The 115343-nt window shown below is 41.7% G+C and carries 99 protein-coding genes and 1 tRNA gene (1 of these 100 running past the window's edge); 41 read left to right on the top strand and 59 right to left on the bottom strand.

The features are described from left to right. Positions 1-839: the 5' portion of an alpha/beta hydrolase gene (locus SYN7509_RS0212940; RefSeq protein WP_009632637.1), read on the bottom strand. 805 nt of this gene lie to the left of the window's left edge; the window shows 839 of its 1644 coding nt (coding positions 1-839); its start codon is at positions 837-839; its stop codon lies beyond the left edge, outside the window. 235 nt (positions 840-1074) lie between these two features. Between SYN7509_RS0212940 and SYN7509_RS0212945 the strand changes: the two genes are divergently transcribed. After that, on the top strand, positions 1075-2565 hold the full coding sequence (locus SYN7509_RS0212945; RefSeq protein WP_009632636.1) for a polysaccharide biosynthesis/export family protein: 1491 nt from the start codon (positions 1075-1077) through the stop codon (positions 2563-2565). A gap of 195 nt (positions 2566-2760) precedes the next feature. On the opposite strand, the gene SYN7509_RS0212950 is transcribed toward SYN7509_RS0212945, so the two are convergent. The 6 genes from SYN7509_RS0212950 to SYN7509_RS0212975 all read right to left on the bottom strand — a co-directional run bounded on the left by SYN7509_RS0212950 (position 2761) and on the right by SYN7509_RS0212975 (position 11446). After that, positions 2761-5439 (bottom strand): hybrid sensor histidine kinase/response regulator, encoded by a 2679-nt coding sequence (locus SYN7509_RS0212950; protein WP_009632634.1) that lies wholly within the window; start codon positions 5437-5439, stop codon positions 2761-2763. Next, positions 5440-8094 (bottom strand): methyl-accepting chemotaxis protein, encoded by a 2655-nt coding sequence (locus tag SYN7509_RS30700; RefSeq protein WP_009632633.1) that lies wholly within the window; start codon positions 8092-8094, stop codon positions 5440-5442. It abuts the gene before it with no gap. Beyond that, positions 8091-8576, bottom strand: a complete 486-nt coding sequence (locus SYN7509_RS27660) for a chemotaxis protein CheW (RefSeq protein WP_009632632.1) — start codon at positions 8574-8576, stop codon at positions 8091-8093. Before SYN7509_RS27660 ends, SYN7509_RS30700 begins: the two co-directional genes overlap by 4 nt. Before the next feature lie 8 nt (positions 8577-8584). Beyond that, a complete protein-coding gene (locus tag SYN7509_RS0212965; protein WP_009632631.1) occupies positions 8585-8950 on the bottom strand; it encodes a response regulator in 366 nt (121 codons plus the stop codon). Continuing rightward, positions 8947-10095 carry a response regulator gene (locus tag SYN7509_RS0212970; RefSeq protein ID WP_009632630.1) on the bottom strand — a complete coding sequence of 383 codons (1149 nt, stop codon included), beginning with the start codon at positions 10093-10095 and terminating at the stop codon, positions 8947-8949. The genes SYN7509_RS0212965 and SYN7509_RS0212970 overlap by 4 nt, the downstream gene beginning before the upstream one ends. A gap of 364 nt (positions 10096-10459) precedes the next feature. Beyond that, positions 10460-11446, bottom strand: coding sequence for an ABC transporter ATP-binding protein (locus SYN7509_RS0212975; protein WP_009632629.1), 987 nt, complete (start codon positions 11444-11446; stop codon positions 10460-10462). A 59-nt stretch (positions 11447-11505) separates the two neighbouring features. On the opposite strand from SYN7509_RS0212975, the gene SYN7509_RS0212980 reads away from it, so the two are divergent. After that, positions 11506-11700 (top strand): hypothetical protein, encoded by a 195-nt coding sequence (locus SYN7509_RS0212980; RefSeq protein WP_009632628.1) that lies wholly within the window; start codon positions 11506-11508, stop codon positions 11698-11700. 37 nt (positions 11701-11737) lie between these two features. On the opposite strand, the gene SYN7509_RS0212985 is transcribed toward SYN7509_RS0212980, so the two are convergent. The 3 genes from SYN7509_RS0212985 to tmk all read right to left on the bottom strand — a co-directional run bounded on the left by SYN7509_RS0212985 (position 11738) and on the right by tmk (position 14121). Beyond that, entirely contained in the window at positions 11738-12412 is a 675-nt protein-coding gene (locus tag SYN7509_RS0212985) for a hypothetical protein (protein WP_009632627.1), read from the bottom strand. 111 nt (positions 12413-12523) lie between these two features. Continuing rightward, entirely contained in the window at positions 12524-13489 is a 966-nt protein-coding gene (gene holB, locus SYN7509_RS0212995) for a DNA polymerase III subunit delta' (protein ID WP_009632626.1), read from the bottom strand. Between the two features lie 2 nt (positions 13490-13491). Then, on the bottom strand, positions 13492-14121 hold the full coding sequence (gene tmk, locus SYN7509_RS0213000; protein ID WP_009632625.1) for a dTMP kinase: 630 nt from the start codon (positions 14119-14121) through the stop codon (positions 13492-13494). A gap of 180 nt (positions 14122-14301) precedes the next feature. On the opposite strand from tmk, the gene SYN7509_RS0213005 reads away from it, so the two are divergent. After that, a complete protein-coding gene (locus SYN7509_RS0213005) occupies positions 14302-14652 on the top strand; it encodes a hypothetical protein (protein ID WP_009632624.1) in 351 nt (116 codons plus the stop codon). An 18-nt stretch (positions 14653-14670) separates the two neighbouring features. Here the strand turns inward: SYN7509_RS0213005 and SYN7509_RS0213010 are convergent, their stop codons facing one another. Then, complete coding sequence (locus SYN7509_RS0213010; RefSeq protein WP_028954292.1) at positions 14671-15093, bottom strand: FHA domain-containing protein; 423 nt, start codon at positions 15091-15093, stop codon at positions 14671-14673. Between the two features lie 333 nt (positions 15094-15426). Here SYN7509_RS0213010 and SYN7509_RS0213015 point away from each other — a divergent pair, with 333 nt between their 5' ends. After that, complete coding sequence (locus SYN7509_RS0213015; protein WP_009632622.1) at positions 15427-16440, top strand: amidohydrolase family protein; 1014 nt, start codon at positions 15427-15429, stop codon at positions 16438-16440. Here the strand turns inward: SYN7509_RS0213015 and SYN7509_RS0213020 are convergent. After that, the gene (locus SYN7509_RS0213020; RefSeq protein ID WP_009632621.1) at positions 16437-17351 is read right to left on the bottom strand and encodes a cation diffusion facilitator family transporter; all 915 of its coding nucleotides are present in this window, start codon (positions 17349-17351) and stop codon (positions 16437-16439) included. The genes SYN7509_RS0213015 and SYN7509_RS0213020 overlap by 4 nt on opposite strands. On the opposite strand from SYN7509_RS0213020, the gene SYN7509_RS31330 reads away from it, so the two are divergent. After that, positions 17325-17450, top strand: coding sequence for a hypothetical protein (locus SYN7509_RS31330; protein ID WP_255327310.1), 126 nt, complete (start codon positions 17325-17327; stop codon positions 17448-17450). The two genes, SYN7509_RS0213020 and SYN7509_RS31330, sit on opposite strands and share 27 nt — an antisense overlap. On the opposite strand, the gene SYN7509_RS0213030 is transcribed toward SYN7509_RS31330, so the two are convergent. From SYN7509_RS0213030 to SYN7509_RS0213045, 4 genes are all read right to left on the bottom strand, one after another. Beyond that, on the bottom strand, positions 17447-18022 hold the full coding sequence (locus tag SYN7509_RS0213030; RefSeq protein ID WP_202807232.1) for a glyoxalase-like domain protein: 576 nt from the start codon (positions 18020-18022) through the stop codon (positions 17447-17449). The genes SYN7509_RS31330 and SYN7509_RS0213030 overlap by 4 nt on opposite strands. Positions 18023-18183: 161 nt before the next feature. Continuing rightward, on the bottom strand, positions 18184-18828 hold the full coding sequence (locus SYN7509_RS25885) for a hypothetical protein (RefSeq protein ID WP_009632619.1): 645 nt from the start codon (positions 18826-18828) through the stop codon (positions 18184-18186). A gap of 121 nt (positions 18829-18949) precedes the next feature. Then, on the bottom strand, positions 18950-19798 hold the full coding sequence (locus SYN7509_RS0213040) for a DUF2267 domain-containing protein (RefSeq protein ID WP_009632618.1): 849 nt from the start codon (positions 19796-19798) through the stop codon (positions 18950-18952). Positions 19799-20088: 290 nt separating this feature from the next. Further along, positions 20089-21540 carry a sensor histidine kinase gene (locus SYN7509_RS0213045; RefSeq protein WP_009632617.1) on the bottom strand — a complete coding sequence of 484 codons (1452 nt, stop codon included), beginning with the start codon at positions 21538-21540 and terminating at the stop codon, positions 20089-20091. A gap of 99 nt (positions 21541-21639) precedes the next feature. Between SYN7509_RS0213045 and SYN7509_RS25890 the strand changes: the two genes are divergently transcribed. Beyond that, positions 21640-22425 (top strand): WecB/TagA/CpsF family glycosyltransferase, encoded by a 786-nt coding sequence (locus tag SYN7509_RS25890; protein WP_009632616.1) that lies wholly within the window; start codon positions 21640-21642, stop codon positions 22423-22425. Positions 22426-22435: 10 nt separating this feature from the next. On the opposite strand, the gene trxA is transcribed toward SYN7509_RS25890, so the two are convergent. Further along, a complete protein-coding gene (trxA, locus tag SYN7509_RS0213055; protein WP_028954294.1) occupies positions 22436-22753 on the bottom strand; it encodes a thioredoxin in 318 nt (105 codons plus the stop codon). A 113-nt stretch (positions 22754-22866) separates the two neighbouring features. Here trxA and fabG point away from each other — a divergent pair, with 113 nt between their 5' ends. After that, a complete protein-coding gene (gene fabG / locus SYN7509_RS0213060; RefSeq protein ID WP_009632614.1) occupies positions 22867-23631 on the top strand; it encodes a 3-oxoacyl-[acyl-carrier-protein] reductase in 765 nt (254 codons plus the stop codon). On the opposite strand, the gene SYN7509_RS0213065 is transcribed toward fabG, so the two are convergent. From SYN7509_RS0213065 to SYN7509_RS0213075, 3 genes are all read right to left on the bottom strand, one after another. Next, on the bottom strand, positions 23628-24719 hold the full coding sequence (locus tag SYN7509_RS0213065; RefSeq protein WP_009632613.1) for an MraY family glycosyltransferase: 1092 nt from the start codon (positions 24717-24719) through the stop codon (positions 23628-23630). The genes fabG and SYN7509_RS0213065 overlap by 4 nt on opposite strands. 100 nt (positions 24720-24819) lie before the next feature. Continuing rightward, complete coding sequence (locus SYN7509_RS0213070) at positions 24820-25677, bottom strand: methylated-DNA--[protein]-cysteine S-methyltransferase (RefSeq protein ID WP_009632612.1); 858 nt, start codon at positions 25675-25677, stop codon at positions 24820-24822. Between the two features lie 134 nt (positions 25678-25811). Beyond that, positions 25812-26744, bottom strand: coding sequence for a serine hydrolase (locus SYN7509_RS0213075; protein WP_009632611.1), 933 nt, complete (start codon positions 26742-26744; stop codon positions 25812-25814). Between the two features lie 40 nt (positions 26745-26784). Here SYN7509_RS0213075 and SYN7509_RS0213080 point away from each other — a divergent pair, with 40 nt between their 5' ends. The 3 genes from SYN7509_RS0213080 to SYN7509_RS0213090 are packed head-to-tail and all read left to right on the top strand — an operon-like array spanning position 26785 to position 29747. After that, positions 26785-27468: a C40 family peptidase gene (locus SYN7509_RS0213080; RefSeq protein WP_009632610.1), complete on the top strand. Its 684-nt coding sequence runs from the start codon at positions 26785-26787 to the stop codon at positions 27466-27468. Then, positions 27468-28475, top strand: a complete 1008-nt coding sequence (locus SYN7509_RS0213085; RefSeq protein WP_009632609.1) for a glycosyltransferase family 2 protein — start codon at positions 27468-27470, stop codon at positions 28473-28475. The genes SYN7509_RS0213080 and SYN7509_RS0213085 overlap by 1 nt, the downstream gene beginning before the upstream one ends. Positions 28476-28517: 42 nt before the next feature. After that, on the top strand, positions 28518-29747 hold the full coding sequence (locus tag SYN7509_RS0213090; protein WP_009632608.1) for an MFS transporter: 1230 nt from the start codon (positions 28518-28520) through the stop codon (positions 29745-29747). Positions 29748-29796: 49 nt separating this feature from the next. Here SYN7509_RS0213090 and SYN7509_RS0213095 read toward each other — a convergent pair. Further along, positions 29797-29870 (bottom strand) — tRNA-Arg (locus SYN7509_RS0213095). 36 nt (positions 29871-29906) lie between these two features. On the opposite strand from SYN7509_RS0213095, the gene moaC reads away from it, so the two are divergent. From moaC to SYN7509_RS0213110, 3 genes are all read left to right on the top strand, one after another. Then, on the top strand, positions 29907-30410 hold the full coding sequence (moaC, locus tag SYN7509_RS0213100; RefSeq protein WP_009632607.1) for a cyclic pyranopterin monophosphate synthase MoaC: 504 nt from the start codon (positions 29907-29909) through the stop codon (positions 30408-30410). 89 nt (positions 30411-30499) lie between these two features. Continuing rightward, positions 30500-30760 carry a hypothetical protein gene (locus SYN7509_RS0213105; protein ID WP_009632606.1) on the top strand — a complete coding sequence of 87 codons (261 nt, stop codon included), beginning with the start codon at positions 30500-30502 and terminating at the stop codon, positions 30758-30760. Positions 30761-30837: 77 nt separating this feature from the next. Next, on the top strand, positions 30838-31143 hold the full coding sequence (locus tag SYN7509_RS0213110; protein WP_009632605.1) for a DUF3181 family protein: 306 nt from the start codon (positions 30838-30840) through the stop codon (positions 31141-31143). Positions 31144-31369: 226 nt separating this feature from the next. Here the strand turns inward: SYN7509_RS0213110 and murJ are convergent, their stop codons facing one another. Further along, a complete protein-coding gene (murJ, locus tag SYN7509_RS0213115; protein WP_009632604.1) occupies positions 31370-32980 on the bottom strand; it encodes a murein biosynthesis integral membrane protein MurJ in 1611 nt (536 codons plus the stop codon). A 299-nt stretch (positions 32981-33279) separates the two neighbouring features. Here murJ and ccmS point away from each other — a divergent pair, with 299 nt between their 5' ends. Next, positions 33280-33705: a beta-carboxysome assembly chaperone CcmS gene (gene ccmS / locus SYN7509_RS0213120; protein WP_009632603.1), complete on the top strand. Its 426-nt coding sequence runs from the start codon at positions 33280-33282 to the stop codon at positions 33703-33705. A 109-nt stretch (positions 33706-33814) separates the two neighbouring features. Further along, positions 33815-34279: a hypothetical protein gene (locus SYN7509_RS0213125; protein ID WP_158506152.1), complete on the top strand. Its 465-nt coding sequence runs from the start codon at positions 33815-33817 to the stop codon at positions 34277-34279. 18 nt (positions 34280-34297) lie between these two features. On the opposite strand, the gene cysE is transcribed toward SYN7509_RS0213125, so the two are convergent. The 3 genes from cysE to SYN7509_RS0213145 all read right to left on the bottom strand — a co-directional run bounded on the left by cysE (position 34298) and on the right by SYN7509_RS0213145 (position 37615). Next, entirely contained in the window at positions 34298-35047 is a 750-nt protein-coding gene (gene cysE / locus SYN7509_RS0213130) for a serine O-acetyltransferase (RefSeq protein ID WP_009632601.1), read from the bottom strand. A 56-nt stretch (positions 35048-35103) separates the two neighbouring features. Then, positions 35104-35592 (bottom strand): hypothetical protein, encoded by a 489-nt coding sequence (locus tag SYN7509_RS0213135; protein WP_202807233.1) that lies wholly within the window; start codon positions 35590-35592, stop codon positions 35104-35106. Positions 35593-35947: 355 nt separating this feature from the next. Continuing rightward, positions 35948-37615: a DUF3352 domain-containing protein gene (locus SYN7509_RS0213145; RefSeq protein WP_009632598.1), complete on the bottom strand. Its 1668-nt coding sequence runs from the start codon at positions 37613-37615 to the stop codon at positions 35948-35950. A 109-nt stretch (positions 37616-37724) separates the two neighbouring features. Here SYN7509_RS0213145 and SYN7509_RS0213150 point away from each other — a divergent pair, with 109 nt between their 5' ends. The 6 genes from SYN7509_RS0213150 (at position 37725) to SYN7509_RS0213175 (ending at position 44151) form a co-directional block, all read left to right on the top strand. Then, complete coding sequence (locus SYN7509_RS0213150) at positions 37725-38084, top strand: rhodanese-like domain-containing protein (RefSeq protein WP_028954297.1); 360 nt, start codon at positions 37725-37727, stop codon at positions 38082-38084. Positions 38085-38234: 150 nt separating this feature from the next. Further along, positions 38235-39299 (top strand): heat-inducible transcriptional repressor HrcA, encoded by a 1065-nt coding sequence (gene hrcA / locus SYN7509_RS0213155; protein ID WP_009632596.1) that lies wholly within the window; start codon positions 38235-38237, stop codon positions 39297-39299. A gap of 51 nt (positions 39300-39350) precedes the next feature. After that, the gene (locus SYN7509_RS0213160; protein ID WP_009632595.1) at positions 39351-40025 is read left to right on the top strand and encodes a hypothetical protein; all 675 of its coding nucleotides are present in this window, start codon (positions 39351-39353) and stop codon (positions 40023-40025) included. 122 nt (positions 40026-40147) lie between these two features. Continuing rightward, the gene (locus tag SYN7509_RS0213165; protein WP_009632594.1) at positions 40148-41974 is read left to right on the top strand and encodes an ABC transporter ATP-binding protein; all 1827 of its coding nucleotides are present in this window, start codon (positions 40148-40150) and stop codon (positions 41972-41974) included. A gap of 181 nt (positions 41975-42155) precedes the next feature. Continuing rightward, positions 42156-43367, top strand: a complete 1212-nt coding sequence (locus tag SYN7509_RS31015; RefSeq protein WP_009632593.1) for a type IV toxin-antitoxin system AbiEi family antitoxin — start codon at positions 42156-42158, stop codon at positions 43365-43367. Continuing rightward, on the top strand, positions 43360-44151 hold the full coding sequence (locus SYN7509_RS0213175) for a hypothetical protein (protein WP_009632592.1): 792 nt from the start codon (positions 43360-43362) through the stop codon (positions 44149-44151). The genes SYN7509_RS31015 and SYN7509_RS0213175 overlap by 8 nt, the downstream gene beginning before the upstream one ends. A 172-nt stretch (positions 44152-44323) precedes the next feature. On the opposite strand, the gene SYN7509_RS0213180 is transcribed toward SYN7509_RS0213175, so the two are convergent. The 3 genes from SYN7509_RS0213180 to SYN7509_RS0213190 all read right to left on the bottom strand — a co-directional run bounded on the left by SYN7509_RS0213180 (position 44324) and on the right by SYN7509_RS0213190 (position 46837). Beyond that, the gene (locus SYN7509_RS0213180; RefSeq protein ID WP_009632591.1) at positions 44324-45295 is read right to left on the bottom strand and encodes a DUF1517 domain-containing protein; all 972 of its coding nucleotides are present in this window, start codon (positions 45293-45295) and stop codon (positions 44324-44326) included. A 239-nt stretch (positions 45296-45534) separates the two neighbouring features. Beyond that, positions 45535-45747 (bottom strand): sulfur carrier protein ThiS, encoded by a 213-nt coding sequence (gene thiS, locus SYN7509_RS0213185; protein ID WP_009632590.1) that lies wholly within the window; start codon positions 45745-45747, stop codon positions 45535-45537. After that, positions 45740-46837: a thiamine phosphate synthase gene (locus tag SYN7509_RS0213190; protein WP_009632589.1), complete on the bottom strand. Its 1098-nt coding sequence runs from the start codon at positions 46835-46837 to the stop codon at positions 45740-45742. Before SYN7509_RS0213190 ends, thiS begins: the two co-directional genes overlap by 8 nt. 350 nt (positions 46838-47187) lie before the next feature. Here SYN7509_RS0213190 and SYN7509_RS0213195 point away from each other — a divergent pair, with 350 nt between their 5' ends. Then, on the top strand, positions 47188-48990 hold the full coding sequence (locus SYN7509_RS0213195) for a DUF1565 domain-containing protein (protein WP_202807234.1): 1803 nt from the start codon (positions 47188-47190) through the stop codon (positions 48988-48990). A gap of 351 nt (positions 48991-49341) precedes the next feature. Next, positions 49342-51756: a GH116 family glycosyl hydrolase gene (locus SYN7509_RS0213200; RefSeq protein ID WP_009632586.1), complete on the top strand. Its 2415-nt coding sequence runs from the start codon at positions 49342-49344 to the stop codon at positions 51754-51756. Positions 51757-51800: 44 nt separating this feature from the next. On the opposite strand, the gene SYN7509_RS31740 is transcribed toward SYN7509_RS0213200, so the two are convergent. The 4 genes from SYN7509_RS31740 to SYN7509_RS0213225 form a co-directional block, all read right to left on the bottom strand. Continuing rightward, positions 51801-54290, bottom strand: coding sequence for a peptidoglycan DD-metalloendopeptidase family protein (locus SYN7509_RS31740; protein ID WP_084610673.1), 2490 nt, complete (start codon positions 54288-54290; stop codon positions 51801-51803). A gap of 767 nt (positions 54291-55057) precedes the next feature. Continuing rightward, the gene (locus tag SYN7509_RS0213215) at positions 55058-55519 is read right to left on the bottom strand and encodes a tRNA (cytidine(34)-2'-O)-methyltransferase (RefSeq protein WP_009632584.1); all 462 of its coding nucleotides are present in this window, start codon (positions 55517-55519) and stop codon (positions 55058-55060) included. A 199-nt stretch (positions 55520-55718) separates the two neighbouring features. Beyond that, positions 55719-56858: a glutamate--cysteine ligase gene (gshA, locus tag SYN7509_RS0213220; RefSeq protein WP_009632583.1), complete on the bottom strand. Its 1140-nt coding sequence runs from the start codon at positions 56856-56858 to the stop codon at positions 55719-55721. A 203-nt stretch (positions 56859-57061) separates the two neighbouring features. After that, entirely contained in the window at positions 57062-57979 is a 918-nt protein-coding gene (locus SYN7509_RS0213225) for a histone deacetylase family protein (protein WP_009632582.1), read from the bottom strand. A 105-nt stretch (positions 57980-58084) separates the two neighbouring features. Here SYN7509_RS0213225 and rnc point away from each other — a divergent pair, with 105 nt between their 5' ends. Beyond that, on the top strand, positions 58085-58804 hold the full coding sequence (rnc, locus tag SYN7509_RS0213230; protein ID WP_009632581.1) for a ribonuclease III: 720 nt from the start codon (positions 58085-58087) through the stop codon (positions 58802-58804). On the opposite strand, the gene SYN7509_RS0213235 is transcribed toward rnc, so the two are convergent. Then, positions 58776-60716 (bottom strand): hybrid sensor histidine kinase/response regulator, encoded by a 1941-nt coding sequence (locus SYN7509_RS0213235; RefSeq protein WP_009632580.1) that lies wholly within the window; start codon positions 60714-60716, stop codon positions 58776-58778. The two genes, rnc and SYN7509_RS0213235, sit on opposite strands and share 29 nt — an antisense overlap. 274 nt (positions 60717-60990) lie before the next feature. Between SYN7509_RS0213235 and SYN7509_RS0213240 the strand changes: the two genes are divergently transcribed. The 3 genes from SYN7509_RS0213240 to SYN7509_RS25900 all read left to right on the top strand — a co-directional run bounded on the left by SYN7509_RS0213240 (position 60991) and on the right by SYN7509_RS25900 (position 65050). Then, a complete protein-coding gene (locus SYN7509_RS0213240; protein ID WP_227501500.1) occupies positions 60991-61737 on the top strand; it encodes a RibD family protein in 747 nt (248 codons plus the stop codon). A gap of 29 nt (positions 61738-61766) precedes the next feature. After that, entirely contained in the window at positions 61767-62954 is a 1188-nt protein-coding gene (locus SYN7509_RS0213245; RefSeq protein WP_009632578.1) for a GNAT family N-acetyltransferase, read from the top strand. A gap of 491 nt (positions 62955-63445) precedes the next feature. Further along, positions 63446-65050, top strand: coding sequence for an ammonium transporter (locus SYN7509_RS25900; RefSeq protein WP_009632577.1), 1605 nt, complete (start codon positions 63446-63448; stop codon positions 65048-65050). A 169-nt stretch (positions 65051-65219) separates the two neighbouring features. Here the strand turns inward: SYN7509_RS25900 and SYN7509_RS0213255 are convergent, their stop codons facing one another. The 13 genes from SYN7509_RS0213255 to SYN7509_RS0213305 all read right to left on the bottom strand — a co-directional run bounded on the left by SYN7509_RS0213255 (position 65220) and on the right by SYN7509_RS0213305 (position 82681). Further along, complete coding sequence (locus tag SYN7509_RS0213255; protein ID WP_028954299.1) at positions 65220-66632, bottom strand: ammonium transporter; 1413 nt, start codon at positions 66630-66632, stop codon at positions 65220-65222. Positions 66633-66762: 130 nt separating this feature from the next. Further along, complete coding sequence (locus SYN7509_RS0213260) at positions 66763-69444, bottom strand: DEAD/DEAH box helicase (RefSeq protein WP_009632575.1); 2682 nt, start codon at positions 69442-69444, stop codon at positions 66763-66765. Positions 69445-69553: 109 nt separating this feature from the next. Next, complete coding sequence (gene proC, locus SYN7509_RS0213265) at positions 69554-70369, bottom strand: pyrroline-5-carboxylate reductase (protein WP_009632574.1); 816 nt, start codon at positions 70367-70369, stop codon at positions 69554-69556. Between the two features lie 97 nt (positions 70370-70466). After that, positions 70467-71063, bottom strand: a complete 597-nt coding sequence (locus SYN7509_RS0213270) for a cell division protein SepF (RefSeq protein ID WP_009632573.1) — start codon at positions 71061-71063, stop codon at positions 70467-70469. A gap of 200 nt (positions 71064-71263) precedes the next feature. Next, positions 71264-71932 carry a YggS family pyridoxal phosphate-dependent enzyme gene (locus tag SYN7509_RS0213275; RefSeq protein WP_009632572.1) on the bottom strand — a complete coding sequence of 223 codons (669 nt, stop codon included), beginning with the start codon at positions 71930-71932 and terminating at the stop codon, positions 71264-71266. After that, on the bottom strand, positions 71929-72204 hold the full coding sequence (pipX, locus tag SYN7509_RS0213280; RefSeq protein WP_009632571.1) for a transcriptional coactivator PipX: 276 nt from the start codon (positions 72202-72204) through the stop codon (positions 71929-71931). Before pipX ends, SYN7509_RS0213275 begins: the two co-directional genes overlap by 4 nt. 116 nt (positions 72205-72320) lie before the next feature. Next, positions 72321-73700: an anthranilate synthase component I gene (locus tag SYN7509_RS0213285; RefSeq protein ID WP_009632570.1), complete on the bottom strand. Its 1380-nt coding sequence runs from the start codon at positions 73698-73700 to the stop codon at positions 72321-72323. Positions 73701-74684: 984 nt separating this feature from the next. After that, positions 74685-74864, bottom strand: a complete 180-nt coding sequence (locus SYN7509_RS31745; RefSeq protein WP_369792254.1) for a hypothetical protein — start codon at positions 74862-74864, stop codon at positions 74685-74687. A gap of 828 nt (positions 74865-75692) precedes the next feature. Continuing rightward, positions 75693-75863 carry a transposase gene (locus tag SYN7509_RS31750; protein ID WP_148297987.1) on the bottom strand — a complete coding sequence of 57 codons (171 nt, stop codon included), beginning with the start codon at positions 75861-75863 and terminating at the stop codon, positions 75693-75695. Positions 75864-75970: 107 nt separating this feature from the next. Next, entirely contained in the window at positions 75971-77665 is a 1695-nt protein-coding gene (gene crtO / locus SYN7509_RS0213290; protein WP_009630300.1) for a beta-carotene ketolase CrtO, read from the bottom strand. Positions 77666-77762: 97 nt separating this feature from the next. Continuing rightward, on the bottom strand, positions 77763-78503 hold the full coding sequence (locus SYN7509_RS0213295) for an LmeA family phospholipid-binding protein (RefSeq protein WP_009630301.1): 741 nt from the start codon (positions 78501-78503) through the stop codon (positions 77763-77765). 207 nt (positions 78504-78710) lie between these two features. After that, a complete protein-coding gene (locus SYN7509_RS0213300) occupies positions 78711-80432 on the bottom strand; it encodes a ShlB/FhaC/HecB family hemolysin secretion/activation protein (protein ID WP_009630302.1) in 1722 nt (573 codons plus the stop codon). A 113-nt stretch (positions 80433-80545) separates the two neighbouring features. Next, positions 80546-82681, bottom strand: coding sequence for a CHASE2 domain-containing serine/threonine-protein kinase (locus tag SYN7509_RS0213305; protein ID WP_009630303.1), 2136 nt, complete (start codon positions 82679-82681; stop codon positions 80546-80548). 270 nt (positions 82682-82951) lie between these two features. On the opposite strand from SYN7509_RS0213305, the gene psbU reads away from it, so the two are divergent. Together psbU and nadB are read left to right on the top strand one after the other, a co-directional pair. After that, positions 82952-83395, top strand: a complete 444-nt coding sequence (gene psbU, locus SYN7509_RS0213310; RefSeq protein ID WP_009630304.1) for a photosystem II complex extrinsic protein PsbU — start codon at positions 82952-82954, stop codon at positions 83393-83395. Between the two features lie 81 nt (positions 83396-83476). Next, positions 83477-85156 carry an L-aspartate oxidase gene (gene nadB, locus SYN7509_RS0213315; protein WP_009630305.1) on the top strand — a complete coding sequence of 560 codons (1680 nt, stop codon included), beginning with the start codon at positions 83477-83479 and terminating at the stop codon, positions 85154-85156. Here the strand turns inward: nadB and SYN7509_RS0213320 are convergent. Together SYN7509_RS0213320 and btpA are read right to left on the bottom strand one after the other, a co-directional pair. Continuing rightward, positions 85139-86098: a vitamin K epoxide reductase family protein gene (locus SYN7509_RS0213320; RefSeq protein ID WP_009630306.1), complete on the bottom strand. Its 960-nt coding sequence runs from the start codon at positions 86096-86098 to the stop codon at positions 85139-85141. The genes nadB and SYN7509_RS0213320 overlap by 18 nt on opposite strands. Before the next feature lie 223 nt (positions 86099-86321). Next, entirely contained in the window at positions 86322-87167 is an 846-nt protein-coding gene (gene btpA, locus SYN7509_RS0213325; RefSeq protein WP_009631341.1) for a photosystem I biogenesis protein BtpA, read from the bottom strand. A gap of 449 nt (positions 87168-87616) precedes the next feature. Here btpA and rimO point away from each other — a divergent pair, with 449 nt between their 5' ends. Further along, positions 87617-88942, top strand: a complete 1326-nt coding sequence (rimO, locus tag SYN7509_RS0213330) for a 30S ribosomal protein S12 methylthiotransferase RimO (protein ID WP_009631342.1) — start codon at positions 87617-87619, stop codon at positions 88940-88942. A 66-nt stretch (positions 88943-89008) separates the two neighbouring features. Then, entirely contained in the window at positions 89009-90406 is a 1398-nt protein-coding gene (locus SYN7509_RS0213335; RefSeq protein ID WP_009631343.1) for a DEAD/DEAH box helicase, read from the top strand. A 38-nt stretch (positions 90407-90444) separates the two neighbouring features. Here SYN7509_RS0213335 and SYN7509_RS0213340 read toward each other — a convergent pair whose 3' ends face one another. Then, complete coding sequence (locus tag SYN7509_RS0213340) at positions 90445-91404, bottom strand: aldo/keto reductase (RefSeq protein ID WP_009631344.1); 960 nt, start codon at positions 91402-91404, stop codon at positions 90445-90447. 160 nt (positions 91405-91564) lie between these two features. On the opposite strand from SYN7509_RS0213340, the gene SYN7509_RS0213345 reads away from it, so the two are divergent. Together SYN7509_RS0213345 and SYN7509_RS0213350 are read left to right on the top strand one after the other, a co-directional pair. Beyond that, complete coding sequence (locus SYN7509_RS0213345) at positions 91565-91894, top strand: helix-turn-helix domain-containing protein (protein WP_009631345.1); 330 nt, start codon at positions 91565-91567, stop codon at positions 91892-91894. 179 nt (positions 91895-92073) lie between these two features. Next, positions 92074-94605: a sigma 54-interacting transcriptional regulator gene (locus tag SYN7509_RS0213350; RefSeq protein WP_009631346.1), complete on the top strand. Its 2532-nt coding sequence runs from the start codon at positions 92074-92076 to the stop codon at positions 94603-94605. Between the two features lie 101 nt (positions 94606-94706). Here SYN7509_RS0213350 and SYN7509_RS0213355 read toward each other — a convergent pair whose 3' ends face one another. The 7 genes from SYN7509_RS0213355 to SYN7509_RS0213390 form a co-directional block, all read right to left on the bottom strand. Beyond that, positions 94707-94997: a hypothetical protein gene (locus SYN7509_RS0213355; RefSeq protein ID WP_009631347.1), complete on the bottom strand. Its 291-nt coding sequence runs from the start codon at positions 94995-94997 to the stop codon at positions 94707-94709. Between the two features lie 33 nt (positions 94998-95030). Next, positions 95031-96173, bottom strand: coding sequence for a hypothetical protein (locus SYN7509_RS0213360; RefSeq protein ID WP_009631348.1), 1143 nt, complete (start codon positions 96171-96173; stop codon positions 95031-95033). 100 nt (positions 96174-96273) lie between these two features. Further along, positions 96274-97230 (bottom strand): hypothetical protein, encoded by a 957-nt coding sequence (locus SYN7509_RS25905; RefSeq protein WP_009631349.1) that lies wholly within the window; start codon positions 97228-97230, stop codon positions 96274-96276. 6 nt (positions 97231-97236) lie between these two features. Further along, positions 97237-98430 carry a 3D domain-containing protein gene (locus tag SYN7509_RS27670; protein ID WP_009631350.1) on the bottom strand — a complete coding sequence of 398 codons (1194 nt, stop codon included), beginning with the start codon at positions 98428-98430 and terminating at the stop codon, positions 97237-97239. Beyond that, positions 98405-99463 (bottom strand): hypothetical protein, encoded by a 1059-nt coding sequence (locus SYN7509_RS27675; protein WP_009631351.1) that lies wholly within the window; start codon positions 99461-99463, stop codon positions 98405-98407. The genes SYN7509_RS27670 and SYN7509_RS27675 overlap by 26 nt, the downstream gene beginning before the upstream one ends. 97 nt (positions 99464-99560) lie before the next feature. Further along, entirely contained in the window at positions 99561-99794 is a 234-nt protein-coding gene (locus tag SYN7509_RS0213385; RefSeq protein WP_038020943.1) for a hypothetical protein, read from the bottom strand. Positions 99795-99949: 155 nt separating this feature from the next. After that, the gene (locus SYN7509_RS0213390; protein WP_009631353.1) at positions 99950-101317 is read right to left on the bottom strand and encodes a S8 family peptidase; all 1368 of its coding nucleotides are present in this window, start codon (positions 101315-101317) and stop codon (positions 99950-99952) included. A gap of 505 nt (positions 101318-101822) precedes the next feature. Between SYN7509_RS0213390 and SYN7509_RS0213395 the strand changes: the two genes are divergently transcribed. Then, positions 101823-103280 (top strand): glycoside hydrolase family 13 protein, encoded by a 1458-nt coding sequence (locus SYN7509_RS0213395; RefSeq protein ID WP_009631354.1) that lies wholly within the window; start codon positions 101823-101825, stop codon positions 103278-103280. A gap of 116 nt (positions 103281-103396) precedes the next feature. Here the strand turns inward: SYN7509_RS0213395 and SYN7509_RS0213400 are convergent, their stop codons facing one another. After that, the gene (locus tag SYN7509_RS0213400) at positions 103397-103714 is read right to left on the bottom strand and encodes a hypothetical protein (RefSeq protein ID WP_009631355.1); all 318 of its coding nucleotides are present in this window, start codon (positions 103712-103714) and stop codon (positions 103397-103399) included. Positions 103715-103964: 250 nt separating this feature from the next. Then, positions 103965-104381: a fasciclin domain-containing protein gene (locus SYN7509_RS0213405; protein WP_009631356.1), complete on the bottom strand. Its 417-nt coding sequence runs from the start codon at positions 104379-104381 to the stop codon at positions 103965-103967. 151 nt (positions 104382-104532) lie between these two features. Between SYN7509_RS0213405 and SYN7509_RS0213410 the strand changes: the two genes are divergently transcribed. The 7 genes from SYN7509_RS0213410 to SYN7509_RS0213440 all read left to right on the top strand — a co-directional run bounded on the left by SYN7509_RS0213410 (position 104533) and on the right by SYN7509_RS0213440 (position 112917). Next, on the top strand, positions 104533-104769 hold the full coding sequence (locus tag SYN7509_RS0213410) for a DNA-directed RNA polymerase subunit omega (protein WP_009631357.1): 237 nt from the start codon (positions 104533-104535) through the stop codon (positions 104767-104769). Between the two features lie 22 nt (positions 104770-104791). Continuing rightward, positions 104792-105370 (top strand): hypothetical protein, encoded by a 579-nt coding sequence (locus SYN7509_RS0213415; RefSeq protein ID WP_009631358.1) that lies wholly within the window; start codon positions 104792-104794, stop codon positions 105368-105370. 25 nt (positions 105371-105395) lie between these two features. After that, a complete protein-coding gene (locus SYN7509_RS0213420; protein ID WP_009631359.1) occupies positions 105396-106031 on the top strand; it encodes an acetoacetate decarboxylase family protein in 636 nt (211 codons plus the stop codon). A 157-nt stretch (positions 106032-106188) separates the two neighbouring features. Further along, the gene (locus SYN7509_RS0213425) at positions 106189-107568 is read left to right on the top strand and encodes a PP2C family protein-serine/threonine phosphatase (protein ID WP_009631360.1); all 1380 of its coding nucleotides are present in this window, start codon (positions 106189-106191) and stop codon (positions 107566-107568) included. A 20-nt stretch (positions 107569-107588) separates the two neighbouring features. Next, positions 107589-108230 (top strand): DUF2301 domain-containing membrane protein, encoded by a 642-nt coding sequence (locus tag SYN7509_RS0213430; protein WP_009631361.1) that lies wholly within the window; start codon positions 107589-107591, stop codon positions 108228-108230. Positions 108231-108342: 112 nt separating this feature from the next. Next, the gene (smc, locus tag SYN7509_RS0213435; protein ID WP_009631362.1) at positions 108343-111861 is read left to right on the top strand and encodes a chromosome segregation protein SMC; all 3519 of its coding nucleotides are present in this window, start codon (positions 108343-108345) and stop codon (positions 111859-111861) included. Positions 111862-111942: 81 nt separating this feature from the next. Next, complete coding sequence (locus SYN7509_RS0213440; RefSeq protein WP_009631363.1) at positions 111943-112917, top strand: PRC-barrel domain-containing protein; 975 nt, start codon at positions 111943-111945, stop codon at positions 112915-112917. Between the two features lie 90 nt (positions 112918-113007). On the opposite strand, the gene SYN7509_RS0213445 is transcribed toward SYN7509_RS0213440, so the two are convergent. Further along, on the bottom strand, positions 113008-115140 hold the full coding sequence (locus tag SYN7509_RS0213445) for a hybrid sensor histidine kinase/response regulator (RefSeq protein WP_009631364.1): 2133 nt from the start codon (positions 115138-115140) through the stop codon (positions 113008-113010). Positions 115141-115343: the final 203 nt, after the last annotated feature.

The raw sequence follows: 115343 nt of genomic DNA on the forward strand, positions 1-115343 counted from the left end.
AAGGCGGCGACTGTTAACCCGTGACTTGCCAAATGACGCGCTAAATAACTAAAAAATTGGCGATTTGCTCCCAATCCTGGAGAAATTACGACTAAAGGCGTTGGACGTAAAGCTGATAATAAAGAGTTTTGTTGAGGATAGTAAATATCTACAGGAATAGTGCGATCGCGTTTTCGATCTTGAAGAACTATTGTTTGTTCTAGTACCGTTGCTTTACCACTTTTGGCGGGGTCAAAGCTAGGTTTAAAAGCTGTACTACTGGTAACGGCTAACTTATCGGCTAAAGATAACCCCACCGCCTGACTTTGCAAGTAAGAGGGATTAAATTCTACCGCTAAAGCGATCGCCGAAGTTGCATCAATAACAATATTTTCTTGGGGATAAGCTTTAATTAAACTAACGACGCTGACCCCATTAGCTTGCTGGGCAGCTATGGTAACGGCAGCTTGGAGTTGCGGTAATGTCAATTCAGGAACTGCTACCCCTAAGTATTTGAGTAACTGTTTGCCGTAGGGCGAACTAGATAACTGGGCAATATATCCATCGGCTTGCTGGGGATCGATTTGCAGGCGACTATTTAAAACTTCTCGCACTTGGGGCGTTAAAAAAGCCGAGTAAAGTTGCAATTGTGAGGATAAAGCCCCGGTTTTAGCAAATTGCTCTAATTCCGAAATAGCGATCGCACTTTCAAAAGCTCCTAATTTTAGCGTTACTCTTTCGGCTGCTATAGTTGGGGTAGCAAATCCTTGTAAAGTCAGAGCGATCGCCAAGTACCACAATTTTTCTCTATGGGCTTGAATAAATACTTGAGCGCCAGACAACCATTTATGCTTAATCATAATTTTTACTTCCCTTTTGTTTTATTATGTACACCTCTGGTTTTGACGGTGTTCAGCCAGAATAGGGATGTTAATAGTTAATTGCTTAAATTTTGATGCCTAAACAAAGCTCACAGCTTTTATATCTACTTTTTTAAGTATCAAAAATTACTTATTTGCTTATTTAAGCAAATAAGGGAAACAAAACATAAAATAGTGAAGACTAAAAACTTAGAGAAATTAATACATAGCAGTTATGGTATTTATTGTGTCGTCGGTAGTCCAACGAACCGTTGCAAGTTTGACCATTTTAGCAACAGTAACTGTTGCTCATCCAGTTCCTAGCCTAGCGCAGCTAAATCAAAACCAGCCTCCCGCCCCTGCATTACCAATTCCTGCACAGCAAGCGCCCGTACAGCCGCCGCTAGATTACACCTTGGGAGGTGGCGATCGCATCCGCATCAACGTGTTTGAGGTCCCAGAATATAGTGGCGACTATCAAATTCCCCCTGGCGGATCGCTATATCTACCTTTAATTGGTGGTGTAACAATTTTAGGATTAACTCAAGAACAAGCCGCCGAAGCGATCGCTGCTAGATATGGTCGTTACCTGCGACGACCTTTAGTCACCGTTAGTTTAGTCTCACCGCGTCCTATAAACGTTGTCGTTGCTGGAGAAGTAAATCGCCCAGGTTCTTATACCGTAGGTTTGCAAGGCGGTGCGGGCGACAATCCTGGGGTTCAGTATCCGACAATAGTAGGAGCGCTAACCTTGGCGGAGGGGGTAACTTTAGCTGGTGATATTCGCCAAGTGCAGCTAAAACGACGACAAGGACTAGGCCCAGAAATAGTTACAAATCTTGACTTAACCCAACTAATTCAATCTGGGATTTTGCCTCAAGACATTACCCTCCGCGATGGAGATACAATTTATGTCCCGGTAGCATCGACAGTGAATTTAGGAGAAATCCGGCAATTTTCCAGTGCCAGCTTTGCCGGAGCGCTGAATAGACCCCGCACTGTAACGGTAGTTGGCGAAGTAAACCGTCCCGGCTCTTATACAGTAATTGGCGGCTCTGCCACTGCGATCGCTACCGAGCAAGGGGGCGGCAACGCTGGGGGCGGACTTCCTACGGTATCGCGGGCAATTCAGCTAGCTGGAGGGATAAATTCTCTAGCGGACGTGCGAGGTATTCAATTACGCCGCCCAACGAAGTCTGGCACAGAACAAACTATTAATCTGAATTTTTGGCAACTATTAGCTGGGGATTCTTATCAAGACACTCTAATTCAAGATGGAGACACCATTGTTGTGCCTACAGTTTCCGAACAAAATCCCGCCGAAAGTACGGTAGTTGCTACAGCCAATTTTTCGCCGGCAACTATTCAAGTCAGCGTAATTGGCGAAGTTAAGCGGGCAACAGGTGGTGCTGGAGGGACAACGTTACAACTACCAGCCAATACACCCCTAAATCAGGCTATATTGGCGGCGGGAGGATTTAACGATTCTAGAGCTAGGAGAACTACTGTCGATTTGATTCGTTTAAATCCGAACGGTTCAGTTACAAAACGCCAAGTCCGAGTTAACTTAGCCCAAGGTATTAGCGAAGAAGTTAATCCGATCCTCCGCAATAACGATATTGTGGTGATCAACCGCTCTTTCTTAGGCAGAGTAGGAGACACTATAGGAGCGGTGGGCAATCCTTTACTCAATGTTTTTAGTGTGTTTAGGTTATTTGGGCTTTAACTAACTGGTGGGGTAGAGATTCTAGGCGCGATCGCTTCTTTAATCTGGTGTTGCTGAATTCAGGTATGAAACTGATTTTCCGTGATTTCAAAACTAATGTAGAGACGTTGCAATGCAACGTCTCGTTGCCAAAATTCAAACATCTAATCAGCAACTCTCCCTCGCCGTAATAGTCAAGGTGACGGCGGTAGGCTGTCACCTTAATAAAGTAGCGATCGCCTCTAGTAATTTGTCTGGTGCAAAAGGCTTAGTAAAATAAGCATTTGCCCCTAAAGCCTTTGCTTTTTGACGGTGTTGGTCATTTTCTCTAGAAGTCAGCATCGCTACAGGTAAGTTAGACCAGTTTTTGGAAGTACGAATCTCTCTAAGTAAAGTAAATCCGTCCATGCGCGGCATTTCAATATCAGAAATGACTAGATCGTAAAAGTCCCCCGACCGATTTAGGACTTCTACAGCTTCTTTTCCATCTCGACACTGCATAACTTGATAGCCGGACTTGCTCAAAAGTTGGTCTAGTAACTTTCTGACCGCAATTGAATCATCCACAATCAAAATTGTGGCTTTGGCTGAGGAAGATGGCTTAAACGCCGGACTTGAAAGGGTCAATAACGGCTGTTTGCGATCGATTAATTCACCTAAGTAGTTTGGTGACAAAACTGAAACTACTTCCCCCGTCCCCAGCACTGTACATCCGGCAATATAAGGTGGAACTTTAACGGTAGGATCGAAGGGCTTAAGGACAAGTTCTCTTTCTCCCAATAGAGAATTGACGGCAACAACTACGGCTTTATCGCCGACATCTAAAACAATTCCCAAGTGTTGGTTAAATTGATCCGCCGCCGGAACGCTATCGGCGCGAGTGTAAGGCAATATTTTTGTCAAACAAAATATGGGCGTAGGGCGATCTTGCCACATTATTGTTTCTGGCTGGGAAGAATAATCGCAAAACTCAGCTAAAGCAATAATTTCTAAAATATTTACCGATGGAATCGCCAAAGTGCGTTGCTGACAACGGCAAAGTAACAAAGGTAAAATGCTCAAAGTTAGAGGAATCGTAATTGTAAACGTTGTCCCTTGTCCAACTTGGGTGGCAACTTGGACTGTACCGCGCAGTCGCTCTATTTGCAGGCGAACCACATCCAACCCCACACCTCGACCGGAAAGATCGGTTACAGAGTTGGCGGTAGAAAACCCCGGCATAAATAGAAATTGCAAAATTTGCTCTTTTGTAAGCTCGGCAGCATTTGCACTATGCAAACCCGTTTCTATCGCTCGCTGAAGGACTTTTTGGGTATCGACACCCCGCCCATTATCAGAAATCGCAATTACAACTTTATTGGCTTGGACGTGAGAAGTGAGGGTAATTTGCGCCGTTTTTGACTTACCTAGGTTGAGCCGTTCTTGAGGGGTTTCAATGCCATGATCGAAAGCATTACGGACTAAATGGGTAAGGGGAGTTTGCAATTGTTCGAGAATTACTTGGTCAATTAAAGTTTCTTGATTGATAATCTCTAACTCGACAGACTTACTAAAGCGATCGCTCAAGGTTTGCAATGGGGTAACAAACCTTTGAGCCAAAAATTTAAACGGGACTAAGCGTGATTGAGTCAAATCGCCGCGCAAAGAGTCGAGTTGCTGGCGCAATCGATCTAATCCTGATTGAAAGTCGCGGGTAATTAATTCAATATCTGACTTAGTTTCCTGCACTCGTACCATAACTTCCTGCAAATCTTGCAAGGTGGAGTGAAAGCCTGTGTACTGGTCAAATTGCAAGGCATCAAATTCGCGATCGCTTGTTTCTAAACTTGCATTTAAAGATGCTAGGGGGCTGGCTAACTGGTCATAAAAAACTCTTACTTGTTCGTTGATAGGATTGAGCTTCTGCGACTGTTTATTGAGGGTCAAATTAGCTTGATGTAGCTGGGAATGGTACAGAGATAACCGCTCGTGACCGATCAGCAATTCCCCTAACGTGTTGCTCATCCGATCGAGTTTAGTAACGGGAATCCGCAAGTTCAAAACCGGAGCAACTTGGGCGATAGGTTGATTTTCTGCCGCCACTACAGGAGTAGAGATTTGAGGAGCGGGGTTGAGGGTTTTTGAGCGCATTTCCCGTAATTGAGCAATTTCTTTAGTTACCATCTCCAAAAGTTGCTCAACTTTAGCGTTCTGTACCTTTTGGACTGTCTCGGCTCCAGCGATTAACCACTCTAGGTTTAAAGTTTGTCCTAATAAAGTACATTCTTCAACAAAACCCGTCAATCCCTGTTTAAGCGCGGCTACTTGGACGGGCGGGGTTAACAATTTTTCAATTCTTTGCAGACATTCTTCTAAGTCAATCTCTAAAACTGTTTTGAGAATAAAAGGATTAACCGCCATAGCGGCAAAAGCCATGTCTTCGCTCTCCTCTTGACGGGGAGCTAATTCTTGCAAAAAGCCATCTAGAGCGATCGCAATCGGTAGTTGGGAATCATCCACAATTACCGGGCTTTCTGGATTAGCTATAGCTTCAGCAACCAATTCTTTTATTTGCTCAATACCAATAATCAATAGTTCGTGAGCAGTATCTATTTGGTCTTGTACCCTACCCTCGTTTAAGGCTTCTAGCAAGTCTTCTAACTTGTGAGCGAGTTTGTGTAAAGCTGGCAGTTCCGCAATCCCCGCACCCCCTTTAATTGAGTGCGCCGCCCGCATCAATACCGTATATTCAAGCTTTATTTCTCCAGGTTTGACGCTAGAGGGGTTACGGGCAAAAGTTAGTAGCTTTTGCATTCCTTGCTCTAGCATTTCTAGATAATCGGGCGCATCCTCGTACAAAAAGCAAGAACGAGCTTCAAGTAAAATTGCTTTTAAACTGGTCGCATCTAGTACCATTTATTTTTCTACCTGAAAGCGAGATACAGAGTTTTGTAATTCTTCGGCGACACCGACTAACTGCTTCAAAGATACCGAAACAGCTTCCGATTCTTGGGAAGTATTCAGAGCGATCGCGGCGACTTCGTGCATATTCTGGTTTACAGTTTGAGAGGCGATCGTCTGCGATACGGTACTTGCGGAGATTGACTGAAGCAGTTCGTCAATGGTGTTGCTAATATTAGCTAGACCCTCCAAAGTTAGTTTAGTCTTGCCTACTAACTGCGTTCCTGTCACTACTTGCGTTGTACTCGCTTCCATTGTTTGCAACACTTCGGCGGTTTCTTGTTGAATTGTATTAACTAATTGCTCAATTTCTTTAGTTGAATCGGTAACTCGTTCCGCCAAGCGTCGGACTTCGTCGGCTACTACGCGAAAACCTTGTCCGTGTTCTCCAGCGCGGGCGGCTTCAATGGAGGCATTGAACGCCAATAGGTTTGTTTTTTCAGAAATTCCCGAAATAATGCTGACAACTTTAGAAATTTCTTGAGAGGATTCCGCTAGTCGTTTGACTTTTTTTGAAGTTTCGGCGACGCTAGAGCGGATATTTTGGATACTGCCTACAGTCAAATCCATCGTTTCGCCACCCTCTTTAGCTGCTTCTACAGCTTGACGGGCAATCGCGGCGGCTTTTTGGGCAGAATCGGCTACCGATTGAATTGATTGCCCAATTTCTTCTACGGAGTTCAGGGCTTGATTTACAGATTGTGCCTGAGTTGTGGCTTCGGTAGATAGTTTTGCCACCGATGACTCGCTACTAAAAGTAGATGCTTGTACTTGGCTGGTGGCAGCTTTTACTTGGGTAACAATCTCTCTTAAACTGCGGATTGTGGTGTTAAAAGCATCAGCAATAGAACCAATTGCGCCTTCATCTACTTTGGCCTTAACAGTTAAATTTCCTTGTTGAGCGTCTTCAATATCAAGTAAAAATGCAATGACTCCTTGTTGGAGACTTTCTTTTTCTTGGCGTTGGAAATCTGCTTCTGCTTGACGCAAACGCGATTGTTCTTCTAAAGCAGTGGCGGAAGCATTAACACTATCTGCCATTTGGTTGAAGGTCATGGCTAATTGTCCTATCTCGTCTGTGGCAAAAATTTCCGCTCTAGCTGTGCGATCGCCCGCCGAAAATTCTTGAGCCGTCTGGCGCAGGTTTTCAATAGGCTTGGGAATAGCCCGCCGCAAAATCATTGCCCAAGCAGTAATAATTACTACTGCCAAAATCAGCACCGTAAATCCCTGTATTACGCTTTTTTCCAGTAGTTCATCGACGGCGTTTTCACGGGTTCCACGCACTAAAATTGCTACGGGTTCTTGATTTTCTTTGCCGAGCGAAACTGAACCATTTTCTCTAATAACATTTGGTAGAGCTATAGCTGCCAATGTATAGATTTGACTGCCAACTTTTAACCGTGAAGTTACAGTTTTACCATCGGCTTTGACGGCGGCTTCGAGCAAAGATAAATCTTGCAAAGTAGTATTTGGTACTGCTTGCTCTATGCTGGCTTTTCCTTGGTCTAAGGCTGCGACCACAGAAAAATCTTTGGTTGCGGGTTTGTGGGCGTAAATGGCGCTGTAGCCGCCATCAAGGGCTTTTAGTGTGTCTTTAACAATTGGTAGTTTGCCATTAACAATATCTCCGGAAACCAAAGCTCCAATTACTTGCTTGGTTACTGGGTCTTTTACCGCCGTAACTGTATAACGAATCAAGGCATCTCGATAGGCAAAACCTGCGGGTAAAGGGGGATTTTCTTTTTGCAACTCGCTCCATTTGACAATCGCGTTAGCTTTGATTTGCCCTTGGTTGCTGAAAATTTCTTTAACCAAATTATTCGGGTTAAAAACTTCTCCTTGGCGATTGGCATTAGCCCCAACAATAATGCGTAGATCCTTGCCAACTAACGTTGCATACTCAATTTTTCTTGCGGTGATTTCATTTTTAAGAATTTTGTCAACTTGGCTTCGCAATGGCTGTGAGATCGGCTTGTTTTCCGCCGCAGCTTTTGCCGCACTGACGATCGCACTATTATCGGACTGACCGCGAAATCCAAACCCCATTTGGTTGACTTTAATATTGTAGTTAATCTCAGTAACTGCTACTTCTGACGAGGCTTGATTAAGTAACTGGCTTCTTAAACCCGTCTCGATCGCGTATTTCGATCCCATCCCTAGGGCAATTACTGACAATATTTCTGAAGCTAGTAAAGCTATTAGCTGCTTGCGGCTAATTGGTAAGTTATAAAACCACTGGATGGGAGATTTTTTTTTCTTTCTTCGAGTTACTTTTGGCTGGGACAGTTCTTGTTGATCGTCTTGAAGTGGCAAACCACTTTCCGTAATTTCCTTTGATGGCTCCAATAGACCGCTTTGGGGGAGGTCTAAGGTTTCTAAAGCTTTGAGGGCGATCGCACCCATAGAACCTGTTGAATCGGCATCAACTACTTCTTGATATAGCGATTTAGCTTCTTGATTTCGATTAGATTGTTCTAAAACTGTAGCTAGACTAATTTTACTGACTAAATCGCTAGGATCTAGTTCAACTTCTTCTTGCAGTGACTTGATTAAAGATTCAATATCTTGAGAAGTTGTGTTAAATATATTGTGGTTTGTAGTTTTCATAATTTGGCTGCCAAGTTATTAAAATAATGTGAGTCAAAAATATTGTTTAGAACTGCTTGAACATCAATAACTGCGTACTTTTCATTGTCAAACATGATACTTGTCTTAATAAACTCCCCCTCTAAAAAAGAAGTTAGATTCAAAGATTTTTCTGCCAAGTCTAAAGGAATAATTCCTTTTAAAGTCGATACTACGCAACCTATTTGCTGCCCATTATTTTTATTGTCATTTAATACTAATAATGTTAAATTATCTGGCGATCTCCTAGTTTCTTTGTCTGGAGCTATTTGTAATAAATCACTTAAGTCTAAAACCCAGAGCAATTTACCCCGTTGGTTTACGACTCCAATTAAAGCTGACGAAACTCCAGGGACAGGACAAATTTCGCCATAGGTCAAAGCTATTACTTCTTCGGTACTCTCTAAAGGAAACAAAACATTTATTGATTGGCGCAATTGACCACAAAAATAATCATTTATCATAACGATAGTTAATTAAGATGCTTGCAAACTGTTTGCACCAAATTATTAGGGGCAAAAGGCTTTGTTATATAATCATTTCCTCCCTGACGCAAAGCCCAAAATCGATCAAATTCTTGCTCTTTTGAAGAACAAAAAACAATGGGTATATCCTTAAGCTGACTATTGCTTCTAATTTGCCGACAAAGGTCTAAGCCACTGATTCCAGGCATAACAATATCTAAAACAATTAGATTGGGCTGTTCGTTTTCTGCCAGCCAAACTAAAGCAGCTTCGGCAGATTCAGCTAAGGCAACTGTTAATCCAGATTGCTGCAATAACAAAACAATTAACCTTTGTTCCGCGCGAGAGTCTTCTACTACCAATACAGTTTTCATTGATTTATTTCCATCGAAGATGAAGTAATTAATTGATTAACAACAGTTAGTAGCTGCTCCGGCTGAAATGGTTTAGTAATATAATTTGTAGCCCCTACCATCCGAGCGCGAATTCTATCTACTAACCCATCTCTACCCGTCAACATCACAATAGGAACTTCTTTTAGTGCCGTTGATAAGCGCAACATTCGGCAAAGTTCATAACCGTCTATTTCTGGCATAGAAATATCCATCAATACTAAGTTAGGCTTATCTCGTACTAGCATTGTTAGCACTCGTGCGGGTTCCATTAGTTCTAAAACTCGATAACCTGCCGTTTCCAGAATTAGTTTTACATTCCGTTGAACGGTTTTACTGTCATCAATGCAAGCAACTACAAGTCTTTGGTCATTTTGAGCGCTGCGATAAGGATTGATACCTACAATATCGGTGCGAATAAATGGTTGTAAGAAAGTGGCTAATTTTAAAACATCCATTTTTAAATGATGCGCCACTTCGTAAAAGCAATGGTTTTTACTTAGGGCTTGGGTTAACGATTCAATTTGCTGCGGTTTACCAGTTTTTCGTTGATAAACAGCTTGGGCAAATTTTTGAACATCTTTTATATAAGGTTTATGATAAGGAGATTGAATTTCTGGTTGAATTTGTTTCCATTGATTAAGCGGAGTTTGGATATTTGCAGCAATTTGTTGTAAAGAAACAGATAGTAATAATGGATCTAGTCCAATTTTTTTATCAAATCCTAATTGAACGTTTGGTAAACTAAGAGCTTGTAAGAGCGCTTCTTGAGATAACAAAAAAAGTAGTTGACGAACTTGCTGTAAAGATAGTTGACCTGATTGCCAACAATTACATAAGTACTGGTAATCTGAAGAAAAATTACTGAGGTTAAAAGATTTTAGTCGGGTATGGTGCTGCTGTAAGAGATACGTTAGGCGTTCTTGTTGTCCTATAGCACTATTTGCATAGTGAATATGCCCGCTACCGACATAAATTCGCCAAAACAAAGCATCAGAATTGGGATCGCGGATTGTTAGTTGCCCAGAAAGCTTTTTTCTGCTAATGTCTTGCAAAGCTTTAGCTACAGAGGTATTTTTTGGGGCAGATGCAGTTGGCTTAGGTTGCGGTTCAACGGTTTCAGCCATTGGGAAAACTCCTATAGGAGGATACATAAAACAAGGCTTATGTTAGATAAAAATAAATAACTCAAAATCTTTGCAGTAAAACAATAACTTTAGAAGTCATTTGCCAACTCTATCAACACTGAGTTACTTTTAAAAATACTGCTATCTGCAATCGATTTGTAACCGAGATTATACTGATAAGTTTGGTTAACAAGCGCCTAGTATCAGGGAAATTACTATAGTAAATTTTTTACTAATCTATTGATAAAGTAAGCCAGACGATCGGGACAATTACTTAAAATGCAGGTTAGCAGTGTTATTTATAGTCCCAAAATTATTCGGAACTTAACTATATTAATAAATATGTTTATTAAAATTTTATAACTTAGGGCGATCGCCCAATGTCTGGCAATTTGACTTGCTGCAAAAAGAACTCCTCTAAAGAAGGGCGAGATAAATTTAAGCTAATAATTTTGATCTCAAGCGTTGATAAATTGGCGAGAAAGTCATCAATGTTTTTTGTAAGAATTTGTCCATGCCAGTAGTTGTCTCGTTCCCAAGCAAGATCGATTACCCATTTGCTAAGTAAATCTCCATTGCCACCTTGAGCCTTGACATGGTAGACGTTGGCAGTGCCTAACAGTTGGTCAATAGAACCACTGCAAATTAATTCGCCTCGGTCGAGAATTGCCACGCGATCGCAAATTTGCTCTACTTCCGATAAGATATGACTGTTAAAAAAAATTGTTTTGCCTTGCTGTTTGAGGGACAAAATAATATTCCGCATTTGGTAGCGTCCAAGCGGATCGAGTCCTGACATTGGTTCATCGAGAAATACTACTTCTGGATCGTTAATTAAAGCTTGCGCCATCCCTATACGCTGAAGCATACCTTTAGAGTATTGGCGCATCTGCTTAGTCCGGGCGGCGGTGTAGGGTAATCCAACTAATTCTAGTAGTTGAGGAATACGCAATCGCTGCACTTGGGTGGGAATTTGAAATAGTCCCGCCGTCATTTGCAAGCATTCCCAGCCAGTCAAGTAGTCGTAAAAATAGGCATTTTCTGGCAAGTAGCCTAGACGTTGCTTAGTAGCGCGATTTCCCAAAGGCTGATTTAGCAGCAATCCACGCCCCGAAGTTGGGCGGATAATACCCAATAGCAGCTTTAATAGTGTAGTTTTTCCGGCTCCATTGGGTCCTAATAGCCCAAAGGTTTCCCCTTGCACGACATTAAGAGAGCAACCTTTGAGGGAAGCAATTTTTTGATTTAGCCAAAAACCAGTGCGATAGACTTTGCTTAGATCGAAAGTTTCTACTACAGTTGGATGCGATCGCAAATCAGATAGCTCGGCACAGTCGATAGTTGACTTCATTTAACTTATAAAAACGTCTTCTAAAATATCTAATATAGGCTCGAATCACAAGGAAATAGATGGATCGATCAAAATTTGTTGCGGTAATTACTGGCGCGATCTCGTTGATGTTGGGAATTGTCTATTTAGTTATTGTCCAATTTTTGGATTTTCGCGGTGAAATGCTCCCCGCTCCCCAATCGTTGACGGTACAAAGTATCACTCTAGGGACTCAAGGAGTAAAAAATCAACTGTTTTTTGGTAATACTAATTAATTTAAAGGGGCGAATAGTTGTTCGCCCCTAATTTACTCTAGGTTTCTAAGGGAGAAAATAGCCGTGTTTCTGGCAAGTAAACCCAAGAAATCCCTTCAGGATCGCGGCTATGTGTCCACGCCGAAAAATCTGGATCGTCTCTACGCTTGTAGATAGTGCTGGAATGGACATCAAGGCGTTTGGCAAGCTCTGATTGAATCAAACCTGTACTTGATAATTCCTGAGCTACCAAAGGCTCCTCAACCCTAGGTAAAAAAGCAGCTACCGCCTCTACAGAGGTTGGCGTTTCTTTAACTTCTGCTAACTGGGGTACAGGTTCGCTGTTATCTAAAATATTGCCAAGAATGCTGGCAGTGATAAAGTAATACACCGCGTCTTGGCGATCGTAATTGCGGCATTGAGCGCCGAATTCCTGAGCTTTTGTATCTAGATAGCGTTTGGCTGTTACGGCACTAAAGTTAGCTTTCATTGCTAAATCAAGGGGAGTAATTGCGCCTTGATTTAGTTGAATAAGATGGTAAAAAAGCGGGTCAACTTGTTTGCTCCATTTTTGCCATTGGTATTGCTGCCAAATATTTAACCCTACACTTAGCAAAAGTAGGAATAGGATAATTGGCCAAGTGGCAAATAGGAAAATGATCAAAATTGCGATCGGCAAGAGGACTAAGAGAAATCCACTGTCATTATTGTTATCTATTGCTTGTTCAGTCATGCCTATTTGTGCAAATTGATTCGCTGGCAAATCAATTTTATTTTTGCCTATATTGGCAACTTTTGCTAATTATTTTGGCAAAAGTTGACAAAGTGGTTTTTGCCATTGCCCTTAACTAATGGCTGAAAGCTCGATTAAAGCTACTTCCCAGACTAGACGCGGTTGCACAAAACTAAGTAAATATTTGCGGGCTTTTTCCAGTTGAGCTAAAGGAGGAGGGGAAATTTTGCCAGCTAAAAATTGCTGCCAATATTGCTGTTGCAAATAGTCTAGCAGCCATAATTGCGCTTCTAGCTCTAATGCGCCTACTTGACGAGCAAGTTCTAAAGTATTGCGGAGCGACGAACGAGGCAATTGTTCTAAGGAGTGGATTAGTTCCGGAGGAATTGCTTGGCAAATCTGCACCGCATAAATTGCGTTTCCTGGACTCCCTTGGCAAGTTGCCAAAATTGCTGGATAGGCTGACAAAATTGATTCCTGCCCACTCTGACGTAATACTTGAGAGAGGGCGGTAAAATTGAGGCGATAAAAAGGGATTTTTTGACAGCGCGATCCTAGAGTCGGTAGTAGGGATTCGGTGCTAGGGGCAATTAAAATTAAGGTGGCTTGTCCTGGTTCTTCGAGGGTTTTGAGTAAAGCATTGGCCGCCGATTCTGCCATGGTTTCCGCTTTTTCAATAACTACTATAGAACGAGAGGCGATCGCACTACGGCGGCTAAGAAATTGAGCAATTTCGCGAATTTGCTCAGTACGAATAATTGGTGGTGCTTTGCGTTTGAGCTTTTTTTCGGTGGCTTCGGCGGCGCTGTAACGTTGTCCTTGATATAGATAAGTTGGTTGTATCCAAAGTACATCGGGGTGAGTGCCTTGGCGCAAGCGATTTTGAATTGGGGTTTGTTCGGCTTTGGGGAGGTGCTGACAAAATAATTGCTCGATAAAACACCGCGCTGCTAAATTCCGTCCAATTCCCTCTACTCCAGCAAATAAATAAGCAGGAGCGATGCGATTTTGGATAATAGCTTGATTTAGGAGTTCAACAGCTTGGGGTTGTCCGATTAACGGGGCAAAAAAATTCATTTTTAAATAATATGTTGCTGTAGAATTGCTCTAATTTGCCCTTGTACTGCTTGCTCGTCTAAACTAGCATCTACGCGCTTAATTCGGTGCGGGAAAGCTTGCGCCAACTGATTGTAACCGTGCTGAACTCGTTTGTGGAAAGCTAAATCGGCTTGCTCAATGCGATCGCTAGTTCCTCGTAGTCGCGTTCTGGGTAAACTTAGTTCTACATCTATATCTAGCCAGATAGTTAGGTCGCTTTCTAAACCATTGGTAGCAAACAAGTTAAGTTGGTCGATAATTGCCCGCGGCAAATCCCTACCGTAACCTTGATAGGCGATAGTTGAGTCTGTATAGCGATCGCATAAAATAATTGTGTCAGTTGCAAGTCCTGGCAGCAGAACTTCTTGAACGTGCTGGGCGCGGTCGGCAGCATATAATAGCAATTCGGCGGCGGGGTAAATTGGCTGTTGGTTTTTTAAAGATAGTAACAATTGCCGCAAACCTAGCCCTAACTCTGTATCTCCTGGTTCGCGGGTTGTCAATATTTTTTGATTGGAAAACTTGTCTTGCAGCCACAAATAGGTTTTCTGCAATTGGGTAGTTTTGCCACAGCCTTCTACTCCCTCAAATACAATTAATTTACCAACCATAACTTAAACGCTTTACTTGAATTATTATTCTCAGCTAGATATCTACTCGCTCGATAAGTTTAAGTTAAAGTTAAAGATACTTCATTCAAACTTTATCTTTTTAGCACCAACCATCATGTTTTGAGCCGGGATAAATTCGATACTATGGAATTAGTAGAGTATTTGAGTGTATGAAATCCAATGGCTCGTTACAATTGTTCTTTTGCTGTGGCATCTGGAAATAATCATAGTTTACGGCAATCAATTAAGGAGATTTTGCTTAGTTGTAGCTTAGATATTATCTACGATCAAAGCGAATACATTATGGCGCGGGAAATTCCAGGTAAAGTATCTTTAGCTAAACTTGTATCCGTAGAAGTACTGATTGATGGAACTACAGCTACCGAGTCAAAAACGCGGGTAAGCTTAGTTGTAAAAAATGAAGAATTGCCGTTGCAAGTTGCCAATCACTGCTATCAAGTATTTGAGCGTGTCAATAGCGCGATTTCTCTTAATCAAACTTGGCAAAGTGTAGAAAGCATAGCCAGTTGAGCAAGAATTCCAAGTTGTTCACTCATCAAAATCTGGCATCATGTTAGGGCCAATTAGCGTGACATCAAACTCATCCGTTGGCAATGATGGCATAGTCTCTCGACTGAGGAGATAGTATATAGCCCGGACTTGAGGTCCAAAAATAATCTCATCTTGATTTTTTAGATCGTGAGCCAAGATTTTTCTGCCGTTAATTAGCATTCCATTGGCGCTAGGTCTACCCTTAGAATCACCGTCAACAATGCGATAGTAACAGCTACCATCTTCTTTAGGTAGCTGAACTAACGTGGCATGACGGCGCGATACAAACTGCGAAAACAGCCGAATATCGCACCGAGTGTCTCTACCAATAGAGTAAACAGAATTGTCAAGTAAAAATTGCTTACGTCCTTGATCGTCTTCAATAATTAGTAAATGCCTCGGATTGTTTTGGGAAGCCATTGAAGAAACGGTAAGAAAATAGTTTAGGAGGGTTAAGAAGCGATACTTTTTTGCCGCGTAGCAGCTTTGGTAGCTAGGATAATAGTTGGAAATTTTATCTTGACTTAGTTTAACTCCAATTGAGCAAAAAATTAGAGAATAGTGTTGCCTCAAAGCTTCCATAGTAAAACTCAAGCAAAAAATAGTTCCCCGCATCTTTTTAACAATGGTGTATTGCTACGGTGGTACGTTTGTTGCTAAAAACAAATTAGCCTGAAAAAATAAGTAAATTGCCTGTAATTTGTCAAGTTGGTTTTGCTAAAATTAATTAATATTAATAGTAGGTTGCTGATTGTGACTTTATATGCTGAATTGCACCGTCACCTAGGCGGTTCGGTTGTGCCGCGAATTTTATGGCGTTACTTTCAGCGTCATTCTACAGAATTAGTAGAGCGATTTCCTGATTATCTTGAATTTGAAGAATTTTACACGCGATCGCGCAATACGCTAGAGGAGTATTTGGAACTACATACTTTAGTTGAAAGCGTCCAAACAGTACAGACTTTGCCATACTTTATATACCGTTTAATTCGCGGCGCGTATATATTTGAAAACTTAGCTTATTTAGAACTGCGTTACACGCCTTATTTGCGGACACCAGAGCATTTGAGTCAATCGGAGCGGATTGATAAAATGGCGGAGATTGTGGAAGTTGTGGGCATTGCTAGCAGCGTTCGCGAGTACCCGATTGTTACTAGCCAAATACTTTGTATGCACTCCAAGTTACCTTACGAAGTGAATAAAGCGATCGTGGACTTGGCAATTAACAACAAACAGTATGTGTGCGGTGTAGATGTAGCGGGGGGAGATAGTCAGTATAGCGATAGATTAGAGGAGTTTATTGGCTTGTACGAGTACGCGCTCTCGCAAAACGTGAAAACCACAGGACATCTCTATGAAACTTCCTCTGGTTGTTATCCCGAATTATTACCTTACTTAATGCGCGTTGGGCATGGGATTCAAATTCCTTTGCTGTATCCAGAGTTATTAGGAGAAGTAGCTAGGCGCAAGCAATGCTTAGAAGTTTGTCCGACTACCTACTTCAAAACCGGAACTTTGAGTCAGATGCAGCAATTAAAAGTAGTATTTGACCGTTGTTTTGAGGCGGGGGTAGATATTGCTATTTGTACTGACAATGCGGGATTGCACAATGTTCGGTTGCCCTTTGAGTACGAAAACTTGTTAACTCAAAACATTATCAACTTTGAACAACTTACTGCTTGTCAAGATGCAGCCTTTCGTCATGCCTTTGCTTGGCCCTACCGCGATCGCCCAGCAACGATTTTGACGGGGTTATTACAAGCTTAAACTCGGTGATGAGGAGCCAAAGTGCAAGGATAATTGCGATCGCCTATTTCTACTTGAATTGTGGCATGGTCGATATCAAATAGGTGGTGAAGTTCGCCGCATAGCTGAGTCAAAAAGCGATCGTCAGGACAGCCACTAGGCATAACTAAATGTACGGTAAGGGCGGTTTCAGTGGTACTCATTGCCCAAATATGCAGATCGTGTACTTCTGTTACGCCCTCTCTTTGCTCTAGGTAAGTGCGAACGGCAACCAATTCAATTCCTGATGGTACGCCATCAAGGGCAAGATTTATTGATTCAAGTAATAGCTGCCACGTGCCAAAAACAATTACAGCGACAATAATCAAGCTGACAACGGGATCGAACCATAACCACCCCGTAGTCAAAATCGCTATCCCCGCTAATACTACTCCCAAAGACACTAGAGCATCCGCCGCCATATGCAGGAAAGCGCCTCGGATATTCAAGTCGCTTTTGCGTCCAGATACAAATAGCAAGGCGGTGGCGGTGTTAATGACGATGCCAACCGCCGCAACGCTGATAATAGTTATACCCTCTACTGAACTTGGCGCTAAAAAGCGCTGTACCGCTTCCCAACCAATGCCGCCAGTAACTAACAGTAAAAATATCGCGTTAAATAAAGCCGCCAAAATAGAGGAGCGGCGCAGTCCGTAAGTGTGGCTTGTGGAGGGGAGGCGACGCGAAAGAATGCTTGCGCCCCAAGCTAGGAACAAGCCAAGTACATCGCTTAAATTGTGACCTGCATCCGCTAAAAGGGCAAGGGAATTGGCAAAAATTCCATAGGTGGCTTCAATAGCCACAAAGCCGCTATTAAGAATAATCCCGATGATAAAAGCGCGGTTATAATTTTTGGGGGCGTGGCTATGGTCGTGATGATGATGGGCGGACATAGGTTAATTGTTAAATTAATTGTTCGTTGCTGGAGCGAAGTCTTTGAGCGCAGCGCGATCGCATTTTACCCCAAGCATTTACAGCAACAATCTATTTAATTTGACACTTCCGCCATTTCAATAACTCGTTCTTCTAAATCTTTGACTAAAAAGTTTAGGGGTTTTTGATTGCGAATTTTGTGCTTTAAGCCCCGCATTTCTACCCGCATTAATACTTGCTCTAAACAATCTCTGTCAAAACACACGTGGCGCTGTTGATTTTTTTTGCCCAGATTCGCACCAGAAATTACGTGCAGTTGATTATTTTTTTTCAACTGATACCATAAACCATCCGGGGCGTTGAGATTTCTACCACTACTAATCCCAGGGCTTGCAGACATATATAAAGGATCGATTCCGGCAGTTACGCCCATGGATTGCTCGTAGTTGTAGTAGTAGTGTAGAGGTATGTCCGCCGTTGGTAAGTCTAGTAACCCTTCATAGAATTGCCTGGCAATTTCCATATCTGACACCATAATTGTGTGTACTTTGGGTGCGCTAGTTAGAAACATCCACATCGCCCCCGCATAGGCTACTAAGAGCATGACCATAATGCCTTGAGTAGAGAGCAAAGTATCCAGAGGTAATGAAAAAAATGCGCCAAGAGTGAAGGGAAATTGAAGTACTACCATAGCAACTACTAAAACCATGAATAATCCAATATAAAAATTTAGTTAGTAATTTTAGTGTATCAAAACTATACAAAATTCTGATTTAGCACAAAATCGCCTCATAACTACTAAAAAGTAATTTAAGGCGATCGCAATTCTTTAGCCCAAATAACAACCTTAGCTTAGTAAATTAACAACGATCCACCTTCTCTAACTCTAACCGCCCGCCGATCTTGATCGAGATTTAGGGCTTCGTCTAATCTTAGTTCTAATATTCCCGGCGCAGCAGGTTTGGGTATGACTTTAATTAATCCGCCATCTTCGCGTAAGACTGTGACTGTAACAGGCATGGCTATATCTTGCAACAAAAAATTTGTGTTTCCTGTTAATTGGCGCTGATTGGTATGTCCGACTAATTCGTAAGTAACTTCGGTATTGGTAGTATTCATCAGCCGAATATTAAATTGTCCATTAATCGCTTTAACTAATGCTATTCTATTTTCCTGCGCCTCTGACCAAGGTTTTACTTCGGTTTCGCTAGGTATGGCGTTTTGGGCATCGCTATTTTCTGGTGTGGGAGCTTGTTTTGTCAGCCGCAGTTTTTCTGCAAGTACAAGGATTGAACGATTGTAGGGAGCTTCCGAAAAAATCCTGGGATGGGGATTGAGAGCAGAATTTTCTTTAGGTGTCTCTACTTTAGTTACTTGAGAAAGCTTTAGTTTGCTGGTTATTTCAGGATTAGCACTTACTGAAGTAGCGATCGCTACTAACGGTAGTCCAATTAATACAGAACGTGTCACTAAACCAACTATTTTTGCCTTAATCATTCTCTCTCCTTAACATCTTTAACTTAATTGTTATTGACTAAAATCTTAGACTCAGAAGCATTCATACTCAAAATAATTACACTTTAGCAAAATTATTTTTGTATAAATGCTTCTTTTTCAGTTAAGCTTCATTCCAAAACTGGCGAATTTCATCCGGTAAAAAGCTGGCAATTTCTTTAATTCGTTCTTCAGACAACTCATCTTTAGTTGCCCAAAATACTGCTTTTATTACTGTTTCTGCCCCTACGGCTCTAGGCAAACCAGCTTCTTGATTAATCCTAAATAAGAAAGTACCAGATTTAATTTTTAGTGGTGGTCTAACTCTACTCAAAAACCGAGTAATCGGGTTAGTATCGTTCCACAAATCGGCAATTTCATTTTGCAATGCTTTGTCTTCGGTGGGTTCAGCAGGTTCGTGGAGTTCTTCAGCAACGCGGTCAGAGGCTTCCTTTGTCATCATGTCTCGCATTGTGCGAAACACAACTTCTGTAACGTCTCTAGCATCAAAAATATCTTCTAAATTTGCCCGAATTGCCACTTTTTCTAAAAACGGCATATCATCGGTAGCAATGGGTACGGAAGGCCCTTCATTGAGAGCTTCGGGAGGATTTTCCTCCATTCTTTCGAGGATTTTACGTCCTTTTTCTGTAAGTTCTGCGGCTTTGAAAGTAATTAAATGAGGTAATGGCCCGTCTGGCGCACCAAAGGAATTAGCAATTCTCAAATCAAACTCTTTAGCATCTACCGCATCAGGAACATCTTCTTGATTTGCATAGGCATTACCAGTAAATTCAGCTTTAATAAATTGCTTTTGATTCAAGTAATCCAAATGTCCCAAGAGTTCAGTTTGAGTTAAGCTGCGACCCACAAAGTCTTTCGCATCGAAGCTAACGTCGTGCATTTTTTGCCCGCTTTCGTTAATCTTCTTTAAAATGATGTAAGCAACATCTTCTCTTAATGGAATTGGCATTAACTTCTCCTAATTCTTCATCAAAGGTCTGCGGTGGTTATCGTTTAGTTAATTGCTCTTAAGAGTTTTTGCCAGTAAAATACTTTTTACTATTAGCGCTATATAACTATTTATCGGTCAACTAATTAACGATTTATCTAACCGCCGAATTATAAAATAGGAGAAAATCTTACACGCTCACATCTGCCACAGGAAGCATTTGCTTAACGTATAAGTTTATTAAATTGAAGTCCAAAGTACATTGCCTTTAATTTTATCAGTCGTACTACCTCAAAAAGTGAGGTTTGTGCTTAATTTGTTGGTTCTAGAACTAGAGGGAAAGTAACAGTAAAAGTTGTACCTTGGTGCAGGATACTTGTAGCCTGAATTTGCCCATAGTGATTTAAGACAATGGCAGAGGCGATCGCTAAACCCAAGCCCGAACCACTATTATTAGTATGGCTGCGAGCGGGGTCTACTCGATAAAAGCGGTCAAATAATCGCGGTAAATCGGCGCTGGCGATTCCCATCCCCGTATCAACAATTTTGACTTGCATTGTCCCTGGTGGTGCTTGGCGCGACGGTAATTCGTTGTTAGAGGGGATTCTTTGCAAGATTACTTGAACGCGATCGCCTGCACTACTATAATTTAGGGCGTTCTCAATTAAGTTGGTGAATAGTCGCGCCAACTGATTCCAATCACCAGAAAGTGCAAACCAGCTATCTATTTGTTCTGGTGTAGGCTCGGCGCTCGTCGATGATTCTATTAGTTCTAAAGATAGAGCAATATTTTTTTCCTTTGCTAGTAACTGTTGTTCCTCGACAACTTCCATCAATAGAGCATCTATTGGACAATTATCAAATTGCGGTGGTACTAATCCGCTATCTTGTCTAGCTAGAAATAGCAAATCGTCCACTAATCGCCCTAAGCGCTTAGTCAAGCGCTCTAAAACCTTTAAGTTTTGACGATATTGCCCGGAAGTCAAATTAGACAAATCGCTCAACTCCGGCTCTGCTAGAGCCACCTGGATGTTCGTTTGAATCAAAGTAATAGGGCTTCTTAATTCGTGAGAAGCATCGGCGGTAAACTGTTTGAGGCGTTGGTAGGATAGTAATACAGGTTCCATCGCTTTCCCCGACAAAAACCAGCCGCAAAGCGCCACCGACAAAACCATTAATCCCGTTCCCAAACTCAAATCGATGGCTAACTGCTGAATGGGTTTAGTAACTTCAAACCAAGGATGACTAACACGCAAATAACCCAAAACCTGCCGCCCAACTTGGATTCTTTGGGTTACTTGCCGCAATAATAGGGGTGAATAACTAATGTCGTTTTTCTGACGATCGGGTTTTTTGAGGATTTGGACAGTTTCCGCCGTCCGATTGAAATGGATGGGAATAGCCAATGGTTCAGAGAAAGTTGACCAGAGCAAGTCGCCTGTAGAATTAAACCACTCAAGATCAATGCGATCGTCTTCTACAGTATCTTCATTATTTCTAAAACTAGCTTCTACATTAATATGCAGCTTTTTACCAATTTCGGTGTAGTCTGGCTCAATAACTAAACTGCGCTCTACTATTTCCACTACATGAAGTAAAGTGTCATCGACTCGTTCAATCAAGGTACTACGGACATAAAAATATACCCCAATCGCAAAAACTAACAGCAATACTGCGGTTACAGTGGTATACCAAATAGCTAGACGACGACGGGTAGCATAAAACATGGTGCGGGTATTTTGCCAAAGTTGCGATAAATCCATCAATCGCACCCAGCTAAATAACCTACTCGGATTAAGTTAAAATGAGCTAAGGCTAACCGATTGAGAACTGTGTATTTTAAGGTTAGCGATAAATTAATTATGATTGAAACCCCTCAGCAATTTTCTATACTGGGGCTACCGATTCATTTAATGGATGATTATGTCGGCTGGCTGTATGCGCGTCTCCAAGCAGGAATTGGCACTCATGTAGTGACGCTTAATGCTGAAATGACCATACTTTGCGAAACTCACGAGGCTTTAAGAAAAATCGTTGAGCAAGCAGATTTAACCATTCCTGATGGTTCGGGAATAGTTTTTTATCTCCAATTGCACGGTAAAAAAATTCGTCGTTGTCCAGGAATTGAACTAGCAGAAGCCTTGTTAAAAACGGCGGGGAGCAACGGTCACAACCAAAGAGTTTTCTTTTATGGTGGCGCACCAGGAGTTGCGGCTTCCGCCGCCCAAGCGATTAAGCAAAAATACGAGGGCATCAATATTGTAGGCGCTCAACACGGCTTTATTCAGGGCGCAGAGATAGAAGAATTAAAAAAAAGTCTCATCGCCCTGCAACCACAGTTAATTTTTGTCGGCTTAGGAGTGCCGCGTCAAGAATTATGGATTGCCCAAAATCGTTCTTTGTGTCCTCAAGCTACTTGGATTGGCATCGGTGGCAGCTTAGATATATGGTCTGGTATCAAGTCTAGAGCGCCAGCTATACTTGCAAACAACCATTTAGAATGGCTGTACAGGTTGTATCAAGAGCCTTGGCGCTGGCGGCGAATGACGGCTTTACCAATCTTTGCGCGTAAAGCAATAGTATATAGATTTACTCACCCTAGTGCGTTGGATGAGCAACTGCCTATCAATGAAGCGCCACCAAAGTAAATTTATTAATCTAGATCAAAGGCTGTAAGCGCTTAATTAAAGCATCGGCTTGGATTACGCCTTCAATACGTTCTACAGATTGACCTTGCTTGAAAACTACCAAAGTTGGCAAAGCATGAATATGGTGCGTACTTGCTAGTTGAGGATATTTGTCAGTATTAATTTTTACTACCCGCAACCGATCTTTGAGTTGGTTGTTTACCTGCTCTAAAATCGGAGCCATCATTTGACACGGGCCGCACCAATCAGCGTAAAAGTCAACCAATACTGGTAAGTCCGATTGAGCAATTAATTCTTCAAAGTTGTTGAACTGCTGTTTAGTAGCCATAGAACACAATAGTTTTACTTTTCTATCTCTAATTTTAACCTGTTGATTTTGCGGTTTCAAAATTAGGTACATATTTGCGTAAAATCGTTAAACAGTTTTACAAAGGAATTTTAATGGAAGCACTACCAGAACAATTACAAAAGCTAAAATCGCAAGTAGCGTTAGTTACAGGAGCATCGCGGGGAATCGGACGGGCGATCGCCCTTAGTTTAGCAACAGAGGGCGCTAGTGTAGTTGTAAATTATGCAAATTCTAGTGCGGCGGCGCAAGAAGTAGTAAAGGAAATTGTGGCGGGTGGGGGAAATGCGATCGCTCTGCAAGCTGATGTTTCTAAAGCTGACCAAGTAGACAGTTTACTTAAAGCAGTAATGGATAAATGGCAACGCATCGATATTTTAGTTAATAATGCCGGAATTACCCGCGATACGCTGTTATTACGCATGAAGCTGGAAGATTGGCAGGCGGTAATTGACCTGAATTTAACCGGAGTATTTTTGTGTACTCGCGCCGCTAGTAAAGTTATGCTCAAGCAACGTTCTGGACGAATTATTAATATTGCTTCGGTTTCCGGGCAAATGGGCAACCCCGGACAAGCCAACTACAGCGCCGCCAAGGCTGGGGTAATTGGTTTTACCAAAACTGTAGCCAAAGAACTTGCAGTACGCGGCATCACCTCTAACGCTGTCGCTCCGGGCTTTATTACTACAGACATGACAAGCGGCGTACAAGCGGAGGAAGTTTTAAAATATATTCCTTTGGGGCGCTACGGTCAACCCGAAGAAATTGCGGGAATGGTGCGCTTTTTAGCTGCTGACCCGGCGGCGGCTTATATTACCGGGCAAGTATTTAACGTTGATGGCGGGATGGTGATGGCTTAAGCTTTTTCTAACACCGCCCGGATTCTCTGCCAAACGGTAAAGCTTAAAAGTAGGATAATGGCGATCGCCGTTGTAAATATGACAGCTATATTCATCCCTTGAAATCTCATTGCCACTAGGTTAGAAGCCAAAGTCACAACCCAAAGAGTGAGGGCAGTATGGCGTTGAGATAATCCCAGCGCCAGCAAGCGATGATGTAAATGATCTTTGCCAGGAGTGCTAAGAGGATTTTTACCCGCCATTAACCGCCGCACAAATACTTGAGTTGTATCTAATACAGGCAAAAGCAAAAATAAGGCGGTAGGAACGATCGCAAATACAGTATTTACTTTCAAGTTACCCAAAATACTAGCGGCTGCCAGCACGTAGCCAAAAAAGTAAGCTCCCGCATCGCCCATAATTATATGAGAAGGGTGGAAATTGTGACGTAAAAACCCCAAAGCAGCACCGCCGAGCGCCGCCAAGAGAAAGGTAGCCGCAGCACGACTTTCAAACTGAGCGGAGACTGCCAAAAGGCTCATAGCGGTAATAAAACTGATTCCTCCGGCTAAACCATCCATTCCATCCATTAAATTGACGGCGTTAGTAATTCCCACCACCCACAACAAAGTAATTAATGTTGATAATAGGGGGTCGATGGGCGTACCTAAAGTAACTTGAATATGTATGCCATTAGCAATTAACAACATCGATGCCAAAATCTGAGCGAGTAGGCGAATGTAGGGGGGTAAACCATATTGGTCATCAATAAAACCTACTAGCACCAACATTGAACCACCTAGCAGAATTGTTAAGACTTCCGCCAGCACATTTTCTAGGACAATGGGGCGCAAAAATGTAGCAAGAATCAGCGCCGCCACTACTCCCGCATAGATAGCCAATCCACCAGCATTCGGCAACGGTTCGTGGTTGAGTCTTCGGGCGTTTGGCTCGTCTGCCCAACCTACACGCAAGGCAAAAGAGCGCACGGCTGGAATAAAACGGTAAGTTGTCACCCAAGCTACTACAAAAGTGAATACTACCACCAGCCACCCTGTACCGCCAGGGTTGGCAATGCCAAGGGATTGAAGCAATCCGTACAGGTTCATGAGCAATTCCATTACTACTATCAAAGCTGAATATCAGCATCAAGAGTATATTAATCAATATTTTCAGATTTCACTCAGATTTGATAAAAACTTCCGCTAGTTAGTTGAGTTGTATTTGCTTCTGAGTTTGCCCAGCTTCCCAACCTAATAGCGCTTTTTTCCGCTCCAATCCCCAACGAAACCCGCCCAATTCGCCAGTTTCTCGAATTACGCGATGACAGGGAATTAAGTAGCCAACGGGATTATTACCCAAAGCATTACCAACGGCTCTAGCTGAAGTGGGACGACCGATCGCATTTGCTAAACTTTGGTAAGTTGCAAGTCCGCCAAACGGTACTTTTAATAGCGCCCGCCAAACTTGAATTTGAAAATTAGTGCCTTTGACAAACAAAACTAAAGGCTGTTTGGTAGTAATAGGGGCAAAAATGCGATCGCACATTTCTTGAGTTGCTTGTCTATCCTCCACAATCTCAGCCTTTGACCACTCTAAGCGCAGCAAATTTTCAGCATCTTTGCAAGTATCATCCAAAAAACGCAGATTACAAATACCACGAGTAGTCATTGCAATTAAACATTCACCAAAAGGGCTTTGATGCACTCCGTAGATAATCTGTAACCCTGTACCGCCTGCTTTAAATTCACCGGGGGACATAGCTTCTAGCTTTACAAACAAATCGTGCAAGCGCCCCGGACTTGATAAACCCACATCGCCAGTAAGATTTAATAAGCTTTTTGTTTCAGCAATTTTTGCTTTTGCATATTCTACGGTTAGGTATTGCAAGAAACGTTTGGGACTAATACCCGCCCATTTTGTAAATAGCCTTTGAAAATGATACTCGCTTAAGTTTACGTGGGCTGCAACCGTTGCTAAATCTGGCTGCTGTGAATAATTTTCACTTATAAATGCGATCGCTTTAGCAATAAGTTGATAATCGCTAGTTTCTACAAAGGAAGTCATAAATATATTTCGTCTATTACTTCTCAATGTATTGATAGCCTTGGCTTTAAACCACCCATTTCTTGCGTAAAAAAGGAAAAAAATATTTTCCCCCTTTTTACGGGGAGTAGGGGCGCAATGCATTGCGCCCCTACTTACCCAACCACCTTATCGCTATATTCAGCGATTTTTGCGGAGATATACGGCAATATTGCTTTATTTTGACTAGCCGCGCCTTCAATAAACACGACTAATAAATAAGGTTGCTTCCCCGGAATCTCAATATAAGCCGCATCATGACGAACTTTGCTAGTCCAACCTGCCTTTGACCAAAGTTGGGCATTATTTGGCAAACCACCGCCTAAAAAGCCTGTAATTTGATTCTCCTCATCATTACTTAATTCTGTAAGACTACGCTTGAGTAATCCCATCATTGCTTGACTTTGCATAGCCGACACCGCCACCCCGCCGACAATACTATGCAATAGCCGTGCTGTAGCATTGGTAGTTAGCATATTGCGGTTGTCCATCAATTCCCCTACAAAAATCCTTTCGCGTCCGTAAGGGCCATCACCCCAAGTTTTTTGATTGATATTAATTGTTTGCAACTCCTCCCATCCCAAAGATTGAAAATAACGGTTAACAATATTGCGCTGCATTTTCCAAGTTTCAAAAGGCCCTGGGGGCAATTCCGGCCCACTTGTAGTACCGCTCAGAATGTCTACAACTAAGCTAGTTGCATCGTTGCTAGAATCAACGATCATGTCTTTAATGGCGCGTTCCAACTCTTTAGAAGTCTGGCTCATGCCTTTTTCGAGCCATTCACAAATTGCCACCAGGTAAAATAATTTGATCACACTAGCAGGGTAAATCTGCTCTACACCCCGGTAGCTAAAACCGCGCACCTCATGACCCCAAAAGGCTAGAGGACTAAGCGCACCGCCCGTATTGACAGGTACGGGAGCATCGTAAATAATCCAAGTTAAAGCAATAGAGTTGCGAGCAAGAATCGGAAATTCTGCCCAAGTTTCGGCTAGAATGCGATCGCCTAAAGTTTCAAGTTGCTGCTCTTTGCGGAAAAATGTCATAAATGGGATAAAGTTTTGAGATACCAAAAGATTACTGTGTATGGTATCCCTTCAGGAATTTCTGACAAATGAATATATCTGTCAGAGGAACTTAAATATTTACGACACTCCAAAAGGTGAGGGTTTGGTCACTCAAGCTGCCGCCGGAAGACATTTACAAGTTGTCTCTATCCTTGAAGATACAGCGATAGAGGTGTATTTGTGCGAGGACAATTACCCAGGATGGTTATTAGCGCAGGATTTGGACAACTTACAAGTAGCAAGTAACAAGTATAGAGCGATCGCACTTTCAAGCTCCGAAATTAAATCCCGTCTTCCCCAAGTAATTGATTTTACAATTCAAGCCATGCAACAGCCCAATTATTACCTCTGGGGAGGAACTGTAGCACCTAATTATGACTGTTCGGGATTAATGCAAGCGGCGTTTAAATCTGTAGGCGTTTGGCTACCTAGAGATGCTTATCAACAAGAAGCTTTTACCCAAAAAATTAGCTTTGAAGATTTGCTACCAGGAGACTTAGTATTTTTTGGTGCTAATGAAAAAGCAACTCATGTAGGATTATGTTTAGGCGATGGCTGCTATATTCATAGTTCTGGGCAAAAGCAGGGACGTAATGGCATTGGCATTGACAGGCTTTCGGAACACGGAGATGAGGTTGGTAAGTCGTATTACAAGCAACTGCGCGGTTTTGGCAGAGTGATGAGGAGTTACGAAAGGAATTGATGAGAGCATTAATTGAGGAAGGTATTGGGCGCAGACTTTTGGAAAGAGACGAAAGTCTAGCAGTTTCGGTAATTGTCCCGGTTTATAATGAGGTAGAAAGTTTGCCTCATTTAATTGCAGAAATTGCTAAAAGCCTGACTGAAAGCGGATTAAGTTACGAGATTATTTGTGTTGATGATGGCTCAAAAGATGGTTCGGCGCAGTTATTAAAACTAGAAGCCCAAAAACGCCCGGATTTGAAGGCGGTACTATTGCGACGCAACTATGGACAAACTGCGGCAATGGCAGCAGGATTTTATTATGCGCGATCGCATTCTATCGTAACTTTAGATGGCGATTTGCAAAACGACCCCGCAGATATTCCCCTATTACTAGCCAAATTAGCCGAAGGATACGATTTAGTTAGTGGTTGGCGACAAAAAAGGCAAGATGCGGCTTTAACTCGCTTACTTCCTTCCAAACTTGCTAACTTACTGATTGGGAAAGTAACAGGCGTAAAGTTACACGATTACGGTTGCTCGTTAAAAGCTTATCGCGCCGAAGTGGTCGCAGATATGAATTTGTACGGCGAATTGCATCGTTTTTTACCCGCTTTGGCGTACATTGAAGGCGCAAATATTACCGAAATTCCGGTACGCCATCACGCGCGGCGTTTTGGTCAAAGTAAGTACGGCTTGGGACGCACTTTTCGGGTAGTAATGGATTTATTAACCATTTACTTCATGAAGACATTTTTAACCCGCCCTATGCACGTTTTTGGTCTATTTGGCTTGCTTTCTACTGCTTTAGGTACAGTTTTAGGGCTGTACTTAACTTTTTTAAAGCTAGGATTGGGTCAAAGTATCGGCAATCGCCCTTTATTGATTTTGGCTGTATTGCTTGTGGTGGGAGGAGTCCAGTTATTTAGTTTTGGGCTATTAGCAGAATTACTCATGCGTACCTATCATGAATCTCAAGGGCGACCTATCTATCGCGTGCGAGAGGTCGTGGGGAAAAATGTTAATTAAAGTAACAATAGAGAAAGTTAGTGTACTAAATATTTAATTACTTTGAACGTTTTTTCGGATCTCGATCCTTCACTGCGGCGAAATTTAACAATCCTGTTTGCCGCCGGACTATTATTTTGGTCTAGTTTGACTGCTTTACTGCCTACTTTACCTTTATATGTAGAAGAATTAGGCGCATCGGAGCAACAAATTGGTTTTGTCATGGGCTGTTTTGCCATTGGTTTATTGCTATTTCGTTCGGTATTGGGACGTTTAGCTGACGAACACAGCCGCAAAATTGTATTGATAATTGGTATGTCAGTAGTAGCCACCGCCCCTTTGGGTTATTTGGTAGTAAAGTCAATTCCTTTACTAATGGTCATTCGAGCATTTCACGGTATTAGTATCGCGGCTTTTGCTACGGGTTACTCGGCTTTAATTGCGGATATTGCGCCGCCCCACAAGCGTGGCGAAGTCATTGGTTATATGAGTTTGGTAAATCCCATCGGTTTAGCTATTGGCCCGGCTTTAGGGGGTTTTCTGCAAGCGGGTGTGGGTTATATTCCTTTGTTCCTTTTGTCTTCGGGATTGGGGATGTTGGGACTAATTTTTACAAGCCAAGTAGTGAACCCAAAAATAGTTGCCGGATCTCCTAGCGATACTAAAGACAATGTATTTTGGAAATTGCTTTTTAGCCCCCGCGTCCGAGTCCCTGCTTTAGTTTTGTTGATGGTAGGTTTGGCTTTTGGGACTTTAAGTACCTTTGTGCCATTATTTATTAGATCGGTGGGTGTAGACTTAAATGCTGGGCTATTTTACACTGCTGCGGCGATCGCAAGTTTTGGTGTTAGATTAGTAGCCGGAAAAGCCAGCGATCGCTATGGACGCGGTTTATTTATTACCATTAGCTTAGTTCTCTATACTGCCTCTATGCTTTTATTATGGGTGGCAAATAGTCCTAGTACCTTCTTGATGGCGGCGGTAATTGAAGGGGCGGGTGCGGGGACATTAATCCCCATGATTGCGGCGATGATGGCTGACCGAGCTATGCCCACTGAACGCGGTAAAATTTTCGGTGTCTGTATGGTAGGCTTTGATGTGGGAATTGCGATCGCAGGGCCAGTTTTAGGTTTCATCGCCCAACAAGTCGGCTATCGCCACATCTTCGGTTTTGCAAGTGGTTTGACGTTTCTCGCGATTATTATTTTCCTTACCCAATCTAGTAAAGATTTACCCCATTCTTTGCGCTTTGCTTTGGGTAAAGGTAGAGATATTTATGCTACAAAAATGTAATAGAGACGTTGTTTACAACAACGTCTCTACAATCATCATTTCATCAATACGGGCGAGGAGGGATTCGAACCCCCGACACCGTGGTCCGTAGCCACGTACTCTAGTCCACTGAGCTACACGCCCTTGCAGAATTAATATATTATCACATCTATTTAGACAATGCAAGAATCTTTCCACAAACCTAGTTTGACTCATTTAGATGCCCAAGGACAAGCTCAAATGGTTGATGTATCTGGCAAAGTACCAACTATTCGCCAAGCAGTAGCCGAAGCTAAAGTAAGGATGCTACAAGCAACTTTTCAGGCAATTCAAGCGGGGAATGTGGCAAAAGGCGATGTATTGGGGACAGCTAGATTAGCAGGAATTATGGGCGCAAAACAAACATCGGCGTTGATTCCTTTATGTCATCCTTTACCAATTCAGAAAATAGAAGTTCAAATTACCCCCGATTTGCAATTGCCAGGTTATGTAATTAGAGCAACAGTTAAAACCAAAGCCGAAACCGGGGTAGAAATGGAAGCTTTAACGGCTGTATCAGTTGCGGCACTTACGTTGTACGACATGGCAAAAGCCTTAGAAAAATCTATAGTAATTGAATCAATTTGTTTAATTAGCAAAACTGGCGGTAAATCCGGCGACTATAGCTATAGCAATCCTATTTGATTTATAAACATATAACAGTAGGGGCGCAATGCATTGCGCCCCTACGCGATCGCACTTAAAATTAACTTTAGTATCTACAATCCTAATCCATGCCTCCTCGTTGGCCCCGCAAACCAGACCGCAAAGACCCAGCTTTTCGCAAGCTAGACGATAGAATGACCTTTGCTACTCATGTAGCAGCTTTTACCGCCATTAATTCGGGATTGTGGTTTTTTCACAACTTTAAATACGCTACTTGGGAATGGTTGCCTTGGTTTACAGCAATTCATCTAGTAGTATTACTATCGCATTTAATTTATATTAGTGCGATCGCCGATTACTCCTCAGAAACACCGCCCAAATCCACCTAAAGAAAGACTACGAACAGTAGAAGAACTCTCGGCAAATAAGCGATATTAGAAAATAGAACTATTATTTACTAACTATCATGGCTATTAACACTACAGAAGTAATAGAAAAACTCGCTTCAGAAATTGGCGAAAATGTGTACTTGGATATTGCTAAATGGCATTTATATTTATCCAATGCTCATTTACATACCCTTCTTGCCGAACAACTTTATCCAATTCTTAGCGCCAAATCTTTAGATGAAGACCGGGTTTTACACATTTTGCAATCAATCCCAGTTAAAATTGGTGGCGGCAAAAAGGAAGTATCGTTAATTGATTTTATGCCTATGCAGTGCCAAGTAATTTTGATGGACATTTTAGAAAAATATCAGCGCAACTTGTAAAAGAATGTTGAAAAAGTCTGTTGATTAGTATCCAATAGTTGCATTATTGCTTAAAAAGGGCGGCTAATAGCTATTTATTTTCCCCCTTTTTTAAGGGGGTTAGGGGGGATTGCCCTTAGAATACACGTTACCAGTCAAACCTTTTAAAACAGTCTCTAAGCAAAAAAGCATTTTTAGCTAAACAAACCAAGTACCGCTTAACATTCAAATCCTAAGCGGTTTTTCACTACCTACCGAGTTTTTGGCGGATTCTAGATATAAAAACATCAACTTCTGGTAACTTCATCTGCATCGCAATTAGAGCAAAAACGCCAATTCCCACTCCTCCAGCTAAACAAAGCTGTACTAATTGCTCTTTGAATCCATCATCGATCCAAACTTGCTGTATTCCCCAAAGAGTTCCCCAACTAGCTAAACCAGCTAAAAAGCTGCTTCCCGTCAAAGCCAAAATAGGCAAACTCCATTCAAGCCAGGGTAAACCGTGCAGTTTGCGATCTAGCATCCAAAATAACAGCAGCATCGATATGATATTTACTAGCACCGTTGCCAAAACTAAGCCCGGTGCGCCAAGGATTTTAAAAAATAAGTAAGCAAAAATAATATTAAAAAATATGCTTACCATACTGATGCGAAAAGGCGTATCGCCATCGCCCAAAGCATAAAATACTCTAATTAAAACATCGCGCCCAAGATAAACAAACATCCCAATCCCGTACATAACCAGTAAAGAGGACACCAATTGAGACGCATTGCGATCGAAAGCTCCTCGCTCGTATACTACGCGCACAATAGGGACAGCGAGGGCGATCGTAATCGCTCCTAAAGGCAGCATAGTTATTGCTGTAAGTAATAATCCCTGACGGATGCGCCCTTTTAATTCATCCCAATCTTGAGGATCGGCAAGTCGGGAAAAAATCGGCAGCATTGGTACTAATATCACATTAGAAAGAATGCCCAAGGGTGTTTGAATTAATAACCCCGCGTATTGTAAGGCTGAAGCCGCCTGTGGAATATAGGAAGCTAAAATCAAAATCACGTATAGATTAATATGACTCATACCCGACGAAAACGTTGCTGGAGCCATGATTTTTGTAACTTCCTTGACTCCTGGCTGATTAAAATCAAAGCGCAGCCGTAAAGTCCCCATCCCTGACTTCCATTGTGCGGGGACTTGGATTAACCACTGCAAAACTGCTCCTGCTAAAGTCCCCCAAGCTAAAACCGCTCCCCCCAGCATTGCGTATTCGGGAGTTGTAACTTTTGCCCCTAATTGCCACGCTAAAACCCCCAAGCCAATAATTACAGTAACGCTCGAAAATAAAGGGCTAACCGATGGAAGCCAGTACAAGTTAGCCGCATTCAATGTCCCGAAGCCAATGCCAATTAACCCCGCTAACAGAGCCATTGGAGCCATGATTTGCATTTGTCCGATCGCAATTCCCCGAACTTCCAATCCGTGCGGTGTAGTATTTAACCCCGGCGCTACTAAGTCAATAATTCCTGGCGCAAAGAAAATTAAGGCGATCGTTACTAGCAACAGCAACCCACCGACAAAAGTTGTCACCGTCTCTACTAAAGGCGCAGCTTCCGATTTGGGGCGTTTGGCTAAAACGCTGACAATAGCACTATGAAAGGGCCCGTTAATACCGCCTAATAGCACCAATAGAAAGCCAGGAATCACATAAGCGTAGTTAAAAGCATCGGCAACTACACCCACACCAAACACCGCCGCGATCGCCTGAGTGCGTACCAACCCAAAAACTTTACTAATTAACGTTGCCGCCGCAACAATTCCAGCAATGCTAGCTAGAGAGCGAGAAGGGTTTGATTTTGACACTGAATATATTTAAAAATACCTTAACTTCTATCCCCATTGGGATTTATAAATAATACCGCTCTCTCGCACCGTAGTCTGACAAGGTAAGTTCAAGACATTGATTTATCGTCCAAATCCGTTGAGTTAGGGCGATCGCATTTATTAAAAATACCTTTTATGGCGATCTCTAAAAACACAAGCGCGATCGTAGTTCAAAGCACACTGAAGAACCGAAAATTATCGGGAGTATTGTTGAGTTGCATATATGCTAAGAAATAGCAACAGTGTAGATATTAGCAGTAACGGAGTAATTGAACCTCGTGTTTAGCAGCCCCCAACTTGATGGTAAAGAAAATAACTGGCGATACCAATTAAATAAATTTGTTAAAGCCAATCAACGAGAATTGGCGGCTTTGTCTTGGGGTTTTTGGCTGGCAAAAGGCGATAGTCAAGATACTTTAGGTATCGATCTTAAACCAACACCGCATTTTATTTCTTGCCCAAAAGCGGAGTTAGAAAAGCTCAATCAAAATGTGGATAACCACATCCAAGAAATTTTAGGTGTAATTGATGGCTATAAAGCCGATAAAGAAGTCGTTATTATTGCGATCGGCAATAGTCAAATTAAGCTAATTCAATTTCAAAGTGAACCGCCGCCATCCCTTTGTTACGACGAAATTGCTGCCGATATTGACACTTTAGTTCAGTTACTAGAACAGAGAATGCTTGAGCAAATCAAAGACTAAAGTTAGACAAAATAAAAGCTGCTAAATATTTGACAAGACATTGAGTAATTGAATACTAATTAAATTTACATATATTTAAGCTTCTAGGTTGACAAACCAAGTAGGAGTTTTGAATAGAATTGTTGCAGCGTTGTATTCAAGCATCGCCACTATTATTATTAGCAAAATAATATTGAAAGGAGAGCAACAACAAATCGTGCATAAAATATCACCCGAAACATTGCAGCAAGCCGAACAACATGGGAAAAGCTCGGAAAAACAGGGTATGTTACTGGAGGCGCTAGGTAAAAAATTAAACAATCTTGGCTTTGATATACAACAAGAGAGTAGCTTAATTGAGCAATGCGGTAAAAATTCCCAAAAACACGCCAAAGCATTACAAAAATATGCAAAATCTGCTCAAAATGAATGTGTAGATTCCACAGAAAAATACACTAAAGCGGGGGAAGAACACGTAAAAGCTACATGGGAATATATAAAAGCCATCAATGAGTATTTGAAGATAGCCCAAAAACAACTTAATGATTCTAAAAAAACCTACAGCAAATTGTTAGAGCAAGCTGAGGACACCTAACTTGCTTTAACATTTAAACTAAATACCCGATCCATCAAAAAACTCTTGAATTGCCTTATCTCTAATTTGACAGCTAGAAACAATTGCCGCCGAGACATCTTTTGCTTCTAAGATTGCCTCGTGAGAAGACAATTGTTGATGATGCAGGTTGTCTACTTGTTGTTCTAATGCTTCGATGCGATCTAGCAAAGCGCGAATAACCTCCGCCTCGGAATCTGGTAAACTACCGTGTTCGAGGGGATCTACTCTCACTCCCGCACGATAAATAATTCTACCCGGTACGCCGACTACGGTGCAGTTAGAAGGGACACTTCGCAGTACGACAGAACCCGCACCAATTCTAACATTGCTGCCAACTTCTATATTGCCTAATACTTTAGAGCCAGCACCAACTACAACGTTATCCCCTAAAGTTGGGTGACGCTTACCGCTTTCTTTGCCTGTACCGCCAAGGGTGACACCTTGATAAATTAGTGCGTAGTCGCCCACAATTGCCGTTTCACCAATCACAACTCCCATCCCATGATCGATAAAAAAACTTTTGCCAATAATTGCGCCAGGGTGAATTTCAATCCCTGTTATAAACCGAGCAATAAAAGAAATCAAACGGGGAATAAACGGAACGCCAAGATGGTAAAGCCAGTGAGCAATGCGGTGAAACACAATTGCTTGGAAACCAGGGTAGAAAAATAAAACTTCTAGCCAGTTACGGGCAGCAGGATCGCGCTCAAATATAATGCGAAAATCAGCTAGCAGTGTAGATAGCACGCCGTTATACCCACCTTGGGTAAATACTCCAATTTTTATTTTAGCGTTAAGTGTTACTACTCTTGCACAGAAAGGGTGTATTTATACTTTGCCCCAGCATCGATCGCACCTACCCAAATAAGATAAGTTCCCGCTCGCCATTTGGCACTCTCAATACTAGCATCCTTGTTACTGCCCGTGTCATCGCCACAGCTAATACTATCTTTTGGCCCTTTGATAACTAAAGTAGTGTCGTTTCCTTTGCTATCTACTTGTACTTTCAAGCGCTCAAAACCTTTATCTAGTACCAATATATGATCGGGATTTGTATCGCCAAAACCAATACAAGGGCTATTATTGCGATCGCGGTTGGCAATAGTAGATAAAGAATAAGAGCCTCCAGTAAAGCCTGTAGCTGTGCCTTGGGCGGGTTTAAAACCAGGAGACAAAGTCATGGTGCCAAAATTAGCTGGTTGAGCAACTACGGGTAATGCACTAATAGCTGCAATCAGCGCTAACAAATAGCTGTTTTTAAATTTAACTAAGGGACGAATAAACTTCATCATAGCCCTGGGAATATTTCCCATAAAATATCTATCTATAACTACTCTAACCAATCGAATTAGCAATTAGTTTTTAGAAGTGACACAGTTTACTCTGGCATACAACAACTTTTAGCAGAAGTTAATATTTCTGTACTTACACGCCGCAAATAAAGAGCTAATATTTAACTATTTATCCCCAAACTTTAATTAATAATGCCTCCTTTTGTGCTGATTATCTTTTTGTTAATTGCGGGAACTTTTTTTACACAAATACTTGTACTAATCCCACTTAATTTGATCCGCAGCTTGAATTTGCCGGGGGGAGTGTGTTTAGCTTTGTTAGCGCTGGTGCTGGCGTGGTGTTTTGGCGAGTGACTTATTTAGAATTGAATTTAAAGAAAGCGCCACCTGTAAGCAAGTCTTCTTTGTTGTCATAACTGCTAATAGTTAGCGATCGCAAATTACTAAAAAATGGCTTCCCTGCTATTTCAAGCAAGCTAATAATCGGTAATTGTTGCTTGACGATTGCTTGGTTTGCTTGCCAATCAACATATACATAGCCTGCATTTGGCTGCGGGAAAGCATTAGTACTAGCTAAAAATTGGGAATTATCAGCTAAAGAACCATTTTTATCAGTTTTTAACACTTGTTCCATCGCATCAATAGAAGTTGTAAAAATCTCGTAGTTGCCTACAGTAGTATGTACGCCTTTGACTTTAGCGCTAAGGGTAATAGCGGAGGAACTTGCGCTTTGCGCCGCTACAGGCGTTAATTGCGTCCATGCAGAGACTTTTTGATTGGCTAAGGGTAAAGAAGTAACAGTCAATTCTTGAGCAGAGGCGATCGCATTTAATTTCTCTATTCCGGCGATCGCGCGATCGCTTCTTTCTACGACAAAAATCCAATCATTATTTGGCAGCTTTCCTAGAGCGTATTCTCCCTGTACCCAATTGAAAATATCATCTTTTAAATTGATACCCCAACTTGCTTGTAATTGCGCCAATGGCTTTTCAATTAACTGAGTTACCGATAATCCTGGGGAAACTTGCGCCCAAAATTGCTGCAAATTACTACTAGATAACTTACTTAAATCTACTCCAGAAATCGCCAAGCTAACGGAGGCAGGAATATACTGTAAAGCCTTAGATGGTTGAGATAAAGTAGAAATTGGCGGTAAAATTTCTTTGTCTAATCCTGCAACTATAGTAGTTTCTGCAAGTAATCCCTGGGGATTTAATTCAAGAGCAACAATTTGACTTTCATAAGTTGGTGATAGTTGATTTTCTTTTTCAGTCGACAAGCTAGGATAATTTAGAAAAGCTAACCCCACTTTCCGCGCTGGTAATTGCGCAAGTGCTTGCTGATACTGGTTAGAAGTTGTCAAATTAAGATCGGGGGCTTGGACATTATTAATTGCTTCTTTTAAAACTTGAGGGTGATTAGCAAATAACACAAAATCATTCCCTACTACCGCCCCCGAAAACCCACCTTCACTTTTGGTTGATAAACTTTCTAATGGTAAACGCGGACTATTACTTAATAACCTAATACCGTTGAATTCTTCAATAACTAAATTTGCGCCAGCGATCGCCTTTTTTGCAAACAATAACTCTACAAAATCCCGGCTTTTTTGTGCGTCTTTAGTTGCTACAGCTAATACATAGCCCGGTTGTTGCCCATTACTAGGATCGCGATCGAGATCGCGGCTGGCAATAGCTGCGGTAATTTCATCTCCTACCCAAGGCTTAATATCTTGCTCGTAGTCAATGCCCGTATTCGCTAGTACGCTAGTTTTGAGTCTGTTTAATTCATCTTTAGTTTTGCGTTTTTCTTTAGAACTTGCTACCACTTGCGCCAAATCTTCTAGGCGATCGGGATTTATGAGCATTGATACCATAATCGGCGCTTGCTTAGGCACAAATATCGCGGCGGCGGGAGTCTTTTGGCTACCAATTAACGTTGCTCCCAAGCTCTTACAACCGCCAATCCCCGTTAGAAATAGAACTACAATAACTAATATAGAAAAAAATGACTTTTGATTCATATCCCAAAACCACTTGCAAAAATTAATATTGACAACTCATCAACATCATGTATTCCCTTAAAAACTTCTAGGAATGCTAAAAATAAGTTTAGTACCAAGTTTGAGTAAGATGTCAGCCCAATTTTCACCGCCGATTGTTTCCGTTAGTGTAGAAGAACTTGCCCAACATCTCAATAGTGGTGCAATAGAAGGATTGCAGTTGATAGACGTAAGAGAATTAGAAGAAATTGCGATCGCCTCTATACCTAATTTTACGATTTTGCCTTTGAGTCAATTTAACCAATGGGCGGAGCAAATAACTACCCGTTTCGATCCTCACAAAGAAACCTTGGTATTGTGTCATCACGGTGTTCGCTCTGCTCAAATGTGTCAGTGGTTAGCTAGTCAAGGATTTACCAATGTTAAAAATATTACTGGTGGGATTGATGCCTACGCTAGTCAGTGCGATCGGGGCATTGCTTTGTACTAAATTGTTCAAGTCACCAAATCCTAGGAACAATTGCGTCTAACTAATACAACTTATTTGTTATCTTGTATAAACAGATTCAAATATTCAGCGAATTTTTAGACAGAATCTTTGCAAGCTCCTATAAAATTGTGCGTCACGTTCGCTTCAGCTATGCAAGTCAAGCTTACCAATAGACAACAACATATACTTTGGGCAACAATCCGCCATTACATCGCCACGGCAGAGCCTGTAGGTTCAAAAGCTTTAGTAGATGGGTATAAGCTGCGCGTCAGCCCCGCAACAATTCGCAATGCTATGGGGGTACTGGAAAAAGCTGGATTGCTCTATCAACCCCACACATCGGCGGGTAGAGTACCGTCAGATTCTGGCTACCGAATTTATGTAGATGAATTAATTACTCCTTCAGACATTTCAACTCGCCAGTTAGAGCAAATATTGCAATTGCGTAAAGAAGATTGGAGTTTGGAAACTTTACTGCAAGGTGCGGCGCAAATCCTCGCCACTGTTAGCGGTTGTATTACGCTAATTACGATGCCACAAACCAGTACCGCTAGTTTGCGCCATCTCCAGCTAGTACAGGTAGATCCGGGGCGAGTAATGGTAATTGTCGTTACCGATGGCTACGAGACACAATCGGCGTTGATGGAGTTACCTAGAGCAGAAGATAGTCCCATTGATGCGGAAGTGGTAGAAAGAGAGTTGCAAATTCTTTCTAATTTTTTAAATAGTCAATTGCGAGGGCAAAGTTTAGCTCAGTTAGCGGTACTAGATTGGAGTCAATTAAACTTAGAATTTCAACGCTATGGGGATTTTTTGACGAATTTCTTAGCTGATTTGCATCGTCGCGCCAAACCACCCGCCGCAACTCAAATTATGATTCGTGGTGTATCGGAAGTATTGCGTCAACCAGAATTTTCGCAATTGCAGCAAGTAAAAACAATTATCCATCTGTTGGAAGAAGAACAAGAACAACTTTGGCAGTTAATATTTACACCAGAGGTTGTAGGATTGGGCAGGCAGCGAGTAACAGTAAGAATTGGCGCAGAGAACCCTTTAGAGCCAATTCGCGGTTGTACGTTGATTTCGTCTACTTATTTGCGGGGTACTGTACCTGTAGGTAGTGTAGGAGTATTGGGACCGACACGGATGGATTATGAAACTGCGATCGCTGTGGTGGAAGCGGCGGCGGATTATTTATCTGAGGCTTTAAGTTAGTAATAATTGGCTGTTTGAACCCGTGAAGTTTATTTAGTAAATAATATATTTATGAGTAAAAAAATTGCTTTTGTAGCTTTGTGGCTGAGTTTTGTTACTTATGCTTTTTTTCTTGCTCCTCCCGAACAACCAGGTACTTTTGAATTAATTAAAAATCTTTCTACAGGTGTTTGGGATGGTGTCAATCCCTTAGTTATTTCTTTATTTAATATTATGGGTATTTTGCCTATGATTTATAGTTGCTTACTATTTATTGATGGCAGAGGACAAAAAATATCTGCTGCGCCTTTTGCTTTAGTTTCTTTTGGATTTGGCGCTTTTGCAATTTTACCTTATTTATTTTTGCGCCAACCAAATCCAGAATTTCTAGGCAAGAAAAATTGGTTTATTAAATTACTAGATTCTCGAATTACAGGATTTTTTCTACTTATTAGCGTTATAGGTTTAGTTGGGTACGGGTTAATAAATGGCGATTGGGCAGATTTTGCACAGCAATGGCAAACCAATCGTTTTATTAATGTCATGAGTTTAGATTTTTGCTTGCTTTGCTTGTTACCATCGGTACTGATTGGCGATGATAGGTTGCGGCGCAATATGAATAATCCTGCACTCTTTTGGATTACTGTATTGCTACCACTATTTGGAAGTTTGATTTATTTGTCTGTGCGATCGCCTCTGGTTGAAACTAGCGAACAAGTATCAGCGCAAACAGTAGTGTCTACCTAAATTATTTTTAGGGAAACCTAGACAAAATGTAGCTTAACGCTGCGATCCATATTTTGTTTATGCTTGTGCAATTAATTAAATCTACGAGCTAGGGTGGAGATGCGCCTATTTTTTAGCTGGAAATGATTAGTCGAAAAAAAAATATTACTAGATTAGTTAGACAAATATTTGCCGTGTTTCAGTATAGTGGACGAGCGCTGGAATTGGTATGGAACACTAGCCGCACGCTGACAATAATTTTGGCAAGTTTGACAATTATTGCTGGTTTGCTTCCTGCCGCGATCGCCTATATTGGAAAATTAATTGTTGATAGCGTTATCCTCGCCTCTCAATCGGGATTAATGCGCGATCGCAATGCAGCCTTTATCTACTTAGGAATAGAAGCTATTATAGTTGCCATTCTTGCCGGAAGCCAAAGAGGGCTAAGTATTTCTCAATCTTTACTGAGGGTATTATTAGGGCAGAAAGTTAATGTTTTAATCCTCGAAAAAGCGTTAACTTTGGATCTTGCTCACTTTGAAGACTCAGAATTTTATGACAAAATGAGTCGGGCGCGGCGAGAAGCTTCTAGTCGTCCTTTAAGCTTAGTTAGCGGTACTTTTAAATTAGTCCAAGACACAATATCTTTAGCTACCTACGGCGGGTTGCTATTGAAATTTTCTGGTTGGGTGGTAATTGTCTTAATTGTGGCTGCTGTACCTGCTTTCATTGCCGAAACTAAGTTTGCTGGGGTGGCTTTTCGTTTATTTCGCTGGCGCGCACCAGAAACGCGAGAGCAAACCTATTTAGAAACTCTAATAGCTAGAGAAGATTTTGCTAAAGAAGTGCAGTTATACGGGCTTGGTGCAATGCTGTTGCAGCGCTACCGGGATATTTTTAATAGATTGTACTCCGAAGACCGCAACTTGACCTTAAAGCGGGGAATATGGGGTTATTTGTTGGGATTAGTCAGTACATCAGCTTTTTACATTGCCTATCTGTGGATTGTAGTTGAAGCGATCGCCCAGCGCATCTCTTTGGGAGACATGACAATGTATTTAGTAGTATTTCGTCAAGGACAAACTACTTTTGCAAGTTTCCTTAGCTCCATTGGCGGAATGTATGAAGATAACTTATATCTTTCTAACTTGTACGAGTTTTTAGAACAAGATATTCCTCAACCATTGGGTAAATGTACTTTTGGGTTACTTCCTGGGGATGGCTTGCGGTTTGAAAATGTTTCCTTTACTTACGCTGGTAGTCTGCAACCTGCTTTAAAAAATGTTTCGCTGCATCTAAAACCAGGAGATAAATTAGCAATTGTCGGCGCTAATGGTTCGGGCAAAACTACGCTAATTAAGCTGTTAACGCGGCTATATAGTCCCAGTAGTGGGCGAATTGTCTTAGATGGGGTGGATTTGCAAGAATGGGACATGAACGCCCTGCATAAGCGGATTGGGGTGATTTTTCAAAACTTCGTTCGTTACCAATTTACTGTCGGCGAAAATGTAGGAGTGGGGGATGTAGAACACCTAGAAGACGCGGCTAAGTGGAAAACCGCCGCCGAAAAGGGGATGGCGCTAGCTTTTGTCGAAAAAATGCCTGATAAATTTCAAACTCAGTTAGGACGTTGGTTTAAAGATGGACAAGAATTGTCTGGGGGAGAGTGGCAAAAAATCGCTTTATCTCGTGCTTTTATGCGGACTAAAGCCGATATTTTAGTCTTAGACGAACCCACTGCCGCCATGGATGCAGAGGCGGAAGTACAAATATTTGACCGCTTTCGGAGTTTAGCAAAACATCAAATGGCAATCTTAATTTCTCACCGTTTTTCTACTGTCAGAATGGCAGATGCGATCGCAGTTTTAGCCGATGGAGAACTAATCGAACAAGGAACACACGAGGAGTTATTAGCCGCCAATGGTCGCTATGCAAGGCTTTTTACCTTGCAAGCGGCGGGGTATCATTAAAGGAAACTATTTATTATACTCAAGAATGATTATTAGACTTGTATGTCTTTCTTAGTGGAGATGTCAAATTAGTAAATCTTTTACTAAAAATCTTCATGTTATGAGAAGTTGACTTTACAAGTCTTTTCTTAATATCAATTAAAGAGTATAATTAACTCTACAGTTAAGTGGGAAATAATTTATGTATCCCAAAAACCCACTGTTTCAAAAATGTCTTACTTACCTTGAATCCTTACCCAATATTAAGGCAACTATTCAAGAAGAACCTTATTTATCTACTCAAGTTTTGGCAGATGGCAGCTTAATAATTAACACCTCTGATAAAATTGTCAACTATGTGTGTGAGATTAAAACTAATCTTACAAATGATGTAATTGAACAAGTTGCAGAATATTTAACTAACTTAGGTAAAAGATTAAAGAGCGAACAAAGACCTCTACTTATCACACGTCATTTATCTAATGTAGTTGTGGAAAGACTATTAGAAAACAATATTGAATTTGTTGATGTTGATGGAAACATTTATCTCAATAGTCCAGAACTTTATGTATTAGTTCGCAATCAGGTTTCAAAAGAGAACACAAATAAATCTTTAGAAATTAATACTGCTGCTTTGCAAGTTATGTATGTTCTGCTCAGTCAGCCAATTTCTATTTCAAGAAAAAACAATTCATATGCAAACCTTTTTCACAATCTTGGTGTTTCTCCAAAACAAGTAAATAACCTAAGTGAAAGTGTGCAAAAGTTAAGTTCTGTTATGAATGGAGAAAATTTATCAAAACCTATCTCGAAGGAAGATGATTTCGATGAAAAAATTGCCCGTTTTTCTGATTTATCTCTAAAAACAGTAAAAATCACGCTTAAAAAACTTCAAGAGCTAGATTATATTAAACCTAAGTACGGAGGCTATGAAATAGTTGATTATGTCAAACTTTTGGAGCGATGGGAATTAGGATACGCTGAAAGATTACGGGCAAAATTACTACTTGGAACATTTAGCCCTATTGGAAAATGGAACTTTTCAGAAGTTACAGAGGAGCTAAAAGAGTATGCAGACAAATCCAGTTATTTAATAGGTGGTGAACTTGCCGCCTCGATTGTAACAGAATATCTTCGCCCCATTAGTGCAACACTACATCTCCATAAAAATGTTGATGCTCGTCAGATAGCAGTTAAGTTAAAGCTAAAGCCCGATATTGAAGGAAATATTGTGTTGCTTCAAAGTTTTGGTAACGATGAATATCAGCAAAATAAATTTGGAGAACTAAAGAATCTTGTTAATCCATTACTAATTCATGCAGAGTTAGTTCAAACTGGTAATAGTCGATTAAAAGAAACTGCTCAAATTATTTACGCTCGATATATTCATGAAATAACTCAAAAGAATGATTAGTTTTGTAGAGAAACAAGTTTTGACTGATTTAGTAAACATAGTCAGCGCTTTAAAGTTCCCAATGATTGTAGTTGGTGCAGGAGCTAGGTTGCTAATATTCGATTGTAAATTTGGGGAAGGAAGAGGAACAAAAGATTGGGATGTAGCAATATCTATAGACAACTGGACAGCTTATACAACACTCTGCGAACATTTAACTAAGGGCAATTCTCCCCGTTTTAAGACTACAAAAACTTCTCATAAATTTGTACATATTGAAACCAATATTGAGGTTGACATCGTACCTTTTGGACAAATTGGCGAACCCGACCGAAAAATTATTTGGTCTGACACTGGCAATTGTATGAACGTTTTGGGTTTTGCTGAAGCTCTTTCTTATGCGAAAAATGTCAGCATTGATGAGTTAGAAATCCCAGTAATTGATACGCCAGCTTTTGTAGTTCTCAAAATTTTTGCATGGGGCGATCGCGGGGAACGTACAAATAAAGATTTAGAAGACATTGAATTTATTTTATCAAAGTACGAGGATGATGAGCGAGTTTATGATGAATTGGCACAAGAACTTGCGGATGGATTAGTTGAATTTATTAATGCAAACGTTTACTTGCTTGGGCAAGATATTCACAAAATACTTCAAAAAAAAACTTTATTTGAGCTAAATATATTATTGGATAAGCTGATTGAAAATTTAGATATTGATCAGCCAGGATCTTTGAGCGATAAGTTAAAAGTGTTGCAAAAAGGAATTAACTCTAATTCGAGAGCAGACAAAGATACAAAATAATAGGTTTTTAGGGGAAAAATCTATCTGAATTATTCTATGCTCTTATAAATGCGATCGCACATAACTTGGCAGAAATGCCTCTTGGTATAAAAGACTTTTTAAAATTAATACCCCTGCTCTCAATTAAAAGAGCAGGGGTTAGATAATGAAGCTTTAATACAGGCAGTCTAACTTACACGAGCTTGAGATCAGCATACTCAGCTAATAAGTCATCAGCCGTTAAAGTATCGCCTTCAGCTTGGGGAGTCCAAAGCACTTCAATTGCTAGCAATCTATCTCCAGATACTCCACCCAAAACTCTTAATGCTTGACGTAAATCGTCTGCACTGTTGATTTGCGGCATTTCTAAATTGCCTAAAGTAGCTGCCAGTAAAGTAACAACAATATACTCTCCAGGCCCTTCAGTAATTAGCGTCGTTGGGTTATCTAACGTACCACCAGCCGCAGGTAAAACACCTTTAGGAGTTGCTGCTTTTAGTTGGTTGTTGAAATTAGAAAGAGTTTCTTCTGTAAACTTACTGCGTTCTGCCAGGGAAAGACGATTAAACTGAGTTTCTGCCGCAGTTAACAACACTTTTTGGCTATTTCCCGCCGCGTAAGACCAGTATTCGGGGTGGCGCAATAATGCTAAAGACGTTTCTTGCAATACTTCGGCGCGTCCCTCTGGGGAGTTGGTGTCAGCCGTTTCGGCTATGTGGTTGAGTTCAGCTTGCAGTTCGCGAGCGTTCGCCAGCATCCCTACTTGCAAGCGATTTATTGAAACATTGGGATTGCTGCTGGATTGGGATTCATCTTCGCCACTGCTAGCACGACGGAAGCTTTGCAACAGGAAATTGCCGATCGCTAGCGCAATTAAAATTGTAAATATACCGCCACCGCCACCAATACCAAAGAAGGGAAACACAAAGGGAAAACCAAAGCCGCCGCCGGGGTATCCATAACCACCACCTGGAGGGGCATAAGTGCGGCTAGGAGGCGAGTAAGTTCGACTAGGCGCTCGAAACGATCCCCCACCAATTCGCCCGCCACTACCACGAGCCGCTAAAGCTCCATCCGCGTGTCCTAACGCTAAAGTAACGATGAGTCCAAGGACAAATAAAGGTTTTAAAAGTGGTTTGATTACCGAAAGCAGTTTGTTACGCATAACAGAATTCCTAAAAAACAATTTGTCGGTAGTGAGTTCAAAAATCTAATTTTGGCTGTTGATTTTAGATAAATTTTCAACCAGTTTCTGTTGAACCATGCCGACGGCAAAAACTTCTTAGTGAATTTTTGCCGCTACGTTTACCTTTCACAAGGCTACCTTTCTAATTTATCGTTTCTCATCCTTCTTGGGGATCGTTTTTAATAAGAGATTTCCCAGGGAGATAACCGAACATTGCTCTACCCACCGCCAACAATTGTTACGACTTCTAGGCGATCGCCTGCTTGTATTTTTGTGTCTGGCCAAAATTGCCGATGGAGAATTTCGCCGTTGTACTCTACCGCCACCAGGCGCGGGTTAAATCCTAATAGTTCCAGCACTTGCGGTAAAAATGCACCTTCGTTGCAGCTAAAAGTTTCGCCATTTACTTGCAAGGCGATCGCGTTAGGCATGATTGTCTGAGTAGTCTGGGGGTAAACTTGGCATCGATGGACGGCGATTTAATTGCGCCAAAAAGTATTGAGTAATTAGTGTTGGGTGCTGCGCTTGCATCAAACTCCGCACTACTGCCACTCGTTCGCCTCCGGCTCCAATTACGTCATTAACATTATTTACACTAATTCCACCGATCGCAAACCACGGAATAGTTGCATATTTAGCAGCGTAACGCACGTAATCTAACCCGGCGGCGGCTTTACCTGGTTTTGTTGGTGTTTCGTAAACCGGGCCCACACCTATATAATCAGCGCCTTGCTCGATTGCTTGCTGCATTTCTTCAGGATTAGTTGTCGAACTGCCAATAATTCTTTGCGCTCCAAGTAATTCTCTAGCTACGCTTACCGGCGCATCTTGCTGTCCTAAATGCACGCCATCGGCGTTTACAGCCATGGCTATATCTAGGCGATCGTTGACGATAAATAATGCCCCGTATTGATGGCAAAGTTGGCAAAGTTTTTCGGCGGTGGCTAAACGAGTGCGATCGTCGGTAGTTTTGTCGCGGTACTGTACTAGAGTTAATCCGCCTTGCAACGCTGCTTCCACAACATTGAATAGGCGATCGATCGGTGACGTAACAAAATACAACTTTGAGTCTGCAAGTGATTGTTGACGCTGGTAGCCTAACAACTGGCTTTCAAGAGTATAAACCTGATAGCGAATTTGTTTAAATGCGCCGCCCATTGTCGGATGATAAAGCTTGCCGTATTCTTCTAATACCCTTAATGCTTCTTGGACGCGAGAGAAATTTACTTGCAATAATTGCTCGATACTAACGCGTTGCTGTTCTTGGGGGTGGGTTAATTCTGTACCCGGATCGCCTGGTGTATCTCGCGCTGCTCGTAATTCTGGCGTATGCCAACTAGCCAATTCTTGGCGTAACTGCTTACATTCATTGGTCAACTGGACGCTATTGATACCAAAGCGACACCATTCTTCAATAATTCTTAACCCTTCACGGGCGCGGTCTAAGTTGGCATCCAAGATGCGACAAACTGTTGCCTGCACTTGTACTCCTTGGTTATATCTGTTGACCATCAATAGCATTAGCAGTAGTCTTTTTATCCTATCAGCCAATGTTACTGTTTTCACAATGTAACAGTTAGTTGACAAATATACGCTATTTATTACTATAAACTTTGCCCGCGTAGCGTTTCAACACTACTAATATAAAAATGCTTTGGGGGAAAATAGCAGTAACTATTTTTTTTAGCCATTGATTTTATCCAACATCGGCTGTATAAACAAAACAAATATATAAAATATTGCCAGCAAGTTAGAAGCTCGTAAATAGTCCCAAACAAACTACTTGCCATCGGCTTGCAACTAATAGCTTCTTATTGATGTCGTTAAACAATGCCACAATTGTAAATTTATTGATTGCTCAGAGGAGTGCCGTGAATTTCCTACATCATCCTAGCTACTTTCTTAAGATCGCCAAAACTTCTACTTACTTAATTGCTCCCGTTATCGGCTTGACAACTATTGCCATAATGTGCAGCCCAAACTCAAGTTTGGCTCAACCACAGATAAATAGAGAAACAATTGTTCAAGTATCTACTTCGGCAAACAAGCTATTTGTCAACCCCGCCGGAAATGCGACGGGTAACGGCAGCGAAAGTGCGCCTTTTAAAACGATTACTCAAGCTCTGCAAATAGCGGGAAATAATAGTGTAATTGTTTTAGCTAATGGTACTTACAGCGCCGAATCGGGGGAGACATTTCCTTTAGTCCTCAAAAGCGGAGTATCTGTTTTAGGCAATTCCCAATCGCGGGGGAAGGAGATTGTAATCAATGGTGGCGGTGCTTATATGAGCCGTACCTTTGCTAGGCAAAATATTACAATGTTGGGGGCAAATAATGCCACTATTTCGGGAGTAACAATTACAAATAATAATCCGCGCGGTTATGGATTGTGGGTTGAATCGAGTAGTCCCACCGTCAGCAACAATACTTTTACTGGCAGTAAACATGATGGGATTTCAATTACCGGGAATAGTGCGCCAAAAATTGTCGGCAACTACTTTTATCTAAATGGCGCTAATGGAATGACAATTTATGGCACATCAACGCCAGAAATTCAGGAAAATGTTTTTGAAAAAACTGGATTTGGAATTAATATCGCCCAAAAAGCAGCGCCAAGTATCATTAATAATCGTATAATGCTTAATCGCTCTGGAATTATCACCCAAGCGAATGCGCGTCCAGTATTGCGCGGTAATGTTATTGAAAATAATACGGAAGATGGATTAGTAGCAATTTCTACAAGCTTGCCGGATTTGGGAACAAAAGCCCAGCCAGGAAAAAATGTATTTCGTCAAAACGGACGCTTTGATATTAATAGCAGCGCGTCAAAGCAGCTATTGGTAGCTTTTGGCAATCAACTAGAGCGCGATCGCATTAGTGGTAATTTGGACTTGAGCGGGACAGTAAACCCAAGTCAGCCTCAAATTGCTCAAAATGTTCCTAGTATTAGCAGCCAGCCAATTAAACCCTCACTAGCGCCGATAGCTAGGACAACATCATCACCACTTTTTAGCAACCCTAGGACTACAGGAGCGCGACTACCTGCACCGCCTCTAGGCAACATTCAACCTAATGCTGGGGCGATCGCACCAGCCAGTAGCAGTGTAGTTTCCATTCAAAGCATTGAAATTATTGTGCCGCCGCCAGAAGATTCTTCTAGTACACCGACTATTGAAGTCGCAGCAAATGTTTCTCAAGGTAGCGATACTAACAGTATTTCCCAAATTGATGTGCCGCCGCCGCCGATTGTCTCTGGGCAAATTATCCCTCCAGCAACGATAGACAAAAATCTCAACCTACCTGTATTGCAGTCGGCTCAAATTATTGAATCTGAACTTTTACCTGTACCTGGGGGTAATATTCCCATTGGTAATAGTCGTAAATTGCCTAAAGTACCCGTGCGGCAAAATATTAATGTTTCATCAGATGGTAGTCCTCCCTTTCCCCCAACTCAAGCTAGTAGCCTTGGTTTGCGTTATCGGGTGATAGTAGCCGCCGATAGTAAAAGCCAGCAAGAGCAAGTGCGAAGTTTAGTTCCAGGAGCGTTTAGAACGTTTAATAACGGCAATGTGCTAATGCAAGTGGGAGCTTTTAGCGATCGCGCTAAAGCTGAGGAAATGCAGCAATATTTGAGTAGCCAAGGGATGACAGGTAAGATCGAACAGTTAAATTAGAGGTTAAATTTGGGAGAAGTGCGATCGCCTTTAATGGAAAGTAGGACTTTTCCTAACTAATCAGACGATATTAGTTGTTACTTCGTTGTGTGAATAGATGGCTTTTTGGGTGACTTTAGGCGATCGTGCCATTTTTCGTCAACTTCTGCGGTTAAGTCGCATAGTTCTTTAGCTTTTTGTTCAGCTTCTTGAGCTAGAGATAGCAGTTCAAGTAAAATTTTCTCGTCTGGAAGTTGTTTCAGGAGAGTTTTAATAGAGCGATCGCATAATCAATTAGTAGAGTTTAGAGCTTTGGCAAGAGGTCTAAAGAAGCGTTTGCAAGCATTGCTGCTGTAATCGTAAGATGAGTAGATGAAAAATCACCTCTTACCCCAAAAAATTCCCCCCTGTACTTGGAATCGTCCCATTGGCTTAGGATGGGACAAACCCTACACTGTTCGCAATCCCAGCAATCTCGATGATGGTGCTTGGCATGGTATGCCTTTAGGCGGCTTTGGCGCGGGGTGTATTGGGCGTTCCTCGAAGGGCGATTTTAATCTGTGGCATATTGACGGCGGAGAGCATACTTTTAAAAGCATCCCCGCTTGTCAATTTAGCGTTTTTGAGCAGCAAAGCAATTTAGCCTATGCTTTATGTACCGAAGCCCCAGAAGACGGTAGTTTAAAAGCTTGGCAATGGTATCCGCAAAATAAAGGAACATACCACGCTCTTTATCCTCGTAGTTGGTTTGTCTACGAAAATGTATTTCTCTCTCAGCTAACGTGCGAACAGTTTTCGCCGATATTGCCAGATAATTACAGAGAAACTAGCTATCCTGTAGCAATCTTTGTTTGGAAAGCCCATAACCCTACAGATCAACCGCTAACGCTTAGTATTATGCTGACGTGGCAAAATATGGTGGGCTGGTTTACAAACTCAATTAAATCTCCTCAAGTACGAGTTAGAGATGATGGAAGCCCAGTTTATGAGTACGAACCGCGTTTAGGACAAAGTGCGGGAAATTACAATAAATTAGTAGAAACTGCTGATAGTTTAGGTTGTATTTTAGCTAGAGTTGGCAGCGACGATGTTGCCCTTGAAGGTATAGGACAATGGGTGATCGCAACTTCTATTAATCCCAAATACCAAATATCCCACCATACTCGCTGGAATCCGACTGGTACAGGCGCAGATGTCTGGCAAAGCTTTTCAACTGATGGCTCTTTACCTAACTATATAGACGAAACACCGATTGCCGACGGCGAACAATTAGCAAGTGCGATCGCTATTAAATTTACTCTAGAGCCTGGAGAAAGTCTAGAAATACCTTTTGTTTTGGCTTGGGATTTCCCGATTACAGAATTTGCACCGGGAGTAAATTATTATCGTCGCTATACAGACTTTTTTGGGCGCAATGGTTCTAATGCTGAAGCGATCGCATTTAACGCTTTACAACATTACCAAACCTGGCAGCAACAAGTTCAAGCATGGCAGCAACCAATTATTGATCGCACTGATTTGCCCGATTGGTTTAAGATGGCTCTATTTAACGAGCTTTACGATTTAACTAGCGGCGGTACGCTGTGGAGTGCGGCGGATGAACGCGATCCCGTTGGACAATTTGCCGTCTTAGAATGCTTAGATTATCGTTGGTACGAAAGCTTAGATGTTCGGCTTTATGGCTCTTTTGGCTTATTAATGCTGTGGTCGAAGTTAGATAAATCTATTTTACGCGCTTACGCAAGAGCAATTTCTACAAGCGATCGCACTCTTAGAGAAATTGGCTACAACCAAGCTACAGGATTAAGAAAAGTTGCGAATGCGACTCCCCACGATTTGGGAGCGCCAAACGAACATCCCTGGGAAAAAACTAATTACACCAGCTACCAAGATTGCAACTTGTGGAAAGATTTACCTAGCGATTTTGTCTTGCAAGTTTACCGAGATTTTGTCCTAACAGGTTCTACCGATTGGGAATTATTATGGGATTGTTGGGGCGCAATTGTCCAGACTTTAAATTATCTCAAAACTTTTGACCTTGATAATGATGGGATTCCCGAAAATTCGGGAGCGCCAGATCAGACTTTTGATGATTGGCGTTTGCAAGGAGTTAGCGCCTACTGTGGTGGATTGTGGTTAGCGGGACTAGAAAGTGCGATCGCCATTGGCAAAACTTTAATTAGTTACCCTCAAGAGCATCCTTTAGGAGAAATGCTTACTTCTCCCTTAAATCAACCGCCCATTGAGGAAACCATTGGTATTTATCAAACTTGGTTAGAGCAAAGTCGCCCAGTTTACCAAGAAAAGCTCTGGAATGGGCAGTATTACAAGCTTGATAGTGAAAGCGGTTCTGATGTTGTGATGGCAGATCAACTATGCGGACAATTTTATGCTCGATTGTTGGGCGTGCCTGATATTGTAGAAAGCGATCGCACTGTTTCTAGCCTCAAAACTGTTTATGAGGCTTGCTTTCTTAAATTCCACAATGGAGCTTTTGGGGCAGCTAACGGCTTAAAAATTGATGGTTCTCCAGAAAACCCCGATGCTACCCATCCTTTGGAAGTATGGACGGGAATTAACTTCGGACTGGCGGCTTTTTTGCTCCAAATGGACATGAAAGAGGAAGCCTTTAAGCTCACTCAAACCGTAGTTGAACAAATTTACAACAACGGGCTGCAATTTCGTACCCCCGAAGCGATTACAGCAGTAGGCACATTTCGAGCCTGCCACTACCTGCGCCCAATGGCAATTTGGGCAGTTTACGGGGTACTAAATAATTTTAAATAAATTGGGAATTGGGAATTGCTTAATTACCCATTCCCAATTACCCATTACCTAGCTTTTGGTAACAAAGCCATAGGATTAACCGCCCCTTTACCACCAGGATGTAATTCAAAGTGGAGGTGAGGCCCGGTACTACGCCCAGTGCTACCCATAAGCGAGATTTGCTGCCCTTGTTCTACAAATTGACCTGGTTGCACCAAAAGTCGATAGTTGTGAGCATAGCGAGTTAAAGTGCCGTCAGCGTGTTGGATGTCAACTAAGTTGCCATAGCCTCCCTTATTCCAACCAGACTTGATTACTACTCCTGGTGCGACAGCAAATATTGGTGTGCCTACAGGTGCGGCAATATCAATCCCTCGGTGCATTCTTCCCCAGCGCCAGCCGTATTTAGATGTTAATGCACCTCTAGCTGGCCATATATAACCATTAAAAGAAGCTGCACCATTAGGCTGAGGTAAGTAGTTCAACACTGGATCTAAGGGCGGCAACTCTGGCGTAACTTGTTGTCCTGAAAAAGATGCGTTGGAGTTGTCTAAACTTGTCGGGGCTGTAGCTACTCTACCTCTAACCGTAGCTGGAGCCGAATAGTTGGTTTTATTCAATAGTTGCTTTTGGGTAACAGGTTTTAAGTCTTGTGAAGTTTGAGCAACTCGGAACTCTGGATTAACAGGTTCGTTACCCAAAGTCGCCCTAGGCTTAATTACTTCTTGATCGCGATCGCTCTTGACCGCTTGTACTGGCACAATAAGATTGCTGCTACTGTGTGCATAATATTTTTGCTTTAGCTTTTGTACGTCATTTTGTAATTGCTGGGCGTACTGCACTTGTAATTCATTTAGGGCAGTTGGTTTTAGTGGTTCTGCCTCGGCTTCGGCTTCTGTAATATTACCGCCGATTCCAGTATAGGTTGCTGAATTTGTAGAGACGAGCGTTACTTTACTTGGCGATCGCAGCGTCGAAACAGATGAGCTTTTAGCATCTGCTAAGGGCTGTTCTTCAATTGGTGGTAACACGACAACGTTTGCTTGAGTTTTCATGCTAGTCAAAGCCGGAAGTTTTAGCTTTTGATCTACTAGCAGCAAGTCTGGGTTGTGCAAATCATTGAATTTGGCAATTTCTGGCAGCGATAGCCGATGCAGAGAAGCAATGTTTGTAAGCGTGTCTCCTGACTTGACTTGGTATTCTGTCTCCATAGAATTGACGATAATTGGCTCGTTGATGCTAGGGACTTCTGCTTTAGCTGGGGTAGACTGTTCTACTTTTTCTCGTGTATTTTGGGTGGCAAGTTGATGATTGTCAACTTCTTTGACTGCTTCTGTAGGAGTAGCAAGTTCTTGTGGAACTACAGAAGGAAGTACAAATACTGGTAAAGACGCTTGTACCGATTGCTCTGAAGCTGCTTTAGCTTCTAGCGCCGATTGGGCAATTTCTGCTGAAGGAGTAACCCAGTTTTGGCTATCTTGTACAGCTACAGGCAATCTCAGTGCTTCTGTAGGTGACGGTTGCGCCTCAAATTCCATGCCTTGATTGGTAGTTACCCCAATTTCTGGTACTTCGTTTGCGAGTTTTTCTTCCCCTTGTTCTGGGTTAGTTAGCACCGCCATTGGCTGGCTATTGGTAATTTCTGGTAACACTAAATTAACGCTACTAGAGACTTGTGCTGGCGCTTGGTTTAAAGGCGCAGGATTTTCTTGAGTTTTTAAGCGATTTATGAGTAGCCTTTGTTTAGCTGTCCAAGCGCTATTTGCTTCGGGAATAACTACAACTTCTGCTTGTGGTAGTGCTGGCGCTTGGTTTAAAGGAGCAGGATTTTCTTGAGTTTTTAAGCGATTTATGAGTAGCCTTTGTTTAGCTGTCCAAGCGCTATTTGCTTCGGGAATAACTACAACTTCTACTGGCGATTCCGCCACTGAGGTTGAAAAAGAATTTGTATTATTTGCTGCTGGAGTTTGTATTATTTCAACACTTCTACTAGCTTCTACCCATGTTAGCGATCGCGTTGTTTGGCTAGTTGTGGCTGCTCTCGGCGTTATGGCTTGTTTTTGCTCTAAAGAAGCTGCTTGTTGATGTTGCTGTAGCGCTGGTGGTTGAGCCTCTATTTGGCTTGACGAGGGCAACTTGGGAGTAAAGTTTGTTGCCGGGGCGCTCGATTGAACAACCTGATGGCTTGGTTTGACCGCTAGTTGTCTTGCTGTCTGGCGATACTTGAGTGCAAAAGCTACCTGAGGAGGTGTTACCGCAGGTATTGGCTCTACCTGCACTGGTGCTATTACCACCGTATTTTGTACCGTTTCTGGAGCGGCAGAGTCTTCAATAGACGACGTGGAAGTGCTACTAATCTTCTCTGGCAATTGGGCCGCTTGCACAAGTAAAAGGTTTGGCGCTCCTATGGACACTGTCAAGCCAATCATGGCTGCCGAAGTCCGAAATATCCGCATTTTTACTTTTGGGTGTGGCTGTAATTGTCCTTCCAGAGCATCCTTGCTGATGATACAACTGGGCAAACTCTTAACTTTTTTAGTCCATGCTCGTTTCAAAAACGACCTCCTAGAAACACGCTTTGCTTGACTGCTGTTGATTAAATAAATCAACTATCGTCTTGCTTTCAGTACACTATAATTTTCTTTCGCCCTCATCCAACAGAGATAATTTAATTCCTATCTTCTGGATAATTTAATTTACACAAGTTTACACTAATTTGAGAAAATTTCAATATTTGAGGATAAAAGACCCAAATATTAATTGCTAGTTATTGAGTAATCGTTGTTGGCTCTCCTAAAATAAATGACGGGAGATTTAAAACGATGCGATCGCCCTACAGGGCTAATTTGGATAATTTGCTCGATTTAGCATAGGCTATGTTGATGACAAGCACCAATATTAGGCAAATTTTTGTAATATAACCTCACGTACAAGACGCTTTGATTATTTGGATTACCATCGCAAAATCTACCCAATAACTTCAATAAAAACAAGTGGGGGGATCAATTTATTCTTTGCGGACACAAATTAACTATTAGACCGTTCTAATTCCCCAAACCTTTACTAGGCAAGACATTAATTGCTACATTTGCGCTTCTAATTAGTTAAATTAGGACAAAAAAATTTGGCGTTAAGTTGAATTTGACTTGCTTAAGTAATATAGGAATTTCTTATAAGTGTTTCCTGCCTCAAGTATCTAGACTGTGTTAAAAGTATAGGCTCATTTACATTGCTTAAAAGCAGGTAGAATCACGAGAATTAGCTTTTGTAATCAAACCTAAAAAGCCACCCTATAGCCGTAATATTACGGATAAAATTAAAGTTATTTTAATAACTCAACTTGCCGACAAGCTTCAAACAAACCTACAGCTACGCTGACGGAAAGGTTTAAACTTCTTACTCCTGGCTGACTCATGGGAATATAGGCGGTTTGCTGACAAGAAGTTAAAATTGTTGGTGGCAATCCTGTAGTTTCACTGCCAAAAAGTAACCAATCATCCGGCTGAAATTGAATGTTCAAATAACTACATTTACCTGCAACACTAAAACCAATGGTGCGCCCTCCCTGCTGCTGCTGGTAAAGTTGAAAAGCAGCAATAGATTCGTGATAGTGCAGGTTTACGTAGGGCCAATAGTCTAATCCAGCGCGTTTGAGGTAGCGATCGCTAATTTCAAAACCTAGAGGTGCAACTAAATGTAGATTTGTACAGGTAGCGGCGCAGGTGCGGGCAATATTGCCTGTATTGGGGGGGATTTGGGGGTTAACTAAGACAACTTGAGGCATTTAAGGCTTGTATTGCACCAGAAGGACAAATTATTGGGCAATATAATAGTTTAATTAAACCTAGAGTTTTTACATAGGCTTAACTAATAGTTAATTGATTGATTAGATATTCTGAAGCGTTGATTTAGCTTGATGTTAGAAAATGCGTTTTTAACCAAAAGCTCCCCTAGAAATATCTCAAGGAGCTTTTCAGCAGTTATTAGGCAAGCAAAGATGGACATAGTTTGTCTTCTAGCTCTAATTCTCGCTCTGCCATAGCTACTTGAGCATAAGTGACAACTTGTCTTGGATCGAAGCCGCAAGAATTTAGTCTTAGCCACTGCTGGGCTTCATTTCCATCGCTCAGTAGTTTTACTAACGGAGAAAGAAAACAGCTAAAACCTTTTTGCTTAGAAATATCCCATACTTGCGAGTAAATTTCTTCAATCCAATCTCTAGCAACAATACTTCTACCGTCTTGCCAGTGGGTCAAAGTAGCATCCAAGCTATTTCTAGCTGCCGCCGCTTCGTTATTTTTGGTCACTTCCAATAAACTTGAAGGACTGAAGATACTGCAAGTCAGAGGGTCTAATCCGGGGTTTTCTAGCAATTGCCAAAGGCGGGCTTCGATTAGAGCCGTAATTGCTAATAAAGAAATGGGATTGCTAACTAAATCGCAAATTCGTAATTCGAGACGATTTAGATCGTAAGGACGGCGATCGCCATTTGGTCTGACGGAAGTCCACAAATGACGGACATTTTGCATTGTCCCGGCGGCGATTTGGGCTTCTACCCATGCGATATGGTGAGCGTGGCTGGTAAATAAAGGTACATCTGTGGGGGTTTGTGGGAATAGTCCCCAACGAGTAGAATGATAGCCAGTAACCAAGCTATCTAAAAAAGGTGAAGAAGCGCTAAGAGCAAGATATAAAGGTGCTTCTACCCGGACAAGACGACAGGCTTGCATTAATAATTCCGGGTCATCAATCCCAATATTTATATGGACGCTAGCGGTAACAACTTTAGTGCCGTAAGTCTGCTCAATGTAACTATGGTAAAGGTTATTAATATCGGATCTGTAAAAAGTATCGCTACCGCCTAATGATAAGGTACTGCCAGGAATGAGCGTATAATTGCCTAAATGCTGTAAATACTTTCGCAACCGTTGTCGAGGTCGCACCAAATCGCATAATAAAGTGTCGTATTGAGTGGAGGGCAGAGTAATGTATTCTACATTGCGGCTATCAGGTTCGCGCATATAGCCGTCAACGGATGCCACAATTTGGTCAGAAAGACCGACAATATCACCTTGGGGCGTTCCCGTATACATTTCTATTTCAAAGCCCTTTGATAGCAGCACAGGTTTTTCCTCGGCTTTTTTGATTTAAAAAAAAATTGTATCCACTCAAACAAATTTTTTCATCTGTCTTTAGAACAAAAGCTTGGTATACGCTAGCTTTTGGCTAATAAACATCAATTTTACCATTTATTTTGATCTTTCCTACTTACAAGGTGCGAGGGTTAAGGGCGATCGCGTTTAAGGAATATTTAAGTCACATCAAACTACAAACTGTATTGACGATAGGTTTGACTAGCGGCACGATGAAGTAGAGAGTGACGATAAACCAAGCTCTTAAGATCCTCTGCATAACCGCCGCCAATTACACAAGCAACCGGGTATCTAGCCGCAATACAGGTACTTAAAACTTGCATTTCCCGGCGAAAAATCCCTGTATCGGTGAGGGCTAATTTGCCCAAGCGATCGCCTACGTGAGTATCTACCCCCGCATCATACAAAACTAGATCGGGCTTAACTTGATTTAGGACATCTGGCAAATAATTGGCTAGGGTTTGTAAATAATCCTCATCTTCCATCCCTACCGGGAGGGGAATATCTAAATCGCTAACTTGTTTAGTACCAGGAAAATTGACTTCGCAGTGCATGGAAAAAGTAAACACGCTGTCATCGTTTTGAAAGATAAAAGCCGTACCATCGCCTTGATGTACATCTAAATCGATAATTAGGATTTTGCGGGCAAGATTGAGGCGCTGAATCACGCGCGAGGCGATCGCTAAATCGTTAAAAATACAATAGCCCGATCCGTAGCTGGGGAAAGCATGATGAGTACCCCCCGCCGTATTGCAAGCTAAACCATATTTGAGAGCGAGTTGAGCCGTTAAAATTGTGCCGCCGACGGCGGTACAAGTCCGCTTAACCAAGGCTGGACTCCAAGGTAAACCAATCCGCCGTTGGGCTTTAGCATCTAACGTACCTTGAAGGTAGGCTTGGACGTATTCGGAGGTATGAACTAGCTCTAGCCATTGCTGGCAAGGAATTTCTGGTAAAAAAAATTGTTGAGGATGCGCTACGCCAGTAGCTATAAGTAGTTCGTACAGTTGCCGAAACTTGGGCATAGGAAAACGATGCTGCTCTGGCAAGGCTGCAACATAATCGCAATGATAAATTAACGGTAAATCCATAAAGATCGAGTTGTTTGAGGAGCCAGGAAAATTTGCTCCTATTAATTACTTCCCTAGAAGTCGATTACACTGTGTCAATGATATAGACAGTTTGCTGAAACTTCCATGACGAATTTAAGTTATCCGCGTCGCCAAAAGCAGCTAGAAAGCTTGCTGCAAATAATCGGCATCCAATCATTAGCTTTGGTAAATTGGCAATTGTTAGATTTGGCACTGACTCATCCAAGTGTCTCTAGCCAGGCAAATTACGAACAATTGGAATTTGTAGGCGATGCGGTAGTGCGCCTTGTAGCGGCAGAAGTGTTGTGGGAAGTTTATCCAGATTGGAAAGTAGGGGAATTTGCGGCAATTCGTTCGGTATTGGTAAGCGATCGCATTTTGGCTTTTTTGGCTACTAAATACAGCATCGAATCCTACTTGCTGGTTACTAGCAGTGACAAAGAAGGGCAACAGTCAAGATTAGCTGATGCTTTTGAAGCCGTATTAGGGGCTTTATATCTTAGTACCCATACTTTAGAATTAATTAGACCTTGGCTCGATCCGCACTTTATGCAATTAGCCACAGAAATTCGTAGCGATCCAGCGCGGCTAAATTACAAAGCTGCCTTGCAAGAATGGACTCAAGGACATTTCAAAGTCTTACCAGAGTATCGAGTCATAGAAAATACTCAAGGGCATCGTCCAATGGCTACCGATGAGCGGTTTAGCGCCCAAGTTTGGCTGCAAGATCGCCTACTTGGTCAAGGTATTGGGCGCTCGATTAAAGCGGCGGAACAAGCCGCCGCTCAAGTTGCTTTTAGGGTATTGAGCCAGCAGGAGGAGTAGCGATCGCCCTGGTTTTTATCTCTGGAAATTGTGGTAGTTCTAAAACATTGCTCGCAGGCAAAAAAATCACCACCGTTGTACCTTGGTTAATGCCTGCACTGCACAACATAATACTACCGCCCATTAGTTCAACTAAATTTCTGGAAATAGCAAGTCCTAGCCCTGTACCGCCAAATTTTCGCGTTGTCGTGCCATCGGCCATCCCAAAAGGACGAAATAGTTTATGTTGCTGGGATGGCTCGATACCTATGCCGGTATCTTCAACCATAATTGAGACTCGCCAGCTATTACTACTTGCTTCTAGTTCGATTTGGGTTTGAATTGTAATGCTGCCAGCTTCAGTAAACTTTGCAGCATTGCCAATTACATTGATTAATACTTGCTTTAACTTAGCGCGATCGCTTTTAACTATAATTGGCTCTGGTCTTTTGGCGGTAATTAATTGTAAGTTTTTTTTGTGAATATCGATCGCCTGTAAACTAATTACTTCGTGCAATACCTGCTGTAAATCTAATTCTTCCATCACCAAAGAAAGCTTGCCCGATTCAATTTTGGCAATGTCGAGCAAGTCGTTAATAATACCTAGTAAGTGAATTGCCGCTTCTTCTGCTCGTTCTAAAAACTCTGTTTCTTCTTGTTTGTCGTCACAGCAGTCTTCTCGAACTAGACGAATGCAATTGATAATGGCATTGAGGGGGTTTCGCAGTTCGTGGGAGGTGGTAGCTAAAAAATTACTTTTGCTCTCATTAGCAGCTTTTGCTTCTTCCCAAGCTATTTCTAGTTCTTCGGCGGACATTTTCAACCGTTCTACCATGCGATTGAGGGCAGTGGCTAGTTGGTTGAATTCCCTAATTTTGAAATTATGGGGCATCCGTTTGACTTCATGGTGATTTTGCAATTTGAGAGCGTAGTCTCGCAGTTGCTCTAATGGTTCAGCTAATTTCCGTGCTAGATGTAGGGCTGTTAATAAGCTTACCCCTAGTAAGCTGATTGTCAGTAAAACTAAAATTAATTTTATTTCTTCTAAACCCTGTAAGGCGGTGTTTTGGGCTGTGACGGCAAGGATTACCCAGTGTTTGCCCTGCTCGGTCGTAATTGGGCTATCAATAGCTTTGTAGCTGGCTAAGAACGTTTCACCATTTTGGATAAAGGAAAAATTGTTTAAATCATTTTCTGGTCTAGCGATCGCTTTGCTGACCATTTTTTTCCATAGCTGTGAATCTGGCTGTTGACTAATATTACTTCCTACTCGCTCGGCTAGTGGATGGACGATAATAGTGCCATTTTCGGCAATTATCACTGTTGAATCGGTGATTGTGCCTGCATTGGGTGGGCGAGTATTGCCTTGATTGCTGTTCAAAATCAATTGCATTTGCAAAGCATAACGACGTTGAGGCGAATTACTATATACAGGCGCAGAAAATAGCAATGTTTGTTTTTTTGCTGCGGATGAACCTGTAAATACCGATCTAATTTGGATATTTTGTGGCTCTAACATCGCATTTCCTTGCTGTGACCACACGCCGGGTTTTATCACTGGATACAGGCGATCGCAGGTACTAGCAATTAATTTATCTTCTGACAAATTTGTCAGTTGCAGGCATTTAATATTGTTTGGTAGTTGAAGCAGAAGCTTTCTCAAAAATTGTTGAACTTCTATCGGCGAACCTGATTTGAGCGCTGTAGTTTGACTTGCTAACAGCATTTTTGTTTGCATGGTAGCTATTTTGGCTTGGATTTGTTCGCTTTTTTCTACGGCGCTAATATTGATGTACTGGTGCGCTCTTTCCAGCAAACTAGAGCGGACTTTGCGAAAAGCAACAGCTTCACCGATTAACAAAACTGGTACGCTCAAAAGTAATATTCTTGATAGCAAAATGCGACGAAACGAGGATTGATTGAGCTTAACCATATAACAACGTCCTCAAAGCAAGACAAAACCTAAAATTATCTAGGAGCGCGATACTAATATCAGTTTTTTTGGACTTACTCACGATTTAGCATTTTTTTAGGTTTTGGATATTTTTAATATCTACAGCTTGTAGACCTAATTCTCCAGACAAATTTAAAAAATACTTTGGTTGGGCATTGATTACAAATTAATTTAAGTTGGTGAAGTAGGTAGATAATATCTGTATTTGTCATAATATCCTGCTCTCTGTTAAAAAGCTGTTATCTATGTACAAGTGTCTTTTCAGCTAATAGCTAACGATCGCGCGATGATACTACCTAACAATCGTCCTCACACCACTGTAGTTTTAGCAATGAGCGCCGATGGCAAAATTGCTGACCAAGGGCGATCGCCGGCGCGGTTTGCTTCTCCAGCCGACAAAGATCACCTAGAGGAGCAAATCGCCGCCGTTGATGGTGTTTTATTCGGCGCTGGTACACTGCGAGCTTACGGCTCTACTATCCGTGTCTTGAAGCCACAACTTATACAACAAAGATACCAAAAATTGTTACCTCCGCAACCAGTCCAAATAGTGGTTTCTGCTAGTGGGAATATCGATCGCCAATTATCGTTTTTTCGCCAACCTGTACCCCGGTATTTATTAACTACGAGTCACGGCGCAAAGCCTTGGCAAAATAAGACAGAATTTGATCAAGTTATTGTCTGTCAAGCATCTACCAAAAGTAAGATTAATTGGATAAATGCCTTAGAAATATTATCAGCAATGGGTTTAAAACGCTTGGCGGTATTAGGGGGCGGCGAGATAGTCGCAGCAATGTTAGCCGCCGATTTAATTGATGAATTGTGGTTAACGATTTGTCCTTTACTTTTGGGGGGAAACAATGCCCCCACTCCTGTAGGAGGTGAAGGATTTAGAGAAATAGTTGCTCCGCGTCTAGAATTAGTATCGGCAAAAGTCATTGTTTCAGAAGTTTTTTTACATTATCGCCGCCAACGAGAGGACGATTTAAGTACCCTGTAGAAGTAGCCTTGCCGTCACAGATTTTTTGTATGGTTAAATCGATTCAGCCTAGTTATAACGTTGCTTGGATTAACAAAATTGCCGAAGTTCCCCAAGCGGCATGGGATGCCCTCGCTATGCCCCTCAAAACGCCTTTTTTGGAGTGGGAATGGTTAAATAATTTAGAAAGCTCTGGGAGTGCTATACCCCAAGCTGGTTGGTTGCCGAATCATTTAACTATTTGGCGCGATCGCACTTTAATTGCCGCAGCACCAATGTATCTTAAAGGTCATAGTTACGGAGAGTTTATTTTTGACCAACAGTGGGCAGAAGTATCGCAACGAATTGGGGTGGATTATTACCCAAAACTCTTAGGAATGTCACCTTTTACCCCCGCCGTTGGCTACCGTTTTTTGATAGCGCCGGAAGAAGATGAAGACGAGATGACTGGGTTGATGATCAGGGCGATTGATTATTTTTGCGATCGCCAAAATATTTCGGGCTGTCATTTTTTGTATGTCGATCCCGAATGGAAACCAGTTTTAGAGCGTCATGGTTTTACAGCTTGGCTTCACCATAGCTCAATTTGGCAAAACCAAGAATTTAAAAGCTTTGACGATTATTTGACAATATTTAACGCCAATCAGCGCCGCAATATTAAACGCGAACGCAAAGCTGTAGAAAAGCAAAGTTTGCAGTTGCAAGTGTTGACGGGTGATGAGATTCCTAAGTCATTATTTCCGCTTATGTATAGCTTTTACGCCGATACTTGCGACAAATTTGGCTGGTGGGGAAGTAAGTATTTAACTAAGGGATTTTTTGAGCAGCTATACGCTCATTATCGGCATCGGGTGGTATTTGTAGCCGCTTATAACGAGTTAGATAAGCGTCAACCCGTGGGAATGTCTTTTTGTTTGACTAAAGGCGATCGCCTGTACGGGCGCTACTGGGGTAGTTTTCAAGATATTGATTGCTTACACTTTGATGCTTGCTACTACGCGCCGATTGAGTGGGCAATCCACCAAGGAATCCAAACTTTTGACCCCGGTGCAGGGGGCAGACATAAGAAGCGGCGAGGCTTTCCCGCAAGTCCCAATCACAGTATGCACCGCTTTTATAATCGGCGATTGACGCAAATTTTACTTCCTTATATCAAAGAAGTAAACCAGATGGAACAGCAAGAAATTGAGGCGATTAACCAAAACTTACCTTTTAATCCTAGTAGCGAAGATAAATAAAATAAATTGCCTGAATAAAGTTACTCAGGCAATGGCTAATTTGCTTTCCCTACACAGGCTAATACAGCTTATTTAGATAAAAAACCGTGAATTTTCGGTAATAGGCTGATTATCAGATAACAAACTAAGTGTAAATACTTGGTTTCACTACTACTTGCTCTCGGAACTTATGGTGAGTGTATCGTCAGCAAAATGCTACTTTAGCGATCGCCTCTTGCAGGATTAAAGTCCGCAAGGTAGGGCGTTACCTTCATTACCTAAACTTGATAATTATCTCCATTTTGTAGAAGCAAACTTCTAAACATTTGTATTTATTTTTACAGAAATAATGCTTGCTGTGATACAAAATAATCTTCTTAAAAGGCACTAACAATGTAGTTTTGCTTTAGTAGAACAAGTTATTTCAGGTCTTTTGCTATAGCTTGATTTTGTTAGAAGTCAAGATTTTACCAGATTATCAAGTGTTTACTAATTAAGGATCGTTGCGACTAATGAAGGTAAGATTCACACCCAAGCACAAGAGGAAGAACACGAAAAGGCGGCTAAAAGGGCATTCCCGCTTTAACAAAAATATACCGATTTTAGCTCCGTTAGAGCGAGCAATTAAACAACTGACTCCTAGTTGGCAAGCCTGCATCCCTCTAGCAACCTTAATTGTGCTGGTGTGGGGTTACGCCGCCGTCGCTCAAGATGCACCCCCTGCAAGTACCGATAAGGTAACGCAAGACTTGCAAAGCTTGAGGGTGGGGATAGACACCTTATGGGTATGTATAGCTGCCTTTTTGGTGTTTTTCATGAATGCGGGTTTCTGTATGCTAGAAACTGGGTTTTGTCGGCAAAAAAACGCTGTTAACGTGCTGTCAAAAAACTTAATTGTGTTTGCCATATCTACCGTAGCATTTTGGGCGATCGGTTTTGCCTTGATGTTTGGCGATGGCAATCCATTCTTTGGGACTAATGGCTGGTTTTTAAGTGGAGCCGACAATAGCCCAGCAATGGGAGATGCCTATCAAGGTGTTTTTGGCGCTCTAAATTGGACAGGCGTACCTCTAGGGGCAAAGTTTTTGTTTCAGTTAGTGTTTGCTGGAACTGCTGCCACAATTGTTTCTGGAGCGGTTGCCGAACGCATTAAATTTGTTGACTTTTTAATTTTTAGTCTATTGCTTGTCGGTATTGCTTACCCAATTACCGGACATTGGATTTGGGGTGGTGGATGGCTTGCAAAAGCAGGATTTTGGGACTTTGCCGGATCGACAGTAGTTCACGCCGTTGGTGGCTGGGCAGCTTTGATGGGTGCAGCCTTTTTAGGACCCCGTCTGGGCAAATATCAAAATGGTGTCTCGATAGCAATGCCGGGACACAACATGAGTATTGCTACTTTAGGCGCTTTGATCTTGTGGCTAGGATGGTTTGGGTTTAATCCTGGTTCAACAATGTCAGTAAATCCAAGTATTGCCCATATTGCTTTAACAACAAACATAGCAGGGTCTTTAGGTGGGATTGCTGCTACCATCACCGCTTGGCTGTATCTAGGCAAGCCAGACTTATCGATGATTATCAATGGCATCCTGGCAGGGTTAGTTGGGATTACAGCAAGTTGTGCTTTTGTGAGCTTGCCTTGGGCGGCAGTAATTGGAGCGATCGCCGGAGTAATAGTCGTTTTTTCTGTCACCTTCTTTGACAGAATCAAAATTGACGATCCGGTAGGTGCAACCTCTGTTCACTTAATTTGTGGCATTTGGGGAACCCTGGCAGTAGGTCTATTTGCCGAAGGCCCGGCGGGTGCGTTGAATCTATACGAAGAAGGTTTAGGCCCGATTAAGGGCTTACTACTGGGGGGAGGTTTCCAGCAAGTTTGGTCGCAAATTATCGGTATTGTCTCGGTAGGAGGTATCACTGTTCTCCTCAGTACAATTTTCTGGCTGGCACTCAAGGCTACCCTTGGTATTCGCGTGACGGCGGAAGAAGAAATTCAAGGTTTGGATATTAGCGAACATGGCATGGAAGCCTATAGTGGACTTCTTAAAGAGGCGGACGACACCGGGCTTGAAATGGCTTCTAGTGGGGGAACACAGCGATCGCAGGGATTTATCTAGTAGATCGTAACTAATAGCTCAAATAAGATCGAAACTGCCCATAAACTTACAAGTTTATGGGCAGTTTTTTTAGCAAAGAAACAACAGGGGATTAAATCCTAATTCCGTATGCCTAGGAACTTAAGTGAAACTTATCATTTTTTTGCCCAAGGTCTATTGCGTCCAGCAATTAAGAATTTTGCTTGATACTTAATCCCCCTGCAAATTCTTCTCCATAACCTTCTTCGCCGTGTTCAACGATATCCATACCTTGGTATTCTTCCTCGGCAGAGAGACGCAAACCAACGGTAGCATCAAGGATTTTGAGAATTATAAACGTACCAACTCCAGCGAAAATAACGGCAACAGCGATCGCCGCTAATTGAATGCCAAGTTGACCAAAGTTCCCGCGCAGTAGTCCATCTTTACCAAACTCATTGACTTCAACAGTAGCAAAAATCCCGGTTAAAATTGCCCCTACCGTACCACCTACACCATGTACGGGAAAGGTATCTAAGGAGTCATCAATTTGGACTTTATGCTTTAAATTAATGGCAAAAAAGCAGCAAACGGCAGTAATACTACCAATTAATATTGCTGCTAGAGGTGGCACAAATCCGGCCGCAGGTGTAATCCCCACTAAACCAGCTACTGCACCTGTTGCAACGCCTACCGCCGTTGGTTTACCACGTAAAACTTTTTCTAAAATTAGCCATGTTAACGCCGCCGCCGCCGCCGCCGTATTGGTAGTCACAAAAGCAACCGTAGCCAAGCCGCCAGAAGCCAAAGCACTACCAGCGTTAAATCCAAACCAACCAAACCATAGCAAACCCGCACCTAGCAAGATAAAAGGTACATTGTGAGGGGAGGTTAACTGACTTGGATAGGTTTTGCGCGGGCCGATAACAATTGCCGCTACTAGAGCCGAAATTCCAGAGCTAATGTGTACTACCGTACCACCCGCAAAATCCAAAGCGCCAATGCCACCGTACAATCCTAAAAAGCCACCTTTTGCCCATACCATGTGAGCTAAAGGACAATAGATAAACGTTGACCAAATTAGCACAAATAAAGCATAAGCCCGGAAACTGACGCGCTCGACAATTGCTCCAGAAATTAGCGCTGGGGTAATAATTGCAAACATTGCTTGATAAATCATGAATGTTTGGTGAGGAATAGTTGCGGAGTAAGAAACTACTTCCTCTGGTGCGGAGCCTTTTAGATAATCAGTTACCGCCATCGAAGCGCTGACACCATTCAAGCCTAGCCATTGCAAGCCACCAATAAAAGGTGTGCCTGGAGCAAAAGCCAGACTATAACCCCAAAGAACCCAAGTTACACCAACTATACCCATGAGCAAAAAGCTCATCATCAAAGTATTTAAGATATTGCGATCGCGCACAAACCCGCCATAGAAAAAAGCTAACCCTGGAGTCATCAACAAAACTAGCGCCGAACACATTAACATAAATCCTGTGTCCGCCGACGTTTGAGCCGCAGCTATCAACTCTTCAGTAGTTGCCGCCAATGCTGGAGAGATGAAAGGAGAGCCTACCAGCAGCATTAGCGCGATCGCTGCTGTAATCAATATCTTCTTTACCACTTACTTTAACCTTTTATATCTTTAGATAGAGTGCAGTGAATCTCATTGCATCAGTATCACCAGTAGCAATTCCGTATAGTAAGATACAATTCTTTCAATTAATAAAAATATAATTGCCGTCAATGCCCATCTACTGCGCCGTTTCATTCACGGGAAAACGATCTATTAATTGCACAGCGCGATAAGCATTGCGTTGTAAAGAGGTTGGCAAATGGGGAACATAGGGTATTTGCGACAACAAGTCTAAGGTGCGGCGCAAAAGGCGGACAACATCACCTTCATCTAAGCTTGTGTGGCTGCATAGTTCTACCCAATCGACTCCCAGCGCCCATTGTTCGAGCAAAGCAACTAAATCGTACTCTAACCAAATCGGTAAAGTGATATTGTAACGGCGTTGCAGTTGAAATAAATTCCGCCGGGTAGAGCGTAAGCCAGCTAGAGCTTCTTCTACAGGGATTGGTAAGGTATAGCGTACCCAGGTATCGGGACGAGGGGTTTCTGTAACAATTGCGGCGATCGCCGCCGCTAAACATTGAGGATCTAGTTCGTCAAATTCACCGCTTGCTAAAGCTAGACCAATCCATAACTCATTGTCGCCGCGAATTGCCGCCGCCACTTGTCCTAAATCGGTAGGTTCTAAGTCTTGCAAACAACCAAATCGCTGCAAAATTTCGATTAAATGCAAAAATTCTTCCCAGTGACGCTGGGAAGTCTTTTCTAATTCTGCTTGACGAGTAGCAATTTCTGCTTCTATCTCCATTGCTTTGTTTCGGCGCTTAAAAAGTGTTGCCGGGTTGCCCAATTCATGCAAAGGATGAGCTTCAATTTGTGCGCTTACTGCCTGAACTCGCTGTTGTTGAGCTAAAACTTCGGGCGCAGTATGAATAATTGCCTGCGAGTTGGGAATTAAATCGGCAATTAGTTGAGATTCTTGGTTTCCTCGGCGCGATTGTCCAGGTTTAATCGGCATTTCTACCGGAGGCAAAAGATCGCTTTGAATCTCTAGACGTGGTAACTCAGCGTGTAAATCTACAACATCGCTGGTTGTCACCACATACCAGCGATTATTTGCCCCTAAACATACTAAATATGGCGCTTGTCCTGCTCCAGGGGTTTTGGCTACGAGGACGGCGGTTAGCGGTACGGAAGTAGCGACATTTTTTCCCTTCAAGCTCAAAAGCGTACCCGTCATGGCGAAGCTAATCGTGAGACTTAATTGTTCTACCCGGTCATCAGTAGCTTGCTCAACTAAAGTTTTTAGTAGCTGGGTTTCAACTTTAAGCCGTTGGCGCAATTTTTCGTAGTTTTGCAACTGCGCAGGATCGACCGATGCAAGCTGCTCTTGAACTTGGGCTAATTGAGCTTGAACAAGGGCGATCGCCTCGTATTGAGGTTTTAGGTATAAATTGGCGATATACTGCCCAAAACTGCGTTCTATGAGTTCTTTTGCTTGTTCTAGGGTGTGAGTTTGCAGTAAGTTCAATACCATGCCATAGGTGGGCGTAAACTGACTAACCAAGGGGTCAGCTTTAGCTGTTGCTAAGTAAGCGGCTTCTTTTGCCCCTTCAAAGGGGGTTTGAGCCGTGACAACGTAGCCGCGCTTATCCATTCCCCGGCGACCAGCCCTACCCGCCATTTGCAGGAATTCTGAACCATTCAATAATCGATGTCCGCGATCAGTGCGTTTAGATAAACTAGAAATTACCGTAGTTCGCGCTGGCATATTAATTCCCGCCGCGAGAGTTTCCGTTGCAAATACAACTTTAATTAGCCCTTGCTGAAATAATTCTTCTACCAAGCCCTTCCATGCTGGCAATATTCCGGCATGATGAGCAGCAATACCGCGATACAAAGGCTGAACTTGTCCAATCCGTCCCGCGTCGGGATTGCGCTGCAAAAATTCATCAATTTGCCACTTTAGTTGGGCTGCTTCGCTAGGATTGACTAATGTTAGCGTTCCCAAATCTTCTACGGCTTTATCGCAACCTCGACGGCTGAAAATAAAGTAAATAGCTGGCAGCATATCCCTAGAACTTAGCTGATTGAGCAGGTAGATTATACTTGGGGCTTCGGGTCTTGCACCATTACGCCGAGCATCCTTAGCCTTTTGCGCGTCAATACTACCGCGTTTTGGGCGCAGGCGAGGATTAATTTTGCCGCCTTCAAGTAAAGGAAATAGCCCTTTAACATTGCAAAACTTAAATTCTAAAGGTACGGGGCGAAAATCTGAATAGATTAGTTGAGTTGGCCCATGAACGGTATTAATCCAGTCGGTAAGTTGGTCGCTATTGGCAACGGTAGCTGAAAGAGCGACTAATTGAATTTCTCTAGGACAGTAAATAATTGATTCTTCCCAAACTGTCCCCCGTTGGCGATCGTTCATGTAATGACATTCGTCTAAAACTACTGCTTCCACTCCCTGCATTGATGTTCCCACTTCGCCGATGGGTGTACCGTAGAGCATATTGCGGAAAATTTCGGTCGTCATCACCAGGATGGGAGCTTCTCGATTAATCGAAACATCTCCTGTCAATAGTCCTACTTTGTCTGCGCCAAATACTTTACGAAAATCGCGTAATTTTTGGTTAGATAAAGCTTTAAGGGGTGTAGTGTAAAATACTCGCTTTCCCCGACTCAGGGCGCGATGAATGGCGTATTCACCAATTAATGTTTTTCCCGAACCTGTAGGCGCACAGACAACCACCGACTTGTCAGCATTTAAAGCAGCGATCGCGCTAGTTTGAAATTCATCTAATTCAAACGGAAAGATGTCGTTTAAATTCAATTCGGGCAATATTTGGGAAACGTCCACTTTTATTTAGGCGAGAGGCAATATATTTTTAAGGCAGATTAGAAACGCCACCTTTAAAGGTTATCAATACTGATTGTAAGACAAATTATTTAATAAAATATTTGGGGGCTTATTTTCCCAATTCAACAGATCGCGCTGTAGCCGCTTGCACTGCTTGAATCAACGCCGAGCGCAATCCACCCTTTTCTAACTGCGCTACCCCAGCAATGGTAGTTCCCCCAGGACTTGTAACTCGATCTTTGAGTTCGGCGGGGTGCATTTTTGTCGTTTGCAATAATTCTACAGTGCCTTTGATGGTAGCTAAAGCCAGTTGCATAGCAATGTCTCTTGGTAAGCCCGATTTTACCCCACCATCGGCTAAAGCTTCAACAATCATTGCTACGTAAGCGGGCCCCGATCCTGATAATCCTGTCACCGCATCCATTAAGCTTTCGGGAACTTCTACCACTTCCCCAACCGACTCAAATAGTTTTCTAGCTATTTGGCGATCGCTATCTTTTGCCTCAGAACCCATCGCCAGAGCGGTAATCCCTGCTCCTACGGTAGCTGGGGTATTGGGCATAGCTCTAATTACGGGTAATTGCTCAAAAGCTGACTCCAATTGACTTAACTTTACCCCTGCCAAAATTGAGATGATTAATGGTTTCGAGCCGCTTGCAGTCAAAGTCTGGGCTAATAAGTTGGCAACTTCGGTAAATATTTGAGGTTTGATCGCAAGTAAAATTGCGCCAGTGCTACGAGCTACGGCTTGGTTGTCGGCGGTTACTTGTACGCCATAGGTTGCAGCCAAATAATCGCGGCGCGTCTCTTGAACTTCGCTAACTATAATCTCTTGAGGTTGATAAATTTGCGCTACCATCAAGCGGGATAATAGCGCTTCGCCCATTACCCCGCCACCAATTAACCCCAGCTTGCTTTCGAGCAATGCAATTATCCTTTTATAAACAGTTATTCTCACCTGCCAAGGACAGGACAAATTACCGTGTAAGGATATTACTCCTTACATAAAGTTCCCTCAACTACTAACTAGACTGGGCTATCCGCGTAGATTCCGGTGTCCATGAAGGCGTTGGGACTGTACTGCGTCCAGTGCGGGCTTGAGCTTGTACGGCTTCATTAACTCCACCCGATTGGGTTGTAACTTGAACGCAGATTGGCGTGAATAAAAATATACTTTCTCCTACCCGCTCTTGATGACCATTGATCGCATAAGTGCCGCCCGCAACAAAGTCTACGGCTCGTTGGGCTTGATCTGGATCTAACATGGTGAGGTTGAGTACCACCGATTTGCGATCGAGCAGCGCTTGAATTGCTTGGGGCATTTCTTCAAACGTGCGCGGTTCCATAACTACTACTTCATAAGTGCTATTATTTGTGCCTGGCATACCAATCACATTGTTTAGTGGTGTACCTGTCTCATTGTTGTCTGAGGCAACAGAAATTCTTTCGCGCATCCGACGACGACCGTTGCGTTCGTCGTCCGGCATAGATTGAACCTGCTCTTGTTGGTAGGTATTGCGATAGCCATCGCTATTCCCATTATCTTCGTATTCATCATACTCGTACTCAATCGGGTCATTTAAACCCACAAATTCTCTTAACTTTGAAAAAATACTCACTGTTTATCTTCCTCCTGACGATTCACACCTTTAGTTAACTTGTAAAAGCAATTTTTATCAAGGGCTATAGGACTTGCCTAATTAAGCACCTCAAATTGTTTGCAAATAAATACCTTTAAAGCAGTTTATGAATTTATAAGATTAATAACCTATGTGAGTAATTAACGCAACCTTTGCGCTGATAAATCTTTTTGTACTACTTAAGAGCGCTCCCCAAACAAAATTTTTCCTAAGCGTATCATTGTTGAGCCAGAGGCGATCGCGATTTGGTAGTCGTCCGACATTCCCATTGACAACTGCAAAGTTGGTTGCAAGTGCAGGCAATTTTTGGTTTGAATTTCTTTGAGCAAAATCTTAGTCCGGTCAAACACGCTTTTTATTTCGTTTTCATTTAATCCCAGGGGTGGAATTGTCATTAATCCACGAATTTGTAAATTTTTACAGCGATCTAAATCAGGTAAATCTACCCAAAGCTGAGGTATAGTCCAACCTGTTTTTTGGGGATCGCTCTCGATTTTTACTTGCAAGCAAACTTTAGGAGGTTGATAATGATTTTCTTGAACTAATTTATCTAATTGTTGTGCCAATTTTAAGCTATCTACTGAGTGAATCCACGCAAATAACTCTAGGGCTTTTTTAGCTTTATTACTTTGCAATCTGCCGATAAAGTGCCAGGTAATATCTGTCAAATCTGCTAATTGCTCTTGCTTGGCTTCAGCTTCTTGGACGCGACTTTCGCCAAAGTCGCGAATTCCTGCTCCGTAAGCAATACGCATTGCTTCTACTGACACTTGCTTGCTCACAGCAATCAACTTCACTGAATCGGGCAAATTTTGCCGAATTTGAGTAATGCGTGCGGCAATAGTCATAATTGGAAAGTGCTTTGCAGAATTTTTTGCAGTTGTTCGTACTCTTGAATGTGTCCGCTACGGCGTAGCAAACGCAAACGAGTTTCTAGTAACAGACGAGCTTGAGAGCGGCTAACAGATTCAAATTTCATGCCGCTAGGGGGTTCGTTGGTAACTAAAAAAAACAAGCGTTGAGCATAGAGAGTAGTAAATAGCTCTTGGTGTTGTTCGAGGACGCAAACTCTAGAAAGTAGACCAAAGGTGGGATGATTTAGATAGTTTTCTGTATTCATCAAATCTTGACGCAGGTAAGACTAACTTTCCAAAGAATTAGGCAGATTATGCCGATAATAGCTTGCTTTGGGCGCAAAAAGTAGATGAAAATATTTTACGCCTACACGGATTGTATTTAGACACCCAAGGCTGCAAGCTGGGCTTGGGCTTTTTGCAATGATTCGTACCATTCAGTTTCCGGATCGCTATCAGCGACAATTCCGGCGCCTACTTGTCCCCAGACCATAGAGGTAGCATTGTTACTTGGAATTGCTAGCAAAGTACGAATCAAAATATTTAAGTCTAAGTTACCTCGCCAATCTAAATAACCGCAAGAGCCATAAAATAAGCTGCGGCGCACTGGTTCTAATTCTTCAATAATTTCCATACAACGCACCTTTGGGCAACCGGAGATCGTACCGCCGGGAAACATCGCCCGAATTAGCTCAATAGGGGAAGTTTGGGGCGATAAAACTCCCTTAACGTTACTTACTAAGTGCATAACATGACTGTAGCGTTCGATAGTAAGCAGTTCGTCTACTTCCACCGATCCCCATTGACATACACGCCCTAAATCATTGCGTTCGAGGTCTACTAACATAATATGTTCGGACTTTTCTTTAGCGCTAGCCATCATCTCTTGAGCTAGCTTGTTATCTTGTTCTGTCGTTGCGCCCCGCGATCGCGTTCCGGCTATTGGTCTTGTTTGCGCAATGCCATTATCTAGTTGTACCAGTCGTTCGGGGGAGCAGCTAATTACTTGTCCCCAAGGACTGCGCCAATAGCTGGCAAAAGGAGAAGGATTAATTTGCTGTAAAGTGCGGTAAATTTCCCAACTATCGGTAGTCGTTTGAGTGCCAAATCTTACCGATAGATTTGCCTGAAAAATATCGCCAGCTTGAATATATTTTTTAGCTCGTCTAACGGCGGCTTCGTAGTCAGTTTGAGAAGTTAGAAAGCTGCTTACAGGGAAATTACGAGCAGCTAAAAGTTTTGGGGGCGTGGGAGATGATTTTAGTTGGTTTACCAGAGTATCTAGTTGACTAACTTCTGCGGCGGCTAACCAGACAATTTGCTCTAGGCGATCTAAGACGGCGAAACTTGCTGGTTGATACCAATAAGCAACAGGAAACGGTAAACTATCGGCTCTAAGCCAAGGTAATTTTTCAATTTCCCAAGCTGCATCATAACCCAGCCAACCCAGCCAACCCCCGGTAAATGGTAAATGCTTAGGGCAGTAATTAAGATTTGTCTCTAAAGATGTTTGGTTGAGCAATTGCTCTAGAAACGGAAAAATCTTACCTATTGGTGGTGTCCACATTTGCAGACATCCATCAATTAGGCGTGGAGAGCCAGCACAGATAGAATATCTAGCTAAAGGAGTGCGATCGCTTGTTGTAGGCAACGGGCTTTCTAAAAGTGTTGAAATCTCAGCATCACCAAATAAAGCCGCAAAAATCTCTGCGCCCGTGCGATTTTCTAAGGGTAGCGACTTCCAGTACCAACTTTGTTCCATTTGTCTTTCCCTTAAGTTTGTGACGGAATAATCGAAAAGTCATCAATATACCTACCCACAAATCCCGGATAGCCCCCGCTCATCGCTTTTGGGGGGCTTTAGTGTACTAGAAGATATTAATGGCAGGGTGCAAATAGGCGATCGCTGTAGAGCCTAAATTGTATTATTTTCTTTTCCCAAGTAGATTCTTAAAACTTTTTTACTCCATTTTTTCCATCTCTCGGTTGAAGGTGTTTATTAATGCCATATTTTTATAATTATTAGTGCAAATACGCAAAATTAAATAATAATTTTAAGAAATTTTATTTTTTAAGCTCATTTTTTAATTTTGTATAGTTATTATTACTTAGTTTCAATTTTCTTCCAGTGTAAATACGTAAAATTAAATAATAATTTTAAGAAATGTTATCTGCTAATAAGTCTTTTATACTCATTAGCAAATAACATTTATATAGGCTGAATAAGTTTATTGTTTTTATATAATTTCTTCATTTATTTTATACCTGGGTATGAGTTACATATGATATTGTATAAGTTACTGGGGGTAAAATCCCGGCAAGGACATAATATTAGTAAATACCTAATTGATTTGGTTGAGCCTAGTCAAAAATAAACGATAAAAGTTGGGCTATAATTTGTAGCTTTAGAAAACTTAAATGTTGGTTGTTATTTGACGCTGAACTTGTTTATAAAAGCAATTACTATTTTCATAGAAATTTTTTCTATTTCAGCGCAGCAATCAGCTTAACTTGAACGGGCAATATCAACAGAAAATTAGCTTTGTTCAACTATCTATATACCAATATTAAGCTACTTAAGTTTTTGTATAAATCCTTACCTAAAGAGGCAGGAGAGTCCTAGGTTTTTCATAATTAAATATACTTATAAACTTGAATGAACAAATATTTTTTTGTGGTTATTAGCTAAAAGTGATTTGTGCGATCGCCTTTGTCTGTAGTTTCATCTATAAAACCCATTTGGGATCTAATTTACCGCTAACTGCTTGAGCATTAGTCGGAGGAAGCAAAGATTGACCTTAGCCGTCGCATTATCCAACGTGCGTTCAAAGTTCTTCACTAAGCTTTTACAGCGTTCCATCCAAGCGTTAGACCGTTCAATTATCCATCGAGTGGCGACTACGACAAATCCCGTTAGACCCGGCACTTGTTTTTGAGATGAGGTAGGCTTGGGAGTTTTTTCAAACTATATTTTAGTCATTATTTGAGGATAAATCTGTTCTAAAGCCTTGGTCACAACCAGTGGATGATATCCGTTATCGAGGAGGATAGTCGTTTTGGGCAGGTGGTGGGGCTTAAGTAATCCATGTGGTTGGTCAGCATTTCAATTAAACCCATGTCATCGCTGACGTTAGCGCCGGTACAGTGGGCGAAGAAAGGGAATCCTAGGATATCTACTGCTAGATGTCGTTTGATGCCATTGCGTAGATTTGTAGAAACAAAATCCTTTTGATTTAACACTGGCATTACAGGTGTTTTTTACGGCTTGGGAGTCGATAATCATCAACCTCGTCCACGGGGCTTTTTTTTTACCGGAAAAATGGGTCTAAAGCCCCGTCCTACAAGGACGGCTTTATATTATATTTAGCCCTCCAAAGTCTGGTATAATTAAAACAGCAAGTAGGAATAAACATCTATACGTTGAACCATCCTAGTGCGGTGAGACTCCGGCAACGGACATATCCAGCTTGATCTGGAACAGTTAAAGGGCAAACAAAGACGGGTTGGGGAGTATACCATTTTGGCATTAGTGATGAACTTGGAAAGCGGAAATAATTAAAAAGTAAGCACAATTGCAATACCTGTCGTACTGGTAGTTGGTTGAAAGTGTCTAGGGGGACTTTTGATTGTTCCTTTTAAGAGACGACTCTTAAAGAATCCTCGTACCTTCAGGTCGAGGAGTATCAATTGTTCACGTACTTGAGAATGTAATACTTGCATCAGTTCTTCGATTACTTCAGCAGCGCGCCATTGCTTATAATGCCAATATACCGCCCTTGTAGAGGGGCAAATCTTTGGGTAAATCTTGCCAATTGCAACTATTTTTAAGTTGATAGAAGATGCCGTCCAATAGTTCTCTTTTTGTCCATTGGGAGGATCTGGTCTGTTTCTTGGTCGGTAATATCTGAGACAGTAGGGGGTTCAAGGATTTCCCACTCTTCGTCTGTTAAGCTACTAGCGATAGGATTATTTGGCTAATACACCTCTTGCATAGATCCAATTAGGATACACAAGAGGGCAATCCATTTTCTGTTATTGTCCTTTAAATACAGAGCCAATAGTCGATTTAATTGAGTCTCGTGCTTGTTTAAATCTTTGCACGATTGGTTGTTGTTCGTGCAAGAAAATGCGGGCGCAGTTGCGTCCTGGCATTCCTGAAATTGACCCGCCGGGATGCGTCCCCGCACCAGTAAGAAATAATCCCTCAATTGGTGTTTTGTAATTGGCAAGTTCTGGTAAAGGACGGAAAAATACCATTTGGTCGAGAGTCATATCAATGTGATAGTAATTGCCTTTATACGCGCCTAATCGTTCTCCAAGTTCGGCAGGACTTTCCACCCGACGGGCAATAATTGAATTTTTGACATTTGGGGAATAGTCGGCTAACTTATCAATTACTCGGTCAGCTACTTTGTTTTTGAGTTCGTCAGTCCAACCTGTACCCTTCAATCCTGTACCTTCAGCGCCAGCAATTTGATAAGGGGCAAAAAATTCAATCCAGGCGGTATGCTTGCCGTAGGGAGCCATGGAAGGATCAAGCATTGTCGGAACTACTAAATACATAGAAGGGTCAGCATCGGGAATTTCGCCCAAAATACATTTACTATGAGCTTGTTCGACGTGGGTAACAGAATCTGCTATTAGTACCGAACCAATTAGATAACTATCGTCGTGGTTGTGATGCTCAAAGTTGAGAGGTTTATCTAAAGCCAGGTCAATTTTGAGGATAGTTTCATTATTGTTGACAATGCGGCGCTCTAATCTTTCCCGTAGATTTGGATCGGCGCTATTCACGTCACTAGCATCTATCAGTTGCAAAAATACTCTTTTAGCATCAATATTTGAAATTACCCCTTTGTTAGCGCGATATTCGACCCCTCCGGCTATTTTTACGCCTACTGCTCGACCATCATCAATTAAAACTTTTTCTACTTGCTGGTCAGTAAGAATTACGCCGCCTTTACTTTTAACTAGCTTCACTAAAGCTTGTACTAGCGCCCCCGTACCGCCACGAGGTCTTGCCATTCCTGGATCGTGGCGCATTGCCATCATGATCGCTCCCACCGCGTTAGTTTTTTGCGAAGGTGGCGCACCCAGTTCGGCACATAATCTAGCTAAAGGTGCTTTGAGAAACTCGCTATCAAACCACTCATTGAGGACATCTTCGCCGCTACTAAGCATTGTCCGCACAAAGTCTAGGGTTTTAGCTGGGGAACCAACAACGGCAAATAAATCTTTGAGCTTTTTGATGTCGTAGTTGCCAGCAATATCAATAATAGATTTGGGTGGAGCGTTAAACATAGGAATCATTGCCCCTAACACCCGTTGCCAAAATTCTGTATACTCGCGGTATTTTTGAGCATCGCGATCGCTATATCTAGCAATTTCTTGGCAAGTTTTTTCTAAGGATTTATGACCCAAAAAGTATTTACCGTCAGGATGGGGACAAAATACTACCGGATCGCATTCCAAATACTCTAACCCGTACTTTTCTAGTTCTAATTCTTGAACGACTGGCCCTAAATGGATAAATTCATGATCGATCGCGCACAAGTTAAACTTAAATCCTGGTGCTTCGGTAGGGAGCGATTCTTCTGTAGTTGCAGCACCACCTGGAACCGAACGCTTTTCTAGCAATAAAACGCTATACCCAGCTTTAAGTAAATAAGCAGCACAGACTAAACCATTATGTCCTGCGCCAATAATTACCACATCATACGATTGCATAGCGTCCGCTCCAAATCCCTATTCACCGATCTTAAGAATAAGTTATCCAAGGGTACAATCAATTCAATAGTTATAAAGGGCGATCGCCCTTTAAAGCTTAAGCTTGCGGTATTTCTTTTACATGAGCTTCGGTGTGGAGAGTTAACCTACCTGGGTTTACTTCTAGTTCTTTGACGCGCAGTGCCATTTTTTCTAGTTCAATAAACGGCAATTGCGTTAGTTGTTTCATTTTTTCTAACAAAGCTACCGCTAGTTCTAGAGAGATATTTTCCCCGCCAGTACACTTAAAGCTTTCAATTAGTATCGGTTGCTGGTGGGTACGGGGTCGAATTACAGCATTAAACCCAAGTTGCCTAGTATTACCCTTTTCTGTCAACAAAGCACTGCCATTCACGTCTATTTTATTTTGGTAGGGAAGCAACAATTCTACTTGCTGCAACGCCATAGTCACGATTTGCCCCTCTACATCCAAATCTAGGTTTTGCATTTTATTTTTAACGTAATCGGAGCTTAAAGTACGATTTAAGTCCTCTTGGGTAAGGACAAATTTAGCGATCGCATTTACCGGATGAGTTAATTCTATTTGCCCTAATAAAGCGCTCAAGGGGTCAATGGCAACGTTATCTAGGCGCAACTCCATTTCCTGCACCCGGATATCTGTTTGCAGCACTAAGCCTTGACCGGAAACATTAATAGAATCGGCTTGTCCTTGCACAACCTTGAGTAAATCAGTGCGGACATCCACATTAATTTTTTCGGCGGCATCTAACTGACTCGATATACCTAATTGGGCGGCTTTGGCGATCGCTTGTTCATCTAACCTAGGACTATCAGACATAAAAAATTAACATTTGTTTGAACTTCACTACTGCCTAATTTAGAAAAGCAAATTAGCTAGTGTATCTACATCACGGTGGACTTTTGGAGTAAAAAGCAATACTTCCCCAGAACACCTCCTTCTTAGGGGCAACCTTAATAAAACTTCGATAATTAAAGCCAAACCTAAAATGCTGAGAAAACTTGCCAAATTTTTTTGTTGGTTTAATTAAAAAGGGTTGTAAAACACAGAAAAATATAAACCGTTTTCTTGCCATGTTCTTTCAGTGGAAGATACAGAAATTAAAGGGATACCGTAATCAAGCCGCGCGGTAAAGCGATTACTTTGCTGCCAAATTAAACCCAAACCTAAAGAAGCTAGGGAATTGCGTTCTGGCGACTCTCTACCAGCGTTCCAGGTGCTGCCCACATCGACAAAGGGAGCTACTTGTAAAACCGCATTCCAGCCAGAAACCCGCAAAACAGGCAATCTCACCTCTGCCGAAGCAAAAGCCCCATTATCAGTCAAAAGTAAATCTTGACGGTAGCCGCGAACGTTTTGCAAACCGCCCAAACTAAACTGTTCTAGAGGTAAAAGAGAGTTAGCTGATAGCTGAACATTACCGCGTACTAAAAGTAATGTTTCTGGTGCTAATCGGCGCACCCATTGGGTTTGTCCTTGCCAGGAGAGGAAACGGCTATCGGGCTTTTCGGCGTTGACCGTGGCATCAAAAGCGCCAACTCCTAAGTTAAACTGCGATCGCGCTGCAATTACTTGGCGGGTATTTCGCCCAGTCCATTCTTGAAAAAATCTCAGGGCAGAAATTCGCGTTCTGCCTTGCTCATCTGCGCCTATGGACAAAGCAAAAGGGATATCTAGTAAAGAAGTTTCGCTTTCAAGGCGACTTGCGCTTATACCTACAGCCAGTTCTTGACTTGGAGTTTGAATAATTGGCTGACGCAAAGTTACGTCATAGTAACGAGATTCAGAACTTATATCTAGCAAGTCAAAAGGTGGCTCAATAACGCTGCTTGAGTTTGTACTATAGCCAAGACTAAGCGTACCATTGCGGGGATTGAGCGGCAAAGCATAACTCGCATCGATGGCGTTGCTACCATCAGTATTGGCATAAGCAAAAATAACGCGATCGCCGATTCCCAGTAAATTCCCTTCATTTAATTGTAAGTTGCGTCGAAAACTTCCGGCTGCGGGCGATCGCCCGTTATCAATAGTGGCTTGTACTGTTGTACTTTGAGCTTCAGTAACTTGTACTGCTAAAATGCTTTGACTAGGGCGAGTTCCCGCCGACAGCTCCGCAGATATATTACTAATTAAAGGATTGAGTTGCAGTAGTTGCAAGGCTTGTAAAAGGCGATCGCGATTAATGGGCGTATTAGTGGCGATCGCAAGGCGGCGGCGAATGTAGTTAGAGTTGAGATATTTTGTTCCCGTTACTTGGAGGCTTTCTAAGCCTCCTTCCAGTACGGTAATTGTCACTACCTTACCTTGCAGGGTTTGAGGAGGAATATAGGCTCCAGATGTTATGTAGCCGTTATCAAAATAAAGTTGCGTTATCGCCGAACGAGCTTGGAATAATTCGGCAAAGGAAATTGGTTTATTGGTAAAGGGAGCAAGAACTTTCGCCAACTGTTCAGAGGAAAATACTGTACTACCAACTACTTCAAAACGTTCAATATTTATTGTTTGCAGTCCGCCAGGGGCATTTTCTAGCGGTGTGGGAGTAGGCAAACTTGGCTGTAATAATTCTTCTGGAGGCGGTAATGGTTGCAGTAGTTCAAAAGAGGGAATGGGGGCAGGGAATGGCTGGACATCGGGGAGAGAAGGAATTTGTAATGGTGGGGTTTGCGCTGGTAGCGACCTAGGAACACTACTAATTGTTAGTACAACTGGTAGCAGCCACAACCAAGAGCGATATTGTTTACAAGCCATTAGTTAAGAAGTAGTCAATTTATATCTAGTTGAGCATAATTTGGGGTAATGGGGCAGTGAGAAACAATCTGACACCTTGGGGGAATCAATTATCCACCCTTGCGCCGCTACAATCACTGTGGGGGAATATATGCTTTTAAGTCCACAATAACCTCCATCGCCGACTGATACCTTTGCTCGTGGCGATAAGCAACCATTTTGTCTAGAATAGCTGCTAACTTGTCGCTAACTGAAGTGCGATCGCGCCAAATAACTTCTTTAGTTACCGGATCTTTGGGAATTTGTACTGCTGGTACGCCAACCAACGCTTGAATCCCAATCATCCCTAAAGCATAAATATCGCTATTAAGTACGGGTTGTCCGAGTAGTTGTTCGGGGGGCGCATAACCAGACGTACCAATCGCCACCGTATTACTTTCTGACACATCAGCAATTTGCGTTTCTAACTGTTTTACAGCCCCAAAGTCAATTAAAACCAACCGTCCATCAGCTTCGCGCCGCATAATGTTACCTGGCTTGATATCTCGATGAATTACACCGAAACCGTGAATAAATTGCAGAACTTCAACGACATCTTTAAGCAAAGCCACAACATAAGGTGCTGATAGTTTTTTACCGGGGGTAAGTTCATCACTTAAAGAATGACCTTTGATATACTCTTGAACTAAATAAAACTCCTTATTTGCTTCAAAGTAGGCTAAAAGCTGAGGAATGCGATCGTTTCTACCAACAGTTTCTAAAGTTTTTGCTTCTGTATTAAAAAAACGCCTAGCAATTTCTAAAAACTTTTCATCCGTGCGAGTAGGCTTTAATTGCTTAACCACACAATAGGGATTTCCTGGTCTTTTGGTATCTTCAGCTAAATAAGTTTCCCCAAACCCACCTTTGCCAATATTGCTGACAACTTTGTAACGTCCATCGAGTAGATTGCTCTCTACGGTGTCTGATTGGGGTAGCTGAGTTTGGTCTTCTTCATAGTTAGTAGAATTTACGGATTCAGGTAATTGTGCTACGGAGGAATAATTTTTATAACCTTTATAAGAAGCAACACTCGCACCCGTTAGTAGCAAAGCCAGGGCTGGCGGTACTAATGGCACTCTACCAAATCCAGAAAAGATCGCTAAACCTATTCCCAATAATCCAGCTACAGCAACAATTTCCAAGCCCACAATAATTAAAGGATTGCGCAGCCGCCAGGCTACAACTCCGCCTACCACCGACCAAACAAAAATCCAGGGAACTTCCGCCCACCCTGGCATCGTCCAAAAGAGAGATTTATTATTGGTTGCGGCGGTTAATATTTGACTTATAGCTTGGGCGTGAACTACTACCCCAGGCATCCGTAAATCTTGCCTTTGCCCTTTACTGTAAGGCGTATACAAAAAATCATTGCCACTACTAGCAGTTACACCAATTAAAACTACCCGATCTTTGACTAGCTTGGGGTCAAAATTGCCTTTCAGGACATCTGTTAAATTAATTTGGTCGGCAACTAGGCTAGGCGATCGGTAATTTAATAATATTTGGTAGCCTCTAGCGTCAATATTTTGATATTCTGCCGTATCGTTATTTATTGGGGTAAAGATAGTATTGCCTAGCTTCCAGTGTTCTTGAGATGTCTTTTCTAGCTTTATGCCTTGCTTTGCCAAATAATGCAAGGCAAGTTGAAAACTAAAAGAGTATTCCGCCGGACACGCCGAGTTGGTAGCCGGAGTCAAAGTTAGTAAATTGCGCCGTACTACACTATCGCCATCGACAACAATATCGCTAAATCCCAAGCGATCGCTTGGTACTTCTTTGGGGGGAGCTACACCGCGATCGCGATCGCCATTCCCCGACTTACATACAGCAATAATATTATCTGTTAGTTGCAAGTTTGTGACTAATTCGGCATTACCTGGCTCAAGGGGCAAATCGCGATAAATATCCAAACCAATAGCGGCGGGTTGATTTTGGTTAAGCTTATCTAGCAACTGATTGATGACGCGATCGCTAGCGGGCCACTTACCTAAATTGCGGATATCTTCTTCATCTACCGCTACAACTAATAAGCGCGGATCTATACCTTTATCTGGTTGCAGGCGAACTAAAGTATCAGCAAAACTTAATTCCCATCCTTCTAAAAGTGAAAGTTGTTTGCCACCAATTATTAACGCGGAGACAGCAACACTAGCAATAAGCACTGTCCCACTTAAAAACGACAAAGCTAGTTTAGTAAAGTTACCCTGTTTTGAGGACGAAGAACTCATAAATAAAAATTTTTATAGTAGTGATTGAATACTATCTACCCTTGCCAGCGTCGGCTATCTGTTCAACAGTAAAACTAAATAATACAATTTACTTTAGCCTAGACTGTAGCGAATTACTGGATCATTTACGCAGTTTATCTGGGGCGAGTTAGAAAAGCAGCATTCCTTAACAGCATTGTAAATATTAGGGGTCGCGCATCGCTGTATATTAGTTTCTGATAAGTGCTGTATCGATCTCAGCCACGCCCAAACAAGAGGTAAATAGAAAACGTGAGAATTTTTATACGCGGATTAACAATATTGCTAGTAGTCCTAGGATGCTGGGGATTAGTGGGGGTAGATTCCCGCGCGATCGCTCTATCTTTGCCTAGCTTTCATACATCTGTACCAATTTTAGCCAAAGTAGAATTACCTACCAAGGAATTACGCAATAAAGCTGACGACAAGCTAGACACGGAGTTTGGCAAAAAAATTGACTTAAATAACACTAACGTCCGAGCTTTCCAACGCTACGCGGGAATGTACCCAACTTTAGCTAAAGCCATTATTCAAAACGCTCCCTACAACCAAGTAGAAGACGTATTAAAAATTGTGGGCTTAAGCGATCGCCAAAAAGAAATCCTGCAAGGCAACTTGGATAATTTCACCGTCACCGAATCTGATTCTGTATTTAACGAAGGCGACGATCGCTACAACAACGGAATTTACAGATAACCGATTTGTAAAGGCGATGCTCCAAGTTAAGCAAGTTTTGAGTTATAAATATATGTTTAACTTAAAACTATTTTCAACACCTTGATTCAGTTACAAAATCTCTCTCAATCTTTTGATGTTTTAGTAGTAGGCGCGGGTGCAGCAGGTCTGTACACCGCGCTTTGTCTTCCCGAAACCTATTCTGTGGGTTTGATTACCAAAGATACAGTGTCTTTATCCGCCAGCGAGTGGGCGCAAGGTGGAATAGCGGCGGCGATGTCGCCCGAAGATTCTCCTTCCCTGCATTTAGAAGACACAATCGCGGCGGGAGCAGGTTTATGTGACTTTGACGCGGTGAATTTTTTGGCAGAAAAAGCCCCAAGCTGCATTCAATCATTAGTAGGGATGGGAGTAGCTTTTGATCGCCAAGGAGAGCAATTAGCCTTAACTTTAGAAGCCGCTCATTCGCGCCGCCGAGTTCTACACGCCGCCGATACAACCGGGAAAGAAGTAATTACAACTCTTACCGCCCAAGTCTTGCAACGTAAAAATATTTCAATTATTCAAAAAACCTTAGCCTTAAGCTTGTGGATAGAGCCACAAACAGGTCACTGTCAGGGAATTAGCCTCATTTATGAAAATCGAGTAATTTGGGTACGAGCCAAAGCAGTTGTTTTAGCAACCGGGGGTGGCGGTCAAGTTTTTGCTCACACCACCAATCCGGCGGTAAGTACGGGGGATGGGGTAGCAATGTCTTGGCGTAGTGGCGCAGTGCTTCGAGACTTAGAATTTGTCCAATTTCACCCTACAGCTTTAACTATTCCGGGAGCAAATAGCTTTTTAATTAGCGAAGCAGTGCGGGGAGAAGGAGCGCATTTAGTCGATGATACGGGGAGACGGTTTGCTTTTGATTATCACCCCAAAGGCGAATTAGCACCAAGAGACGTTGTTAGTAGGGCTATTTTCACTCATTTACAAAATACTGCTACCGATCCAACCAAGGCGAATGTTTGGCTAGATTTGCGAAGTCTTCCCAAGGAAAAAATTAGCCATCGTTTCCCCAATATCATCCAAGTTTGCAAACGTTGGGGATTAGATATATTTTCTCAACCGATCCCCGTTGCTCCGGCGGCGCATTACTGGATGGGTGGAATTGTTACAGACTTAATGAATCGCACATCTATACTAGGCTTGTACGCCGTAGGAGAGACTGCTAGTACCGGAGTGCATGGTGCTAATCGTTTAGCGAGTAATTCCTTGTTGGAGTGTATTGTATTTGGCGCTCAGATGGCTAATTTGGAGCTAGAAGAAGTAGATTTTATAGAACAACCCAATACAGAATCGGTATTTAAACTGAGTGCAACTGACTGGGATGCTCAACAGGAAGTTTTAGCCAAACTCCGCGATCAATTACCGCGTTTAGTGTGGCAAAGTGCGGGAATTTGTCGAGAGCAAAAAAGTTTAGAAGTAGGAATTGCTCAAATAGAACTATGGCGCTCTGAATTTGCCGAGTTACCTTTAAGTCAATTTTTGTTTAACTTGCCTAGCGGTCAAATCGGTAGTTTTGGCGCAGAAACTCCCCCGCAACAATTGTATTTGTGGGGAGAAACCCGTAATTTACTAGATATTGCTTATTTAATTTTGCAAAGCGCCCTATTTCGCACCGAAAGCCGAGGCGGACATTATCGCCAAGACTATCCGCAAACCGAGAACCAGTGGCAAGTCCACACCTTAGTAGAGAGAGCTAAAGTGTGGAAGTCGGGATTACTGGGGAGCAGCTAGAATGGCAAAATTGCGATCGCCTGTATAGCCAGAAAGGTTTGCAAGTTCATTTAAAGACTTGACTCCGGGGTATAACTTGCCTTTAATTTCCCAAGTGGGGAAGCTTTCAATTTTTGCAGTTTTACACAAATCTGGACGGGGATCGATGCCACCTTCGGCGCATTCGATACCATTAATTTCCTTATAAGCTTCCTTGCCAAACAATAACTTTTGCTCGTGACAATGAGGACACCACCAACCAATATATTCTTTAACGCCGACTTTAGTTAAGTGACGAGCTAGATCGATTTCTGATTGTCCAGAAACAGTAGTAATTTCCCAGCCAATGCCGGGACTTGGTTGAGTTATGGGGCGTACCGCTACCTGTCCAGTGGGAGCAACAACACCTCTATTGACCCCAGCATAAGCGCCTAAAGTGCCAATTAGGGTTATCATGCCGACAACGATCGCCGTAAAGAAAATTTGTCCGATATCTTCCCAAGTGCGACCAAGGATTGTTAATACTAGCAAAGTCAGGGAAAATAGCGCTGAAGCCAAGCAGTAGATACATAAAGCTTTGAGTTCAAAAGCTAGTAAGTACATCAAATAGCTGCTAAAAACCGTCATAGCGATCGCACCAGCTAAAAGTAGCAACCAAGTTGTATTCTCGATTTTGCTATGTAAATCTTTATTTTTGATGCTATCAATCGCCAAAGGAGCTAAAGCAAAAATCAGCATACTGACGTAAGCCAAAAACCCAAACAAAGCTAAAGGCTGCCCAAAAATTTCCGCGTAGGGACTAGAAAGAACTAGATCGCAGCTTTCGGTAGGACAAGCAGCAGGATTGAGGGAAAGTTTGACGTAAGTGAGATAAGCAGTAGTTAAAGCGCCAAACAGTGCGATCGCGCCAATTATAGGACGTGACCAGCGATGAATCCAAGGAATAGAACGACGGCGACCCATTAAATTAACCCTATATTTAAAAAACCACAGTAATTAAAACTACGATAATTAAGATTTACCTAATTTGCCTCACAAAAAGCCCAATTAAAAGATATTCCCCCAGAATCTTGCGTTCATCAGGATAAGACCCTTTTGCAGGGGGTTTGGGGGAGGCAACTCGTCCCCCAATGGGGGGTTTGGGGGGCAGACCCCCCAATTCTTGGTTTTTCTTTAACTATTTTCATTATGCGCGGAGGGTAACAGGATCGACCGTTACCGAAGGTAAAGGAGACTTAGCACTAATAGCCGCCTCCACAAACTGACTAACCCGATTGGGATCTATCGGTTGATCTATCCGCCCGTGACGCTTAAGGGAACTAGAAACAATCACCCCATCGGCGGCGGACATCAAAGTAGAGATGTTTTCCCAATTTGCGCCACTACCGATAAAAACTGGCGTACCTTTGGCTGCGGCGCTGGCTAACTCCAAATCCTCAAGATTTGGCGGGCTACCCGTTGCCCAACCCGATAAAATGATCCCATCCGCCAAACCCCGCTCAATAGTATCTTGTACCGCCACCGTCAGATTTGGCGAACTCAATGGTCTTGCGTGTTTTACTAAAACATCGGCAAATATTTTCACATCGCTGCCCAATTCTCGCCGATAGCGTAGCAAATGATGGGCCGCACCCTCAATTAGCCCCTGATCGGTCGCCATTACCCCCATCAGCACGTTTACCCGGATAAATTGCGCTTTTACCACACTAGCAATAGCGATCGCGCTGTGGGCATCATTACGCAATACATTGATCCCAATTGGTAAAGTTACCAAATTCATCAACCGATCGATAACAATGGTCATGGCACTAACCACCGCCGGATCTACCTGGCTCTTTGTAAACGGCGCATCAAAAAAATTTTCGACAATAATGCCATTAACTCCGCCACTAGCTAGAGCCGTTGCTTCTTGTTCTGCGCGATCGATTACAGCTTTAAGGCTACCTCCCCACCGGGGCGCTGTAGGCAAAGGCAGTAAATGAACAACACCAACGATCGGATTTGGAGTTTTAAATAGCCGATTTAAGTCCACTTCTTTCCTATCTGAATTCAGCCAAATAATAGTTAGCTAAAGTTCCGTTAATTTTTTACACAAACAGGACTTTTTATGCTTTTTTCCGAAAATTGGAAAATTTAGCCGTAAAGTACCCATAAGTTATGTTAAGATAAAAACGATGCAATCACAGGAGTTTGCCACTCCTGCAAATTAAAGGCTTACCTCTACTACGCCAAGCGTTACTGTGAGATGAGCCTATCTCTAGGGTAAAGTACGGTAGCTTATACCAAAATCAAATTTGGTGCTTTAAAGTTTAAAAATTATAAAGTTTAAAGAAATATAGTTTCATCGACTAAGCCCCCGCTACAAACGGCATTTTCTAGCTTCCTAAGTTGATTATACAACCGTTGAAGGATCTATCTTCAACGTCAAAAATCACACTTTAGGAAAATCGAGTTAACTTCATACGAGCGTTATTTCACTTTATGGGAGATAAGCCAACCATAGCAATTTCACATCTAGGTTGCGAGAAAAACCGAATCGATACCGAACATATGCTAGGACTGCTAGTAGAAGCAGGTTACAGTGTAGACAGCAATGAGGAGTTAGCTAACTACGTCATTGTCAATACTTGTAGCTTTATTCAATCAGCACGAGAAGAATCTGTAAGGACATTGGTAGAACTTGCCCAAGCAGATAAGAAAATTGTCATAACTGGCTGCATGGCGCAGCATTTTCAAGAACAACTACTAGACGAATTACCAGAAGCAGTAGCTGTAGTCGGTACTGGCGACTACCACAAAATTGTCGATGTAATTTCGCGGGTACAGGCAGGAGAAAGAGTAAAGCTAGTTTCCCCCGAACCAACTTATATCGCTGATGAGACAACACCCCGCTACCGAACGACAACGGAAGGTGTAGCTTATTTACGCATCGCCGAAGGCTGTGATTATCGCTGTGCTTTTTGCATTATTCCTCACTTGCGAGGAAATCAGCGATCGCGTTCCATTGAATCAATTGTGACGGAAGCGAAATTACTAGCCAGCCAAGGAGTAAAGGAAATTATCTTAATTTCCCAAATTACTACCAACTACGGCTTAGATTTGTACGGCGAACCCAAGTTAGCGGAGTTATTAAAGGAACTTGGCAAAGTAGATGTTCCTTGGATACGGATGCACTACGCCTATCCTACCGGGCTAACGCCAAAAGTAATTGAGGCAATGGTTGAAACCCCCAACGTCTTACCTTACTTAGACTTGCCGTTGCAACATTCTCACCCGGAAATATTACGGGCAATGAATCGACCTTGGCAAGGTTCTGTGAATGATGCGATCGTCGAAAAACTCAAAGCAGCTTTGCCAAAGGCTGTCATGCGGACAACTTTTATTGTCGGATTTCCTGGCGAAACAGACGAACATTACACTCATTTGTTACAGTTTGTAAAGCGCCATCAATTCGATCACGTAGGAGTGTTTACTTTTTCACCAGAAGAAGAAACTCCCGCTTACAAGTTACCCAATCAATTGCCTCAAGAACTGATGGAAGCAAGGCGAGATGAGTTGATGGAACTCCAGCAACCAATTTCGCTACAAAGAAACCAGCAGGAAATCGGTCAAGTAGTAGACGTACTTATTGAACAAGAAAATCCTGAGACTGGTGAATTGATTGGACGTTCCGCTCGGTTTTCCCCCGAAGTAGATGGTTTAGTCTACGTCCAGGGAGAAGCCGCCCTTGGTTCGATTGTTCCAGTCGCAATCTCGGACGCTGACATATACGACTTATACGGGCAAATTGTTAATAGTTACAACTAAAACCGTTACATCCCGTAAGACCTCCATACAAATTTCATTATCTAAACGTAAACATTAGGAGAATAAATGACTCTTTCTTTTGAAAGCTTAGGACTTTCGGCATTTCGTGTTAGCCAATTAGAAAGCCTAGGATTCACCGAGCCTACTAACATCCAAGCGCAAGCAATTCCCGAAATTCTCAAGGGAAATGATGTAGTAGCAAAATCTCAAACCGGAACAGGCAAAACCGCCGCTTTTGCCTTGCCAATATTAGAGCAAATTGATAGCACTCAAAAAGGCGTGCAAGCTTTAATTTTGACTCCTACCCGCGAACTTGCGGTACAAGTTTGCACAGCTATTAGTAGCTTTGTAGGCAATCAAGACATCCGAGTAGCGCCAATTTATGGCGGACAATCTATTGACCGTCAAATGATGCAACTCAAGCGCGGCGTACAAATCGTTGTCGGGACACCAGGACGAGTAATTGACTTACTAGAGCGTGGAAACTTAAAGCTAGAGTCGATTAAATGGTTTGTGTTGGATGAAGCCGACGAAATGTTGAGCATGGGCTTTATTGATGATGTCGAAAAAATCCTCAAGTCAGCCCCAGACAGTCGCCAAACTGCGTTATTCTCGGCAACAATGCCTGTAACTATTCGCCACTTAGTTGCTAGATTTTTGAAATCTCCTGTAACTATTACAGTAGAGCAACCTAAAGCCGCACCTACAAAAATTAATCAAGTAGCTTACTTAGTACCTCGTAATTGGACGAAAGCTAGAGCTTTACAGGCAATTTTGGAACTAGAAGATCCAGAATCAGCGCTAATTTTTGTCCGCACCCGACGCACGGCGGCGGAATTGACTAATCAATTACAAAATGCTGGTCATAGCGCGGATGAGTATCATGGAGACTTGACGCAACAAGCTAGAGAGCGGCTACTAAGTCGTTTCCGCAACAAGCAAGTACGATGGGTAATTGCGACAGATATTGCGGCTAGAGGCTTGGATGTAGATCAGTTGAGCCATGTAATTAACTACGATTTACCTGACAGCGTAGAAACTTACGTTCACCGGATTGGACGTACTGGGAGAGCCGGAAATGAAGGAACGGCAATTTCTGTAGTGCAGCCTTTTGAGCGTCGCAAACAGCAGCAAATTGAGCGCCACGTCCGCCAAAATTGGAGAATTAACCCAATTCCTACTAGAGCGCAAATTGAATCTCGCCAAATCGAGAAGCTACAGGTACAAGTTAAAGAAGCGTTATCGGGCGAGAGATTGGCATCATTTTTACCAATTATCCGTGAATTGAGCGAAGAATACGATGCTCATGCGATCGCGGCGGCGGCTTTACAAATGGCTTATGACAAAACTCGTCCTACTTGGATGCAGTCAGAAGCCGGAAGTGTTGAAGAAGAAAGAGTTTCTTCACCTAAGCCAGTTTTACTTAAGCGTTCTCAGCAACCATCAGTATCTAAAAATGGCTAAAGGTTTGGGAAGAAATTAACTTTCTTCCCCAATCCCTGCTACTTGAGCCAAGGACGGCTAACTTGTTCTAGCTCGGCAATTTCATCAATATTTAGTTTCCAGCCCAACGAGCCAGCATTTTGCTGTACTTGCTGGGCTGTTTTTGCGCCGGAAATTGCGACTACATTACCTTGAGCAATTACCCAATTTAAGGCTACTTGGGCGGGAGTGCGATCGCGCAAGTCACCAATTTTTCTAAGTACCGCTACCACTGGTACAATTTTTTCTAATCCCGCCTTACTAAATTGGGGATCGAAAGCTCTAGCGCCGGTAGGTTTTTCGGAACTATCGGGGCGATATTTACCTGTTAATCTTCCTTGGGCTAAGGGGCTATAAGCCAGCAACGTAACGCCTAATTGTTTGGCTGTAGCAGTTATTCCACTACTTTCAATTTGTCTAGTTAGCAGCGAGTAACGAACTTGGTTTACTGCTAAAGGTATGCCGCGACGAGCTAAAATTTGGTGTGCTTCTTGCATTTGCTGGGCGGAATAATTACTTACACCGACAGCGCCAATTCTACCGCGCTGAACTTCATCAGCTAAGGCATTCATGAGGGTTTCTTGGCTCATCAAAAAGCTAAAGGGCCAATGTACTTGATACAAGGCTACTTGCTCTACTTGGAGGCGTTTTAGGCTGTCTGCGATCGCATCTGAGACAGATTGAGCGGTAAATCGCCAAGGTAAAGGGCCAAATTTAGTTGCAATTATAGCCGGGCGATCGCTCTGCTGCATGAATTGCCCTAAAAGTTCCTCCGACAGCCCTAAACCGTAAATTTCCGCCGTGTCAAAGAAAGTTGTACCAGCTTCTAAGGCAGCATTAAAGGCTTCTTTTAGCTGTTTTTCGTTGTAATCGCTGCCATAGCTCCAAAATAGCTTATCTCCCCATGCCCACGTACCAATACATAATGGTGGTACGGTTATGCTACTTTGCCCTAATGTAATTGTTTCCAAAGTTATCACCTTTACATTTGTTTACATTTCTCTAGTGTAACTTTGTAGTTAAGGGCGAGGGAGAGGTAAATAAAGCTGAAGATAATTTAGCTGATGCGATCGCAGAATATTTAAAAAACAGAAAATAGGTACATTACATCAAGATTGCAAAATCTAAAGGCAGATAAAAATGACCAATGAAATTAAAATGCAATCAAGTAGTGGTAATATTTTTGCCGATATGGGGCTGCAAAATCCTGAAGAATTGTTAATCAAAGCGGAACTCGTTCGGCAAATTAGCAAAATAATTAATACGCGCAAAATGACCCAAACAGAAGCAGCACAAATACTAGAAATCGATCAACCAAAAGTCTCGGCTCTTGTAAATGGCAAGCTTTCAGGATTCTCAACAGAACGTCTGTTTGCATTTTTAAACGCCCTTGGCAACGACGTAGAGATTCGTGTAACTACTAAGTCTAGTTCTAATTCTCAAGCTCAAACAAGAGTTGTAACGATCTAGTTTTAATCAGCTTTAAGATAATTATTAAAAATTCAAAAGCTTGGGCAGAAAGGAGTTAGAGGTGCGTTTAACTAAGAAAATAGTAATTTTGACAACTACCAAGCTGCTCAAAATTCTAGCAACATAATAAAAAGCCTAAAATTAGTACAAACTGAATAGCTAGACGAGAGAAAAAAAGTATGACAGCTCTAGATTCATTGGTATGGCTACAAGAACGTACAGCTTTAGGCATTCTCTCGCCAACGTTACTAGAAGCGATTTCCGCCGTTATTGAAGAACAAACTATTCCCGCAAATACGCGCCTGATTGCAGAAGATACTAATCCTGTTGCATTATATATTCTCATTCAAGGACAGCTAGAAAGCGATCGCATTAACAAAACAAATCCCACTGCGCCCTATGGTTTTTTGCCGGGAGCAGTAATTAACCTACAAGAACTACTTTTAGAGCAACTAGCACCGCAGACTGTAACTGCTTTAAGCGAATGTCATTTATGGGCTATACCCGCCGCCACCTTTGGGCAATTAGTCGCTCAGTATCCAGAAATTTCTCAAGCTTTTTCCCGCCAACTTGCTCAAGAATTAGCTCAATTAACTACAGCTTTTACTTACGAACAAGAGCGCACCGTTGCTTTACGCCCTTATGTTGTAACCAAGGCGCAACGGGGAATTGTGGGGACAAGTCGCTACGCGGTGCGTTTGCGTCAAGAAATTAGAATTGCGGCAGGCGATCGCAAATCAGTATTAATATTTGGAGAACCAGGCTTAGAAAAAGATAACATCGCCGCCCTAATTCATTTTGGTTCACCCCAACGACGAGAACCAATTATTAAAGTAAATTGCGGTATTTTACAAACTAGCGGCGCAGACTTGTTTGGACGCGCTAACGGTAAGCCGGGATTGCTGGAATGGCTGGGAAATGGCACTTTAATTCTTAATAATATTCAAGAATTACCTCGCGAATTAGTCCCAATCTTAGCTCAGTTGCTAAGAACTAACACTTATACCCCCGTTAGTCGTAATGATGAAACTGTTGAAGCGCAGACTTCTAAAGCCCGTATTTTGATTGTTTCAGAAACCACTCAGCCAACAATTGAACGCTGTATTGGTCACAATATCAAAGTTCCACCTTTGCGGGTGCGAAAAACTGATATTAAAGCTCAGGTAGATTACTATATCAGCCTTTACTGTCAAGCTAGAAGCTTGCCTAAACCTAAAGTTGTTCCCGAAGCTATCCGAAGATTGCAGGCTTACGACTTTCCGGGAAACTTGAAAGAGTTGAAAAGCTTGGTAGAAAGGGCAATTGTTCAAGCTGGAGGCGCACCAGTATTAACCGAAGAAATATTTTGGGCGGCGGAAACAAAGAAAAAGCGTTTTCGAGTCAATTTGTTGAATCTGTACCCCCAATTGCGGCGGTTTCTGCGTAGCGATTGGTGGCCCGACAAGATTAATTATGGTTTTACTTTAACTGTCTTTGCGATCGTTGTGGGAATGTTGTTTATTGGCCCGCAACATCGTAGCGAAAATGTAGCCCTAAATCTATTTTGGGCTTGGTGGTGGCCGTTAATACTACTCGGATTTCCCTTTGTCGGGCGGTTGTGGTGTTCTATTTGTCCCTTTATGATTTACGGAGAAGTTACGCAAAAGCTCTCTTTGTGGCTTGTCCCCAGACAATTAAAACGCTGGCCCAGAGAACAAGCAGAAAAGTGGGGAGGTTGGTTTTTATTTGGTTTATTCGTCCTAATTTTCTTGTGGGAAGAACTCTGGAATTTAGAAGATACGGCTTATTTATCAGCTTGTTTGCTACTACTCATCACCGCCGGAGCAATGATTTTTTCTGCCATTTTTGAACGTAGGTTTTGGTGTCGCTATCTTTGTCCGATTGGGGGAATGAATGGCTTATTCGCCAAGCTATCAATGACGGAATTACGGGCGCAGCAAGGTACTTGTTCGGCGGAATGCACTACTTATCAATGCTACAAAGGCGGCCCGCAAAAAGGTGAAGGAATGGAAACTAATGGGTGTCCTTTATATTCGCATCCCGCCCAACTAGAAGATAATAAAGATTGCGTACTCTGCATGACTTGTCTAAAAGCTTGTCCCCACCGCTCGGTAGAATTTAACTTGCGTCCCCCAGGGATTGAATTATGGACAACTCACACACCTCATTTCTACGAAGTTGCTCTATTATTTCTGCTATTAAGTGGTGTATTTCTGCATCGCTTACCGGAAATTCAAGCAATGGGTTTAGAAAGTATAGATATAAAGCCGTTTCTCCCTCATTTGGTCGCATCTATCTTAGCGTTAACAATTCCGGTAATTATTCCTATAGCTGCTTACGGTTTGATTTTATTAGTTTACAAACTCCAAAATACTAAACCGCGCAGTTTTGTAGAGTTAGCCTATGGTTACTTACCTTTGGTACTGGGAGCAAATTTAGCTCACTATCTACGTTTGGGATTAGGGGAAGCTGGGCGAATAATACCAGTAACTTTAGCAACTTTTGGTTATAGCAATTCTACAATGCCCGTTTTAGTCGCGCATCCAGCCGTTACAGCATTTTTGCAAGGCGTGACGCTGATTGGTTCAGTTTTATTGACAATCCTCTTAACTCAAAAAATTGCTCGTCAACCATTGCGATCGCTCTTTCCCCAACATCTTGCTACTATTTTTTTAGGTGTTAGCTTGTGGATAATTATTGTTGGTAGGTAGGATATGCGATCGCACTTTTGACTTACTCTTGAATACTGAAGTACAGGCATGGCTTGAATGATAACTATTTTTGAGCGCAACCTTTCGTTGTTGAAAATAAGTTATAGTGCGATTAAAATTCCGAATAAACGAGCGATCGCAGTAATTAAAGTTTGAGTTTGTGCCGCCTGCTGAATTTCTTGACGAATTTTTTCCATCTCCTGAACATCTTCGTCAGTACAAATAACCTCATCTTCAAGCAGTTTAAGACGTGCCATTGAGTAAGCACTGAAGGCTTTATCGCGCGGCTGTCTTAATTCTTGTTTTCCATTAATATCAGCTTGTCTATACTTAACACCAATGATAAAAACAGCTTTAGTAGCTTCGTCTAAAAAGATGTCATTGTTATCCATGATTTAGATACTCTTTAGTTAATCTTGGTCGATTTATGGAACTAGCTCTTGTTTTCTTGTCTGGTGCTGCGGCGAAATATAATAATGATTTGATGCCTCAACACCTAAATTTTTATTAACAACTATTCCTCTACTCAGCAACCTTAACTCGTTGGCTACAAGAATGCGATCGTTAATCTGCAACCAGCTACTACTTTGAACCCTTCTATTAGCACTGGGTTGAGAATCTAAAACTGGTGGATTGCGATTTGCTACTGCATTATTAACTTCTGCAAGTGCCGTATCAGCAGCTTTACTCCAGATTGGGTCGTTTTTAATCTCAGCGAAAACATTTGTAGCTCTCGTTTTGAGTGCAGCATAATCCTGTCCAGTAATAGCAGCAGTAGTATCTAAAACTCTGGCAATAATTGAATTGAGATCGTCAAGATTTATCTTGTTATAACGTTCAATCAGTTGTGTAAGCTCTTTGCCGAGAATGGCTGCTTTCAAGCACTGGGCTAATGTAGTTTCGCGTAGCTTTTGTTCATCTACGGCAATTTGCTGCCATTGGTCGTAAAGTTCGCCTGCCTTATCTTTTAATAGTTGTAGGTTCTCATCAGGTTCGCCCTCATTTCTTTTTTGTTGATATTGCTTGCGTAGCGTGTCTATATCAGCAATGACAACGATTCTGTCTTGGAGTAGTATCGGTGGATGTTTATCAATAACAGTTGCAAAAGCTGCCATTTGCAACGTTAAGATTCTGGCGTGTTCGGCTGATTTTTTCACTGCGTCAGTAGCAAGAAGACTACCATTTTCTACTTCATCATAAATCGCTGCCAAAGTTGTATACTGAGTGTTCATTTTATTAATGAACGCTTGCCATGCTACTTGTGCTTGTGGATCTATCTGAGGTTTATCTGGATCGATTAAAAAGTCTAAGTCTTGAGGCAAAAAGATTTCTTTCTTAGATGTCAAAATATTATCAATTGCATTATTTCGTAGCTCTGTTTGAGACAGAGGTGGTGATGCTATTTCCCTCTGGTGCATTTGTTCAATTGCTTGGATAGCCGCGAGAGATTCAACTTTAAATTGGATAGCGGCTAAACGTAAGGCTCTTGCTTTTTCTGGAGTGCAGCCGCTAATAAAAATGCTTGCTATAAGGAAGATAAAAGTTAGTTGTGGGCGTAAATATTTCATGCAATTAAGACATTATTGGAGATGGTTAAAAATTTTAGACTTCTGATTTAAACTATACTGTAATTTAGAGAATAGTTAAACAAGATAGGTCAGTTATTAGCTAAAGTTTTAATAAATTATTTTGAGTTAAATTCTGATTGCTACAATACTTTTCTGTTGGCGTTATTGAGTCTATTTCAACCTCTACTTGCTTCTTTTGATTAGTTTTTTTAATTACGAACTCACTTGCTCCAATATGTGGTTTTTGAGAGTTACCCCAGTCATAGGTATAACCCAAACCTGTCCAAGGATAACTCCGATCACGATTGCTACGATCTATTAATCCAGGATAATTTTTTAGAGTATTTGTAGGTAACACACTACAACTAAAGTCATGTATTTCTTCATCTACACAAGGTCTAAATAAATCATCTTCTTTTACCCACATTTCAACAAAGTGTGTTTTGACATTTTCTAATCTTAAGCCCAAATATTGTTGCAAACGCAGAGGCAGCATGATGTAGCCAGGAATATCAACGGCTAGACCTTTACAGCTATGACAAAACTCTTGTACTTGAGGCACTGCTGTTACCCAAACATAATTGCTGAAAGAGTATTTCTTTCCCTTTTGATTACTAAGTTCAGATACTTTGTTTTTATCTACATATAGCCATGTAACCATGAGAAATTCTATTTTTCCATCCTTAATTCTCGTTTTTCTAATTTTACTTTGTTGGTTTGTTGACAATGCCCATAAATTACTCGATATTTCATCAGTGGTTGGGTTTTCAGCGTCTTTAATAGCTCGATCTAGCAACTTTTTAAGTTCTTGTCTAAGTTTGGGATCATTTTTTTCTAGATAAGCATCAACCTCCACCGGAAACTCTAAGTTACTTGTTTGAGAACTTTGTTTGCTCTGAATTTGACTCTCCGCAACTATCACGCTTGCAAAAAATCCCCCAATCAACAATGTTACTAATTTTAAAGATGACTTAACCTTTGATTTTTTATTAGTAAAACATTCATTATCAATTTTTATTATTTTAAAGATTTTTTCAGCAAGATTCAGCTTGACCATTGTTATTTACTGATGTAGGACTTTTAGAGCCTGTGAAATTTGTGATTTTTCAATCAGAAAAGCAGTAAATGTACCAGTTGCTTTACTTTTAATAAAAGCAAACGGGTTTTGTTGAGAAATTCCAATAAAAACGTCGATGTGATTATTTTTAATGGCTCCTCCTACATCACCAGCAAAAAAGTAACCATCATGTACTACTTTCTCACCCGAAGGTAAAGTTACTTGTTTTCCTCTTGCCTCAGGAATATAAATAATAGAACCGATAGGAAATACTGTTCTATCAACAGCAATAGTTCGGTAAGGTACGAGAATCAATCCGTCAGTTCCTTCACCATAAGCTCCTTTAGAAAGCTTAAATCGCGATCTATTAGTACCTTGAATTACTGCTGAAGATAAGCTACTAAAAAATGGAGCGCAATCAACTTGCGCTGTGGAACCTCTACCTGCAAAATTGTATGTTTTTGGTACGTTACTATTATCTAAAACCTGAATTGTTCCCTCTACTGCTGCATCACACCAATCGCGCTTAGAAAGTATTGCTCCTAAACGATTACCTGATATATCTAATAGAGGAATGCCACCAGGTGTCTCTTTAACTCTAGGTGCGTTGTAATGTGTTGACCAAAGGATGAGAGTTTTAACACGCTCTGCATTTGTGGGTTCAGGAAAGTTAAAGGTAGCGTTTGCTGCTGAGGAGGGTAAAATGTTTCTGCTAAAACGCATAGTTTTACAGATAACACCTCCTCCAGCGTTCCGACATTTTTCGACGTTCGCCTCTATAAAAGGTCCATAAACATTTGCATTATCGACGCACTCACCAATACCAGAATCAAGTTTTGCACCAGGAGGACAGGTACTTGTTCCCCGTAGTCTCCGAGCAAAGTTAACTTCCCATCGCGTTCCTTCACAGGGAGAACCGCCTCCAAATTGTTTGCACTTGGCTATCATTTCATTTGTAAATGGTCCTAGTGCTTCTGTTTCGCTAACGCAAAGACGATGAGCTTTGTCGTATTCAAATTCACTTGGGCAAAAACGGTTTTCAGTAGCTTGGGCAAAAATAGTTTTTTGGTTGGCTGTATTAGCAATAGAAGTGTTGGGTGAAATATTAATTAATGAAGCTGAAATAACTATGGGAAAAAAATTTTTAATCATTTTATTTAAGTTATTATGCTTTTTATTTAGAAGAATCTGACGTTTCATTAGAAGCTGTGGGCTTTTTGCCTGCGTAACGAACGTTGATAAACTTGTTAAGTAAATCGAACCAGAAGGATGCACCCATAGAAATAGCAAGACCAGTCAACAACAAACCAATAATTTTCTTGAAAACAATTTGAGGCTCTTTATTGAATTGTGGGAAAGAATTCCAACCAATAGGTAAAGAAAGCTTTGAAAGCTCATTTTTATTAACTTTACTATTAATACAATCTAAGTAATTATCAGGCTTTTCCTTTTCACAGATTTGAACTGTCTGATTCGCATACTGGCTTATTCCAGCACTTAAAACAGCATCTTTCGACAACATACTAAAAATACGTAGTGTGTCAGCATTAGCGCCAGCAGCAATCAAGCAACCAAGGACAATAGCAAATCCTTTTGCATTACGCTTGTATACACCTGAAGCACGTTCCATTGATTGGTCAAACCAGGTTTCAATTTCACGCTCGAATTGGTAAATTTGTTCATCTATATTTTGAGTTTTTCTTTGCGCTCGTTTTGCAAAGATAGTTAGATTTTTTTTTAAGTTGATAGATAAATCTGAGAGTTTAATTTTTTCTACAATCTCAACTATATCTTTCTTGAACTGGTCATTTTTTCTAAATTCTTGTAGCACTTTATCAAGTTCTAATTCTTCTAATAAAGCAGATGTAAATGTCTCTGAAGGAATATATGACGGTCCACTTTTAGAACTGCGGATAAACATTCTTAATGTTGTTTGATTCAGAGATTGGATTAGAGAATTTTGATAGAGTTTATTAGCAAGTGTTATTGCATTTTTAACATCAGCTTCCTTAGTTTTAGTTTCGATAGTAGGAAGTTGACCTAATTCTTCTGGATTAGTAGGTTGTTTTTGAACTACACCACCCAAAAGAATCTCGATCGCTTCTTTTAAGTTTTTAGCTCTCCACTGTAAAAACGCAGCAATTATTTCCTGAATTTCTGATGCTAGTAAGCTGAGAATTAAGTAGATAAAAATTAAAGCGATCGCAATATCTAAAATAGCAGGTAAATCCATTATTATTTTTTGTGTGATAATTGAGCAAATTAAGGAAAATATATAATTTTGTGTTTCATTTGTTCCACATAATTCAGTGTTTTTATGGTTTTAGCTATCACTGAATATCTATTTCTGGAATTTGAAACTCAGTGGCTAATTCGACATGAGCAACGCCATTAATTTGCTCGAGCGTTGTAACTTTTGTGGAATCAACAGAACCTGTAATAACTCCTACTGTGGGCATGAAATTATCAACATTCATACCTGCATTCGTTAACTTTTCAACTATTTCTAAAATTTGGCTTAAGTGTTCATCGTTAACTGAAATTATTATCTGTATATCGGGCATAATTTTCTTACTAATTTGGGAGATGTACAAAAGATAACCCTAGAAAAGCAAGAAATTGTAAGATTGTTCATAAGTCAATTAGATTATGCAAAATCTGCCATTACTGCTATTTTAGGGCTACCTTAATAAATACAAGAGAGCGCAACTAACAAAATTTAAGGTGCTTGGACAAGTCCAGTACCAACATCTGTAGAAGGAAGTGGTAATCGGCGAGCAGTTCTTTGCAGCAAACTAAACAAACCATCCGCAGTGATTGTAGGATTTGCCTGAGCATATAAAGCGGCTATACCAGCTACATGAGGTGTTGCCATACTTGTACCGTTAAGTCTGTCATAGCCTGGAGGATTACCTCTAGGTACTGGGTAACTAGAATAAATATCAACCCCTGGACCAACAATGTCTACTTGTCCTCCACTAGAATTAACACCAGAATCAGAGAAGCCAGCAATTTGATCTCGCTCATCTATTGCACCTACTGCCATAATTGATGGACAGTTCGCTGGTGAACCAACTGGGTTAAGAACACCAGAAGCACGGTTACTACTGTTACCTGCTGCGGCGATAATCAGAGAACCCTTGTTCATAGCTCTTTTCGCAATATTTTCATAAATTGGCGAGAATGGCTGACCAGGACTTACAGGTCCTCCAAGAGACATTGAAATAACTTTGCAACCATTAGTAATAGCCCATTCTATACCTTGTACTATGGAACCTTGACCCAAAGATCGTCCTTGGTCACTCAATACTTTGCCAATATAGATTTCTGCTTCATAAGCTATGCCATATCGTGGCGCAATACCTGGATTTAATGGACCACACGCAGTCCCCGTACAGTGAGTTCCATGACCATTTCCATCTTGTACGGGTAATAAAGGATCGCTAGTTTTTACTTTGATAAATGACTTGCTAGTGATTGTTCGGGTCTTAAAATCTGGATGATTGAAGTCAAAACCTGTATCGAGAATAGCAACTTTAATTCCGCGACCACTAAATCTAGAACTAACCACTTTAGTAGCCTGTAGTCCCCACGTATATGGAGTAGGTACTGCGGATGCGTCTGGTTGTTTAGAATCTTTATGAGGAAAAACTAAATTATCTACAAGGTTGCCAATAGCATCGCGGTATCCACGCAAATACTCTATTGAAATCTCACTTTTCGTACCACCCATTTGCGGAGTTATGTCTTGAGAACTAGACTTTCCAAAAGCATAAAATACTTGCTCTGGTTCAACCAGTAAAATGGGTTCATTTGGATTGTCAACGGCACTACTAACCCTTTGTACTTGCTCTGGTTCCAATTCCGCAATTGCCACACCCAACTCGCTGAGAACTAATATTGCTTCATCTTTTCGACTGACATCAACTGCACCATCCGTAGAATCGGCTGTTCTAGCAATGTTACTATTACCTGTGATATCTCTAAGAACTCTAATGCCACCTTCAATATCATCTTGAGGAAGCAATATTAAATAACTGCCTGTTGTTTCCATTGGATATAGCTGCTGATTAACACCGTTACTCATTGTTTAACCTTGTATAAATTAGTAAAACCAGACACTTAGTTTTGGAAAATTATTATTTAGAAAAAATTACTGTTACAGTTTTAATTTATAAGCTTAAATACGTAAAAATACTATAAATTAATGTATTTTTTTTTTACAAAACGCTTACAAATTTTTTTATGATTATGCAAGTTGCTTTAGCCTAGTATTTACTAATACTATGATTAGTTGCTATTACTTAGATGCGGTAGGCAACTCAACAAGATAGGACAGTTAGCAGGTGTATTAAAAAATGTAAAATACATAAACACTAAATTTTATAGCTCTAGGCGATCGCCCTCTAAACTTCCAACAAGCGATCGCACCTGTACAAAAAAAGTTATTTAAAACACATTTTCCCAAAGTCCAGCAAGTTTATTCACCAATTCCTGACTCAACCCTTCTAAACTCACCACATTCAACCCCAGGTTAGAACTATAAAACTGTAAATATCTGTAACTTATCTGTGAAGCATTAAAAAGTAATCATGCAGATTCAAACCCCAGATTGGGTAAAACACGCAGTTTTCTATCAAATATTCCCCGATCGCTTTGCCAAAAGTAAAGAACCCCACAAGCGAGTTTTAACAACTGTATCTTGGGAAGAATGGGACGAAATGCCTACCCTCCAAGGCTATAAAGGTGGTGACTTATGGGGAGTTGTAGAGCAATTAGATTATTTGCAAAGTTTGGGCATTAATGCAATTTACTTCACGCCAATTTTTCAATCTGCCAGCAATCACCGCTACCATACCCATGATTATTATCAAATCGATCCGATGTTGGGCGGAAACGAGGCTTTTAAAGATTTGCTTGTCGCTTGTCACGATCGCAATATTAAAGTTGTCTTAGATGGAGTATTCAACCACTCTAGTCGCGGCTTCTTCTTTTTCCACGATGTTTTAGAGAATGGCCCTTATTCCCCTTGGGTAGACTGGTTCAAAATTCACGGTTGGCCCTTGTCTCCCTATAATGGCGAATTTCCCGCTAATTATGAAGGTTGGGCAGATAATCGGGCGCTACCTGTATTCAACCACGATAACCCCGAAGTGCGCGAATACATTATGGAAATTGCCGAATATTGGATAAAGTTAGGTATCGACGGCTGGCGTTTGGATGTACCTTTTGAAGTCAAATCCCCCGGTTTTTGGCAAGAATTTAGAGATCGCGTTAAAGCTATTAATCCCGAAGCTTATATTGTGGGAGAAGTTTGGGAAGACTCTAGCGAGTGGCTAGACGGCACGCAATTTGATGGAGTAATGAATTACCTATTTGCGGCACCTACCATCGCATTTGCGGCGGGCGATCGCGTGGATATGACTCAAGTACAAGACCGCTCCTATCATCCCTACCCCCCCTTATTTGCTGCTGAGTATGGTGATAAAATTGAATACCTTTTACAGCTTTACCCCTGGGAAATTCAGCTAACTCAACTGAATTTATTAGCTAGTCACGATACGGCTAGACTAATTTCTATTGCGGGAGGCGATCGCTCTAGTGTAGAGTTATCCACTCTACTATTACTAACTTTTCCTGGCGCTCCTAGCATTTACTACGGCGATGAAGTTGGTTTACCTGGGCGTTTAGATCCCGATTCTCGGCGCGGTTTTCCTTTAGAAGCTCATTGGGAAAACGATGTCTTAGACTATCACCGTCAGCTAATTTCTATCCGTCATAATTACCCAGCCTTGCGTACAGGTAGTTACAAAGTCCTCTATGCTCAAGGTGCTTTGTATGTATTTGCCCGAATTTTAGATGCGCAGGAATTAATTATTGCTGTTAATGCTGGCACGGCAGATGTTACCGCTAGTATCAAATTAGAAGGTTTAACTTCTCAACCGAGCAAGGTATTATATGGCATGGGAGAAGTAAGCTGGAGCGATAACGAAGATACTTTAAATATTAATATTCCGTCTCGTAGTGGTAGCATTTTCGCTGCTTCTTAAAACAAAACAAGAGGCATCTAATTACAGATGCCTCTTGTTTTAGTGTTTTTGCTGCTTAACAACTTTTTTTGCAAAGCTTGACAACGTTGTTGTTGCTTCAGTCAATGCCAGAAAAATTATGAGAGTGACTTACCAGCTTCAGTAAGCATTTTGCCTAACTCTTCCATTTGCTTGCCAGCGTCGCCACCAGTGCTTGTACCAGCACCGGAAGCTTGTCCACCTAATTTTGTCAACAATGCGCCGATTGAAGAACCAGAGGCGCTACCGCTTGTTAAAGCAGTTTTGAGTTCAGCTAGAGTTGCTGCAACTTCTGGTGCTGCATCTTTGAGTTGTGAATGCCAACTTTCAATATTTGCTACTGCTGCTTCTGCGGGAAGTGCTGTTAATCCACCTTTCAAAGCAGAGATTGTTGAACTGAGGTCTGCTGTTGCCATGATTATCTACTTTGAAATATTTTACTTGTTTACTATAACAAGATTTACAACTTTGTGGGGTTAAATTAGGTTAATTTGTGATTAAATATTTTTTAAATTCACTGCAATTCTAAAAGTAATTTACTTGCAAATAAAAATCATCCTTTTAGCAGATGTATTTATTCTAAAAATGTAAGTAAAGCAGAATAAAATCTTCTACTTTACTTGAGAACCAATAATAGAGCGATCGCGCAAGTTTTACTCTAAATACCTATTCAGCAGCTACCAATGCAGGTATCAACACGCCCTCAATAACATGAATTACGCCATTGTCAGCAATAATATCTGTTTGCAAAACCTTGATATCATTAACTTTAATACCGTTATTATTTTCAATGACAACAATAGAGCCTTCTACCGTGGCGGCTTCTTTAATTTGCTTTAAGTCTTCTTCTCTTACGTCTCCAAAGACTACGTGATAAGTGAGAATTCTTTTGAGCTTGGTAATGTCTTGAAGTAAATTATCTAACGTTTCTTTTGGTAACTTAGAAAATGCTTCATCTGTAGGAGCAAAAACTGTATAAGATCCTTCGCTTTTGAGAATCTCTACCAAATCGGCGCTTTCAATTGCTTTTACTAATGTCGTAAAGTTTCCAGCATTAACGGCGGTTTCGATAATATCAGCCATAAAAATAATTGGGTAAAAATCTATTAGTAATCTGAAAACCTCAGGAAAAACATCTATCAGTAGAGGGTTACTTGCAACGGACGCAATCAGGCGATCGCCTGATTTCTGTAGTCTGTTGTAGACTGGAATTGATCCCAACAAATACACTTTCATGCTTAAGCGTTCTAAATTCGAGACACCCCAAAGCGAAGTTATTCAACGAGCAGAGGAGCTAATTAGCGCCGCCTCCAATCGTTATAAAATTACTGTGCAAGTCGCCAATCGCGCCAAACGCCGCCGCTATGAAGACTTTGATACAATGGACGATCCGATGATGAAACCAGTATTGCGGGCAATTATTGAAATGTCCGACGAACTAAATCAGCCGGAAATTATTGGCGAATCTTAAGATACTTCTACAGGAAACAATTGTGAACAGGCAGAGGAATTCGCATTTTAAGCTACTTACTATCGCCTGCCTAGCAGGACTTATAGTATTGGGAACGCAACTAAATAATACTTCTAGCTTTGCTCAAAGTGCTAAACCTCAAGAACTTTGGCAGCAAGTTTATCAAAGGTTGCCAAATTTACCTTTAGAAAATAAGTATGTCAGCAAAGAAACGGGAAAAGTAGATGAAAATAGCACTCTAGTTACTCGCTTGCTGCAATATCACCTGTATGTTAAAGGACGCGCCCCCGGTTATCGGCTAGATTGGAAACTAACTTTAGCTGATTATTTAGGCGCTAACGAGCTAATTGACGAAGCCGCTTATCCAGGCAATGATACTTTCAATACTAATCCTCTAGAGAGCGATCGCACAGCAATTAGCAAACTCAATCGCCAAGATCGTCACCAGCTAGTTCAAACTCTAGTTAGCTTATTTAATCAAAATACGCGATCGCCAGCCAACAACACATCGCCAAATACAAATTCTTCTACTAATCCAGTTAATCAATCAAATTCGCCACCACCGCCGCGCCCTGGAGACGCAGATAGCTTAAAACTTTAGCAATTGAGGAGATAACACATCAATAATGAGCTACCCCCAGCCACCTTGGACATTAAAAGGCGATGCTTTTATTTCTCTACAGTTATTAGACATTGCGCGAGTCCGTCCTTTTATACCTACAAAATTAAATATTATTTCTGTACTACCTGGTAAAACTATCGGCGGAGTTTATTTGTCTAAGTACAATACTGGTTCAGTATTGGAATATAGCGAATTAATCATTATTGCTGGATTTTTGAGCTACAAAGGTAAGTTGGGCGGCTGGGTTTCCCATATTTATGTAGATAATCCTGATTCGGTAGCTGGTGGGCGAGAAATTTGGGGACTTCCAAAAGAATTAGCCGATTTTACTTGGATAGATAATAGCGTTACGGTAAGTCAAGCAAATCAAGTATTGTGCAAATTGGACTATAAGCGTCAAAGCTTTGGTTTACCTTTAAAACTTAGTGCTTCAGCTTTTAGTTGCAAAAGTAGCAATTTATTAATATTTCCAGCTTTTGTGGAATCAAAGTTGGGTTTAGTTAGTTCTAAATTAGATATTCCAACTACTAGCCCTTTTGCTAGTTTAAATATCGGTCAGCCTATATTAACAGTTCATAGCGATCGCCTAAATTTATTAGTTGATGCTCCAACCATAGTCGGACAAATGGATAATAGGTAATTGGTCGTAATTTCAATAAGCAATTCCCAATGCAGAGCGCGAAGTTGGACAGCCTACGCTATAATCTTTGACTTAGCACCGAGAAAGTCAATTTACCAGATCCTAAAATTGACATCTATACCTATTTCAAAACAGTCTAAATGGAATCCTAGCTTTTGTGCCTCAACCGTCCTCTGAACAACCTACTGACCGTAACAATGCTTCTACAGACATTAACCCAGTTTTGGCACTCAAAGAATTGGTGGCGCGTCTGCATCGAGAACAACATAAAATCCAAGACTTACTAAGCTCTTTAGGTTTTGCGCTCAGAAGCTTCAACAACCTTAACCAGTTTTTAGAGTTGATTCCGCTCATGGCAACGCGGGTAACAGATGCAGACGGTGGCGCACTAATATTATATAAAGCCAACGGCCAAGTAAAGTTAGAACAATTACATTGCCAAGATAGCAGCCAACAAAAAATAATTCGTAAAGCTTTAGAAACCGCCACAAGTGTAGTTACCGCCTCTTTGACAGCCGCCCAATTAGTACCCGCCACCGCCACGCTAGACGCTCAAGTTAGCAGCCAATTGGGGGGAGATATGCAGTTGTTTGGTACAACTATTTTAGTTAAACATACTGAAAGAGGTAGATTGTATGTTTTTAGTGCTAATCCTGACTACACTTGGACTGAAGACAGACAAAAGCTTGTGCGCCTAATTGCCGATCAAACTGCCGTAGCAATAGAAAATGGCGAGCTTACTGTAGAATTACGCAAAAAAGAACGTTTAGATCGAGAATTAGAGATTGGGGCAGAAATTCAATTACAACTACTACCCCGTCAATGTCCAACTATTCCTGGTGTAACCCTCGCTGCTTTATGTCAACCCGCCAATCGAGTTGGAGGAGATTATTACGATTTTATTCCCACCAATCACGACAGAAAAAACAGCTTGGCTTCCCAAGTTTCTCCGCGCTGGGCGTTAGTAATTGGGGATGTGATGGGAAAGGGCGTACCTGCGGGTTTAATTATGACTATGACGCGGGGAATGTTACGAGGAGAAGTGCTAAATGGTCATTCCCCAGCCCGGATTCTACAACACTTAAATCGGGTCATGTACGCTGACTTAGAAAATTCTCATCGGTTTGTAACCTTGTTTTGCTCAGAGTACGATCCCGATACACAGGTTTTGACTTATAGTAATGCGGCTCATAATCCACCGTTATTGTGGCAAGCTGCAACTAAAACTATTAAGCGTCTTGATACTTTGGGAATGCTAATCGGGCTTGATGCTCACAGTCAGTATGAAAATGCTCAAGTTCAACTACGGACTGGGGATACAATTATTTACTATACTGATGGATTTACTGATGCTGCTAGTCAAAATGGCGATCGCTTTGACGAAGAAAACTTGATTCGTGTTTTTGGGTGGGCTTGCAAGCATTCCCTAGAACCTCAATCAATTTTAGAATATTTATTTGATAAAGTTCGGCAATTTATCGGTACAGTTAGTCAAAATACTGATGATATGACTTTAGTTGTCATGCAAATTCAATAGAAATATCTTAAATAATTACTATGAAAGCTCAACTAGCACCAGAAGCAATAATTTATCAAGGACAGTTTGGCGATTTTACAATTGACAAAAGCGATCGCATAAGTGTAATTATTTACCGTACAGGTTTAGCAATCGCGGCGCTGAGTTTTGCTTTGGGTAGTGCGATCGCATTGCTACAAACTAATAATTTTTCGTTGCTAACTCCCTTATTTTTCTGCTTTAGCTTGGGTTTAGGGGTTAGTTTGCTAACAATACACATTTATCTCGCTGTCTTGCATAGAGTATTACAAATCTTTTGGGCGATTGGCACAATTGCCGCAATTTTTTGGACAATTTCTAGTAGCGCCCCACTAGCTGTAACTCTTTACGAACGACCAGTAGCTTTATTTGGTGTAGGGTTTATTTTTGCTGCTTTAACAGGTATTTATTTTAAAGAATCCTTTTGTTTTCATCGCTTGGAGACAAAATTTCTTACTTTCTTAGTTCCAGTTTTGCTCTTAGGACATATGTTAGGCATTTTCCCCCAACAGTTGGAGCAAATAATGCTTGCTACCTGGGCTACTTTATTTGGTGTATTTGCTGTACGCAAAGTAGTACAACCAATTCCGCCAGACATTGGCGATAAATCCGTATTTACTTATTTACACGAGCGTAGTGCTTAAAAATATAGCTAATACCTTTGCCTTAATGTTAGTAGAGGTCTAGCTCCCTAAAGCCAACCGTGCTAATGTGTTTAACTACGTAATACACTAAGCAAAATTCTCACCAGCGCCTATGGTGTATGTTAAGCGACTGGAACTCTCTCATTTTAAATCTTTTGGCGGTACAACTACCGTGCCATTACTGCCAGGATTTACAGTGGTTTCTGGACCCAATGGTTCGGGTAAATCAAATATTCTCGATGCTTTATTATTTGCCCTTGGTCTTTCTAGTTCTAAGGGGATGAGAGCCGATCGCTTACCCGATCTAGTTAATCACACTCAAGGCAGTCGCGGTAAGTCTGAAGCTAGTGTTACTGTTACTTTTGATATTAGCGATGAGCAGGAAAATACTCCCACTGAATGGAGCGTTACGCGCAAGCTTAGAGTTACGAAGCATGATACTTATACCTCAAATTACTACATCAATGGCGAAGCTTGTACGCTGACGGATTTACACGCCCAATTATCGCAGTTGCGGATTTATCCTGAAGGCTACAATGTAGTGCTACAAGGGGATGTGACTAGCATTATTTCTATGAATGCTAAGGAGCGTCGGGAAATTATTGACGAACTAGCGGGGGTTGCTAACTTTGATCGCAAAATTGTCCAAGCGAAAGATACTTTGGAGGAAGTGCGCGATCGCATTGAGCGCTGTCAAATTGTCGAAAAAGAATTAATTCTGCAACGGGAAAAGCTTTCATCCGATCGCCTCAAAGCTGAGAAATACCAACTGCTCCGCGCTGACTTTACTCAAAAGCAACAGTGGGAAACGGTGCTACAGTGGCGGCATTTACAAAAGCAACAAGCACAAATTGTCGCGCAACTTCAACAAAGCGATCGCACTATTACCGAAATAACTACTCAACTTGCCAACCAGCAGTTACAAATTCAACACTCCACTAGCCAACTCGATTTACTCAACGAGCGCGTCAAAGCCTTGGGAGAAGCGGATCTTTTGGCTTTACAGTCTACCCTAGCTACCCACCAAGCCGAACAAAAACAACTCCACCTCCGCCAGCAAGAGTTAGAACACGCCGCAAACAATATCACAGTAAATATATCGCAAAAAAATCAAGAAGTCAAGTCAAATCAGCAACTTTTTAGTCAATTTATTCAAGAACAAGAAGTATTAGAAAACCAAGACATTACTACTTTACGTTCAGCGCTTAGGGAGGCAGAGATTGCCCTAAAACAAAGCCGAGAAGGAGCAAATGCGATCGCCGATGCCTCAGATGAGTTGGTGCAGCAACAAGCCGCTTTAAGCCATCAAATAGAGGCTTTGCAACAAAATATTGAACCTCAGCGTACCGAACAAACAAAGTTAAAAGAGCGTCATAATCAGCTAACAAAACAAGTTGCCGAACAAAATCAATTAATTTCGACAATAGAGCCGCAAATAGCTGCAAAAAAAGAGCAGTTTACTAACTTAGAAGCTGACTTATTAACAGTTACCGCCGACAGTGAATTATTATTAAAAGCCTTAGCGGCGGGAGAGCAAGAATTACAAATACAAATGCAAACGCAAAACAGATTAATTTTAGAGCAACGAGAAAAACAACGTAATTTAGATAAGCTAGAAGCGCAAGTTCAAGCAATTCAAGAAACCCAAGGAACTTACGCAACTAAAGTTATTTTACAGTCTGGCTTGACTGGTGTTTGTGGATTAGTGGCTCAATTAGGCAGCGTTGAATTGCGGTATCAATTAGCATTAGAAACCGCCGCCGGAGGCAGATTAGGACAGTTGGTGGTAGAAGATGACCTAGTAGCTGCCGCAGCTATTGAGCTATTGAAGCAAAAAAAAGCTGGGAGAATCACCTTTTTACCTTTAAACAAGATTCAATCTGGGCGGTTTTCGCCTACCGTAGCCCTGCGGTATGCCAATGGGTTTGTAGATTACGCGATTAACTTGGTGGAATGCGAAGGCAAATATCAAAATATATTTGCCTATGTGTTTGGTAGCACCGTAGTATTTACCACCTTAGAAGCAGCGCGGGGTTATTTGGGACAGCATCGGATTGTGACGTTAGATGGCGAGTTATTAGAAACTAGCGGCGCAATGACGGGAGGCATGAGTAACCAGCGAGCAAGCTTACATTTTGGGAGAGTAGAGGCAACAGAATCTCAGGAAATTACCCAGTTAAAAACCCGCCTGCAAGATATTACGCAAGTGTTAGAGCGTTGTACTCAAGTAATTAATACCTTGTTAGCCAAAACTAAACAACAAAGTCAACAATCAACAGAAATGCGCCAACAAAGGCGAGAAAAGCAGCTTCAAAGCGAACAACTTACGAAAGAAATTAGTAATTTAAGCCAGCAACTAGCGCAAACACGGGTTCAAAATGCCCAAACTACCGAACAATTAGCTAACGCTCAATCTCGGTTGCAACTTTTGGAGCAAAAATTACCCTCCCTTGAAGCTACTCTGCAACAACAAAAACTAGCTTTAAGCGAATTAGAGAAGTCGCAAACAAATAGTCTTTGGCAAGAGATTCAAGCAATAATTAAGACCAACGAGCAGCAATTGCAACTTAAAGAACAAGCTTTAAGACAAGTGGAAGTCAAAATCCAAGAACTAGAACTGCAAAAGTCGCGTTTGCAAGAAAAGATTGCGACAAGTGTTGCCAGAGTCAAAGAATACCAACAACAAGAAATAGTAATAATTAGCCAAGTTGCCAAAATTGAAACTCAACTATTAGCGATCGCAACTCAAATAACCCAACTTCAGACAGCTTTAAGTCAAGTTAGCCAACAGTTGACCACCGAAAAAGCCGAGCGCGATCGCACAGAACAGCAATTACGCGCCCAACATTTAGCCTACAGTCAATGGGAATGGCAAAAACAAAAACAAATTGAAACCCAAGTAACAAAGCAACAAGAACTATTAGCACTCAAAACTAAATTACAAGAATTAGAATTACCCGAACCATTGCCCGAAATACCAATCCAGATGGATTTAGAGCAACTGCAAAAAGAATTGAAAGCAACTTCCAAACGCTTAGAAGCAATGGAGCCAGTAAATATGCTGGCACTAGAAGAATACGATCGCACCAACACGCGCCTAGAAGAACTCACGCAAAAATTAGAAACATTAGTAGCCGAACGTACAGAATTATTACTACGAATAGAGAACTTTACAACCCTGCGTCAAAGAGCTTTTAAAGAAGCCTTTGATGCTGTAAACGAGAACTTTCAAAGCATTTTTGCAATCCTCTCCGAAGGCGATGGCTACTTGCAACTAGACAATATTGAAGAACCATTTAATAGCGGATTAAACTTAGTAGCTCACCCCAAAGGAAAACCAGTCCAACGCCTAGCTTCCATGTCTGGTGGCGAAAAATCTCTGACCGCTTTAAGTTTTATTTTTGCACTGCAACGCTACCGCCCATCACCTTTTTATGCTTTTGATGAAGTCGATATGTTTTTAGATGGGGCAAATGTAGAAAGATTAGCTAAAATGATTAAACAACAAGCTACTCTAGCGCAATTTATAGTCGTCAGTTTGCGCCGACCAATGATAGAATCAGCCGAACGTACTATAGGCGTGACTCAAGCACGAGGGGCGTATACTCAAGTGTTGGGAATCAAGTTGTAATAGCCGAACATCTTAACAGATGAGAATTTGCTATTAATAGTATTGAAATAACCGGATTTCGAGATCAGGACTCGGCATAGAATGACCTCCGAACAAATTATCAGACGTTCCGACATCTTAAACACCAAAGTAATTACCGACGACAACGCCAAGCAATTAGGCTTAGTAAGTCAACTGTGGGTAGATATCGACCAACGCGAGGTTGTAGCTCTAAGCTTACGAGACAACCTAATCGCTTTCTCCGGTGTACCAAGATATATGTATTTAAGTAGCATCCGCAAAATCGGCGATGTGCTGCTAGTAGACAACGAAGACGTAGTTGAAGATATAGACGTTGACATTTACAGCAATTTAATTAACTACGAAGTAATTACCGAGACGGGAGAACTTTTAGGTAGAGTACGCAGCTTTGTTTTTAACCCCGAAACTGGCAAAATTGCCTCGTTAATTATCGCCTCTTTGGGTATTCCCCAAATTCCCGAACAAGTATTGAGTACCTACGAATTGCCGATTGATGAAATTATCAGTAGCGGCGCAAATAGGCTGATTGTAGTGGAGGGAGCAGAAGAAAGGTTAAATCAGCTAACGGTCGGCGTATTAGAGCGTCTAGGCATCGGCAAAGCCCCTTGGGAGCGCGATGAGGACGAGGCTTACTACACACCCACAACAACTAAAGCGGAAAATCAGTTAGGTACGGGAGTTCCCCTGCAAGCGCCAAAAGTTCAACAAGTACGTACCAATCGCCCCCTAGTAGAAAAAGCTTGGGACGAAGATGATTACGAGTATGAATTAGAAGAACGTCAACCACCGCAACAATTACGTCAGCGTCAGTACGAGTCTATTCAATATGAAGAAGACTTAGAAGATGATAATAACTGGAGTGAAGCAACGGCGAAAGATCGTTACGAACCTAAAAAGTATATTGAGACAGAATCTAACGCTAGTCTTTATGATGATGAGTTAAACGACGATGCTTGGGATGATGAACCAAAACCAATTATTATTCCCAAGAAAACGAAAGCTCCAGAATACGAGGAAGAAGAAGGAGGGTATTAATAAGTCGCCTTTTTGACTCGATTTGTAAAATAAGTTTAAACAGCACCAGTAATTAGGAAGCTGGTTTTTAATTTAACTGTCAATTTTTATTTAGGGTAACATCATGTGCAGGGTTTCTTGCAACAAACTTAGGTTTAAAGGCTTGCTCATGTAGGCATTAGCACCCGCCGCCAAACAACGATCGCGATCGCCCTTCATCGCCATTGCCGTTACAGCTATTACCGGAATGTGTTTCCATTTAGAACTAGCTTTAAGGTGACGGACAATTTCAAATCCATCTACTTTTGGTAATTGAATATCCAGCAAAATTAAATCTGGAAGTACAGCGTTTGATTGCATAGCTTCCATCATTACGCCACCATCGGGGATTAAGTCTACAATGTAACCTTCAAGTTCTAGCACTTCTATAATTAATTCCTGGTTGTAGGGCTGATCTTCTACCACCCAGATTCGTTTGGGATTTTTAGCAACTAATCTTGCTTGATTATTTTCTGCTGCAACTGGCGGTGCGGGCAACAATTTAGTTGCCAATCCACGCATTTCCGTAAGCGGTAGCCAGACGCGAAACGTACTCCCTTGGTGTTCGACCGATTCTAGAGAAACTGTACCGCCGTGTAATTCTGCTAACCGTTTTGTTAGCGCCAGTCCCAACCCCGTACCCTCATGCTCCCGCGTTAACGAAGCATCTACCTGTTGAAATGGTCGAAATAATAAATTCCACTTCTCTTGAGCAATGCCAATACCTGTGTCTTGAACTTCAAAGCATAGGTAAGGAGTGCTGGGATTAACGGGACTGCGATCGGGTCGAAATTGTTCTTGTAACTGACTGCCATAAGCTACCCTACAAACAAATTTGATTTGTCCGCCTTCGGGGGTGAATTTGACGGCGTTAGAGAGCAGATTAATCAGCATTTGGCGGACGCGGCGCTCGTCTAGATTTACCTGTCCTAGGTGCTGGTCAATCTCTTGAGATAGTACCAAACGTTTTTTGTCGGCGCGATGTTGAACCATCTCCAAGCATTGAGTACACAACTCAGCGATCGCTACCGATTGTAATTCTAGCTCGGCTTTACCAGATTCAATTTTGGCAAGGTCGAGAATATCATTGATTAATTGCAATAAATGCTGACCGCTTTCGGCAATTATTTGACTATATTTAACCTGACGCGTCGTCAAAGAACCAGCAACTTCTTGCAAGAGCAAGTTGGCAAACCCTAAGATGCTGTTAAGTGGGGTTCTCAGTTCGTGAGACATGGAGGTTAAAAATTCTGATTTTAGTTGGGAAGCCTGCTCCAAGTCTTGATGAATTTCGGACAAGCGTACTTGGTTTTGCGCCCGCTCAATCGCTACGCCCATCATTCGGCAAGCGGCTGTTAGCATATTTTGTTGGGGTGCATCTCGCAATTTTTGTTTACCGCGCGACTCTAAAGTTAGTACGCCGATAATATCCCCGTTGGCTGCCGGAATCGGAAAAATACCCAAATCACCAATGCCGGGATGTTGGAAGGCAGGTACGGCTTTGGGGTGATTTTTGTAGTCATCAACAAACAACGGCTTACCCGTTGTAACTACTTGCCACAACAAACCTTGACCATAGTGAATACCAGTATTTAGTAAAGCTTCCATTTCTTTTACTGCTACTTCACCGTAAACAGCAATAAATTTTGCGCCAACTTGATTTGTCAGCACATGAGCAACGGAGTCGAACCCAACACCAGTAATTATTTTGATATCTCCAAAAGCCGCATCCATAGCTTTCACCAAATAACTCAAAGCAAACTCGCCAATTTCCCGCAGTTCGCTTGCAGGTTGTAGCCTTTCCATTAACCCAAGGATAAAAGCTTGCTGTCTTACTTGAGCATTTATACTTGTTTGAAAGGATTGAGCCTCACTGACATCACGAAAAGTAAATATGTATCCCTGCTCGGAAGTGCGGCTAATGTACGCTTCCAAATAGATGCCATTAGTTTGTTTAATGTAGTGTGACTTCTCAACTTGGATAGATTCAACCGCCGCAACTAATTGTAAATACTGTGCTTGAGACCAATAGCCATGACTTACAACTTCGGCAAAAAACAAGCGCAAATTTGGCTTTTGTGCAAGCCAGTCCGCAGATAGTCCCCACAATGTGGCAAGTCTTTGATTAAATAGAATCAGATGTTGCGACTCATCAAACAGAGCGATCGCATTTTCTACAGGACTAAATTGTTGGCTATCTGTCATCTATTTAAAGCACATAACTTGCAAAAAAAATATGCTTACCGTTTATGAGTTACGCATAAATTCATTTATTGCTAGTTTGACATAATTTTTTACTGCTTGGCTATAGCTATATTAGTCTATCTTTTAAGGTATTGTATTGAGCCAAAGGTTTTTAACTATGAGTTTATTCATAGCAATGGGAGATTAATTTCTCCTATCACTTG

This window comes from Synechocystis sp. PCC 7509 (assembly GCF_000332075.2).
Taxonomy (GTDB): domain Bacteria; phylum Cyanobacteriota; class Cyanobacteriia; order Cyanobacteriales; family Chroococcidiopsidaceae; genus Aliterella.

What these genes read in the sequence shown, in the direction of transcription:
- SYN7509_RS0212945 (WP_009632636.1), top strand. Translation starts at nt 1,075, where the DNA reads ATGGTATTTATTGTGTCGTCGGTAGTCCAACGAACCGTTGCAAGTTTG.
- SYN7509_RS0212950 (WP_009632634.1), bottom strand. Translation starts at nt 5,439, where the DNA reads ATGGTACTAGATGCGACCAGTTTAAAAGCAATTTTACTTGAAGCTCGT.
- SYN7509_RS30700 (WP_009632633.1), bottom strand. Translation starts at nt 8,094, where the DNA reads ATGAAAACTACAAACCACAATATATTTAACACAACTTCTCAAGATATT.
- SYN7509_RS27660 (WP_009632632.1), bottom strand. Translation starts at nt 8,576, where the DNA reads ATGATAAATGATTATTTTTGTGGTCAATTGCGCCAATCAATAAATGTT.
- SYN7509_RS0212965 (WP_009632631.1), bottom strand. Translation starts at nt 8,950, where the DNA reads ATGAAAACTGTATTGGTAGTAGAAGACTCTCGCGCGGAACAAAGGTTA.
- SYN7509_RS0212970 (WP_009632630.1), bottom strand. Translation starts at nt 10,095, where the DNA reads ATGGCTGAAACCGTTGAACCGCAACCTAAGCCAACTGCATCTGCCCCA.
- SYN7509_RS0212975 (WP_009632629.1), bottom strand. Translation starts at nt 11,446, where the DNA reads ATGAAGTCAACTATCGACTGTGCCGAGCTATCTGATTTGCGATCGCAT.
- SYN7509_RS0212980 (WP_009632628.1), top strand. Translation starts at nt 11,506, where the DNA reads ATGGATCGATCAAAATTTGTTGCGGTAATTACTGGCGCGATCTCGTTG.
- SYN7509_RS0212985 (WP_009632627.1), bottom strand. Translation starts at nt 12,412, where the DNA reads ATGACTGAACAAGCAATAGATAACAATAATGACAGTGGATTTCTCTTA.
- holB (WP_009632626.1), bottom strand. Translation starts at nt 13,489, where the DNA reads ATGAATTTTTTTGCCCCGTTAATCGGACAACCCCAAGCTGTTGAACTC.
- tmk (WP_009632625.1), bottom strand. Translation starts at nt 14,121, where the DNA reads ATGGTTGGTAAATTAATTGTATTTGAGGGAGTAGAAGGCTGTGGCAAA.
- SYN7509_RS0213005 (WP_009632624.1), top strand. Translation starts at nt 14,302, where the DNA reads ATGGCTCGTTACAATTGTTCTTTTGCTGTGGCATCTGGAAATAATCAT.
- SYN7509_RS0213010 (WP_028954292.1), bottom strand. Translation starts at nt 15,093, where the DNA reads ATGGCTTCCCAAAACAATCCGAGGCATTTACTAATTATTGAAGACGAT.
- SYN7509_RS31330 (WP_255327310.1), top strand. Translation starts at nt 17,325, where the DNA reads ATGGTCGTGATGATGATGGGCGGACATAGGTTAATTGTTAAATTAATT.
- SYN7509_RS0213020 (WP_009632621.1), bottom strand. Translation starts at nt 17,351, where the DNA reads ATGTCCGCCCATCATCATCACGACCATAGCCACGCCCCCAAAAATTAT.
- SYN7509_RS0213030 (WP_202807232.1), bottom strand. Translation starts at nt 18,022, where the DNA reads ATGGTAGTACTTCAATTTCCCTTCACTCTTGGCGCATTTTTTTCATTA.
- SYN7509_RS25885 (WP_009632619.1), bottom strand. Translation starts at nt 18,828, where the DNA reads ATGATTAAGGCAAAAATAGTTGGTTTAGTGACACGTTCTGTATTAATT.
- SYN7509_RS0213040 (WP_009632618.1), bottom strand. Translation starts at nt 19,798, where the DNA reads ATGCCAATTCCATTAAGAGAAGATGTTGCTTACATCATTTTAAAGAAG.
- SYN7509_RS0213045 (WP_009632617.1), bottom strand. Translation starts at nt 21,540, where the DNA reads ATGGATTTATCGCAACTTTGGCAAAATACCCGCACCATGTTTTATGCT.
- SYN7509_RS25890 (WP_009632616.1), top strand. Translation starts at nt 21,640, where the DNA reads ATGATTGAAACCCCTCAGCAATTTTCTATACTGGGGCTACCGATTCAT.
- trxA (WP_028954294.1), bottom strand. Translation starts at nt 22,753, where the DNA reads ATGGCTACTAAACAGCAGTTCAACAACTTTGAAGAATTAATTGCTCAA.
- fabG (WP_009632614.1), top strand. Translation starts at nt 22,867, where the DNA reads ATGGAAGCACTACCAGAACAATTACAAAAGCTAAAATCGCAAGTAGCG.
- SYN7509_RS0213065 (WP_009632613.1), bottom strand. Translation starts at nt 24,719, where the DNA reads ATGAACCTGTACGGATTGCTTCAATCCCTTGGCATTGCCAACCCTGGC.
- SYN7509_RS0213070 (WP_009632612.1), bottom strand. Translation starts at nt 25,677, where the DNA reads ATGACTTCCTTTGTAGAAACTAGCGATTATCAACTTATTGCTAAAGCG.
- SYN7509_RS0213075 (WP_009632611.1), bottom strand. Translation starts at nt 26,744, where the DNA reads ATGACATTTTTCCGCAAAGAGCAGCAACTTGAAACTTTAGGCGATCGC.
- SYN7509_RS0213080 (WP_009632610.1), top strand. Translation starts at nt 26,785, where the DNA reads ATGGTATCCCTTCAGGAATTTCTGACAAATGAATATATCTGTCAGAGG.
- SYN7509_RS0213085 (WP_009632609.1), top strand. Translation starts at nt 27,468, where the DNA reads ATGAGAGCATTAATTGAGGAAGGTATTGGGCGCAGACTTTTGGAAAGA.
- moaC (WP_009632607.1), top strand. Translation starts at nt 29,907, where the DNA reads ATGCAAGAATCTTTCCACAAACCTAGTTTGACTCATTTAGATGCCCAA.
- SYN7509_RS0213105 (WP_009632606.1), top strand. Translation starts at nt 30,500, where the DNA reads ATGCCTCCTCGTTGGCCCCGCAAACCAGACCGCAAAGACCCAGCTTTT.
- SYN7509_RS0213110 (WP_009632605.1), top strand. Translation starts at nt 30,838, where the DNA reads ATGGCTATTAACACTACAGAAGTAATAGAAAAACTCGCTTCAGAAATT.
- SYN7509_RS0213135 (WP_202807233.1), bottom strand. Translation starts at nt 35,592, where the DNA reads ATGATGAAGTTTATTCGTCCCTTAGTTAAATTTAAAAACAGCTATTTG.
- SYN7509_RS0213145 (WP_009632598.1), bottom strand. Translation starts at nt 37,615, where the DNA reads ATGAATCAAAAGTCATTTTTTTCTATATTAGTTATTGTAGTTCTATTT.
- SYN7509_RS0213150 (WP_028954297.1), top strand. Translation starts at nt 37,725, where the DNA reads ATGTCAGCCCAATTTTCACCGCCGATTGTTTCCGTTAGTGTAGAAGAA.
- hrcA (WP_009632596.1), top strand. Translation starts at nt 38,235, where the DNA reads ATGCAAGTCAAGCTTACCAATAGACAACAACATATACTTTGGGCAACA.
- SYN7509_RS0213160 (WP_009632595.1), top strand. Translation starts at nt 39,351, where the DNA reads ATGAGTAAAAAAATTGCTTTTGTAGCTTTGTGGCTGAGTTTTGTTACT.
- SYN7509_RS0213165 (WP_009632594.1), top strand. Translation starts at nt 40,148, where the DNA reads ATGATTAGTCGAAAAAAAAATATTACTAGATTAGTTAGACAAATATTT.
- SYN7509_RS31015 (WP_009632593.1), top strand. Translation starts at nt 42,156, where the DNA reads ATGTATCCCAAAAACCCACTGTTTCAAAAATGTCTTACTTACCTTGAA.
- SYN7509_RS0213175 (WP_009632592.1), top strand. Translation starts at nt 43,360, where the DNA reads ATGATTAGTTTTGTAGAGAAACAAGTTTTGACTGATTTAGTAAACATA.
- SYN7509_RS0213180 (WP_009632591.1), bottom strand. Translation starts at nt 45,295, where the DNA reads ATGCGTAACAAACTGCTTTCGGTAATCAAACCACTTTTAAAACCTTTA.
- thiS (WP_009632590.1), bottom strand. Translation starts at nt 45,747, where the DNA reads ATGCCTAACGCGATCGCCTTGCAAGTAAATGGCGAAACTTTTAGCTGC.
- SYN7509_RS0213190 (WP_009632589.1), bottom strand. Translation starts at nt 46,837, where the DNA reads ATGCTATTGATGGTCAACAGATATAACCAAGGAGTACAAGTGCAGGCA.
- SYN7509_RS0213200 (WP_009632586.1), top strand. Translation starts at nt 49,342, where the DNA reads ATGAAAAATCACCTCTTACCCCAAAAAATTCCCCCCTGTACTTGGAAT.
- SYN7509_RS0213215 (WP_009632584.1), bottom strand. Translation starts at nt 55,519, where the DNA reads ATGCCTCAAGTTGTCTTAGTTAACCCCCAAATCCCCCCCAATACAGGC.
- SYN7509_RS0213225 (WP_009632582.1), bottom strand. Translation starts at nt 57,979, where the DNA reads ATGGATTTACCGTTAATTTATCATTGCGATTATGTTGCAGCCTTGCCA.
- rnc (WP_009632581.1), top strand. Translation starts at nt 58,085, where the DNA reads ATGACGAATTTAAGTTATCCGCGTCGCCAAAAGCAGCTAGAAAGCTTG.
- SYN7509_RS0213235 (WP_009632580.1), bottom strand. Translation starts at nt 60,716, where the DNA reads ATGGTTAAGCTCAATCAATCCTCGTTTCGTCGCATTTTGCTATCAAGA.
- SYN7509_RS0213245 (WP_009632578.1), top strand. Translation starts at nt 61,767, where the DNA reads ATGGTTAAATCGATTCAGCCTAGTTATAACGTTGCTTGGATTAACAAA.
- SYN7509_RS25900 (WP_009632577.1), top strand. Translation starts at nt 63,446, where the DNA reads ATGAAGGTAAGATTCACACCCAAGCACAAGAGGAAGAACACGAAAAGG.
- SYN7509_RS0213275 (WP_009632572.1), bottom strand. Translation starts at nt 71,932, where the DNA reads ATGACTATTGCCGCACGCATTACTCAAATTCGGCAAAATTTGCCCGAT.
- pipX (WP_009632571.1), bottom strand. Translation starts at nt 72,204, where the DNA reads ATGAATACAGAAAACTATCTAAATCATCCCACCTTTGGTCTACTTTCT.
- SYN7509_RS0213285 (WP_009632570.1), bottom strand. Translation starts at nt 73,700, where the DNA reads ATGGAACAAAGTTGGTACTGGAAGTCGCTACCCTTAGAAAATCGCACG.
- crtO (WP_009630300.1), bottom strand. Translation starts at nt 77,665, where the DNA reads ATGCAATCGTATGATGTGGTAATTATTGGCGCAGGACATAATGGTTTA.
- SYN7509_RS0213295 (WP_009630301.1), bottom strand. Translation starts at nt 78,503, where the DNA reads ATGTCTGATAGTCCTAGGTTAGATGAACAAGCGATCGCCAAAGCCGCC.
- SYN7509_RS0213300 (WP_009630302.1), bottom strand. Translation starts at nt 80,432, where the DNA reads ATGGCTTGTAAACAATATCGCTCTTGGTTGTGGCTGCTACCAGTTGTA.
- SYN7509_RS0213305 (WP_009630303.1), bottom strand. Translation starts at nt 82,681, where the DNA reads ATGAGTTCTTCGTCCTCAAAACAGGGTAACTTTACTAAACTAGCTTTG.
- SYN7509_RS0213320 (WP_009630306.1), bottom strand. Translation starts at nt 86,098, where the DNA reads ATGGGTCGCCGTCGTTCTATTCCTTGGATTCATCGCTGGTCACGTCCT.
- rimO (WP_009631342.1), top strand. Translation starts at nt 87,617, where the DNA reads ATGGGAGATAAGCCAACCATAGCAATTTCACATCTAGGTTGCGAGAAA.
- SYN7509_RS0213335 (WP_009631343.1), top strand. Translation starts at nt 89,009, where the DNA reads ATGACTCTTTCTTTTGAAAGCTTAGGACTTTCGGCATTTCGTGTTAGC.
- SYN7509_RS0213345 (WP_009631345.1), top strand. Translation starts at nt 91,565, where the DNA reads ATGACCAATGAAATTAAAATGCAATCAAGTAGTGGTAATATTTTTGCC.
- SYN7509_RS0213350 (WP_009631346.1), top strand. Translation starts at nt 92,074, where the DNA reads ATGACAGCTCTAGATTCATTGGTATGGCTACAAGAACGTACAGCTTTA.
- SYN7509_RS0213355 (WP_009631347.1), bottom strand. Translation starts at nt 94,997, where the DNA reads ATGGATAACAATGACATCTTTTTAGACGAAGCTACTAAAGCTGTTTTT.
- SYN7509_RS0213360 (WP_009631348.1), bottom strand. Translation starts at nt 96,173, where the DNA reads ATGAAATATTTACGCCCACAACTAACTTTTATCTTCCTTATAGCAAGC.
- SYN7509_RS25905 (WP_009631349.1), bottom strand. Translation starts at nt 97,230, where the DNA reads ATGGTCAAGCTGAATCTTGCTGAAAAAATCTTTAAAATAATAAAAATT.
- SYN7509_RS27670 (WP_009631350.1), bottom strand. Translation starts at nt 98,430, where the DNA reads ATGAAACGTCAGATTCTTCTAAATAAAAAGCATAATAACTTAAATAAA.
- SYN7509_RS27675 (WP_009631351.1), bottom strand. Translation starts at nt 99,463, where the DNA reads ATGGATTTACCTGCTATTTTAGATATTGCGATCGCTTTAATTTTTATC.
- SYN7509_RS0213385 (WP_038020943.1), bottom strand. Translation starts at nt 99,794, where the DNA reads ATGCCCGATATACAGATAATAATTTCAGTTAACGATGAACACTTAAGC.
- SYN7509_RS0213390 (WP_009631353.1), bottom strand. Translation starts at nt 101,317, where the DNA reads ATGAGTAACGGTGTTAATCAGCAGCTATATCCAATGGAAACAACAGGC.
- SYN7509_RS0213395 (WP_009631354.1), top strand. Translation starts at nt 101,823, where the DNA reads ATGCAGATTCAAACCCCAGATTGGGTAAAACACGCAGTTTTCTATCAA.
- SYN7509_RS0213400 (WP_009631355.1), bottom strand. Translation starts at nt 103,714, where the DNA reads ATGGCAACAGCAGACCTCAGTTCAACAATCTCTGCTTTGAAAGGTGGA.
- SYN7509_RS0213405 (WP_009631356.1), bottom strand. Translation starts at nt 104,381, where the DNA reads ATGGCTGATATTATCGAAACCGCCGTTAATGCTGGAAACTTTACGACA.
- SYN7509_RS0213410 (WP_009631357.1), top strand. Translation starts at nt 104,533, where the DNA reads ATGCTTAAGCGTTCTAAATTCGAGACACCCCAAAGCGAAGTTATTCAA.
- SYN7509_RS0213420 (WP_009631359.1), top strand. Translation starts at nt 105,396, where the DNA reads ATGAGCTACCCCCAGCCACCTTGGACATTAAAAGGCGATGCTTTTATT.
- SYN7509_RS0213430 (WP_009631361.1), top strand. Translation starts at nt 107,589, where the DNA reads ATGAAAGCTCAACTAGCACCAGAAGCAATAATTTATCAAGGACAGTTT.
- smc (WP_009631362.1), top strand. Translation starts at nt 108,343, where the DNA reads ATGGTGTATGTTAAGCGACTGGAACTCTCTCATTTTAAATCTTTTGGC.
- SYN7509_RS0213440 (WP_009631363.1), top strand. Translation starts at nt 111,943, where the DNA reads ATGACCTCCGAACAAATTATCAGACGTTCCGACATCTTAAACACCAAA.
- SYN7509_RS0213445 (WP_009631364.1), bottom strand. Translation starts at nt 115,140, where the DNA reads ATGACAGATAGCCAACAATTTAGTCCTGTAGAAAATGCGATCGCTCTG.